The organism is Achromobacter deleyi, assembly GCF_902859705.1.
GTDB lineage: Bacteria > Pseudomonadota > Gammaproteobacteria > Burkholderiales > Burkholderiaceae_B > Achromobacter > Achromobacter deleyi.
In genome coordinates, this window is the sequence record NZ_CADIJO010000012.1 from 1 (window position 1) to 115343 (window position 115343).

The 115343-nt window shown below is 67.5% G+C and carries 96 protein-coding genes (1 of these 96 running past the window's edge); 46 read left to right on the forward strand and 50 right to left on the reverse strand.

The window, feature by feature from the left end:
- Window positions 1–656, forward strand: a 656-nt coding sequence (locus HV798_RS17700) for an MFS transporter (protein WP_484456033.1), incomplete at its 5' end; no start/stop codon positions are given.
- Between the two features lie 64 nt (window positions 657–720).
- A complete protein-coding gene (locus HV798_RS17705) occupies window positions 721–1974 on the forward strand; it encodes an Hsp70 family protein (protein ID WP_175191843.1) in 1254 nt (417 codons plus the stop codon).
- 7 nt (window positions 1975–1981) lie between these two features.
- Here the strand turns inward: HV798_RS17705 and HV798_RS17710 are convergent, their stop codons facing one another.
- Window positions 1982–2902 (reverse strand): LysR family transcriptional regulator, encoded by a 921-nt coding sequence (locus HV798_RS17710; RefSeq protein WP_175191844.1) that lies wholly within the window; start codon window positions 2900–2902, stop codon window positions 1982–1984.
- Window positions 2903–3039: 137 nt separating this feature from the next.
- Between HV798_RS17710 and HV798_RS17715 the strand changes: the two genes are divergently transcribed.
- The 3 genes from HV798_RS17715 to HV798_RS17725 all read left to right on the forward strand — a co-directional run bounded on the left by HV798_RS17715 (window position 3040) and on the right by HV798_RS17725 (window position 5152).
- Entirely contained in the window at window positions 3040–4059 is a 1020-nt protein-coding gene (locus HV798_RS17715; protein WP_175191845.1) for a zinc-dependent alcohol dehydrogenase family protein, read from the forward strand.
- Between the two features lie 135 nt (window positions 4060–4194).
- Window positions 4195–4782 (forward strand): NUDIX domain-containing protein, encoded by a 588-nt coding sequence (locus tag HV798_RS17720; RefSeq protein WP_175192217.1) that lies wholly within the window; start codon window positions 4195–4197, stop codon window positions 4780–4782.
- Window positions 4783–4816: 34 nt separating this feature from the next.
- Window positions 4817–5152: a 2Fe-2S iron-sulfur cluster-binding protein gene (locus tag HV798_RS17725; protein WP_175191846.1), complete on the forward strand. Its 336-nt coding sequence runs from the start codon at window positions 4817–4819 to the stop codon at window positions 5150–5152.
- Window positions 5153–5181: 29 nt separating this feature from the next.
- On the opposite strand, the gene HV798_RS17730 is transcribed toward HV798_RS17725, so the two are convergent.
- The 8 genes from HV798_RS17730 to HV798_RS17765 form a co-directional block, all read right to left on the reverse strand.
- The gene (locus tag HV798_RS17730) at window positions 5182–6384 is read right to left on the reverse strand and encodes a PepSY-associated TM helix domain-containing protein (protein ID WP_175191847.1); all 1203 of its coding nucleotides are present in this window, start codon (window positions 6382–6384) and stop codon (window positions 5182–5184) included.
- A gap of 6 nt (window positions 6385–6390) precedes the next feature.
- Window positions 6391–8901, reverse strand: a complete 2511-nt coding sequence (locus HV798_RS17735; RefSeq protein ID WP_175191848.1) for a TonB-dependent siderophore receptor — start codon at window positions 8899–8901, stop codon at window positions 6391–6393.
- Window positions 8902–9053: 152 nt separating this feature from the next.
- Entirely contained in the window at window positions 9054–10052 is a 999-nt protein-coding gene (locus HV798_RS17740) for a FecR domain-containing protein (protein ID WP_175191849.1), read from the reverse strand.
- Window positions 10049–10579 carry a sigma-70 family RNA polymerase sigma factor gene (locus tag HV798_RS17745; protein ID WP_175191850.1) on the reverse strand — a complete coding sequence of 177 codons (531 nt, stop codon included), beginning with the start codon at window positions 10577–10579 and terminating at the stop codon, window positions 10049–10051. The genes HV798_RS17740 and HV798_RS17745 overlap by 4 nt, the downstream gene beginning before the upstream one ends.
- Before the next feature lie 187 nt (window positions 10580–10766).
- Window positions 10767–12068, reverse strand: coding sequence for an MFS transporter (locus tag HV798_RS17750; protein ID WP_175191851.1), 1302 nt, complete (start codon window positions 12066–12068; stop codon window positions 10767–10769).
- Between the two features lie 181 nt (window positions 12069–12249).
- Window positions 12250–13440 carry a hypothetical protein gene (locus HV798_RS17755; RefSeq protein WP_246288904.1) on the reverse strand — a complete coding sequence of 397 codons (1191 nt, stop codon included), beginning with the start codon at window positions 13438–13440 and terminating at the stop codon, window positions 12250–12252.
- 17 nt (window positions 13441–13457) lie between these two features.
- Window positions 13458–14186 carry a helix-turn-helix domain-containing protein gene (locus HV798_RS17760; RefSeq protein ID WP_175191852.1) on the reverse strand — a complete coding sequence of 243 codons (729 nt, stop codon included), beginning with the start codon at window positions 14184–14186 and terminating at the stop codon, window positions 13458–13460.
- Window positions 14187–14362: 176 nt separating this feature from the next.
- Window positions 14363–14797: a gamma-glutamylcyclotransferase family protein gene (locus HV798_RS17765; RefSeq protein ID WP_175191853.1), complete on the reverse strand. Its 435-nt coding sequence runs from the start codon at window positions 14795–14797 to the stop codon at window positions 14363–14365.
- A gap of 140 nt (window positions 14798–14937) precedes the next feature.
- Here HV798_RS17765 and clpB point away from each other — a divergent pair, with 140 nt between their 5' ends.
- Window positions 14938–17544, forward strand: a complete 2607-nt coding sequence (gene clpB / locus HV798_RS17770) for an ATP-dependent chaperone ClpB (protein ID WP_175191854.1) — start codon at window positions 14938–14940, stop codon at window positions 17542–17544.
- A gap of 71 nt (window positions 17545–17615) precedes the next feature.
- On the opposite strand, the gene HV798_RS17775 is transcribed toward clpB, so the two are convergent.
- Window positions 17616–19712: a PhoX family protein gene (locus tag HV798_RS17775; protein WP_175191855.1), complete on the reverse strand. Its 2097-nt coding sequence runs from the start codon at window positions 19710–19712 to the stop codon at window positions 17616–17618.
- Window positions 19713–19810: 98 nt separating this feature from the next.
- Entirely contained in the window at window positions 19811–22291 is a 2481-nt protein-coding gene (locus tag HV798_RS17780; protein ID WP_175191856.1) for an autotransporter family protein, read from the reverse strand.
- 359 nt (window positions 22292–22650) lie between these two features.
- Between HV798_RS17780 and HV798_RS17785 the strand changes: the two genes are divergently transcribed.
- From HV798_RS17785 to HV798_RS17795, 3 genes are all read left to right on the forward strand, one after another.
- Window positions 22651–23823 (forward strand): EAL domain-containing response regulator, encoded by a 1173-nt coding sequence (locus tag HV798_RS17785; protein ID WP_175191857.1) that lies wholly within the window; start codon window positions 22651–22653, stop codon window positions 23821–23823.
- Window positions 23824–24024: 201 nt separating this feature from the next.
- A complete protein-coding gene (locus tag HV798_RS17790) occupies window positions 24025–27330 on the forward strand; it encodes a hybrid sensor histidine kinase/response regulator (RefSeq protein WP_175191858.1) in 3306 nt (1101 codons plus the stop codon).
- Complete coding sequence (locus HV798_RS17795; RefSeq protein ID WP_175191859.1) at window positions 27327–27983, forward strand: response regulator; 657 nt, start codon at window positions 27327–27329, stop codon at window positions 27981–27983. The genes HV798_RS17790 and HV798_RS17795 overlap by 4 nt, the downstream gene beginning before the upstream one ends.
- 69 nt (window positions 27984–28052) lie before the next feature.
- Here HV798_RS17795 and HV798_RS17800 read toward each other — a convergent pair whose 3' ends face one another.
- From HV798_RS17800 to HV798_RS17825, 6 genes are read right to left on the reverse strand one after another with little or no spacing between them, the layout of a single operon-like run.
- The gene (locus HV798_RS17800; protein WP_246288907.1) at window positions 28053–29063 is read right to left on the reverse strand and encodes a 2-hydroxyacid dehydrogenase; all 1011 of its coding nucleotides are present in this window, start codon (window positions 29061–29063) and stop codon (window positions 28053–28055) included.
- A complete protein-coding gene (locus HV798_RS17805) occupies window positions 29060–30757 on the reverse strand; it encodes an ABC transporter ATP-binding protein (RefSeq protein ID WP_175191860.1) in 1698 nt (565 codons plus the stop codon). The genes HV798_RS17800 and HV798_RS17805 overlap by 4 nt, the downstream gene beginning before the upstream one ends.
- Complete coding sequence (locus HV798_RS17810) at window positions 30754–31599, reverse strand: ABC transporter permease (protein WP_175191861.1); 846 nt, start codon at window positions 31597–31599, stop codon at window positions 30754–30756. Before HV798_RS17810 ends, HV798_RS17805 begins: the two co-directional genes overlap by 4 nt.
- Window positions 31596–32570, reverse strand: coding sequence for an ABC transporter permease (locus HV798_RS17815; RefSeq protein ID WP_175191862.1), 975 nt, complete (start codon window positions 32568–32570; stop codon window positions 31596–31598). Before HV798_RS17815 ends, HV798_RS17810 begins: the two co-directional genes overlap by 4 nt.
- A 35-nt stretch (window positions 32571–32605) precedes the next feature.
- Window positions 32606–34171: an ABC transporter substrate-binding protein gene (locus tag HV798_RS17820; protein WP_175191863.1), complete on the reverse strand. Its 1566-nt coding sequence runs from the start codon at window positions 34169–34171 to the stop codon at window positions 32606–32608.
- Between the two features lie 53 nt (window positions 34172–34224).
- Complete coding sequence (locus HV798_RS17825) at window positions 34225–34992, reverse strand: class II aldolase/adducin family protein (RefSeq protein WP_175191864.1); 768 nt, start codon at window positions 34990–34992, stop codon at window positions 34225–34227.
- A gap of 164 nt (window positions 34993–35156) precedes the next feature.
- Between HV798_RS17825 and HV798_RS17830 the strand changes: the two genes are divergently transcribed.
- The 4 genes from HV798_RS17830 to HV798_RS17845 are packed head-to-tail and all read left to right on the forward strand — an operon-like array spanning window position 35157 to window position 39337.
- Window positions 35157–35882, forward strand: coding sequence for a GntR family transcriptional regulator (locus HV798_RS17830; protein WP_175191865.1), 726 nt, complete (start codon window positions 35157–35159; stop codon window positions 35880–35882).
- Window positions 35879–36907: a histone deacetylase family protein gene (locus tag HV798_RS17835; protein ID WP_175191866.1), complete on the forward strand. Its 1029-nt coding sequence runs from the start codon at window positions 35879–35881 to the stop codon at window positions 36905–36907. The genes HV798_RS17830 and HV798_RS17835 overlap by 4 nt, the downstream gene beginning before the upstream one ends.
- Window positions 36908–36918: 11 nt before the next feature.
- Window positions 36919–37986, forward strand: a complete 1068-nt coding sequence (locus HV798_RS17840; RefSeq protein WP_175191867.1) for a phosphotransferase — start codon at window positions 36919–36921, stop codon at window positions 37984–37986.
- A 13-nt stretch (window positions 37987–37999) separates the two neighbouring features.
- Window positions 38000–39337 carry an aspartate aminotransferase family protein gene (locus tag HV798_RS17845; RefSeq protein WP_175191868.1) on the forward strand — a complete coding sequence of 446 codons (1338 nt, stop codon included), beginning with the start codon at window positions 38000–38002 and terminating at the stop codon, window positions 39335–39337.
- Window positions 39338–39426: 89 nt separating this feature from the next.
- Here HV798_RS17845 and HV798_RS17850 read toward each other — a convergent pair whose 3' ends face one another.
- Entirely contained in the window at window positions 39427–41079 is a 1653-nt protein-coding gene (locus HV798_RS17850; protein ID WP_175191869.1) for a CehA/McbA family metallohydrolase domain-containing protein, read from the reverse strand.
- Window positions 41080–41239: 160 nt separating this feature from the next.
- Window positions 41240–41917 (reverse strand): TetR/AcrR family transcriptional regulator, encoded by a 678-nt coding sequence (locus tag HV798_RS17855; RefSeq protein WP_175192220.1) that lies wholly within the window; start codon window positions 41915–41917, stop codon window positions 41240–41242.
- Between the two features lie 153 nt (window positions 41918–42070).
- On the opposite strand from HV798_RS17855, the gene HV798_RS17860 reads away from it, so the two are divergent.
- The 3 genes from HV798_RS17860 to HV798_RS17870 all read left to right on the forward strand — a co-directional run bounded on the left by HV798_RS17860 (window position 42071) and on the right by HV798_RS17870 (window position 44634).
- Complete coding sequence (locus tag HV798_RS17860; protein ID WP_175191870.1) at window positions 42071–43282, forward strand: Tm-1-like ATP-binding domain-containing protein; 1212 nt, start codon at window positions 42071–42073, stop codon at window positions 43280–43282.
- A gap of 11 nt (window positions 43283–43293) precedes the next feature.
- Window positions 43294–44124, forward strand: coding sequence for a phosphoenolpyruvate hydrolase family protein (locus tag HV798_RS17865; protein ID WP_175191871.1), 831 nt, complete (start codon window positions 43294–43296; stop codon window positions 44122–44124).
- Window positions 44125–44190: 66 nt separating this feature from the next.
- Complete coding sequence (locus HV798_RS17870) at window positions 44191–44634, forward strand: SRPBCC family protein (RefSeq protein ID WP_175191872.1); 444 nt, start codon at window positions 44191–44193, stop codon at window positions 44632–44634.
- A 54-nt stretch (window positions 44635–44688) separates the two neighbouring features.
- Here the strand turns inward: HV798_RS17870 and HV798_RS17875 are convergent, their stop codons facing one another.
- Window positions 44689–45657 (reverse strand): LysR family transcriptional regulator, encoded by a 969-nt coding sequence (locus HV798_RS17875; protein ID WP_175191873.1) that lies wholly within the window; start codon window positions 45655–45657, stop codon window positions 44689–44691.
- A gap of 145 nt (window positions 45658–45802) precedes the next feature.
- Between HV798_RS17875 and HV798_RS17880 the strand changes: the two genes are divergently transcribed.
- Together HV798_RS17880 and HV798_RS17885 are read left to right on the forward strand one after the other, a co-directional pair.
- Complete coding sequence (locus HV798_RS17880; RefSeq protein WP_175191874.1) at window positions 45803–47266, forward strand: N-acyl-D-glutamate deacylase; 1464 nt, start codon at window positions 45803–45805, stop codon at window positions 47264–47266.
- 34 nt (window positions 47267–47300) lie between these two features.
- On the forward strand, window positions 47301–48260 hold the full coding sequence (locus HV798_RS17885; protein ID WP_029953504.1) for a tripartite tricarboxylate transporter substrate binding protein BugE: 960 nt from the start codon (window positions 47301–47303) through the stop codon (window positions 48258–48260).
- An 86-nt stretch (window positions 48261–48346) separates the two neighbouring features.
- Here HV798_RS17885 and HV798_RS17890 read toward each other — a convergent pair whose 3' ends face one another.
- From HV798_RS17890 to HV798_RS17910, 5 genes are read right to left on the reverse strand one after another with little or no spacing between them, the layout of a single operon-like run.
- Window positions 48347–49762, reverse strand: coding sequence for a sulfite reductase subunit alpha (locus tag HV798_RS17890; RefSeq protein WP_175191875.1), 1416 nt, complete (start codon window positions 49760–49762; stop codon window positions 48347–48349).
- Window positions 49763–49765: 3 nt separating this feature from the next.
- Window positions 49766–50788, reverse strand: coding sequence for an FAD:protein FMN transferase (locus HV798_RS17895; protein WP_175191876.1), 1023 nt, complete (start codon window positions 50786–50788; stop codon window positions 49766–49768).
- A gap of 14 nt (window positions 50789–50802) precedes the next feature.
- The gene (locus HV798_RS17900; RefSeq protein ID WP_025135795.1) at window positions 50803–51603 is read right to left on the reverse strand and encodes a DUF4198 domain-containing protein; all 801 of its coding nucleotides are present in this window, start codon (window positions 51601–51603) and stop codon (window positions 50803–50805) included.
- Window positions 51604–51635: 32 nt separating this feature from the next.
- Window positions 51636–52151, reverse strand: a complete 516-nt coding sequence (locus tag HV798_RS17905; protein WP_175191877.1) for a DUF2271 domain-containing protein — start codon at window positions 52149–52151, stop codon at window positions 51636–51638.
- A gap of 27 nt (window positions 52152–52178) precedes the next feature.
- The gene (locus HV798_RS17910) at window positions 52179–52805 is read right to left on the reverse strand and encodes a PepSY-associated TM helix domain-containing protein (protein ID WP_175191878.1); all 627 of its coding nucleotides are present in this window, start codon (window positions 52803–52805) and stop codon (window positions 52179–52181) included.
- A 157-nt stretch (window positions 52806–52962) separates the two neighbouring features.
- Here HV798_RS17910 and HV798_RS17915 point away from each other — a divergent pair, with 157 nt between their 5' ends.
- Together HV798_RS17915 and crcB are read left to right on the forward strand one after the other, a co-directional pair.
- The gene (locus HV798_RS17915; protein ID WP_175191879.1) at window positions 52963–53517 is read left to right on the forward strand and encodes an HdeD family acid-resistance protein; all 555 of its coding nucleotides are present in this window, start codon (window positions 52963–52965) and stop codon (window positions 53515–53517) included.
- Between the two features lie 4 nt (window positions 53518–53521).
- A complete protein-coding gene (crcB, locus tag HV798_RS17920; protein WP_175191880.1) occupies window positions 53522–53914 on the forward strand; it encodes a fluoride efflux transporter CrcB in 393 nt (130 codons plus the stop codon).
- Window positions 53915–53962: 48 nt separating this feature from the next.
- On the opposite strand, the gene hpnE is transcribed toward crcB, so the two are convergent.
- From hpnE to hpnC, 3 genes are read right to left on the reverse strand one after another with little or no spacing between them, the layout of a single operon-like run.
- The gene (gene hpnE, locus HV798_RS17925; RefSeq protein WP_175191881.1) at window positions 53963–55288 is read right to left on the reverse strand and encodes a hydroxysqualene dehydroxylase HpnE; all 1326 of its coding nucleotides are present in this window, start codon (window positions 55286–55288) and stop codon (window positions 53963–53965) included.
- The gene (gene hpnD / locus HV798_RS17930; protein WP_175191882.1) at window positions 55285–56148 is read right to left on the reverse strand and encodes a presqualene diphosphate synthase HpnD; all 864 of its coding nucleotides are present in this window, start codon (window positions 56146–56148) and stop codon (window positions 55285–55287) included. Before hpnD ends, hpnE begins: the two co-directional genes overlap by 4 nt.
- Before the next feature lie 19 nt (window positions 56149–56167).
- Window positions 56168–56998 carry a squalene synthase HpnC gene (hpnC, locus tag HV798_RS17935; protein ID WP_175191883.1) on the reverse strand — a complete coding sequence of 277 codons (831 nt, stop codon included), beginning with the start codon at window positions 56996–56998 and terminating at the stop codon, window positions 56168–56170.
- 125 nt (window positions 56999–57123) lie between these two features.
- On the opposite strand from hpnC, the gene alr reads away from it, so the two are divergent.
- Both alr and HV798_RS17945 read left to right on the forward strand, forming a co-directional pair.
- On the forward strand, window positions 57124–58251 hold the full coding sequence (gene alr / locus HV798_RS17940; protein WP_175191884.1) for an alanine racemase: 1128 nt from the start codon (window positions 57124–57126) through the stop codon (window positions 58249–58251).
- Between the two features lie 181 nt (window positions 58252–58432).
- A complete protein-coding gene (locus HV798_RS17945) occupies window positions 58433–59152 on the forward strand; it encodes an SDR family oxidoreductase (RefSeq protein WP_006396065.1) in 720 nt (239 codons plus the stop codon).
- 119 nt (window positions 59153–59271) lie between these two features.
- Here the strand turns inward: HV798_RS17945 and hpaI are convergent, their stop codons facing one another.
- From hpaI to HV798_RS17965, 4 genes are read right to left on the reverse strand one after another with little or no spacing between them, the layout of a single operon-like run.
- Window positions 59272–60072: a 4-hydroxy-2-oxoheptanedioate aldolase gene (gene hpaI, locus HV798_RS17950; protein WP_175191885.1), complete on the reverse strand. Its 801-nt coding sequence runs from the start codon at window positions 60070–60072 to the stop codon at window positions 59272–59274.
- Between the two features lie 14 nt (window positions 60073–60086).
- Window positions 60087–60890, reverse strand: a complete 804-nt coding sequence (gene hpaH, locus HV798_RS17955) for a 2-oxo-hept-4-ene-1,7-dioate hydratase (RefSeq protein ID WP_175191886.1) — start codon at window positions 60888–60890, stop codon at window positions 60087–60089.
- A gap of 24 nt (window positions 60891–60914) precedes the next feature.
- Window positions 60915–61664 carry a fumarylacetoacetate hydrolase family protein gene (locus tag HV798_RS17960; protein ID WP_175191887.1) on the reverse strand — a complete coding sequence of 250 codons (750 nt, stop codon included), beginning with the start codon at window positions 61662–61664 and terminating at the stop codon, window positions 60915–60917.
- An 18-nt stretch (window positions 61665–61682) separates the two neighbouring features.
- Complete coding sequence (locus HV798_RS17965; protein ID WP_175191888.1) at window positions 61683–62714, reverse strand: fumarylacetoacetate hydrolase family protein; 1032 nt, start codon at window positions 62712–62714, stop codon at window positions 61683–61685.
- A 201-nt stretch (window positions 62715–62915) separates the two neighbouring features.
- Between HV798_RS17965 and hpaE the strand changes: the two genes are divergently transcribed.
- Together hpaE and hpaD are read left to right on the forward strand one after the other, a co-directional pair.
- A complete protein-coding gene (hpaE, locus tag HV798_RS17970; RefSeq protein ID WP_175191889.1) occupies window positions 62916–64382 on the forward strand; it encodes a 5-carboxymethyl-2-hydroxymuconate semialdehyde dehydrogenase in 1467 nt (488 codons plus the stop codon).
- A gap of 32 nt (window positions 64383–64414) precedes the next feature.
- The gene (hpaD, locus tag HV798_RS17975; protein ID WP_175191890.1) at window positions 64415–65266 is read left to right on the forward strand and encodes a 3,4-dihydroxyphenylacetate 2,3-dioxygenase; all 852 of its coding nucleotides are present in this window, start codon (window positions 64415–64417) and stop codon (window positions 65264–65266) included.
- A gap of 76 nt (window positions 65267–65342) precedes the next feature.
- Here hpaD and hpaR read toward each other — a convergent pair whose 3' ends face one another.
- Together hpaR and HV798_RS17985 are read right to left on the reverse strand one after the other, a co-directional pair.
- Window positions 65343–65792 (reverse strand): homoprotocatechuate degradation operon regulator HpaR, encoded by a 450-nt coding sequence (gene hpaR / locus HV798_RS17980; protein ID WP_025135809.1) that lies wholly within the window; start codon window positions 65790–65792, stop codon window positions 65343–65345.
- Between the two features lie 103 nt (window positions 65793–65895).
- Window positions 65896–66561, reverse strand: coding sequence for a hypothetical protein (locus HV798_RS17985; protein ID WP_175191891.1), 666 nt, complete (start codon window positions 66559–66561; stop codon window positions 65896–65898).
- A 301-nt stretch (window positions 66562–66862) separates the two neighbouring features.
- On the opposite strand from HV798_RS17985, the gene radA reads away from it, so the two are divergent.
- From radA to HV798_RS18000, 3 genes are all read left to right on the forward strand, one after another.
- Entirely contained in the window at window positions 66863–68224 is a 1362-nt protein-coding gene (gene radA, locus HV798_RS17990; protein WP_175191892.1) for a DNA repair protein RadA, read from the forward strand.
- 12 nt (window positions 68225–68236) lie between these two features.
- Window positions 68237–69016: a sulfite exporter TauE/SafE family protein gene (locus tag HV798_RS17995; RefSeq protein ID WP_175191893.1), complete on the forward strand. Its 780-nt coding sequence runs from the start codon at window positions 68237–68239 to the stop codon at window positions 69014–69016.
- A 180-nt stretch (window positions 69017–69196) separates the two neighbouring features.
- On the forward strand, window positions 69197–69433 hold the full coding sequence (locus tag HV798_RS18000; RefSeq protein ID WP_025135813.1) for a hypothetical protein: 237 nt from the start codon (window positions 69197–69199) through the stop codon (window positions 69431–69433).
- 273 nt (window positions 69434–69706) lie between these two features.
- Here the strand turns inward: HV798_RS18000 and HV798_RS18005 are convergent, their stop codons facing one another.
- The 3 genes from HV798_RS18005 to HV798_RS18015 all read right to left on the reverse strand — a co-directional run bounded on the left by HV798_RS18005 (window position 69707) and on the right by HV798_RS18015 (window position 72876).
- Window positions 69707–70663, reverse strand: a complete 957-nt coding sequence (locus HV798_RS18005) for a 2-hydroxyacid dehydrogenase (protein ID WP_175191894.1) — start codon at window positions 70661–70663, stop codon at window positions 69707–69709.
- 166 nt (window positions 70664–70829) lie between these two features.
- Window positions 70830–71801 (reverse strand): Bug family tripartite tricarboxylate transporter substrate binding protein, encoded by a 972-nt coding sequence (locus HV798_RS18010; RefSeq protein ID WP_025135815.1) that lies wholly within the window; start codon window positions 71799–71801, stop codon window positions 70830–70832.
- 73 nt (window positions 71802–71874) lie between these two features.
- Window positions 71875–72876 carry a tripartite tricarboxylate transporter substrate binding protein gene (locus tag HV798_RS18015; RefSeq protein ID WP_175191895.1) on the reverse strand — a complete coding sequence of 334 codons (1002 nt, stop codon included), beginning with the start codon at window positions 72874–72876 and terminating at the stop codon, window positions 71875–71877.
- Window positions 72877–73028: 152 nt separating this feature from the next.
- Between HV798_RS18015 and HV798_RS18020 the strand changes: the two genes are divergently transcribed.
- The 5 genes from HV798_RS18020 to garL all read left to right on the forward strand — a co-directional run bounded on the left by HV798_RS18020 (window position 73029) and on the right by garL (window position 78004).
- Complete coding sequence (locus HV798_RS18020; protein WP_175191896.1) at window positions 73029–73994, forward strand: dihydrodipicolinate synthase family protein; 966 nt, start codon at window positions 73029–73031, stop codon at window positions 73992–73994.
- A 139-nt stretch (window positions 73995–74133) separates the two neighbouring features.
- Window positions 74134–74847, forward strand: coding sequence for a FadR/GntR family transcriptional regulator (locus tag HV798_RS18025; RefSeq protein WP_175192221.1), 714 nt, complete (start codon window positions 74134–74136; stop codon window positions 74845–74847).
- A gap of 49 nt (window positions 74848–74896) precedes the next feature.
- Window positions 74897–76003, forward strand: a complete 1107-nt coding sequence (locus HV798_RS18030) for an Ldh family oxidoreductase (protein ID WP_217481185.1) — start codon at window positions 74897–74899, stop codon at window positions 76001–76003.
- A gap of 124 nt (window positions 76004–76127) precedes the next feature.
- Complete coding sequence (locus HV798_RS18035) at window positions 76128–77129, forward strand: Bug family tripartite tricarboxylate transporter substrate binding protein (RefSeq protein ID WP_175191897.1); 1002 nt, start codon at window positions 76128–76130, stop codon at window positions 77127–77129.
- Window positions 77130–77236: 107 nt separating this feature from the next.
- Complete coding sequence (gene garL / locus HV798_RS18040) at window positions 77237–78004, forward strand: 2-dehydro-3-deoxyglucarate aldolase (RefSeq protein ID WP_175191898.1); 768 nt, start codon at window positions 77237–77239, stop codon at window positions 78002–78004.
- 76 nt (window positions 78005–78080) lie between these two features.
- Here the strand turns inward: garL and lysA are convergent, their stop codons facing one another.
- On the reverse strand, window positions 78081–79313 hold the full coding sequence (gene lysA, locus HV798_RS18045; RefSeq protein WP_175191899.1) for a diaminopimelate decarboxylase: 1233 nt from the start codon (window positions 79311–79313) through the stop codon (window positions 78081–78083).
- A 115-nt stretch (window positions 79314–79428) separates the two neighbouring features.
- On the opposite strand from lysA, the gene HV798_RS18050 reads away from it, so the two are divergent.
- Window positions 79429–80343 (forward strand): LysR family transcriptional regulator, encoded by a 915-nt coding sequence (locus tag HV798_RS18050; RefSeq protein WP_175191900.1) that lies wholly within the window; start codon window positions 79429–79431, stop codon window positions 80341–80343.
- Window positions 80344–80490: 147 nt separating this feature from the next.
- On the opposite strand, the gene rpsT is transcribed toward HV798_RS18050, so the two are convergent.
- The 7 genes from rpsT to HV798_RS18085 form a co-directional block, all read right to left on the reverse strand.
- Window positions 80491–80754 carry a 30S ribosomal protein S20 gene (gene rpsT / locus HV798_RS18055; protein WP_006396042.1) on the reverse strand — a complete coding sequence of 88 codons (264 nt, stop codon included), beginning with the start codon at window positions 80752–80754 and terminating at the stop codon, window positions 80491–80493.
- Between the two features lie 335 nt (window positions 80755–81089).
- On the reverse strand, window positions 81090–82076 hold the full coding sequence (locus HV798_RS18060) for a FecR domain-containing protein (RefSeq protein ID WP_175191901.1): 987 nt from the start codon (window positions 82074–82076) through the stop codon (window positions 81090–81092).
- Between the two features lie 195 nt (window positions 82077–82271).
- Window positions 82272–83831, reverse strand: a complete 1560-nt coding sequence (murJ, locus tag HV798_RS18065; protein ID WP_175191902.1) for a murein biosynthesis integral membrane protein MurJ — start codon at window positions 83829–83831, stop codon at window positions 82272–82274.
- Window positions 83832–83950: 119 nt separating this feature from the next.
- Window positions 83951–84709 (reverse strand): 3-hydroxyacyl-CoA dehydrogenase, encoded by a 759-nt coding sequence (locus HV798_RS18070; protein WP_175191903.1) that lies wholly within the window; start codon window positions 84707–84709, stop codon window positions 83951–83953.
- A gap of 141 nt (window positions 84710–84850) precedes the next feature.
- Complete coding sequence (gene adk / locus HV798_RS18075; RefSeq protein WP_175191904.1) at window positions 84851–85507, reverse strand: adenylate kinase; 657 nt, start codon at window positions 85505–85507, stop codon at window positions 84851–84853.
- A gap of 92 nt (window positions 85508–85599) precedes the next feature.
- On the reverse strand, window positions 85600–86364 hold the full coding sequence (gene kdsB, locus HV798_RS18080; protein ID WP_175191905.1) for a 3-deoxy-manno-octulosonate cytidylyltransferase: 765 nt from the start codon (window positions 86362–86364) through the stop codon (window positions 85600–85602).
- An 11-nt stretch (window positions 86365–86375) separates the two neighbouring features.
- The gene (locus HV798_RS18085) at window positions 86376–86558 is read right to left on the reverse strand and encodes a Trm112 family protein (RefSeq protein WP_006384001.1); all 183 of its coding nucleotides are present in this window, start codon (window positions 86556–86558) and stop codon (window positions 86376–86378) included.
- A gap of 178 nt (window positions 86559–86736) precedes the next feature.
- On the opposite strand from HV798_RS18085, the gene HV798_RS18090 reads away from it, so the two are divergent.
- Window positions 86737–88962: an IgaA/UmoB family intracellular growth attenuator gene (locus HV798_RS18090; RefSeq protein WP_175191906.1), complete on the forward strand. Its 2226-nt coding sequence runs from the start codon at window positions 86737–86739 to the stop codon at window positions 88960–88962.
- A 34-nt stretch (window positions 88963–88996) separates the two neighbouring features.
- Here HV798_RS18090 and lpxK read toward each other — a convergent pair whose 3' ends face one another.
- Genes lpxK through HV798_RS18105 form a run of 3 tightly spaced genes read right to left on the reverse strand, consistent with a single transcriptional unit; the run spans window position 88997 to window position 91067 of the window.
- The gene (gene lpxK / locus HV798_RS18095) at window positions 88997–90037 is read right to left on the reverse strand and encodes a tetraacyldisaccharide 4'-kinase (protein WP_175191907.1); all 1041 of its coding nucleotides are present in this window, start codon (window positions 90035–90037) and stop codon (window positions 88997–88999) included.
- Complete coding sequence (locus tag HV798_RS18100; protein WP_025135832.1) at window positions 90034–90447, reverse strand: ExbD/TolR family protein; 414 nt, start codon at window positions 90445–90447, stop codon at window positions 90034–90036. The genes lpxK and HV798_RS18100 overlap by 4 nt, the downstream gene beginning before the upstream one ends.
- Window positions 90444–91067 carry a MotA/TolQ/ExbB proton channel family protein gene (locus HV798_RS18105; RefSeq protein ID WP_025135833.1) on the reverse strand — a complete coding sequence of 208 codons (624 nt, stop codon included), beginning with the start codon at window positions 91065–91067 and terminating at the stop codon, window positions 90444–90446. Before HV798_RS18105 ends, HV798_RS18100 begins: the two co-directional genes overlap by 4 nt.
- A gap of 352 nt (window positions 91068–91419) precedes the next feature.
- Between HV798_RS18105 and xseA the strand changes: the two genes are divergently transcribed.
- The 6 genes from xseA (at window position 91420) to pcaF (ending at window position 101656) form a co-directional block, all read left to right on the forward strand.
- Window positions 91420–92787 (forward strand): exodeoxyribonuclease VII large subunit, encoded by a 1368-nt coding sequence (xseA, locus tag HV798_RS18110; protein ID WP_175191908.1) that lies wholly within the window; start codon window positions 91420–91422, stop codon window positions 92785–92787.
- Window positions 92788–92814: 27 nt separating this feature from the next.
- On the forward strand, window positions 92815–96066 hold the full coding sequence (locus HV798_RS18115) for an ankyrin repeat domain-containing protein (RefSeq protein ID WP_175191909.1): 3252 nt from the start codon (window positions 92815–92817) through the stop codon (window positions 96064–96066).
- Window positions 96067–96196: 130 nt separating this feature from the next.
- Window positions 96197–96775, forward strand: a complete 579-nt coding sequence (sodB, locus tag HV798_RS18120; RefSeq protein ID WP_025135836.1) for a superoxide dismutase [Fe] — start codon at window positions 96197–96199, stop codon at window positions 96773–96775.
- Between the two features lie 328 nt (window positions 96776–97103).
- Window positions 97104–98810 carry a methyl-accepting chemotaxis protein gene (locus HV798_RS18125; protein WP_175191910.1) on the forward strand — a complete coding sequence of 569 codons (1707 nt, stop codon included), beginning with the start codon at window positions 97104–97106 and terminating at the stop codon, window positions 98808–98810.
- A 79-nt stretch (window positions 98811–98889) separates the two neighbouring features.
- On the forward strand, window positions 98890–100296 hold the full coding sequence (locus HV798_RS18130) for a chloride channel protein (RefSeq protein ID WP_175191911.1): 1407 nt from the start codon (window positions 98890–98892) through the stop codon (window positions 100294–100296).
- Between the two features lie 154 nt (window positions 100297–100450).
- Window positions 100451–101656 (forward strand): 3-oxoadipyl-CoA thiolase, encoded by a 1206-nt coding sequence (gene pcaF, locus HV798_RS18135; RefSeq protein ID WP_175191912.1) that lies wholly within the window; start codon window positions 100451–100453, stop codon window positions 101654–101656.
- Window positions 101657–101793: 137 nt separating this feature from the next.
- Here the strand turns inward: pcaF and HV798_RS18140 are convergent, their stop codons facing one another.
- Together HV798_RS18140 and HV798_RS18145 are read right to left on the reverse strand one after the other, a co-directional pair.
- Window positions 101794–102312, reverse strand: a complete 519-nt coding sequence (locus HV798_RS18140; RefSeq protein WP_175191913.1) for a DUF192 domain-containing protein — start codon at window positions 102310–102312, stop codon at window positions 101794–101796.
- A 102-nt stretch (window positions 102313–102414) separates the two neighbouring features.
- Window positions 102415–102660: a cold-shock protein gene (locus tag HV798_RS18145; protein ID WP_006220277.1), complete on the reverse strand. Its 246-nt coding sequence runs from the start codon at window positions 102658–102660 to the stop codon at window positions 102415–102417.
- A 226-nt stretch (window positions 102661–102886) separates the two neighbouring features.
- Here HV798_RS18145 and clpS point away from each other — a divergent pair, with 226 nt between their 5' ends.
- The 6 genes from clpS to HV798_RS18175 all read left to right on the forward strand — a co-directional run.
- Entirely contained in the window at window positions 102887–103201 is a 315-nt protein-coding gene (clpS, locus tag HV798_RS18150) for an ATP-dependent Clp protease adapter ClpS (protein WP_025135841.1), read from the forward strand.
- A gap of 147 nt (window positions 103202–103348) precedes the next feature.
- A complete protein-coding gene (locus HV798_RS18155) occupies window positions 103349–108586 on the forward strand; it encodes an alpha-2-macroglobulin family protein (RefSeq protein ID WP_175191914.1) in 5238 nt (1745 codons plus the stop codon).
- Window positions 108583–110805 (forward strand): penicillin-binding protein 1C, encoded by a 2223-nt coding sequence (pbpC, locus tag HV798_RS18160; RefSeq protein WP_175191915.1) that lies wholly within the window; start codon window positions 108583–108585, stop codon window positions 110803–110805. Before HV798_RS18155 ends, pbpC begins: the two co-directional genes overlap by 4 nt.
- A gap of 55 nt (window positions 110806–110860) precedes the next feature.
- Entirely contained in the window at window positions 110861–113170 is a 2310-nt protein-coding gene (gene clpA, locus HV798_RS18165; RefSeq protein WP_175191916.1) for an ATP-dependent Clp protease ATP-binding subunit ClpA, read from the forward strand.
- Window positions 113171–113174: 4 nt separating this feature from the next.
- Window positions 113175–114503 carry a paraquat-inducible protein A gene (locus tag HV798_RS18170; protein ID WP_175191917.1) on the forward strand — a complete coding sequence of 443 codons (1329 nt, stop codon included), beginning with the start codon at window positions 113175–113177 and terminating at the stop codon, window positions 114501–114503.
- A gap of 72 nt (window positions 114504–114575) precedes the next feature.
- Window positions 114576–115343 carry the 5' portion of a PqiB family protein gene (locus tag HV798_RS18175; protein ID WP_175191918.1) on the forward strand. The gene runs 897 nt beyond the window's last position, so 768 of the gene's 1665 nt are visible here — the first part of the coding sequence; its start codon is at window positions 114576–114578; its stop codon lies beyond the right edge, outside the window.

The window sequence follows — 115343 nt, forward strand, 5'->3', positions numbered from 1 at the left end:
CCGGATCGCGCAGCGCCCCGGGCAGCACCCCGGCCATCACCCCGGCCAGCCCCCCCAGGCGCGCCACGCTGGCCGGCTTTGCACGCCGTCCCGGCGCCTGGGCCTTGGCGCTGGCCGCCTTCCTGTCGGCCATGACCGCCGTGGCGGGCTATGGCCTGTCCAAGCTGTTCCTGGTGGACGCGGGCTGGGCGGTCCAGGACGTGGGCCGTATCGGCATGGCCGGCGGCATGGTGACCGTGCTGCTGGGCTGCGGCGGCGGCGCCTGGCTGGTGGGCCGCGTCGGCGCGCGCGGCGCGCTGGCGCTGGGTCTGGCGGCCTCTGGGGCGGCGGCGCTGGCCTGGCTGGCCCAGGCGCAGGGCTGGGTGCCGCCGCACGCCGCCATGGCCTACTTGGCCCAGGGGCTGGGCGCGTTTGGCGCGGGGGCGGCCTCGGTGGCCCTGATGACGCTGGCCATGCGTTTTGCCGCCCGGGGCGCGCAGGCCGGCACCGACATGACCGCGGTGCAGAGCGCGCGTGACCTGGGCGAGATCCTGACGTCGTCGCTGGTCACCGCGCTGGCCGCCCAATTGGGCTATGCGGCCGGATTTGGCGGCGGCTTGCTGGCGGCGGCCGTGACCCTGGTTTTCGTGGCGACGGCGCTGCGCCACCCGGGGTGAAATGGCGTTTCGGGCGGTTGCGGCTACACTTGTGCGCCGTTTTGCTTTCAGCCCCCGAATTTCCATGATTTCCACCGCATGCGGCGTCGACTTCGGCACCTCGAACTCCACCGTCGGCTGGAGCCGCCCCGACCAGCGCGCGCTTCTCGCCCTTGAAGACGGCAAGACCACGTTGCCCTCGGCAATTTTCTTCCACGACGAAGATGCCGAGGTCAGCTACGGCCGCGCGGCCATCTCCGACTACCTGGCGGGCTACGACGGGCGCCTGATGCGCTCGATGAAAAGCCTGCTGGGCAGCTCGCTCATCGACGGCTCGACCGAAGTGCAGGGCCGCTCGATTCCGTTCCGCGTGCTGCTCACCCGGTTCATCGCCGAGCTCAAGCGCCGCGCCGAAACCGCCGCCGGGCGCGAATTCACGCGCGCCGTGCTGGGCCGGCCGGTGTTCTTCGTGGACGACAACACGGCCGCCGACCAGACCGCGCAGGACACGCTGGGTGAAATCGCGCGCAGCGTCGGCTTCACCGACATCGAATTCCAGTTCGAACCGCTGGCCGCCGCATTCGACTACGAATCGCAGATCGACCGCGAAGAGCTGGTGCTGGTCATCGACATCGGCGGCGGTACCTCGGACTTTTCGCTGATCCGCCTGGGGCCCGACCGCGCCGGCAAGGCCGACCGCCGCGAAGACATCCTGGCATACGGCGGCGTGCACATCGGCGGGGTCGACTTCGACAAGCAGCTGAGCCTGGCGCACGTCATGCCGCTGTTGGGCCTGGGCAGCCAGCTGCGCAGCGGCAAGGACGTGCCGTCCACGCAGTACGGCAACCTGGCCTGCTGGCACACCATCAACCAGGCCTACACCCGCAAGGCGGCCGAGCATTTCGCCTACATCCGCGCCGAAGCCGGCGACCGCGAAAAGATCGACCTGCTGCTCAACCTGATCAAGCAGCGCGCCGGCCACTGGGTGGCGGTGCAGGTCGAAGAGGCCAAGATTGCGCTGTCCGAAACGCCGGCCGCGCGCATCGACCTGTCGCGCATCGCCCCCGACCTGGGCGTGGACGTCACCCGTCCGTCGTTCGATGTCAGCGTGGCGCGCCTGATCGAAAAGGTCGAGCAGACCGTGGGCGTGCTGCTGCGCGATGCGGGCGTGGCCACGACCGACGTGGACACCGTGTTCTTCACCGGCGGCTCCAGCCGCGTGCCGCGCCTGCGCGAAAGCGTGTCGGCCCTGGTGCCGGGCGCGCGCAGCGTCGAAGGCGATCTGTTCGGCAGCATCGGCGCCGGCCTGGCGCTGGACGCCCACCGCAAGTTCGGCTGATCGGCGCCTACTTCGCCAGCATCGCCGGCACCCGCTCGGCCAGCGCGTCGATCGCGACGCGCGTGCGCGACGGCAGGTAGCGCGCCTGCGGCCAGACGGCGTGCACGTCGTGCGCGGCCATTTTGTCGCCGTGCATCAGCACTTCCAGCTCGCCTGAACGCACATAGTGCGTCAGCATCCAGCACGGCAGCCACGCCAGCCCCGCGCCCGCGATGGCGGCGTCGGCGATGGCCTGCAGGTCGTCCAGGCGCAGCCGCGGCGGCACGTGCAGCTGGATCACCTGGCCGTCCGGCCCCATCACCGACCAGCCTTTCTCGACGCCGCCGTGGGCATAGACCACGCCCACGTGCTGGCGCATCTCGTCCAGCGTGACCGGGCGGCCGTGCGCGGCGATGTAGGCGGGCGATGCGCCGATGCCCATGGTCTGCAAGCCCAGGCGGCGTGCGGCCAGGCTGGAACTGTCGGGCAGGGGGCCGATGCGGATGCCCAGGTCGTAGCCTTCCTCGATCAGGTCCACCACGCGGTCATTGAAGGAAATGTCGATCTGCAATTGCGGATACTGCAAGGCCAGTTCGCGCAGCACGGGCGCCACGCAATGGCGGCCGAACACCAGCGGGGCGCTCACCCGCAAGCGCCCTTGCGGCGAACGCCGGCCGCTGTCCAGCTCGGCCTCGGCGTCATGCAGTTCGGCCAGCGCGCGCACGCAGCGGTCGTAATAGGCCTGGCCGGCGTCGGTCAGGCTTTGCTGGCGGGTGGTGCGGTGAAACAGCCGCGTGCCCAGGCGGGCTTCGAGCCGGGCAATGGATTTGCCCACCGCCGAGCGGGTCAGGTTCAGGCGGTCGGCGGCCAGGGCGAAGCTGCCGGCTTCGGCCGCTTGCACGAAGACTTCGATGCCGCCCAGCCGGTCGTGGGTCGGGGGTGTGGCCATAATGAATTGGTTCCTTGGTGGAAACATTCAGTGGAATAAATGCCGCCACTGGATAGTTTGGTTCCCGGATATCGTAACCCTACCGCGCCGCGCCGTCATGGCCGGCATTCAGAACCCGATTCATCAAGGACATCATCATGCAGGCATACCAGGTAACCGGCGGGCAGGGCATCGGCTCGCTCAAGCGCGTGGCGCTGACCCCGCGCGAACCCGGCCCGTTCGAAGTGCGCGTGCGCATCAAGGCCGTTTCCCTGAACTTTCGCGACCTGATGGTCGCGCGCGGCGACTACCTGAAGACCTCGGGCGCCCCCGTGATTCCCGCGTCCGACGCGGCTGGCGAAGTTCTGGCCGTGGGCGCGGGCGTCACGCGCTTCAAAAAGGGCGACCGCGTGATGGGCGCCTTCATGCCCAACTGGATCGACGGCGACCCCACGCCCGCCAACACCGCGCTGGCGCCGGGCGCTGCCACCGACGGCGTGCTGGCCACGGAAGCGATCTATGCCGAGCACGGCCTGGTGGCGATTCCGGATTCGCTGTCCGACGAGCAGGCCGCCACGCTGCCGTGCGCCGCCGTCACGGCCTGGAACACCCTGTTCGTGGCCGGCCAGGCCCGCGCCGGCCAGACGGCGTTGCTGCTGGGCACCGGCGGCGTCTCGATCTGGGGGCTGCAACTGGCCAAGGCCGCGGGCCTGCGCGCCATCATCACGTCGTCCAGCGCCGACAAGCTGGCGCGCGCCCGCGAACTGGGCGCCGACGGCCTGATCAACTATCGCGACACCCCGGAATGGCAGGACGAAGTGCTGCGCCTGACGCACGGAGAAGGCGCGCACGTGGTGCTGGAAGTGGGCGGCGAGGGCACATTGGTGCGTTCGGTGGCGGCGGCGCGCATGGGCGGCACCATCGGCATCATCGGCGGGGTCAGCGGCTTTGCGGCCACGCCGGTGTCGCCGCTGGCGCTGATCGCCGGCAGCAAGCGCCTGCAAGGCATATTCGTGGGCAGCCGCAAGATGCTGGAAGACGTGACGCGGCTGGTGCACACGGCGCGCATCGCGCCGGTGATCGACCGTGTCTTCGGCTTCGATGAAGCGCCCGCCGCGTTCGAGCACCTGGCTTCGGGCCGCCACTTCGGCAAGATCGTGATCCGCGTCGACGCCTGACCGGTGAGCAGGGACGGCGCCGTTGACGCGCAGGCTGCGCCGCCGCGTCGGGGGCAGCAAGCGCGATGGTAAGCTGCAAGCTTGCCCGCCGGGCCGCCTGTTGCGCCCGGCGCTCGTTTGCCGACCCGTCCCGCCATGATCCACAAGCCCGATTCGCACCTGTTCGAAGAACGCGTTGCCAGCGAAGCGCCCTACGAGGGCCGCTTCCTCAAGATCCGCAACGACACCGTCCGCCTGCCCAACGGCCATACGTCCACGCGTGAATACGTGGTGCATCCCGGCGCGGTGGTGGTGATTCCGCTGCTGGACGACGGCCGCGTGCTGCTCGAACGCCAGTTCCGCTACCCGGTTGGCCAGGTCATGACGGAATTTCCTGCCGGCAAGCTGGACCCGGGCGAAGACCCGCTGGTCTGCGGCCAGCGCGAACTGCTCGAAGAAACCGGCTACACCGCCACGCAATGGGCCCGCGCCGGCGCCTTGCACCTGGCCATCGCCTATTCCACCGAGATCATCCACATCTACTTCGCCCGCGGTTTGCGCGCCGGCCCGCAGCAGCTGGACCCGGACGAATTCCTGGACGTCTTCAGCGCCCAGCCGGCCGACCTGATCGCCGCCTGCGCCAAGGGCGAGGTCACCGACGCCAAGACCCTGACCTGCGTGCTGTGGCTGCAGAACGTGCTGTCCGGCGCCTGGCAGCTGGACTGGCAGGATCACCCGGCCTGACGCGGCCCGGCTGTTGCCCGGCCCGGTGCTTCCCATGCCCGCCTTTCCCGTGCTGCTGCAACCGTCCGGCCTGCGCTTCGAGGCCGACGCGGACACGCCCGTGCTGGCCGCCGCACAGGCTGCCGGCATCAAGCTGCCCAGCTCGTGCCGCAACGGCACCTGCCGCGCCTGCATGTGCCTGCTGCTCGAAGGCGACATCGCCTACCGCATCGAATGGCCGGGCCTGTCGCGCGACGAAAAGGAAGAAGGCTGGATCCTGCCCTGCGTGGCCCACGCCTGTTCGCCGCTCGAGATCCAGTCCTTGCAGGCCGAACGCATCGAAGCCGCCCCGCCCGCGCCGCCGCGGCCCCTGACCGGGGCGCGGCGCTAGGGCTACGCGCCTGATCGCGTGATGCGGGCCTAGGTGCCTGGGTGCGAGCGCTCGCGCCCTTGCCGCCGGGCGCGCCGCTTGCGGGCCCAGAGCAGCACGCCGGTCACGCTCAGCATCGCCACCACCAGCCCCAGCGCCGACATCAGCACGCGGCCCGGCAGGCCGATGATGCGGCCGGTATGCAGCGGCAGTTGCGCCTGCAGGAAGACATCGCCCGCACTGCCGCGGCCCGGAATGCGGTCGCCGATCACCTCGCCCGACTGGCTGTCCAGGTAGATCCACGGGCGCCCCAGGCCCGATGGCGTGTCGTCGCCGGGTTCGAAGAAATGGACGCCGTACAGGCGGTAGGGGGTGCTGTAGAACAACGCGCCCGCCGGCAATGTCCAGCCGCGTTCGCGGGCCTCGGCCTGGCCGAGCTGCAAGGCGCGGGCGCGGGTGATGCCCGGTTCGACGAATTGCGCAGGCGCCGCCGGCCGCCGCAGCGCGAAGATGTCGGGCGTGAGCGGCGACAGGAACGCCACCAGCGGCCGCACCACTTCGCGCCCCAGGTTCATCGACACCGAGGTCACCGCCACCATCAGCAACAGGCCCCACACCCATACCCCGCCCGCGCGGTGCAGGTCGAAGACCAGCTTGGGCCGGCCCTGGCGCAGCCGGAATGACAGCGACTTGTGCCAGGCCTTGCGGCTGGGAAACGAAATGGCCAGCGCGATCAGGCAATCCAGCGCCCAGATGATCGCGACGATGCCCATGAACCAGGTGCCCAGTTCAAAACCGCCCACGTCCGGCAGATGCAGGGTGTAGTGCAGCTTGTACAGGAACGGCATCAGGTTTTCGCGCGCCAGCGACACCTCGCCCCAGTAGCGCGAACCCCGCACCGCGCCGGTGACGGGGTCGAGCGTGATCTGGTTGAACGCCAGCGGGTAAGGCCGGCCGGTGGCCGGGTCGATGCGCGGCACCACCGACATGCCCAGCGCATGGCCGGGTTCGATGGTCAGCGGCAGATAGGCCACGCGCAGGCGCGGATCGGCCGCTTCCAGGCCGGCCGCCAGGTCCAGCGCCGGACGCAGCGTGGCGCCTGCCGGCGCGGGGGCGTCGAACAGTTGCGGGTTCAGCCATTCGTCCAGCTCGTGGTCCCACGAGATGATGGCGCCGGTCAGGCCGGACACGAACAGGAACAGCGCCAGGAACAGGCCTGCCCAGCGATGCAGCAGGCGCAGCAACGAGGCCATCGCCGTCTACCAGCGGTACGTGGTGCTGAGCAGCAGCGTGCGGCGAGGGCCGTAGTAGCACGCGTTCAGGGGCGAGCCGCCGCACGGGTTGGCCACGTAGAGCTTGTCGAACAGGTTGGCGACCTTGAACTGCATGCGCCAGTGCGTGTTGGGCTCATAGCCCAGCACCATGTCGTAGACCGTGTAGGCGGGCGTCTTGACCGAGGTGGCGTAGGCGTTGTCGGGGTCCGCGGCCGTGGGGCCGTAGTCAAGCGTGCTGCCCAGGTAGCGCACGCCGCCGCCGATGGACACGCCGCGCAGCGCGGTCGAGGCCAGGCGGTAGTTCACCCACAGCGAGGCCATGTGGCGCGGCGAAGTCGTGCCCCAGGAATCCTGCGGCCGCGTGCCTTCCTGGCCCGGCGTGTTGCTGCGCGTGACCTTGGCATCCAGGAAGGTGTAGCTGGCCAGCACCGACCACTGCGGCGTGGGTTCCCAAGTGCCCTCCAGTTCCACCCCTCGTGAACGCACCTGCCCGGCCTGGATCGAATTGGCCGGGTCGTTCGGGTCTTGCGTCAGCACGTTGTTCTGGCGGATGTCGTAGACCGAGGCCGTCAGCATCAGGTGGCGGCCGGCGGGCTCGTAGCGCAGGCCGGCTTCCATGCTGCGCCCGCGCGTGGGCTGGTAGGGCGAGCCATCCTTGCTGGCCTGGGCCGTGGGCTGGAACGATTCGGCGTAGTTCACGAACGGCGACAGGCCATTGTCGGCGCGGTAGAGCGCGCCGGCCTGGTAGGTGGTGGCGTTGTCCCGCTGGTTCAGGTCCAGCGTGCCCAGCGGATCGCGGGTCTCGGTGCGCGCGCGGTCGTGGCGTACGCCGCCGCGCACGATCCAGTGCTCGCCGAGCGACAGGCGGTCCTGGAAGTACACGCCGGTCTGGCGCGCGGTGACGTCGCGCGCCCAGGGCGTGGTCGGGTCGGGGATGGCCTGGCCGTATTGCGGGTCCAGGATGTCCAGCACCGGCGCCTTGCCGGACCACTGGCGGTCGTTGTAGCGGGTCAGGCTGGCGTCCAGCCCCACCAGCAGGCGATGCGTCACCGGGCCGGTGTGGGCGGTCCAGGCCAGCTGGTTGTCCATGGTGTAGACCTTGGAGCGCAGCTGGTTGCGGTTGGCGTCGCGATACAGCAGGTGGCCGGTTTCATCCAGGTCGTAGTCGTCGTTCAAGAGCGCGCGGCCGCGCACGTACTTGGCGTCGTAGTCCATCGATTCGACCCGCAGCCCCTGGCGGAACACGGCGTCGCCGCCGAGCTTGTATTCCAGCAGCGTGCCCAGCGACTTCTGGGTCCGGTCGAAACGGTTGAAATCCGGCTCGCCCGGATAGAAGCTGGAACTGATCGGGCCCCACGGGCTTGAGAACAGCGTGCCCGTGCGCGGGTACCACAGGCCCCACGCCGCGCGGTCTTTCTGGTAGTTGGCCAGCACGGTCAGCGTGGTGTCGGCGTTGGGTTTCCAGGTCAGCGCGGGTGCGATGTAGCCGTGGTCGTCGGGCGCATAGCGCATCTGCGTGTCGCTGTCGCGCACGTTGCCCGTCAGCCGGTACAGCACCGTGCCGTCGCTTGCGACCGGGCCGCCCAGGTCGAACTGCGCCTGTTTGCGGTCGTGGCTGCCCACGCCCAGGGTCACCTCGTGCAGCGGGTCGTCGGTGGGCCGCTTGGTCACGGCGTTGATCAGGCCGCCCGGCGAATTCTGGCCATACAGCACCGAGCTGGGCCCCTTGAGCACTTCCAGCCGCTCCAGGCCGTACGAATCGATGCGCATGCCGATCTTGCTGCCCGAGGCGCGCAGGCCGTCGCGGTACATGCCGAACACCGATTGGTTGAAGCCGCGCACCGTGATCCAGTCATAGCGCGGGTCTTCGCCGTAGGCCGACGTGTTCACGCCCGCCACGTAGTGCAGCGCGTCGGTGATCGTCTGCGCGCCCTGGTCGTTCATCTGGTCGCGCGTGACCACCGTGACGGATTGCGGCGTTTCCGACAGCGCGGTGTCGTCCTTGCCGGCCGTCATGGTGCGGGTGGCGATGTAGCCGGCGACCGGGCCGACCGGCGATTCGCCGTTGCCGGTCACCGTGATCGACGGCAAGTTCGACACCCCGCCGGCCGCCTGCGGCGCGCGTTCCAGGGTGTAGCCGCCGCCCGCGTCCGGACGCGCCTGCAGGCCGGTGCCCGCCAGCAGCGCGCGCAACGCGCCGGCCGCCGTGTAGTCGCCGCGCACGCCGGGGCTGGTCTTGCCCTGCGCCAGTTCCGTCGGGCCGGCCAGCAGCAGGCCCGATTCCCCCAGAAAGCGCGTCAGCGTGGCGCTGAGCGGGCCGGGGGGAATGTCGTAGCGCCGCAGCGCGTCGGCGGCGGTCTGGGCGGCGGGTGCGGTATCTTGCGCCTGCGCGCCGGGCGTCCCGGCAACGGCCAGCAGCGCGCCGGCGGCCAGGCCCTGCAGCAACGATAGCGGACGGCGGCCGCGGGCGGGGCGAGGAGGGGACTTGCGGGACATGGAATCTTTCTCTCGAACAGGTGGCAGGCAGGGCGAGCCGCGGCAGGGCCACGGATCGCTTACTCCTGCTTGATCGAACGAGAGGGCAAAAGTCGGAACCAGTTTTTGAAAAAAAGAGGAAATGGGCCGATGGGGCCAGGGCAGACCGGGCGCTAGCGCGGCCGGGCCTGTACCGTCGTCCACCACGGCAGGCTGCGCTGCACCCGGATCGGCAGCGCCGCTTCCAGCATCGCCAGCGCACGCTCCGGCTGGGCCAGCGGGTAGCTGCCCAGCACGCGGATGTTGGCCACCTCGGCGCTCGCGCCCAGGTGGCCGGTCTGGTAGCGGGCCAGTTCCCGCAGTACCTCGGACAGCGGGATGTCCTGCGCGATCAGGATGCCGCGCGACCAGGCTTCGCGGGCGGGGTCGGCCGGCGCCGCGCCATCGATCGCCGTGGCGGAATAACGCGCCTGTTGGCCCGCCGGGATCACGCGCGTCTGGCCGCTGCGCGCCGTGCGGATTTCCACCGCGCCTTCATAGACGGCCACCAGCGCATCGCTGCCGTCGCTGCGGACGGTGAAGCGCGTGCCCAGCGCCCGCAGTTCGCCCTGCGGCGTGGTCACCAGGAAGGGGCGGGTAGGATCGGGCGCGGTCTGGATCAGCATTTCACCCGACCGCAGCACCAGGCGCCGCACCTGGGCGTCATAGTCGTCGTCAAAGGCGCTGGCGGTATTGAGCCAGACGCGGGTGCCGTCGGCCAGGGCCAGCTCGCGGATTTCGCCGGTGCGGGTGCGGTGATCGGCCATCCAGGCCAGCGCCAGGGTCGACGTCGGGCCATAGCGCAGCGAGCCCCAGGCCAGCACGCCCGCGCCCGCCAGCCCCAGCAGGGCGCGGCGGCGGGTCAGGCGGCTGCGGGCCAGGCGGTAGGCGTCCGTGGCGGGACGCCGCGCGGGGCTGCGCTGGATCGGGTCAAAACGCTGGCTGATGCGTTCCACATAGGACCAGGCCTCGCGATGGCGCGCATCTGCCGCCAGCCAGGCCTGCCAGCGGCCGTGGTCTTCCTGGTCCGCCTGGCCGGACCGCAGCAGCGCATACCACTCTGCGGCCTGCTCCAGGGATTCGTCGGTGACGGCGTACAGCCCCGGCGCGGCGGCCTGCGGCTGGGGATTCATGTCTCGCTCGCGGCCAGACGCGCTTCCAGCCGCAGGCAATGCAGCATGGCCTGCGCCACGTACTTGCGGATCATGCGGCTGGACACCTGCAGTTCGTCCGCCACTTCCTGGTCCGTCATCTCGCAGGCCACGGCCAGCACGAACGCCGTGGCCGCCTTGGGCGGCAGGCTGCGCAGCATGGTGTCGACCTCGTGCAGCGCCTGCATCACCATGGCCTGGTGCTCGGCCGACGGCGCCATGGCTTCAGGCTGCGCGGCCAGCGTGTCCAGCCAGGCCTGCTCGATTTCCCGGCGGCGCCACAGGTCCACGCACAGGCCGTTGGCCATGGTGCGCAGGTACACCCGGGCCTGGGGCGCGGTGTCGAAGCGTCGCGGCCTGGTGAGCAGGCGCACGAAGGCGTCATGCGCCAGGTCGGCGGCGTCGCAGGCATTGCCCAGCCGGCGGCGCAGCCATCCCTGCAGCCAGGCATGGTGGCTGGTGTACAGGGTTTCGACGGTGGGATTGGAGGCGGACTCCGGAGGGCTCACGATGGGCGACACAGCGGCCGAGGGGGCGGCCAGGCAGGGATATTTTGAAAACGAGAATTGTAATTATTTTTACTGGGAGATCAATCGCGCCGTGGCGCCTGTTGTGTCTTTGCACGCCCGCCGCCCCCCGGCTGACGTAAAAAGAGCGCCGACGTGTCGGCGCTCTTTTGGGGGACGCAGCAGCGCGTCAATCGTGCTTGTGCATGGCCGACTGGTGCTTGGTGTCGCGCATGGTCGCATACACCAGCAGCGAGATGAAGATCACGCCCGCCAGGTAGTAGTAGAACCATTCCTCGTGGCCCTGCTGCTTGAACCACAGCGCGATGGCCGGCGCCGTGCCGCCGAAGATGGACACGGTGATGGCGTAGGGCACCGCCACGCCGGTGGCGCGGATATTGGTCGGAAACAGCTCGGCCTTCACCACGGCGTTGATCGAGGTATAGCCGGCCGTGAACACCCAGGCTGCGCAGATCAGCAGAAAGGCGATGAACGGCGACTTGGTGTGCGACAGCGTCATCAGGATAGGCACCGTCAGCGCCGCCCCCGCGATGCCGAAGAACACCAGCAGCGGCTTGCGGCCGATCTTGTCCGACAGCGCGCCATACAGCGGCTGCAGGATCAGCGCGAAGATCAGCGAGGCCGCGATGACGTAGGTGGTGACGATGTCGGAGAACCCCGCCGTCTGCCGCACGAAGGTCTGCATGTAGGTGGTGAAGGTATAGAACGCCGCCGTGCCGCCGGCCGTCAGGCCCACCACGATGGCGACTTCGCGGGGATAGCGCAGCAGGCCGCGCAGCGAACTGGTCTGCGGCTTGCGCTTGCTGGCTTCCTTGTACGAATCGGTTTCCGGCATGTCGCGCCGCATCAGCGCGGTGATGACGGCCAGCATCGCGCCGATCACGAACGGAATGCGCCAGCCCCATTGCACCAGTTGCTCGTGCGTCAGGAACACGTTCTGCAACAGCAGCAAGACCAGAATGGCGCACAGTTGCCCGCCGATCAGCGTGACGTACTGGAAGCTGGAATAGAAGCCGCGGTGGTCGGGGTCGGCGATCTCGGTCAGGTAGGTGGCGCTGGCGCCGTACTCGCCGCCCAGGCTCAAGCCTTCGATCACCCGCGCCAGGGCCAGCAGCGCCGGCGCGGCCAGGCCGATGGACGCATAGGTGGGCGTCACCGCGATGATGAGCGAACCTACGCACATCATGCCCACCGACACCATCAGCGACAGCCTGCGCCCGTGCCGGTCGGCCAGGTGGCCGAACAGCCAGCCGCCCAGGGGGCGCACGATGAAGCCGGCCGCGAACAGCGTGGCCGCATTCAACTGCTGGACGACGGGATCGTGCGAGGGGAAAAAGGCGGGGGCGAAGTACAGGGCGAAGGCGGTATAGGCGTAGAAGTCATACCACTCCACCAGGTTGCCCATGGAGCCGACGAAGATCGCCTTGATACGGCGTTTGGCGTCGGGCATGTCCAGATACGATTGGGTCATCGCTGTCTTCCAGGGAAGTCCGTACCCCCTTATCTTGCGCCTGCGAACGCAAAAAAGCATCCCCGTATCCCATTGAATTCATTCAGCTTTTAGTCAGAATTCGCCGAGCGCAAAGCCGTGGCCGCAAAGCAGCGGAGCGGCGCGCCTCGCGGCCGGCCGGATGCGAAAAGGCAGGGGAGCCTTACTTGCCCGGCGGCGCAATCACCGAGCAGGCCGCCGCGCCGGGCGGCGCGATGGCGTTTTCGCCCAGCAGGGCGCGCACGCCGCAGACCGAGCTGAACATGCCCTTGTTCTCGTGCCCCACGCCGGCCACTTCGAAACCGGCGCGGTGCAGGGTCACGGGCTTGGCGCCGCGGTTGGCCACGATGCGCTCGTATTGCAGGTAGGCGGTGCCGCGCGCCAGCCGGGTGGCGCCCTGGGCTTCGGCGCCGCAAGTCTTGTCCAGCAGCCGGTGTTCAGGGTTGTTGTCGGCGCCGCCCAGCAGATAGGTCACGTCGCGCGACGCATAGCGCACGAACAGCTTGTCGTCGGCGGCATCGTGGGCGTAGGCGGGCAGCTTGTCGGTGCCGTACTTGTATTGGTTGTAGGTCGGGCAGATGCCGCGTTCGTAGGGCGCGTAGCCCTTGCCATCCGGGCGCGGGCGCTCGTTGGTCAGGTACAGGTAGGACGACGGGTTGGCCACCACGTAGCGCAGGGCCACGCCGTCGCGGCGCAGCGGGCCGTCGATCTGGTTCAGCACGGCGTAGCGCTGCACCAGCTGGGCGCCGCCGGAATGCCCGGCCAGCACGATGCCGGCCAGCGTGGGCAGGCGCTTGCGGTCGTCCAGGCTGCGCAGCAGGTCGTCGATCACCTGGAACGAACTGACGGGCGCCGGCCGGCCCGCGGCCTGCACGCTGTCGTCGCCGTCTTCCCAGCCGGACTTGCGCCAGGCCGCCATGCCGGCAAAGCCCGAATCGATCACGCCGACAAAGCGCGGCGCCAGGATCAGGGTGTCGTTGGCGCGCGCCGGGTTGGCGGCCAGCAGCGTGGCGGCGGTTTCGTAATAGCGGTCGGCGTCGCGCTTGACGCCATGGAAGACGATGACGATTTGCTTGATATCGCGCAGGTCGTCGCGCGCCAGGTTGCGGTTAGCATAAACCGGTATCTTGTAGCGGCGCCCGGGCTTGCCCAGTTCGACCGTCTGCCAGCGCGGCACCACCACCCGCTTGGGCGCGGGCGTGGGTTCGTCGTAATCGTAGGGGTCGGGCAGCGGCGTCTGGGCGCGTACGGCCGCAGGCGCCAGCAACGCCAGGGCCAGCGCGGCCACGGCCCAGGCGCCAGGCGCGCGCCGTGCGAACGGTGGCGATGGCAGGGCGGCGGGCGCGCGGCGCATGGCGCGGGCAGGCAGGGTCAGCAGCCTTCGTGGCCCAGCAGCTGCTTGAGCGCGGGCTGGTCCAGGATGCGGACTTCGCGCTGGTTGATGCGGATCAGGCCGTCGCGGGCAAAGCGCGAGAACAGCCGGCTGACGGTTTCCAGCGTCAGGCCCAGGAAATTGCCGATTTCCTCGCGGCTCATGCGCAGCACGAACTCGGTGGACGAATAGCCCAGCGAGGCGTAGCGCTGCGACAGGTTCAGCAGGAAGGCGGCCAGGCGCTGTTCCGAACGCATCGAGCCCAGCGAGGCCAGCATCTGGTGCGAACGGGTGATCTCGCGGCTCATGAGGCGGCGGAACTGCTGCTGCAGCGACGGCAGATGCGTGGCCACGCGGTCGACTTCGTTCAGGCGGATCACGCAGACTTCGGAGTCTTCCAGCGCGACGGCGGCCGACACGTGCTTGCCTTCCAGCATGCCGTCCATGCCGACGATTTCGCCGGGCAGGTGAAAACCGGTGATCTGGATCTGGCCGGTGGCGTCTTCAAGCTGCGTTTTCAGGCTGCCAAAGCGCACGCCGTAGACGGCGTCAAGAGGATTGTCCAGCGAATACAGCGTCTTGCCTTTTTCAAGGCGCACGCGCTCTTTCACCAGTTCGTCCAGCTTCTCTACTTCGGCGGCGGCCATGCCGACCGGGACACACACGTGGCCCAGCATACACGTGGAACAGTGGGCGGCATCAGGGGCAACGGGAACCCGTTTTTGCATACGATGACCTCTATAGTGCCCAAGCCTGGCGGGTAGCCGGGGCGGGCGTAAAGCGTGAGACAGGTATCTATTGTAGTCCGTTGTTACTACGGGTGTCTTACGGGGTGGACGAAAGCCGTCCGCGCGCGGTTTTTTTGGCGCCGTTTTGGCGTTGTTTGTGCGGATTGTGCAGTTTCCTACGTCGCCGAGCCACGACGCCGGCCAAGCCGGTAGGCCACCCAGTCCTCGCCCGCCACGTCGGTTGCCGCGCCGCGTAGCGCCGGGTCGATGGGGTAGTACTCGCAGGCCACCGGGGCGGCCCCGGCCGGGGCCAGGGGCTGGGCCAGCACCGTGCGGCGCACGAAGCAGCAGGGCTGGCCGGGCACGTATTCCTCGATCTCGTCCATCAGGGCGATGAGCGCGGGCGTGACCTCGTAGATGTCGCCCAGCACCCGGCGCCCGTCGGCCACGGGGACCAGCCCGGGCCAGTCGCCGAAGTCCACCAGCGCGCCGGGCACGGTGGCCGCGCCCACGTGCCGGGCGGGCGCCAGGCCGCGCGTGGCGGCCGCTTGCGCCAGATCATTGATTTCGCCCGCGCGTAGCGTGCCGTAGACAAAAACGTATATGCTCATAGTTCAGATTGTTGCTGTACGCGGATACCGTCCACGAGGCCCGGCCAGGTGTTGAAATTCTCGCATCCGGCCGCATATTCAGGTCATCGAGCCCGCCGGCATGTATCGGTCAGGCTCCCCAACAAGCCACTACGACCATTATGCGATTCGACAAACTGACTACCAAGTTTCAGCAAGCCTTGGCCGACGCCCAGAGTCTGGCCGCCCGCAACGACCACCCCTATATCGAGCCCGTCCACGTGCTGTCGGCGCTTCTGTCCGACCCCGACAGCGGCGCGGGCAGCCTGCTGGCGCGAGCCGGCGTGGCCGTCAACCGGCTGCAACCGGCGCTGGACAGCGCTTTCAAGTCGTTGCCGCAAGTGCAGGGCGAAGACAACGTCCAGGTGGGCCGCGACCTGCAAGGCGTGCTGACCCGCACCGACAAGGAAGCCGCGCGCCGCGGCGACACCTACATCGCCAGCGAACTGTTCCTGTTGGCCCTGGCCGACGACAAGGGCGAAGCGGGCCGCATCCTGCGTGAAGCCGGCCTGCAGAAAAAGGCCCTGGAAGCCGCCATCGACGCCGTGCGCGGCGGCGAGAACGTGTCCGGCGCCGAAGGCGAATCCAACCGCGAAGCCCTGTCCAAGTACACGATGGACCTGACCGAGCGCGCCCGCCAGGGCAAGCTCGACCCGGTCATCGGCCGCGACGATGAAATCCGCCGCACCATCCAGATCCTGCAACGCCGTACCAAGAACAACCCGGTCCTGATCGGCGAACCCGGCGTGGGCAAGACCGCCATCGTCGAAGGCCTGGCGCAGCGCATCGTCAACGACGAAGTGCCCGAGACCCTGCGCGGCAAGCGCGTGCTGTCGCTCGACCTGGCCGCGCTGCTGGCCGGCGCCAAGTTCCGCGGCGAATTCGAAGAACGCCTGAAGGCCGTGCTCAAAGAGCTGTCGCTGGACGACGGCAGCAACATCGTCTTCATCGACGAGCTGCACACCATGGTCGGCGCCGGCAAGGCCGAAGGCGCGATGGACGCGGGCAACATGCTCAAGCCTGCGCTGGCGCGCGGCGAGCTGCACTGCATCGGCGCCACCACGCTGGACGAATACCGCAAGTACATCGAGAAAGACGCCGCGCTGGAACGCCGCTTCCAGAAGGTGCTGGTCGACGAACCCGATGTCGAGTCCACCATCGCCATCCTGCGCGGCCTGCAAGAGCGCTACGAGATCCACCACGGCGTCGAGATCACCGACCCGGCCATCGTCGCCGCGGCCGAACTCTCGCACCGCTACATCACCGACCGCTTCCTGCCCGACAAGGCCATCGACCTGATCGATGAAGCCGGCGCGCGCATCCGCATGGAAATCGATTCCAAGCCGGAAGTGATGGACAAGCTCGATCGCCGCATCATCCAGCTCAAGATCGAGCGCGAAGCCGTCAAGAAGGAAACCGACGACGCGTCCAAGCGCCGCCTGGGCGTCATCGAAGAAGAACTGGAAAAGCTGCAACGCGAATACAACGACTTCGAGGAAATCTGGAAGGCCGAAAAGGCCGCCGTGCAAGGCACCCAGGCCATCAAGGAAGAAATCGACAGCGTGCGCGCCGAAATGGCCGAACTGCAGCGCAAGGGCCAGTTCGACAAGCTGGCCGAACTGCAATACGGCAAGCTGCCCGACCTGGAAGCGCGCCTGAAGGCCGCTGAAGTGGGCGCGGCCCAGGCCGCCGAAGAAGCCGAAGGCGGCGAAGGCCGGCCGCGGCTCTTGCGCACCCGTGTCGGCGCCGAGGAAATCGCCGAGGTCGTGTCGCGCGCCACCGGCATTCCGGTGTCCAAGATGATGCAGGGCGAACGCGAAAAGCTGCTGCACATGGAAGACTACCTGCACAAGCGCGTGGTCGGCCAGGACGAGGCCGTGCGCCTGGTGTCCGACGCCATCCGGCGTTCGCGCGCCGGCCTGGCGGACCCGTCGCGGCCCTATGGTTCGTTCCTGTTCCTGGGCCCCACCGGCGTGGGCAAGACCGAGCTGACGCGGGCGCTGGCCGAGTTCCTGTTCGACTCCGAAGAGCACATGATCCGCATCGACATGAGCGAGTTCATGGAAAAGCACTCGGTGGCGCGGCTGATCGGTGCGCCCCCGGGATACGTGGGCTACGAAGAAGGCGGCTACCTGACCGAAGCCGTGCGTCGCAAGCCGTACAGCGTGGTGCTGCTCGATGAAGTCGAAAAGGCCCATCCGGACGTCTTCAACGTGCTGCTGCAAGTGCTGGACGACGGTCGCCTGACCGACGGCCAGGGCCGCACGGTGGACTTCCGCAACACGGTGATCGTGATGACGTCCAATTTGGGCTCGCATCACATCCAGAGCCTGGCCGGCAAGCCGTACGACGTGGTCAAGGAAGTGGTCTGGGACGAGCTCAAGCAGACGCTGCGGCCCGAATTCCTGAACCGCATCGACGAAGTCGTGGTGTTCCATGGCCTGGAAGCGCAGCACATCGAGTCCATCGCCCGCATCCAGCTGCGCCGCCTGGCCGAGCGCCTGGAAAAGCAGGAGATGCGCCTGGAGGTGACCGAACCGGCGCTGGCGGAACTGGCGCGCGGCGGGTTCGACCCGGTGTTCGGGGCACGGCCGCTCAAGCGCGCCATCCAGCAGCAGATCGAGAACCCGGTCGCCCGGTTGATCCTGGAAGGCCAGTTCGGCCCGCGCGACGTCGTGCCGGTGGATTGGCGCGACGGCAAGTTCGTGTTCACGCGAACGCTGCAGTAAGCGGCCTGGGCCGCCTGCTCGGGTCGTGGCCATGCGTGTGATCAACACACGCATGGCCACGCGTCGTTCAGTTACACGCCGATCGGCCCGCCATCGACTCGTTGAATGACCACCGTCGACGACCGCGGGCGCACGGCCGTCGTGGTCGAGACCGTGGCATCGTCCGTGCCATAGGCAGGCCAGTTCCCCGGATGCTGCACATTCAGGAAGATGCTGGTGTAGTCCGGTGTGAACGCGAAGCCCGTGATTTCGGCCTCGTTGGGGCCGACGAAGAAGCGGCGCAGGCTGGCCTGATTGGACGCGTTGATGGCCGGACCCGTCCCGCTGCTGTCGGCCAGCGCGCCAGGAATCACGGCCAGCATCTGGTCGTTGGTGGCGCGTGCGACGTTGTTGTTGCGGCCGCCATCGATGCCATTGTCGGTCTGGATCCACAGGATGCCGCGGGAGTCAAAGCTCAGGCCGTCGGGGCTGGCCAGCTGGTTCTGCTCGGTTAGGCCCGAGCGGTTGGTGTCGGCGTCGGCGCCGGCCTCCGAGCCGAAGACAAAGATGTCCCATTTGAACTTCGTCGAGCCGGCCTCGTCGTGCCAGCGGACGATATGGCCGTTGCGGTTGTTCAGGCGCGGGTTGGGTCCGTTCGTGCCAGAGTCTGCGTCGCGGCCGCTGTTGTTCGTCAGCGTCACGTAGATGTCGCCGTTGGCGGGATGCGTGGCCGTCCACTCGGGGCGGTCCATCGGGGTGGCGCCCACGAAGTCGGCTGCGCCGCGCGTATTGATCAGGATGGTGTCCAGGCTGCCGAATTCATCGGCCAGCGTGCGGCCGCCGTCACCGGTAGCCGTGCCGGTCAGCGCCAGCCATTCCCCCGTGCCGTCGTCGTTGAAGCGGGCAACGTACAGCGTGCCCTTGTCCAGATACTTGGCGCCAACCGCCAGGCGGTCGGTGCGCTCGGCGTCCTTCGGGTCCCACACGGCGTCGGAAACGAAGCGGTAGATGTATTCGAAGCGCGAGTCGTCGCCGCTGTAGAAAGCCAGGGGCTTGCCGGCCTCGGGCTTGCTGTAGGTGCAGCCTTCGTGGGCGAAGCGGCCCATCGAGGTGCGCTTGGTGGCGATGCTGGACGGGTCGTAGGGGTCGATCTCGACCAGGTAGCCGAATCCGTTGACCTCATTGCGCCAGTCCTGCGTGGCGTCGGTGCCGGTTGCCGTGACGTTGAATCGCGCGAATTCACCCTGCACTTCCGACGGGTCGCCGGCGGCGGTTTCCCAACGGTAGCGTCCGGTGGAAGAGGGTACGCCCACGCGGCGCTGGTGCGCCGGGCGCGTACCCTTGTTCACGAAGCACGCCGCCCAGTTCTCTTCGGCGGTGATGTAGGTGCCCCACGGCGTGTAACCGTTGCCGCAATTGTTGTTGGTGCCGCGCACTTGCGTGCCATTGGGCGAGAACGGGGTCTTGACCCAGTCGGTGCCGCCAATGGGGCCGGCCAGCTTCATGGCGGTGGCCGACGTGAAGCGGCGGTTGTAGCGCGAGTTGTGGACGATGGTCCATCGGCCGTTTTCACGGCGCACGTGCACGATGGCCACGCCGTGAGCATTGATTTCCTTGCGCACTTCCTCAGCAGGGCGCTTGCCGGCGATGCGGGTCGGACCGTTGGGGTGCAGGGCTTGCACATCGACGTACTCGTGGTTGACGGCCAGCAGGCCTTCCGTGGAACTGCCTTCGATCGGAAAGTAGTGCATGCCGTCGTGATGCATGCCCATGGCGTTGAGCAGGTCATTGGACGAGTTGTTGCCATTCTGGTCCCACGGCTGCGCGTTGTCGTTCAGCGGCGTACCCCAAGGCGCAAATACGTGGGCGACGTAGCCGCTGGGGACCACGCAGCCGTCGGTCATCGAGTTGGGCAGGGATTCAAAGCCCAGCTTCAGCGCGGCGGGCGGGGCGGCCGGCTGGGTCGGCGTGTCCGGCGTGTCGGGCGTGCCTGGCGCTTGGCCAGTTTCCGCGTCATCGTCGTCGCTGCTGTTGCAACCGGCCAGCCCCAGGCTGGTCATCGTCGCGAACGCTGCCGCCAGGCCGCCGCGCATCACCGTACGGCGCGACATGCTTCGTGCAAGGATTTCGCTGAAAGGGGTGTTCTTGCCGGGATTGCGAACGGTCTTGTCAGAAATGGATTTGCTCATTGGAGGCCTGGCATATGAAGGTTGCCGTGGTGGGATCGGCAATGCCAGGCATGCCGAGTGAAAGGGGGATGCAACTAGCTGAATGATTGGCAGGGAAGTCAGAACCTGACGCGCAGGCCGACTGTGCCGCCGACTTCGTAGCTGTCCGCGAAGTTCTTCAGGCTGGTGTCGGCCGCGACTTCGGCATAGACGGTGTATTTGTCATTCGCCCAGCTGTAGGCGCCGCCCAGGCCAATTGCGCCGGCCAGCGTTTCTGCGCGGCTGCTCAATTCCGTCCCGGAAACGTCGACCCGCGTGCCGTCGAGGAATTCGTTCGTCAGATTCACGATGCCGTAGACCTTGGCGCGGCTCGCCTTGCCGTTGGCGTCCTTGCCGCTACGCTCATGTTCCAGTGCCAGGCCGAGGCGTCCCTTCAGGCTGTCGCCCTGGTCAAGCGAGACGCGCGCCCCGTAGGGGTCGGTGAAACTGTCGAAGTCGATGGACGACCAGGTCAATTGCGCCTGTGGCGTGAGCGTCCAGTACTCGCTGAGCGTGATGCGTTTGCCCCCTTCGAGACTGAGCGCATGGCCCGATCCGTCATTGCCCTTGGCAAGGCTGCGGCCCAGGGTGCGGGAATGCAGGTCGCTTTCGTATTGGGTGACCTGGCCCTGCGCGTCGAGATAGAAGCCGTTGGCGCCGTACCAGGTCAGCGTTCCACCCAAGCCATACCCCGATGTGTCGATGCGGCCATTGCCGACGGTCGAGGAAATGTCGGTCTTGACCTGGCCGTAGTGAACGGTGACGCCGCCGATCAGCTTGCCTGCGTCGCTGCTGTGCAGTTGGCCGTCAACGCCCGCCTGGAGTTTCCACAGGTTGTAGTCATAATCCGCGCGGCTCGTCGTGTCGCCGGGCTGTTGGCGGCCATGCAGGCCTTCGATCCGGGCCCAGACGTTATTGCCCCGGATCATGGCCGCTGTGCCGTCCTGATCGTCGGCAGTCAGCCCTTGACTGGGCGCGCATGCGGAACCGCCGGCCACGTCCTGGCATGCGGTCTGGACCTGATCACGCCAGTAGCGGCCACCCGTGCGCTGCGACAGGGTCGGCAGGCGATTGAGGATCAGCAACGCCGCCGGGTAGGCTTCATAGGCCGGCACGCCCGGCTGATAACGTGAGCGCAAATACCAGTCGTTGCTGGCCTGGCTGTCGCCATAGGCATCCGGGCCGCTCGAGACCGGGCTGCGGTTCAGCGTATAGGCATAGGCGCCGTCGACTTTGGCGTTCTGGCCGTCTTGGGTGACATAGTCGCCATTGCCCAGGAAGAACGCATCCGCGTTCGTCATGCCGCCGTTGATGGCATCGACAACCTTGATGCCGTCGGTGGTGGGCGCGCCCTTGCCGGCGATGTTGTGGATGACCAGTCCGGTCCGGCCGGTGGCCGCACCGCCGTCAATCACGATTCGATCCGACGGCGAGCCATCCGCACCCAGTACCGTGTTGAGCGCGACGGAACCCTGGTTGCCCACGTAATTTCGGGTCGTCAACGTCTTGAATCCCCCTGCACCGGGCGGCGCAAAGGTGATCGTGCCGGCGTTGGCAACGGTGTCGGAGACGGTCGATCCCTCCGTCATGGTCCAGACGCTGCCTGCGTCCAGCGACAGGTTCGTCGCGTTGTCGGCCGCGCCGGTCAACGTGCTGCCCACAAGGCTGACATTGGCGGTACTGCCTGCGGCGGCAAAGACAAGACCCTGTAGGCCCGTATTGATGGCCTTCAAGTTGACGGCCCCCGGGTTGCCGAACGCGTCATCGAGCACGTTGAGGACCAGGCCGCTTCCATTGCTCGTCGTCATCGCATTCAGCGTGACATCGAGGTTGCCGCCATCCGATCGCACCAGATCGCCCAGCTCGCTTTTCAGCGTGCCATTCGCGATCGAAACGGTGCTGACTCGATTGCCGCTATGAAAACTGCTATAGATGCCTGCTGCAAAGGTACCTTGTGTGGTGATATCACCACGCGAAATATCGATTGTGCTGCCGTCCAGCGCGAAGACGCCGTGACTAAACATGCCTGCCGTTTTGATGGCCAACGAGCCATTCGAGGTAACCGTACTCCGGTATGCAAGCAGTCCTGTTGCGGTATCGCCGCGGGTTGCAATATCAACCGCACCGTCAAGGGTCGTGGTGCTGGCGTGGGCGCCGATGCCAACAGCGTAGAAGTTTCCCGAAGTCCTGATGGTCAACGAGCCGCTCGAGGTAATCGTACCGTCGTAAGAAGGCAGGCCAGCTGCGCTGTCGCCAGTGGTTGTTATCGTGCCGCCGACAAGATTTATCGTCCCCTTCCCGGAAGCATATGTCCCATGAGCCTGCGTGCCAGTCGTGGTGATCGTCACCGGACCCAGGGCCTGTATGGTTCCGCGATGGGAGGTTGCAAGGGCGGAACCCGCGGTTTCGCCTGCGGCTTTCGTGGCGATGACCGTATCGGCGGGAACCTGAAGGGTCACGCCGTTGGCGATGATCTGCTGAGCGGCGGCGGGGATGCCGGCTGCGCCAATCGCCAGTGCGCTGGCGGTAAGTAGAAATTGCGAATGCTTGGTCTTGCCCATGTTTTCGGCCTGTTCGATACGGTCGTGATTTGTCCTGAACATGTGGTGGGCTTGCGTTGGGCTTCGCGGCATTTCCCCGCGAAATCAAAGTAGCCTGCGACACGTCAGGGACCGCCGCTGTGAGTGGATATCTGCAATCTTGGAAGATGGCCAGATTAGCGAGGGCCGCCTGCGGCGCAAATGAGACGATTCTGAAATCCGGCGGCTGATTTTTAAGAATCCTCTCGTTCCCGCGTGCCGTGGATATCCCTATTCTGCGTAGCTGTCGCCGGCGGATGGCCGTGCAGATGCGCAGTGCCTGTCGCGGTAACTTCCTTCCTGCGATGGCGGCACGGTGTCCAGGGAGTTAACGCAAGAGCATGAAGCCCTTTAGCCTATTGATTGTTGATGATCACGCCTGGCAGCTGGAATACCTGAGCCGTCTGTTTCAACGTGGCGGCGAGTTCCGGGTGGAGACTGCGTCGCGGGGCGAAGACGCCCTGGAGCTCATGAAGAGCGTCAAGTTCGACCTGATCCTGCTCGACCTGATGATGCCGGAATTCGACGGGATTCAATTCATCCGGCAACTGGCGCAGCAGCCCGTCAAGCCTGGCCTGGCCATCATGAGTGCGTCCTCCAGCCGGTTGCTCAACAGCGCCAGCCGGATGGCAGAACTGCTGGGCATACGCGTGGTGGGTCATCTTGAGAAGCCCGTCCGTCTTGCCGACGTGAAATCGCTGGCATCCGAGATGGAAGCTGCATGGAGGTCGAAATACCAACACCGCGATTTCCCGTTGGCATTGGAAAGGGATACCCTTCAGGCGGCCCTGGAAGGTGGCAAGGTCCAGACGTGGTTTCAGCCCAAGGTCAGCCTTGGCACCGGCGCGGTTGTGGGTGCGGAAGCGCTCGCCCGATGGATCACGGACGATGGCCTGATATTGCTGCCCAACCAGTTCTTGCCAGCCCTCTCGTTGTTTCAGCTCGACGAGACGTTGCTTCAGTGCGTGATCAAGCAGACCATCACGGCGCAACGCAAGTGGGACGAGCGTGGGGTCCGGGTACCCGTTTCCATCAATCTTCCGCCCCACCTGTTCGATGATGAGTCGCTTCCTGACAAGATACTCAATTGGACATTGGCCGAGGGCGGCCAGCCGGCCACGATCAGTTTCGAACTGACGGAAGAAAGCACCGCGCGGTCGCAGAGCAATTTCTTCGCCGGGGCATGCCGCCTCAGAATGATGGGCTTCGGCCTTGCCCAGGACGATTTCAGCCAAGGCTACAGCTCGCTCTACAACCTGATATCCGCGCCTTTTTCCGAATTGAAGATAGATCGGGCGCTGGTCGTCGGCTGCCTGGATGACGATGGCGCGCAGGCCGCCGTGGAAAGCGCCGTGGCGCTTGGCCAACGGCTGGGCATCATGGTCGTCGCGGAGGGCGTTCAGCAGCGTGAACAGGTCGAGTATCTGCGTTTGATCGGATGTGACGCCGCGCAGGGCTTCTACTTTTCGGGCGCCTTGAGCGCCGACTTGTTCGCGGGATTTTCCAGCCGCTGAGCCCCGGTGAGCCCGCCCGCCCGGGGCCGGTGCCGCCGGGTAGCGCCAAAGCCACAGGCCTGCCGAGCGCTGAAAAAGATAGCGCACATTCGAGCCGGAAACGACCTATTGCCGTTAAAGTCGATTGTCATGGAACCCGAGTCAGCTTCTGTTCGCAAACTTGCGAGGATGTCTCATCGCCTTCAATTGATCCTGGCGATCATGATCGCTCTGGTTCTGTTTTCGCTTGCCGTCACCATTTTCTCCGCCTCCCGCGTCATTGCGCAGGAATACGCCCGGGCCCAATACCATTTCAACGAGGTCATCGGCAATCTGAGAAGCCACGGCGCCTTTCTCGAGCTTCTCGATGGCAAGGCAGGCAAACTGAAGCCCTTGGCCAACAAGCAGGCCCGCGAAATACTCGTCAGGTCCGATCCGGGCGACGGCACCGCAAGGTATGAGATCAAGGACGTCCTGTCGTCCACCGCGTTCATCCTCGCGACCCGAAGCGAGCTGGGCGAACCCCGCGGCAAGGGCATTCTCGCGCTGGGGGTGGCGCTCGATGAAATGTACGACAACTACTGGGCCAATTCCGAGTTTCCCGGTGACCAGGCGCTTGTTCTGTCGCTGCACCATACCGACGCCATTTCGAAACCTTGTCTGCCCCTGGTACGGGCAGAGGGCCAGGATGAACACGCTTGTACGGTCAGCCTGGCGCGCATCCGCAAGGCGATCATCGAGGCCCCTGCAGAACAGGCGTCGCAGGCTGTCCATTGGTTGAGCCTGTATGGCGAAGGCAACCACCGCGAGACCGTGAGTTTCATGGCGTACCGCCGAATTTCCGTCGACCCTGCCTTCGGACTGACCACCGAGGGACAGCCCGACGACTATGTCGCCGCCAGTTTTGTCGACTCGCATCGCCTGACCAACGTCGGGGGTGTCCTGGACCGGGCGCTGGTCGAAGGATTCGAGCTCTTTTCGCCCGATGGCACGCCGCTGATGCCGCTGATGCCGCAGATCGCCAGCGAGCGCGGGGCGATAGCGTCCGGCGTGAGCTATGTCTTGCCCGGCATCATTTTCCAGGTCAGCAACGCAGACGGATGGCGGGCGAACTACTTTACGCCGTACAAGAACATTCTCTATATCGCGCAGTTTCATCTCATTGCCGCTTTCATACTGATCCTGATCGGGGCGGCGACGTTCGTGGTCTTGTTCAGGCATCATTCCCGCATGGTCGTGCTGCCGGCTCAGAGAAGCCATGAACGCATGGTGGAGAGCGAGAGCTTCAGCCGCGCGGTCGTCGATTCGGCCCAGGTCGGGGTATGCGTCATCGCGGACAATGGCGAGGTCCTGAACGCCAACGCGCTGGCCCGCACCTGGCTGGGCGGCACGGTGACCTCCGAATTGTTGACACCGGGCCGCACAGCGCAAGCCCCCGGCGGCCAGCCGGTCGGGCCGCGGGTCGAGCAATTGAATGTGGCCGGCAGAAACCTCCAGATCCAGCGCACCAAGACGCGCTATGAAGGCCGCGACGCCACACTCTATGTACTGAACGACATTACGCAGTTCATTGACGTGGCCAATGTCTTGAATCAGGCCAAGACGGCGGCCGAAAGCGCCAATGTCGCCAAGACGGTGTTTCTTTCCACGATGAGCCACGAGATCAGGACGCCGTTGTATGGCGTCCTGGGGACGCTGGAACTGCTGTCGCACAGCAGCCTGGATCCCGAGCAGCGCCAGTGCGTTCAGACCATTGAGAAATCGTCCGCCAGTCTGCTTCACATCATCAGCGATGTCCTGGATGTCGCGAAAATCGAGGCTGGACAACTCACGTTGGATGTCGCGACGTTCGACCCGGTGCAGTTGACCGAAGATGTGCTGCAGTCCTATGCCGCGCTCGCTCACGCCAAAGACTTGCAAATCTACGCGCTGATCGATCCGGCGGCGCCGCGCGCCGTGCAGGGGGACGCGTTGCGCATCAGGCAGGTACTTTCCAATCTGGTCAGCAATGCGCTCAAGTTCACCGAGCAAGGCCGGGTCACGCTTGCGCTGCAGGCGCTTGACGCCCCGGTGCCGGCATCGTCCGCGCGTCTGCGCTGGCGCGTGGTGGACACCGGCGTCGGCATTTCGGAAGAACATCTGGACAGCCTGTTCGAACCCTTTTTCCAGGTGCCGTCAAACCGGGTGGAACTCGTGCATGGCACGGGTATCGGTCTTTCCATCTGCAAGAGCATTGTCACGATGATGGGCGGGCACATCGCGGTCAAGAGCCAGCTTGGCGGCGGAACGACCATGACGCTGGAGCTCGACCTTCCGCTGGGCAGCAAAGCCCGGGCCGGGCCAGGGAGTCCGGCGCTCAAGCCGGAGACGATCCTGGTCCGCGCGCCATTGCGTGAGTTGGCGAGCAATATCTGCCTCTGGGTGGAGCACTGGGGCGCACGGGCTGTGCAGCCGGTACCTGGGCGTTTGCCCGACAACATTGCCATCGTCGTGGATGTCTTTCCTGACTACCTGCCCCAGATGGATTGGGAGGGTCCGCGTATCGTCTGCCTGGGCGACGGCCCTTCATCACCCCAGGCGTCCCGCAACGGACTCATCGTGAACCTCACGCCGATTCAGAACTTGGGATGGGCCCTTCATCAACTGCAGTTCGGTGAGCCCGCGCCGCACGAGAATCTACCGCCGCCCCCGCCCGGCGCGACGCCGCGCGCGCCAGGCGACGCGACCCCGGACCCGCGCATCGTCGAAGAAGACTTGAATCGCCTGTCGCTGCGGATCCTGGTCGCCGAAGACAACGCCACCAATCAGGCGCTGATCCAGAAGCAACTGAAGGCGCTGGGATGCAAGGCAACGATCGTCAACGACGGCGCCGAGGCATTGAGCCGGTGGGGCAGGGAGACGTTCGACATACTGATCACGGACATCAACATGCCTGTCATGGATGGCCTGGCCCTGGCGGCCAGGTTGCGCGCCGCGGGAGAGGTACGCCCCATCATCGGCATTACGGCCACCCCTTTGCACGCGGGGCAGGAGCGCGAAGACAGTGCGATCAGCACCTGGCTGACCAAGCCCTTCACGATCGCCCAATTGCGCGATTGCCTGGTGGCCGCCTGTGCCAAAGTGAAACCGCCTCTTGAAAGCCGATGGTTCGGATCCAGAGCCACGACGCCCGAGGAAGATTCGATCTTCGACGACCTGCAGGCGATCTTTGTCCAGACGACGCGTGAAGACCTGGAGGGGGCGAAAAGGGCCTTGTTGCAGAAAGATGCGCGTGGGTTGCGTGCGATGATGCACCGGCTGTGCGGCAGTCTGGGAGTGGCCCATTTCGCCGACGTCGCCCGCGATTGCTGGGTGCTGGAAGAGCAGCTCAACGAGTCGACCATCACGATGCCGATAGAAATTGCGGTCAGAAGCACCCTCGCGGAGATAGAAAAAATACTGGACCAGATCCAGCAACCTTCGGCTGCGGGTGATGCCGAAAGGCCAGACGCTGCAGTGTCGGAACCTGTTCAAAGGCGGCAGCAATGAGACGTCTCAAACTCCTGATCGCCGACGATCATCCCGTCGTCCTGTTTGGGCTGAAGCAGATTCTGTCGAGCCGCACAGAGTACGAATTGGTTGGGCAGGCTCATCAGGCGGGCGAACTGCTGCGCCTGATCGCCCAGCACTCGCCCGATGTGTTGATCACCGACTACGACATGCCCGGTGATGCCGTCCATGGCGACGGCCTGCGTCTCATCAGCTACCTGCGGCGACAGTTCCCCGACCTCAAGATCATCATTCTGACCGTGGTGCAGTCTCAGGTCATCATCGCCAAGCTGTGGTCGCTGGGCGTATTGGCGGTGTTGTCCAAAATGGATGACATGTCCGAGATACTGGCAGCCTTGCGCGCGGTCCAGGACAACAGACGTTACAGTGGGCCCGCTTTCGAAGCGTCACGCCCGGCGCGTGCGAAGGGGCCTTCCGCGGCGGACAGGATCGACTCGCTGACCATGAAAGAGCTGGAGATTCTCAGGCACCTGATGTCAGGCAGCACCGTGACGGTGGTCGCGGCGACGTTGCAGCGTAGCGTAAAGACCGTCAGCGCCCAGAAAATGTCCGCGATGCGCAAGCTTGACGTGTCTTCCGATCATGAACTCGTCATGTTCTGCCTGCAGCACAAGATCTTCTCGGCCTCCTGAAGCGCCGCTCCGATGGCAGCGCCCGCCGGCGGCACGCTGGGCGTGGCCCGCCGCGAGCGGGCGGTTCTTTCAATAGCCCAACGCCGGGTCGGCGCAGGTATCCGGCCGGCCACCTTCCCGCACCGTTCGCAGGTTGTCCAGCGTCTGCCGGGCAATGGCCGCGGCCGGGGTGCGCGTGGCGATGTGGGGTGTGACCAGCACGTTCGGATGGCGCCACAGCGCGTGGTCGGGCGGCAGCGGTTCCTGCGGCGTGGCATCCAGCGTGGCGTAGCCCAGCTGGCCGCTGTCCAGCGCGGCCAGCAGAGCATCGGCGTCCAGGTGTTCGCCGCGCCCCGCGTTGACCACGTGGGCGCCGCGCGGCAACTGCGCGAAGGTGGCCGCGCCCAGGAAGCCGCGGGTGTCGTCCGTCAGCGGCAGCAGGCAGACCAGCGTGTCGGCCTGGGCCAGCAGCGCGGGCAGGCCGCCTGTGCCGTGATGGCCCGTGATGCCGGCCGGCAGGTCCGGCTTGGGCGTGCGGCTCCAGCCCGATACGCGATAGCCCAGCGCCATCAGGGCCTGCGCCGCCGCCAGGCCCAGGCGGCCGAGCCCGGCGATGGCCACGCGGTGTTCCGATGGCGGCACGATGGGGCTTTCGCGCCAGACACCCTGGGTACTGTTGCGGACATAGTCGCGGAAGTGGCGATGGTGGTTGATCACCGCCCAGGCGACGTAGGTGCTCATGCCCGCCGTCATGCCGGCTTCGGCCACGCGGCACACCGGCACGTGGCGCGGCAGCGCCGGGTCGGCATACAGGTGGTCGACGCCCGCGCCGATGGACTGGATCAGGCGCAGGTTGGGCAGGGTGGCCAAGAGGCCCGCGGGCGGCAGCCAACAGACCGCGGCATCGATGTCGGCGGGGTCACCCAGGTCGTCGGCGGTGCGCCAGGCGATGTCGGGCCGCAGCGCCTGGAAGGCGGGCACCAGGTAGCGCATGTCCAGCACGCGGCTGAGCAGGGCGATGCAGGGCGGGCGGTCTGGGGTGACAGGAGCCATGGCGGTTGGGGTCGCGGCCGAGGCGGCGGCGAAGGCGGCGGCGCTCATGCGGCCTGTCCCATGCGGCGTGCACGTCCCGAGACGATGCTGGCGAAGTCCGGCACCGCCTGCACCAGTTCACGGGTGTAGGCCTCTTGCGGCTCGCGGATCACCTGCGCGGCCGGCCCGCATTCGATGATGCGGCCCTGCTGCATGACGGCGATGCGGTCGCACATTTGCGCCGCGACCCGCAGGTCGTGGGTGACGAACAGCATGCTCAGGTGAAAGCGTTCGCGCACGCTGGCGAACAGGTCCAGCACCTGGGCCTGCACCGACACGTCCAGCGCCGACACGGGTTCGTCCGCCACGATCAGGTCGGGTTCGGACGCGAGCGCCCGGGCGATGCCGATGCGCTGGCGCTGGCCGCCCGAGAATTCGTGCGGATAACGGCCGGCGGCATCCGGGTTCAGGCCCACCAGTTGCAGCAGTTCGGCCGCGCGGGCGCGGGCCTTGTCGGGCGCCATGCCCTGGGCGATCGGCCCGGCCATGATCGAGCGGCCGACCGTGTGGCGCGGGTTGAGCGAAGCCTGCGGGTCCTGGAACACCATCTGCACCCGGCCGGTGGCCGCACGCGCCTTGGGAGCCTGGCCGTTCAGGCGCACCTCGCCGCTGTCCTGCGCCAGCAGGCCGGCAATGCAGCGGCCCAGCGTGGACTTTCCGGAACCGGATTCGCCCACCAGGCCCAGCACCTCGCCGCGCCGCAGCGTGAAGCTGATGCCGCGCATGGCGGCGGTCTCGCGGCCGCGGCGGAACAGCCCGCCGCCGGACACGTAGGTCTTGGTCAGGTCGCGCACGTCCAGCAGCACGGGCTGCGGCTCGGCGCTGCGCACGCTTGCCGGCATGCCGTGCGGAATGGCGGCGATCAGCTTGCGGGTGTAGTCGTGGCGGGGGTGGCCCAGGACCTCGGCGGCCGTGCCGGCCTCGACGATCTCGCCCAGCTGCATGACCGCCACGCGGTCGGCGATCTGCGACACCACGCCGAAGTCGTGCGTGATGAACAGCACGGCGGTGCCGTGGCGCGCCTGCAGGTCGCGGATGAGTTCCAGGATCTGCGCCTGGGTGGTGACGTCCAGCGCAGTGGTGGGTTCGTCGGCGATCAGCAGCGCCGGTTCCAGCATCAGGGCGCAGGCGATCATGACGCGCTGGCGCTGCCCGCCCGACAGGCGGCCGGGGTAGCTGGCGGCGATGCCCTCGGGGTCTGGCAGGCGCACGTCGCGCAAGGCGCCGATGATGCGGGCGCGCTTGTCGGCGGCCGACAGCCTGACGTGGGCATCCAGCGCTTCTTCCAGCTGGTCGCCGATGCGCATCACCGGGTTCAGCGCCGACATCGGGTCCTGGAAGATCATGCCGATGCGGTTGCCGCGCAGCGTGCGCCATTGCGGTTCGGCCAGGGTCAGCAGGTCGTGGCCCTGGAAGGCGATGCTGCCAGCCACCGGGGCCACCATCGGCTGAGGCAACAGGCCCATGACGGCGTTGGCGATCATGGACTTGCCCGAGCCGCTTTCGCCCACGATGCACAGCGTTTCGCCGCGGCCGATGCGCAGACTGGCGTCTTTCACCGCCAGCGGGCGGTCGGCGCCGGCCGGCAGGCGGATGGACAGGCCGCGGATGTCGAGCAGGGTATCGGTGGCAGCGGCGAGCGGGTCGGGCGCCAGGGCGCTGCCGGCCAGCCCGTCGGCGGCCAGGATGTCGACGGGATTCATGCGCGGCTCCTTGGGTCCAGCCGGGTGTTCAGGCCGTCGCTCAGGCCTTCGCCGATCAGGTTCAGCGCCAGCACCGTCAGCAGGATGGCCACGCCGGGAAACAGGCTGATCCACCAGGCCTGGCGCAGCGCCGTGCGGGCCGCGCCGATCATGTAGCCCCAGCTCATCACGTTGGGATCGCCCAGGCCCATGAAGCTCAGGCTCGATTCCAGCAGGATGGCGGTGGCCACCATCAGCGACCCCATCACGACGATGGGCGCGGCCGCGTTGGGCAGGATCTGCGTGATGATGATGCGCAGGTTCGATTCGCCGGCCAGGTGGGCGGCATGGACGAAGTCGCGGTGGCGCAGCGTGAGGAATTCACCGCGCACCAGCCGGGCCACCGGCGGCCACGACACCAGCGCGATGGCGGTCACGATGGACCCGACCGACGGCTGGAAGATGGCCACCAGCACGATCGCCAGCGCAAAGCTGGGAATCGCCTGGAACAGCTCGGTAAAGCGCATCAGGCCGGTGTCGATCCAGCCGCCGTAGTAGCCGGCCAGCGCGCCCACCGACACGCCGATCAACAGGCCCGCCAGCGTCGAGATCAGGCCGATGAGCAGCGAGATGCGCGCGCCGTAGGCCAGGCCGGAGCCGATGTCGCGGCCCATGGTGTCGGTGCCGAAGGGCAGGCCTGCCATGTCCAGCGGCGGCAGGAAGGGGCGCTGCACCATGGCCCAGGGGTCATGCGCGGCCACCAGCGGCGCGGCCAGGGCCAGCAGCAGCACCGCGGCCATCACGGCCAGGCCGGCCAGGGCGCCTTTGTTGCGGCGAAAACGCCGCCAGAATCCGTTGTTCATTGCAGTTCTATCCTCGGATCGGCCAGCGTGTAGAGCAGGTCGGTGATGATGTTGAACGCCACGGCAAGCGCCGCGGTGACCAGGAACGTGCCCAGCAGCAGGTTGTAGTCGCGCTGCACCAGGGCATCGAACATCAGCCGGCCGATGCCGGGCCAGGCGAACACGGTTTCGATCAGCACCGTGCCGCCCACCATGGAACCGGCCTGGATGCCGGCCAGCGTAATGACGGGCAGCAGCGCGTTGCGCAGGATGTGGCGGCGCTGGATGCGGCGCGGCGACAGCCCCTTGGCGCGGGCGGTCTTGACGAAGTCCATCTGCGCCACTTCCAGCATGGCCGTGCGCGTCATGCGGGCATACACGGCCATGTAGAAGAGCGCCAGCGTGGCCGCCGGCAGCACCAGGTGGCTGGCGATGTCGGCCACGCGCGCCAGCCCCGCGTGCCCCGCGCCCACGGTCTCGAAGCCGAAGCCGGGCAGCCATTCCAGCTTGACCGAAAAGAGCAGCACCCCCATCAATGCCAGCCAGAACAGCGGCGTGGCATAGAACAGCATCGACAAGGTGCTGACCAGGCTGTCGAGCCAGGTCCCGGCGCGCGCACTGGTCCAGGCGCCCAGCGCCACCCCCAGTGTCAGCGACACGACGAAGGCGGTCATGGTCAACAGCAGCGTGGCCGGCAACCGCTCGCCGATCAGGCTCATGACCGGGCGCTGCTGCCGGTACGAGTCGCCCAGGTCCAGCCGGGCGGCGTGGCCCAGGTAGGTGGCCAGTTGCTGCGGCAAGGGCTTGTCCAGCCCGAAGCGTTCGCGCAGCTGGGTCATGAAGACCTCGTCGGTCGCGCCGGCCTCGCCGGCCATGACGGCCGCCGGGTCGCCGGGCGCGGCGCGGATCAGCAGGAAATTGATGACCGCGATCAGGGCCAGCACCAGCAGGCCCTGCACGATGCGGCGCATCAGGTACGTGAGTTTCTTCATGGCATTCCCCCTGTTGCTGCCTGGTTGCGCGCCGTTCAGGCCAGCGTGGCGCGCGCCAGGCTATCGTTCAAGCCGATGCCAGAATTGATCAGGTTCTTGATGTTGTTGCGGTACAGCGTGGGGAACTGCAGTTCCAGCAGCCAGGCTACCGGCACGTCGTCCACCAGGATGCGTTGCGCTTCCTCGTAGAGCCGCTTGCGCGCCTCGGGGTCGGCTTCGCGCGAGCCGCGCTCGAACAGGTCGTCGACCTTGGGGTTGCTGTAGCCCTCGACGTTGTTCCAGGGCGAGCCCTTGGCGATGGTGGACGTGAGGTAGTTGCGGGCCACGCCCAGCGCGGCGTCGCCGTACTGGTAGAGGTAGCAGAAGGCGATGTCGTAGTCCCAGTTGGCGGTCTTTTCGCTCCAGCCGGCGACGTCGGTGGCGGTCATTTCCAGCTTGATGCCGGCTTCGGCCAGGTTCTGTCGCGCGATCTCGGCAAAGCGCTGCCAGGTCTCGCCATAGGGCAGCGGCAACAGGCGCAGCGTCTGGCCCTTGTAGCCGGCTTCCTTGAGCAATTGCTTGGCGCGCGCCACGTCGCGCGGATAGCGCGTGACCTCGTCGGTGTGATAGCGCACGGTGCTGTTGAACGGGCCGGTGGCCACCTTGCCAAAGCCATACCAGGCGACATTGCGCATGGCCTCGCGGTCCAGCGCGTACATGATGGCGCGGCGCACGCGCACGTCGGCCAGCACCGGATGGCGGTTGTTCAGCCACATGAACGAATGCGGCCCGAAGAATTCCCAGCCCTTGGTGGTGATCTCGACGTTGGGCAGGGCCTTCAGGCGCGCGATGTCGAAGTATTCGACGGTGCCGCCGGGCAAGACGTCCAGCTTGCCGGATTCAAAGGCCGCCGAGCGCGAGGCCGCGTCGGGAATCACGTGGAAGTACAGCGTGTCCACGCTGGGCAGGCCGGCCTCGTGGTACTGCTCGTTGCGCACCAGCTGGATGTACGAGCCGCGGCGCCATTCCTTGAATTTGTACGGGCCGGTGCCAATGGGCGTGTTGTTGGCCGGGTTGTTCAGGAAGTCGGTGCCTTCGTAGATGTGGCGCGGCACCATCGGCATGGTGCCGACTTCGAACAGGCCCAGGAACGGGCCGAACGGGCGCGGCAGGCGGAATTCCACGGTGTGGTCATCCAGCGCCTTGATGCTGTCCACGAACGCCAGGCCGGCGCGCAGCCGCGCGTGCGTCTTGCGCAGGAACTGGTCGACGCTGAACACCACGTCGTGCGCATTGAACGGCTTGCCGTCGTGCCACAGCACGCCTTCCTTGAGCTTGAAGGTATAGACGGTGGCGGTGTCGTTCACCGTCCAGGACGTGGCCAGGCCGGGCATCGGTTCCAGCTTTTCGTCGTAGCGCAGCAGGCCTTCGTACATCTGCCCGCCGATCATCTGGGTGGGGCCGTTCTGGATGATGCCCAGCATCAGGCCGGGCGGCTCGGGCTGCACGGCGATGTTCAGCACGCCGTTGCGCGCGGCCGCGGCCCAGGCGGGCAGGGCGGCGGCGCCGCTCCACCAGCCGGCCGCGGCAGCGCTTGAAATCAGAAAGTCGCGTCGGTTCATGAGGTTCTCCTGGTGACGGGGCCGAAGGTGGCGGGCGGGGCTGCGCGGCGCGGTCAGGCGTCGGCGGGTTCGACAAGCTTCAACAGCGCGCGCCATTCGCGTTCGCTGGGATCGGGGGCGCCGGGCAGGCGGTTGGTGTCGCCGCTGGCGTACTGGCGCGCGGTCTTTTCGCTGACCTGCGGGCTGACCGGGTAGGTCGCCTGGCCGGTGGACTGGATGGCCAATTGCACGCGGCAGGCGCGGTCCAGGTTGAGCATCAGGATGAAGGCCTGGGCCACGGTGGCGCCGGTGGTCAGCAGGCCATGGTTGCGCAGGATCATTGCGTTGTGCGGGCCCAGGTCGGCGACCAGGCGTTCGCGTTCGTCCAGGTCCAGCGCAATGCCCTCGTAGTCGTGATAGGCCACGCGGTTGTAGAACTGCAGCGCCCACTGGTTCACCGGCTGCAGGCCGCAGGCCAGCGACGACACGGCCACGCCGGCCACCGTGTGGGTGTGCAGCACGCAGCCCGCATCGGGGCGGCCCATGTGCACGGCGCTGTGGATGGTGAAGCCGGCCGGATTGACGTCGTAGGGCGTGGGCGCCACGGGGCGGCCGTCAAAGCCGACCTTGACCAGCGATTCGGGCGTGATGTCGCGAAACAGATGGCCGTACGGGTTGATCAGGAAGGCGCCTTCCTCGCCGGGCACGCGCGCCGAGATGTGCGTGTAGATGCTGTCGTCCATGCCGAAATGGGCAATGAGGCGATAGCAGGCCGCCAGGTCGCGGCGGGTCTGTTGTTCCGCCGCGCTGATCGGTTGCGCGGGTTCCTGGGAATGGGCCATTGATGCGTCCTTGGTGGGTGGGCTGCGGCGGCGGGCCGGATGCTGGGCATTATGCGTCGATCGTCAACTGTCGACAGTTAGCAGTAACACTGATATGCTGCGAAAAAACGGGGTGCTATATAGCTGACGCGCCAAGCGCATTCACACCCCAGACGAGACCCGCCATGCCTGAAATCCCGGCCGCCCTTACCGCTTTCGAATCCGTCAATGTTCCCGACCTGGTCGGCGTGGTCGAAGACCGGCTCACCCAGGCCATCGTGCAAGGCCGCCTGCCGCCCGGCAGCCGCGTGGTCGAAGCCGAGATTGCCCGCCAGATGGCGATCAGCCGCGCACCGGTGCGCGAGGCCTCGCGCCGGCTGGAACGCCAGGGCATCCTGGTGTCCAAGCCGCGCCGCGGTTTCTTCGTACGCGAGATGTCGGTGCGGGAAATCGACGACCTGTTCCAGGTGCGCCTCAGCCTGGAAATGACGGCGGTGGCCGCCGCCTGCGAACACGCCGATGCCGCGGGCCTGGCGCGCCTGACCCAATTGCTGCAATTGATGATTGCCGAGGCCGCCGACGCGCCGCAGCATCGCCGCATCGAGCTGGACCTGAGCTTTCACACCCTGATCTGCGAGCTGTCGGGCAATGCGTATCTGCTGCGCCTGTTCTCCAGCACCCAGACCGAAATGCGCATGATCATTTCGCTGATCGACAACGTCTACCAAGACCCGGAACTGGTCGCCTCCACGCACCAGCCGATCCTGGACGCGTTGGCGCGGCGAGACGTGCAGGCCGCGCAGGCCTGCATGAAGGTTCACCTGGACGATGCCTGGGAGCACGTCCGCAACCTGTTCGTCTCGCAGCATGGCGCGGCGGGCGAAAAACCAAGGGGCAGTAAGAAGCCATGAAAGTCGTCTACAGCGATAAGCACCAGCTTCACGATCCGCAGTTTTTCATCGTGCGCGGCAAGGTCAAGCGCAGCAACGAACAGCCCGAGCGCGGCGCGCGCCTGCTGGCGGCGGTGCAGCGCGACGGCCACCGCATCATCACGCCGGACGATCACGGCGCGGCGCCCCGCGCCGCCGTGCATACGCCGCAGTACCTGCGCTTTCTTGAAACCGCCTACGCGCGCTGGCGCGAATTGCCCGACGCCTCGGAAGAAGTGGTGGCCAATGTGCACCCGTTTCCGGGCCAGCCCTGCACCTATCCCGATCACATCGTCGGCCTGGCCGGCTACCACATGGGCGACACCGCGTGCCCGATCGGCGCGGGCACGTGGGAAGCGGCCACCTGGTCGGCGCACTGTGCCACCCATGCCGCCCAACTGGTGCTGGACGGCGAACGTGCGGCCTACGCGCTGTGCCGCCCGCCGGGCCACCATGCCTATGTGGACCGCGCCAACGGCTTTTGCTACCTGAACAACGCTGCCATCGCGGCCCAGCACCTGCGCACCGCGCACCGCCGCGTCGCCATCCTGGATCTTGACGTGCACCACGGCAACGGCACCCAGGGCATCTTCTACCGCCGCCCCGATGTGCTGACGGTGTCGCTGCACGCCGACGCGCACCACACCACGCCGTTCTTTGTCGGCCACGCCCATGAAACCGGCGAAGGCGACGGCCTGGGCTACAACATCAATCGGCCGCTGCCGATGGGCACGGGCGACGAAGGCTACCTGGCCGCGCTGCGCCGCGTGTTCCTGGATATCCAGGCGTTTGCGCCCGGCGCGCTGGTGGTGGCGCTGGGGCTGGACGCGCATGAACGCGACCCCTACAAGGGCCTGGCGGTCACCACCGCGGGCTTCGGCGCCATCCTGGGCGACATCGCGCGGCTGGGCCTGCCCACCGTGCTGGTGCAGGAAGGCGGCTACCTGTCGGACGACCTGGGCCCCAATCTGGCCAGCGCGCTGCGCGGCTTCGATTCCGCCGCCTGAGGGAGAACGCCATGATCGATCAGGACTGCGCCCAGGACGTGCTGGCCTGCGCCTCGCCGGACATCGGCGAGGCGCAGGCCGCGCAACTGGCGCGGCGTCACTTCGGCATCGATGCCCAGGTGCGCCGGCTGGCCGGCGAGCGCGACCGCAATTTCCATCTGCGCGCCGACGATGGCCGGGAATACGTGCTGAAGTTCTCGCATCCGGCCGAAGATGCGCGCGTGGCCGATTTCCAGGCGCGCGCCTTGCGCCACGTCGAACAGGCCGACCCGGGCCTGCCGGTGCAGCGCGTGCTGCTGGCCAATGACGGCGAACCTTGCGTCTGGCTGCAAACGCCCGACGCGCCGCCGCGCGTGCTGCGGCTGTTCACCTACCTGCCGGGCCTGCCGCTGCCGGACGCGCCGCGTTCGGCGGCGCAACGCGACAACCTGGCGCGCACGCTGGCGCGGCTGGGGCTGGCGCTGCGCGGCTTCACGCATCCCGCGGGGCAGCTGGATCTGCCCTGGGACATCCAGCGCACGGATGAAGTGGCGCCCTTGCTGGCGCACGTGACCGACCCCGCGCGCCGGGCGCTGGCCGAACGCGGCCTGGCGCGTTTCGTGAATCACGCCAAGCCGGCGCTGCCGGGGCTGCGCGCCCAAGCCATCCACAACGACCTGAACCTGTACAACGTGCTGGTCGATCCCGCCGACCCTGACCGCATTGCCGGCATCCTGGATTTCGGCGACATGGTGCAGGCGCCGCTGGTCAACGACCTGGCAGTGGCGGCGTCCTACCAGCTTGAGCCGGGCGACGACGCCCTGGCGCCCGCCGTGGCCTTCACCGCGGCCTATCACGCGGTCAGCCCGCTGACGCCGGCCGAGCTGGATGTGCTGTTCGACCTGATGGTGGCGCGGCTGGTGATGGTGGTGGCGATCGGCGGCTGGCGCGCCGCGCGCTATCCCGAAAACAGCGCCTACATCCTGCGCAACAACGCGGTGTCATGGGCGCGCTTGCAGGCCTGCGACGGCATCGCCCGCGACGCGGCCCGCCAGCGCTTGCGTGCGGCATGTGGCTTTGAATCATGCGGTCTTCAGTGAGAGGGCAGTGACCATGACTGTGACGCAACCCGGCGCGCCCGCGGCCGCCTTGTCCGACCTTGGCGCGAACGACACCGCCTCCGCGCATACCGCAGCGCTGATCGCCCGGCGCCACCAACTGCTGGGGCCAGCCTACCGCCTGTTCTATGAATCGCCCGTGCACCTGGTGCGCGGCGAAGGCGTGTGGCTGTACGACGCCCAGGGCAAGCCGTACCTGGACGCCTACAACAACGTCGTGCCGCTGGGCCACTGCCATCCTGCCGTGGTGCAGGCCATTGCCCGGCAGGCGTCGGTACTGAACACCCACACCCGCTACGTGCACGAGACGGTGCTGGATTACGCCGAGCAATTGCTGGCCACGTTTCCGCCCGGCCTGGGGCAGGTGATGTTCACTTGCACCGGCAGCGAAGCCAACGACCTGGCGCTGCGCATCGCGCAGGCGCACACCGGCGCGACCGGCCTGATCGTCACGCGCTTCGCCTACCACGGCGTGACCCTGTCGATCGCGCAGGCCTCGCCGTCGCTGGGCCGCTATGTCACGCTGGGGCCCGCGGTGCGGACCGTGGCGGCGCCGGACACCTACCGGCAGGGCCCCGATGCCGTCGGCCCGGCGCTGGCGCAAGCCGTGCGCGAGGCGGTGGCGGACCTGGCGGCCCAGGGCCTGCGCCCGGCCGCGCTGCTGGTCGACACCATCTTCTCCAGCGACGGTGTGCAGGCCGCCCCCCAGGGGTTCCTGCGCGAGGCGGCGCAAGCTATCCACGAAGCCGGCGGCCTGTTCATCGCCGACGAGGTGCAGGCCGGCATGGGCCGCACCGGGCAGGCGATGTGGGGCTTCATGCGCCACGGCGTCGAACCGGACCTGGTCACCCTGGGCAAGCCGCTGGGCAACGGCCACCCGGTGGCCGGCGTGGCCGCGCGCCCGCAGGTGCTGGAGGCGTTCGGCCGCAATGGGCGCTACTTCAATACCTTTGGCGGCAATCCGGTATCGGCCGCGGCCGGCCTGGCCGTGCTGCGCACGGTGCAGGACGAAGCGCTGATGCAGAACGCCGAACGCGTCGGCCAGTACTTGCGTGAGCAGCTGCAAGGGCTGGCCGCGCGTCATGACCTGATCGGCGACGTGCGGGGCGCAGGCCTGTTCATCGGCGTCGAGCTGGTGCGCGACCGCCGCACGCGCGAACCCGCTACGCAAGAGGCCGCGCGCGTGGTCAACGGCCTGCGCGACCGCCAGGTGCTGACCGGCAGCGCGGGCGAGCACGCCAACACGCTGAAGATCCGCCCGCCGCTGCCGTTCAGCACGGCGGATGCGGACCGGCTGGTAGCGGCGCTGGACGAGACGCTGGCGGCGCTGTAGCGCCGTTGCCATGCAAAAAGGCCGCGGGCATCTGCATGCCCGCGGCCTTTGTCATGGACGAAACGCGGGTGCTACCCCGCGTCCTCGCCTTACGGCTTCACGGTCACGAATACCGGGTTCGAATAGAACCACAGGTCGTTGTAGTTGCGTGCGTTGATCGCGTTGAAGCGCGCGGCGTTGTCGGCCAGGTCCACCTTGGCGTCGGGCAGCGGTTCGCCGTTGGCGGTTTCGCCCGCCACGTCCGGCGCCAGGTTGGTGCCGCGCAGGCGCAGGTACTGGCTCTTGTCGGCGGTCAGCTTGACCTTGATGACGTTGTAGCCGTCCTTGTCCACCGTCCAGTCGGCACGGGTGTAGCGCGCCAGCACGCGGGTGCTGGGGTTGGTGGCGTTGTCATAGGCCGGCGTGCCGGCCGCCGCGCGCGGGCCCACGTCGCCCACGATCAGGTCCACGTGGTTGACGGTGGGCTTGACGTAGGTGGGGTTGCCGCTTTCGATCGGGTACTCGTAGTGGTTGCTGTCCGGGCTGCGAAAGCGGATGGTCACTTCCACCTGTTCGCCCTTGGCTGCCACGAGTTCGCCGCCCATCTGGGCCGTGCCGGCCGCGCCCTGCGCCTGGAATTCCAGTGCGTCGATCAGGTCGCCGAACACGCCGAACATGCGGCCGCTCTTCAAGCCGGCCACCACGGCCGCCATGTCTTTCCCGTCCTTCCAGACGTAGGTCTTGGCGTACTCGCCGGGGGCGTAGCCGCTGCTGTACTGGCCCGATGCGGTGCGGAAGTGGAAGTCGGAATCGGCCACGTTCCAGATGCGCCGGCCTTCGCCGAGCAGGGCGTCCCAGGTGCCGCCGACCTTGGCCACCAGGTAGTCCACGCCGCCGTAGGTGCGGTTGGGCAGGTTCACGGGCGTGTAGGCCTCGGCGTAGCCGCCGCGGTCCGGTTCCATCTGGTTGCCGACCATGCCTTCGATGCCGAAGAAGATCGTCGGCGCCAGGTCATGCATTTCACGCAGCTGGCCGATGGTGTATTTGCCGGCATAGCGCGACGGGTGGTTCAGCAGCATATAGCTGTCCGGATGCTTGTCGCGCAGCCATTGCAGCGCGGTCAGCGAGTCGGCATGGGTGGTGAAGGCGCGCGGCTGGCCGGCCAGGTCGGCCACCAGTTGCGCATCAAACAGGTTGGCCGCCTTGTTGGTGTACAGGTATTCGTACTCGGCCACCGCGCGCAGCGACTTGGCCGACATCGGATCGTTCACGCCGATGCCGATGTTGACGTGGTCATGCGTGGGCATGTCCCATTCGAACGACGAGAAAATGATCTTGCCGGCGTAGCGGCCGGCAGCCTGCGCCTGCTTGATGAACGGCACTTCGTATTGCGCCATGCCGGTGGAAAACGGCACGGGGCCGCCGGGGATGGCGGCGCCGGTGTTGTCGCGGTCGGACATACGCAGGTGGTTCGACAGCGCGGCCCAGTCCAGCTTGTAGCGGTCGAACGCCTGGTCCAGCACGCTTTCCAGGGTGACCTGGGCGTCGTTGGACTGGATCGTGTGCACGTGCAGGTCACCGGCGCTCCAGGCGCCCGTCTGCACGGGGGGCGGGGCCGGCGGCGTGGGGTTGGTCACCACGGGCGGCGGGGCCGCCGGGCTCTCGTCATCGTCATCGCTGCCGCCGCAGGCGCTCAGCAGGGTTACGCAAGCCAGCGACAAGGGCATGATGGCCCGCCGCAGGCGGGATACTTCGAACCGCATTTCAAACTCCAGCGTCAGGCGGCCTGCAAGGCGCAGCGCCGCGAAGGCCCGCACTATGCGGTCTGCGGGTGACGTGGAAATGACAGAAGGGCGGCGCGCAGGGCCGCCGTGGCCCTGGCGGGACGCGTGGCGCGGGGTCTGGCCGCGGCCACGTCCGTGGCTAGCGCTTGCGCGCGGCCTTGCCGGCAGTCTCTTGCGGGGTCTCGCCGGCCTCGGCCAGCGCCTGCTGGATGATGGCGTTGGCGGTCCAGCGCGCCACCTCGGTGACTTCGGGCAGGTCCAACCGCCAGATGTCCTTGAGCACCAGGAACACCTCGGTGCCGTAGACCAGCGACAGCGCCTGCGCCACGCGGTCCTGCTGCGCGGGTGTCAGCGTGGCGGCCAGCGGCGCGATGGCGCGCTTGAGGATGTCGACCCGGTGTCCGCGCACCAGCCGCGGCTCGTTGCCGGCGCGGCCGGCGCTGGCTTCGGCATGCTGCTGCAGCGACACCAGGATGGCCGCGCGCAGCGGCGCCTCGTGCGCTTCCAGGCGCGGATACGCAAAGCGCAGCAGCTCGTCGACCCGGGCGGCGGCATCCGGCGCCTTCGAGTCCCACGCCAGGATCGGCCCCAGGCTTTCGTCCACCACGGCGGCGATCAGCGCGCTCTGGCTGGGAAAATAGCGGTAGGCGGTGGCGCGCGACACCTGCGCGTGTTCGGCCAGTTCGGCCACGGATGGCGTGATGCCCTGCGCCATCAGCCGCTGGGCGGCATCGAGCAAGGTCTTGCGCATGCGCGCGCGCGGCCCGTGCGGCGGTTCGCCGCTGGCGGCGGCCTGCCGGCTGGCAGGGCCGATCAGGCGGGCGACGGCGGGGGGCGTCTTGCGGTCGGTGGTTTGACGTGAGACAGGTGTCTCAGTATGATTCTTTCGTCTCATTTCTAGATTCTACAGGCCCAGGCGGCCCCAGACATATCGAGGCGCGCACCGAGTGTAGCCGCCCGCGGAGGAGTCATGACGCAAGCGAACCGGCGGGTCTTCGTGGCCGCCACCTACGACACCAAGGGCCACGAGGCCGACTATGTCGCCGACCTGCTCAAGCGGGAAGGGCTGGACGTGGTCACCGTGGACGTGTCCACCACGGGCGCTGCCAGCGGCGCCCGCGTGCAGGCGCGCGAGGTCGCCCGCAGCCATCCGCAGGGCGAGCAGGCCGTCTTCACCGGCGACCGCGGCACGGCCATCGCCGCGATGGCGCTGGCGTTCGAACGCTACGCCGCCGCCAACCCCGACATCGGCGCGATGCTGGGCCTGGGCGGGTCGGGCGGCACGGCGCTCATCACCCCCGCCATGCGCGCGCTGCCGATCGGCGTGCCCAAGCTGATGGTGTCCACCATGGCGTCCGGCAATGTCGCGCCGTATGTGGGGCCGTCGGACATCGCCATGATGTATTCCGTGACCGACGTGGCAGGCCTGAACCGCATTTCGCGCCGCGTGCTGGCCAATGCCGCAGGCGCCATCGGCGGCGCCTTCCGCCAGGCCGCCAGCGCGGCCGGCGACGACAGCCGCCCCGCCGTGGGCATCACCATGTTCGGCGTCACCACGGCCTGCGTGCAGCAGGTGACCCCGTTGCTCGAATCGCGCTTTGACTGCCTGGTGTTCCACGCCACCGGCACCGGCGGCCAGTCGATGGAAAAGCTGCTCGACAGCCACCTTCTGGCCGGCGTGCTGGACCTGACCACCACCGAGGTCTGCGACTTCCTGTTCGGCGGCGTGCTGGCCTGCACCGAAGACCGCTTCGGCGCGGTGGCGCGCACAAAAGCACCCTACGTCGGTTCCTGCGGCGCGCTGGACATGGTCAATTTCGGCGCCATGGATACCGTGCCGCAGCATTACCAGGGCCGCACGTTCTATCCCCACAATCCGCAGGTGACGCTGATGCGCACCACCGTGCAAGAAAACCAGCGGCAGGGCGAATGGATCGCCGACAAGCTGAACCAGTGCGACGGCCCCGTGCGCTTCCTGATTCCGGAAGGCGGCGTGTCGGCGCTGGACGCGCCGGGCCAGGCCTTCTGGGACCCCGAGGCCGATGCCGCGCTGTTCGCGGCCCTGGAAAACCGGCTGGTGCAGACCGCCAACCGCCGCCTGATCCGCGTGCCCTGCCACATCAACGACCCGCAGTTCGCCCAGGCCGCGGTCGATCACTACCTTGAAATTGCCACACACTGAGGACCCCCGCCATGCCGCGTTTCCACCGTAACGACCTGCTGGACAAGTTCCGCGCCATGGTGCGCGACCGCACCCCCATCGTGGGTGGCGGCGCCGGCACGGGCCTGTCCGCCAAGTGCGAAGAAGCCGGCGGCATCGACCTGATCGTGATCTACAACTCGGGCCGCTACCGCATGGCCGGGCGCGGCTCGCTGGCCGGCCTGCTGGCCTACGGCAACGCCAACGAGATCGTGGTGGACATGGGCCGCGAAGTGTTGCCCGTGGTCAAGCGCACGCCGGTGCTTGCCGGCGTCAACGGCACCGACCCGTTCTGCGATTTCGATGTGTTCCTGGACGACCTGCAGCGCCAGGGCTTTGCCGGCGTGCAGAACTTTCCCACGGTCGGCCTGATCGACGGCAACTTCCGCGCCAACCTCGAAGAAACCGGCATGGGCTACGCGCTGGAAGTGGACATGATCCGCCTGGCCCACGAAAAAGGCATGCTGACCACGCCGTACGTGTTCAACGAAGATGACGCGGTGGCTATGACGCAGGCCGGCGCCGACATCATCGTGGCGCACATGGGCCTGACCACCGGCGGCTCGATCGGCGCCGAAACCGCGCTGACGCTGGACGACTGCGTGGCCGTCATCGACCGTATCGCGGCCGCGGCCCTGGCCGTGCGCCCCGACGTGATCGTGCTGTGCCACGGCGGCCCCATCGCCACGCCGGCCGACGCGGCCCACATCCTGCAGCACTGCAAACATTGCCATGGCTTCTATGGCGCGAGCTCGATGGAACGCCTGCCCACCGAGCAGGCCCTGACCGCCGCCACGCAAGCATTCAAGCAACTGACGTTCTAAGGTTTCCGTTCATCCGCACCGGCCCGCGCACCCCACGCCGCGGTCCGGGCACTGCCAGGAGTCCGCATGCCGCATACCGTCTACACCAGCGCCATCATCCAGGCGCCGCTGGCCACCGTCTGGCCGCTGTTTCGCGATTTCAACGGCCTGGCCGGCTGGCACCCGGGCATCGCCCAAAGCCGCCTGGAAGCGGACGGGCGCCACGATGCCATCGGTTCGGTGCGCTACCTGACGCTCAAGCCGTCCGGCTTCGTGCGCGAGCAACTGCTGATGCTGGACGACCCCGGCACCGCGCTGCGCTATTCCATCATCGAGACCGACCTGCCGATGCGCGACTACATTGCCGGCGTGACGTTGCGCCCGGTGACCGAAGGCGGCGCGACGCTGGTGGAATGGTGGGCGGACTTCCGCGTGGAAGACGGCGCCGACCTGCAGGCGGTGGCCACCGCCGTCGGCCAGGGCGTATTTGCAGCAGGGCTGGCGGCGCTGAACGAGAAACTGCGCGGCTGACCGGCAGCCGGCACATGGCGCGGCGGCTAGCAGGCCGCTGACCGCCGGCCCCCGCTAGCCGCGTTTGCGCCCCGCGCCCGCGGCCAGCTTGCACCCTGCGGGCAGCGCCGCGGTCCGCAGGTACGTGCGGATACTTAGGATCAACGCCTGGGCCGCCGGGCTCAGCGGATATTCCTTGTGGCGGATGATGCACAGGGTGCGCACCACCGTCGGCCGCGCCAGCAGCGCATAGGCCAGTTCCGGTTCCATCACGCGCTGCGCCGCCAGCGCGGGCAGCACCGCCACCCCCATGCCCGCCTTTACCAGGGCGGCCTGCGACGTCGTGCTGGACGCTTCGTAGAACGGCGCCGCGGCCTCGATCGGCAGATCGGCGCGGGCCCGCAAGAGCGCCATGATGCCGGTCTCGTCCACCACCCCCACGAGCTTGCGGCCGGCCAGGTCGGCCCAGCGCATCGTGCCGTCGCGCCCTGGGGACAGGCCGGCGTCGTCGCGCCGGTACAGCACGCCGAAGCGGTCTTCGAGCAGGGCGTCAAAGTGCAGCCCCGGCGCATCGGCCCAGCGGCTGGTCAGGCCGAAATCGACCTCGCGCGTGGCCACCTTGCGCTGGATGCGGCCCGAGTTGTCGTCGCTGAGATACAGCCGGATGGCGGGGTATTGGGCCGAGAATGCGGCCGCCGCCGGCGCGATGATCTGGGTGATGGCCGACGGTGCCGCCGCCACGCCCACGCGGCCGCGTTCCAGGGCGCCAAAGCGCACCACGTCGCCGATGGCGCCGTCGAAGTCGGCCAGCAGCCGCATCACGCGCGGCAGGAATTCCTCGCCCGCCGCCGTCAGCAGCACGCGCCGGCTGGTGCGGGCGAACAGCTGCGTGCCCAGCGCATCTTCCAGTTGCCGCACCAGGCTGGTGACGGATGACTGCGTCTGGAACAGCCGCTTGGCCGCGTGCGTGAAACTGGATTCCTGCGCCACCGCCACGAAGGCGGTCAGGTGCTTGAGGGTGACATGCTTGGGCAGGCGATGCATTTCAAATCACGATAGATGGATCAATAAAAACAATTTTTCCAGATTGATCGCGCCGACGATACTAGGGCCTTCAGCAAGGGCCGCTCTCTCCGGACAGCCCTTGACGCAACAGGCGGGCGGCGGCCCCACATCAAGGCGGAGCGGTATGCAGGACAATCTGGATCTGGTCATCGAAGGCGGCTGGGTGATCGACGGGCTGGGCGGGCCGCGCAGGCGCGCCGACGTCGGTATCCACGCCGAGCGCATTGCCGCCATCGGCGACCTGTCGGCCACGCCCGCCGCGCGGCGGATCGATGCCACCGGCAAGATCGTGGCGCCGGGCTTCATCGACACCCACGGCCATGACGACCTGATGTTCGTCGAAAAGCCGGGCCTGGAATGGAAGACCAGCCAGGGCATCACGTCGGTGGTGGTGGGCAACTGCGGCATCAGCGGCGCCCCGGCGCCGCTGCCCGGCAACACCGCCGCAGCGCTGGCGCTGCTGGGCGAAACGCCGCTGTTCGGCGACATGGCCGAATACTTGGCCGCGCTGCAGGTGCAGCAGCCGATGATCAACGTCGCGGCGCTGGTGGGCCATGCGAACCTGCGCCTGGCGGTCATGCGTGACCCGGCGGCACAGCCGACCGACGCCGAACAGCAGGCCATGCAGCAGATGCTGGCCCAGGCGCTGGACGCCGGCGCCGTCGGTTTCAGCACGGGCCTGGCCTATCAGCCGGGCGGGGTTGCGGGGCAAGCCGAACTGGATGGCCTGGCGCAGGTGGCGGCCGCGCGCGGCGCGCTGCACACCAGCCATATCCGCAACGAAGGCGACGCGGTCGAGGAAGCGGTCGACGAGGTGCTGTCGATCGGCCGGCGCACGGGCTGCGCCACGGTGCTGTCGCACCACAAATGCATGATGCCGCACAACTGGGGAAAAAGCCGCGCCACGCTGGCCAACATCGACCGCGCCCGCGCCGACGGGGTGGACGTGGCGCTGGACATCTACCCGTACCCCGGCAGCTCGACCATCCTGATTCCGGAGCGCGCCGAACTCATCGACGATATCCGCATCACCTGGTCGACCCCGCATCCCGAATGCGGCGGCCGGATGCTGGCCGACATCGCCACGCAATGGGGCTGCGACCGCGCCGAGGCCGCGCGCCGCCTGTGCCCGGCCGGCGCCATCTATTTCGCCATGGACGAAGCCGAAGTGCACCGCATCTTCCAGCACGAGCGCTGCATGGTCGGGTCTGACGGCCTGCCCAACGACGCCCATCCGCATCCGCGGCTGTGGGGGAGCTTCACGCGGGTGCTGGGGCGCTATGTGCGCGAAGCCGAGCTGCTGACGCTGGAGGCCGCGGTGGCCAAGATGACCGCGCTGCCGGCGCGCGTGTTCGGCCTTGCCGGCCGTGGCCGCCTGGCCGTGGGCGCCTGGGCCGACGTGGTGGTGTTCGATGCCGATACGGTCGAAGACCGCGCCACCTGGGACGCGCCCACGCTGGCGTCCGCCGGCATCGAGCACGTGCTGGTCAATGGCTGCCCGGTGTTCCCGGCCCTGGCCGGCGCCCAGCGCCCCGGCCGGATACTGCGCCGCGAAGCCGTCGCGACCGACTCCGATTTTTCCCAATAACAAGCAGAACCCATCCTCACAGGAGACAAGCCTCATGATCCGCAAGACTTGCGTCGCCCTGGCGCTGGCCGCCGTATTGCCGGCCGCCCACGCTGAATTTCCCGATCGTCCCATCACCCTGATCGTGCCGTTCCCGGCCGGCGGCCCCACCGATATCGTCGGCCGCCTGGCCGCGGCCAAGGCCGGCGAAATCCTGGGCCAGCAGATCGTGGTGGAAAACCGCACCGGCGCGTCCGGCACCATCGGCATGGCCGCCACCGCGCGCGCCAAGCCGGACGGCTACACCGTGGGCCTGGCTACCGTCAGCACCCACGGCACCGCGCCGCACCTGTTCCCCAACCTGTCGTATGACCCGGTGAAGGACTTCACGCCGGTCAGCAACCTGGTCACCAGCCCCAACATCCTCAGCGTCAATCCGAAGTACCCGGCCAAGACGCTGGCCGAGTTCGTCACGCACGTGCGCGCCAACCCGTCCAAGGACGGTTATGCCAATGCCGGGGCGGGCGGCATCAACGACCTGGGCATGATCTGGTTCCTGCAGATCACCGGCGGCAAGATGAACAGCATCTCGTACCGCGGCTCCGCGCCCGCGCTGACCGACACGGTGGGCGGCGTGGTGCCGGTCATCTTCGACAACTTCCCGTCGTCGCTGCCGTACATCAAGAGCCAGCACCTGCGCGCGCTGGCCATCACGGGCCCGGCCCGCAACCCGCGCCTGCCGGACGTGCCGACCTTCGCCGAGCAGGGCTACAAGGACTACGACGTCACGGCCTGGTACGGCGTGGTGGCCCCGGCGGGCCTGCCCGACGCGGTGCGCGACAAGCTGGCGCAGGCCTTTGCCCAGGCCGTGCGCGACCCCGCCACGGCGGCCAAGATGGAAGAGACGGGCGCATTCCCGCTGGGCAATACGCCAGCCGAATTCGCCGAGCAGATCCGCACCGAGCGCGACCGCTGGAAAGCGGTGATCGACAAGGCGCAGATCAAGCTGCAATAACGGCGGCTGGGGTGTCGCCCTGGCCAGGTTGGCCAGGGTGATGTTTGCGGGCTGGCGTTTGATGCAAGACGCTTGATGCCGGCGATCTAGTACACGTCGCGCCGGTAGCGGCCCTCGTGCAGCATGGCCTGCACCTGCTCGTCGCCCAGTATCTGGCGCAGGGCGGCATCGACGCCGCCGGCCATGCCTTGCAGGCTGCCGCAGACATAGACCGCGGCGCCATCGTGCACCCACGCCGCCACGCGCGTGGCCTCTTCCCGCAGGCAGTGCTGCACATAGCGGCGTTCGGCCTGGTCGCGCGAATACACCGCGTCCACGCGGGCCAGCGTGCCGTCCTGTCGCCAGGCGTCGATCTCGCTGCCGCAGAAGGCATCGTGCGCCGCACTGCGTTCGCCGAACACCAGCCAGTTGCGCGTGTGCCCCGCGGCGCGGCGCGCCTTGATCAGCGCACGCAGGCCGGCCAGACCCGTGCCGTTGCCGATCAGGATCATCGGCCGATCATCGTCCGGCGCATGGAAGTTGCGATTGCTGCGCACCCGCAGGGCAATCTCGTCGCCGGGGTGTGCGATATGGGTCAGCCAGCCGCTGCCCAGGCCCAGCCCGCCGTCCGCGGCGCGCATCTGGCGCACCAGCAATTGCAGCGCGCCATCGGCGGGCAATGATGCAATCGAGTATTCACGGTGCGGCAGCAGCGGCCCGCCACGATCCTGGCGCGGGCCGATTTCCGCGATATCGCCGGCCTGCCAGACGGTTGCCTCGCCGTCAGGCGGCGTCAACGTCAGCAGATAGCAGGGGCCGCCCTGGCTGCCGGGGTTGAGACACTCGCGGCGCGCCAGGCGCCACGATTGATAGGCCGGGGCCTGCCAATCGGGCAGGTCACTGCGGCCGGCCAGCAGGCCCAGGTGATGCTGCCAATGCCGCAGCGCGGCCGGGTCGCCATCGTCGACCTCGACCAGATCGAACAGCGGCGTGGCGCCCTGGCCGTGCAGCCAATCATCCAGCCGATGACCGAAGCCGCAGAAGTTCGCGTAGTCGCTGTCGCCCAATGCCAGCACGGCGTATTGCACGCCGGCCAGCGGCGGCGCTGGCTCAGGGACCGCGGCGGCGTCAGGGCGCATCTGGTGGTCGTGCACGCCATGCATCGCGTGTTCCGCGAACCCGGCCGCCGCGTCCGGCGGATCGCCCTCGCCGTAGGTGCTGGCAATGAACAGGATGCGGCGGTAGCTTGCCAATCGGGCAGGATCCAACTGTCCCAGCGGTACGACCTGTACGGCCAGGCCGCCGCTGCGCAAGGCGTCGGCGGTCTGGCCGGCCAGCGCCTCGGCATAGCCGGTCTGGCTGGCGTAGGCGACCAGCAGGGTGTCCTGGTGGGCCGGCGCATCCAGTCCGTGCAGCGTGGCCGCAGCCTGTGCCTGCCGCCGTTGCCCGCGGCGCCAGGCCCAGCCGCACAGCAGCAGCCAGGCCAGCACTACGCACGCGGCGGTTATCCAGCGTAGCGTCATGGATCAGGGTTGTGCGGCCAGCGCCTGGAAGGCGGCGGTGGCGCTGATGCGATAGCCGGCGGCCTCGCGCAGGATGAACAGGGCGGCCAGGCCGTGCCGTTCGGCATAGGCCAGGCCCTCGCGCTCGCCCAGCACCGTCAGCGCCGTGGCCAGCGCGTCGGCCTGCATGCAGCCGGCATGCAGCACGGTGACGGACGCCACGCCATTGCGCACCGGCTGGCCGCTGCGCGGATCGATCGTGTGGGCATAGCGGGCATCGCCGTCGCCGGCATGGCGACGGTAGTCGCCCGACGTGGCGATGCTCAGGTCGTGCAGCGGCAAGGCCAATGCGTGGTCATCGCTGCCGTCCGGCACTTCCACCGCCACGCGCCACGGCGCGCCGTCGGGGCGTTGGCCGCGGGCCCGCAGTTCGCCGCCCACTTCCACCAGGTAGCTGGTGACGCCCAGCGCATCCAGCGCCTGGGCGGCGCGATCCACGCCATATCCCTTGGCAATCGACGACAGGTCCAGGTACACGCCGCCCGGCTGCCAGGCGGCCTGGCGGGACTCGTCCAGCCGAACGCGTTGCCAGCCGCAACGCTGGCGGGCCGCGTCGATGGCGGCGGGCGAGGGCGGCTCGAAAGCGCGCTGCCAGGGTCCGAAGCCCCAAGCGTTGACCAGCGGCCCCACCGTCGGGTCATAGGCGCCGCCACAGTCCTGGGCCAGCGCCAGCGCATGGCGCAGCACATGGAAGAACCCGGCGGGCAGCTCGCGCCAGCCGGGGCCGGCGCGGTTGTACTGGCTGATGTCGGCGTCTGCTTCCCAGGTGCTCATCTGGGCCACCACCTCGTCCAGCGCGGCCTGGATGGCCTGCCGTGCCATCGCGTCCGTGGCGCCGGCGGGCAACGCCAGCCGCGCCGACCAGGTGGTGCCCATGGTCGCGCCAGCCAGCGCGGCCGCGCGCCGGGGCAGGGCGCCCAGGTTCACGCGGACCTGCAGGGCGGCCGGCGCCGCGCCGCGCGGCGCGTAGGACGGAGCAGAGGCCATTGCCGCGCCCCGGATCAGGGCTGCAGCACTTCGACCGTGCCGGCGTACGACAGGCGGCGCTTCTTGGCCTGCGGCACGCTGACCTTGGCGTCTTCGGTGCCCGCTTCGATCCAGTACAGGCCCGGCTGCGGCCACTTGACCGAGAACTTGCCGTCCTTGTCGGTCTTCACGGCGATCTCGCCGACCTTGTCGCGGTAGCGGCTGCCGCCGGGCACGATGGTCACGTCCAGGTCGGCTGCGGGCTTGCCGTCCAGCAGCAGCTGGAAGTTGGCCGATTCGCCGGTGAACAGGTCGTTGGGGTGAGTGGCGGGCGCCAGTTCCAGGCCGCGGCCCACCGGCTTGATGGCCGACGGCTTGCCGGCCGTGACGAAGGTTTCGACGCGGCCCAGGCTTTGCGTCACTTCCAGGTCGGCGGCGTTGGCCGGCACGGCCTGGGCCAGGCCTTCCGGCTTGCCGAAGTAGCGCTTGGGCTTGCCGTCTTCTTTCCAGCGGGCGAATACGCCGTCGTTCACCACTGCGATGCGGTAGGTACCGGCCTGCTTGAGCTGCAGGTCGAACGTGCTGCGCAGCTTGCCGCGATTCAGGTTCTCGGCTTCGGCGGCCGAGCCGTCCGGGGCCACCACGGCCAGGCCGTCAAGGCGCAGCGGCGCGTGGTTGAAGTAGAACTTGTCGTTGCCCACCGCGGCATCCACGGTGATCCAGCTGTCGGTGCCCGACAGCACGGTCGAGGACGGCACCATCCAGACGTCATGGGCATGGGCGGCGTAGGGCAGGCACAGCGCCAGGGCGGCGGCCAGTTTGGCGACGGATTTCATGGTTGCGTTCCTTGTGCAGGGAGGGGGGCAGATCAAGGTTTCAGGTCCAGGGCGATGGCGCCCAGCTCGTGTTCGCCACGGGCCGTCAGTTGCTCGGCTTTCTGCGGCGGCCACTGGAAGGGAATGCGCAGCAGCTCACGGCCGCCGACTTCGCGGGCGGCCTCGACCACCACGGCGTATTGGCCCGGCTTCAGCCCGGCCAACGGCTTGGACGCCGCGTCAAAGCTCAGGGCGTGCTTGCCGGCGGGTTTGGTCGCGCCGCTCACGCCGTCCACGGGGAAGGTCTGGTTGCGGCCGCTGCGGCGCCACCACTGGCGCATGTCCTTGAGCCATTCGGTGCCTTCGTTGTTCTTCTTGGCCACGTCGTACCAGACGGCCAGGTCGGCCGCCACGCTCTGGTCGGCGTTTTCGATCCAGATGGCGACGTACGGGCGGTGGTATTCGGCCACGTCCAGGCGCGGCACTTCGATGGACAGGCCGATGTCGGCGGCGTAGGCCGTTCGGGCGATCAGGCCGGCCAACAGGGCCGACAGCAACAACTTGCGCATGGAAATCTCCAGGGCGGATCGAATGAATCAGTGAATGAAGAGCAGCGCCAGCACCAGCGGGATCACGACGCCCAGGCCGACCATGGGCCAGGTCGCGCCGCGGTTGCCCGCGTGCATCTTGAGCAGCACCAGTCCGGTCAGCGAAAAGACCAGACAGGCGATGGCGAAAATGTCCAGGAACCAGCTCCAGGCCAGCCCCGTGTTGCGGCCCTTGTGCAGGTCGTTCAGGTAGGCGATCCAGCCGCGGTCGGTGCGTTCGTATTCGACGTCGCCGCTGGCCCGGTCGATCGACAGCCAGGCATCGCCGCCGGCGCGCGGCAGCGACACGTAGACTTCGCCGGCCGACCACTCGGCGGGTTTGCCCGCGGCGCCCGCATCCAGTTCCGTGTCCAGCCACTGGGCGACCGCAACGGGCAGGGGGGCCTTCTTTTGATTGGCCGGGGCGGCCAGTTGCGCCAGCACGGCATCGGGCAGGCGGGCTTCGCGGCTGGTCACGACCGCCTTCGATTCGATGTGCGAGGCGTTGTTCAGCGTCAGGCCGGTGATGGCGAACAGCAGCATGCCCAGCAGGCAGAGCGCCGAGCTGATCCAATGCCATTGGTGCAGCGTCTTGAGCCAATAGGCCCGGCGCCGGGGGGATGCGTGACTGTCCATGGGGTGGGCAAAATTCAAGGGCCGGATTCTATCATTCAAATGAGAATTACTCTTATAGAACAGATTATTAACGTGGGAATAGATTTCAATCGATTTCGGACTCATTTCCGCTCGCGGCGATAAGATAGGGCACCCGTTATCACCACCGGAGGTCGTCATGCTTGAACAGCAAGTGGTAGATCAGATCGGTCGTCATTGGGGTTGGGTCGCGCTGCGCGGGGTGGTCGCCATCCTGTTCGGCCTGATGGCCCTGTTCATGCCCGCCATCACCCTGTCTGCGCTGGTGCTGGTGTGGGGCGCATTCGCGCTGGTCGATGGGGTACTCGCGCTGGTGGCCGGCATCCGCATCCGCGACCAGGGCAAGCCGCTCTGGGCGCTCATCATCGTCGGCCTGCTGGGCGTGGCGGCCGGCATCGTCACCTTCCTGTGGCCGGGCCTGACCGCGCTGGTGCTGCTCTACATCATCGCGATCTGGGCGCTGGTGGCCGGGGTATTCCAGGTCATTGCCGCGATCCGCTTTCGCAAAGACATCCGCAACGAGTGGTTCCTGGGCCTGTCCGGGCTGGTGTCGATCCTGTTCGGCGCCATGTTGATCGCCCAGCCGGGGGCGGGCGCGTTGGCGCTGGTCTGGGTCATCGGCCTGTACGCGGTGTTCTTTGGCATACTGCTGCTGGTCTTTTCCCTGCGCCTGAAGCAGCACCGCACCCATTGAGCCCATGTCCGTCTACCAGACCTTGATTCCCCTGAACTTCCTGGCCGTCGGCGTGGGCGCCGTGCTGGGCGCGTGGGCCCGCTGGCTGGCCAGCCTGTGGCTCAACACCGAGTCCTGGCCCTGGGGCACGCTGGCGGTCAATCTGGTCGGGGGTTACCTGGTGGGGCTGGTGCTGGCGCTGGTGGCCGGCCATCCGGAATGGCCGGCCTGGGTGCGGCTGGGCGCCATCACCGGCTTCATGGGCGGGCTGACCACGTTTTCGACCTTCTCGGCCGAAACGGTCGCCATGCTCGAACGCGGCGCCTATGCTGGCGCACTCGGCTATGCCGGTTTCAGCCTGCTGGGGTCGTTGCTGTTGACGGGGCTGGGGCTGGCCACGGTCAGCCTGTTGCGCTGACGCAAGCGGGGCGGGCAGCGTGGCCGCGCCGCCTGCGTGCGGACAGGTTCAGTCGCCTGCGCGCGGATTGAGCACCCGCGCCGCTTCCAACCCGCTGCGCACCGCGCCTTCCAGCACGCCAGGGTAGCCCGTGTCGGTCCAGTCGCCGGCCAGGGCCAGCGTGGGCCATGGCGTGGTGTTCAACGGCCGATGCAGGCCGGGCACCGCGGCAAAGGTGGCGCGCTTTTCAATGAACAGTTCCGCGGACGACACTTCCGGCATCGGCGGCAGCCGCTGCGGATAGCCGGCAGCCTGCTCGGCCACCTGGTCGATCAGCGCCTCGATGGCCTGCTGGCGGTTGCGGTCGGTAAGGGTGGTGGCGGCGCTGGCCACCACCGCCAGCTCGCCGGCCTGCGCGTCGCCCGCCAACTGGGCGCGGTCGAACAGCCATTGGCCGACGTGGCCGCGGGCGCGATCCTCGCGCAGCATCATCATGGGTTCGGGCAGGCGCCAGGGCTCGGCCAAACGCAGATTGAGCGTGGCGATCGGCAGGTAATCGAAGGCGCGCAGCGCGTCCAGCAAACCGGTTGCCCCCGCCGCCCGCAGCGGGCCGTCGAGCAGGCGCGCGGCAAAGGTCGGCGGCACGGCCAGCACGGCCGCGTCAAAGCGTTCCTGGTTGATGTCGATACCGTTGTCGGACGGCTGCAATTGGCGCACCGTGCTGCCGTAGCGCATGGTGACCTGGCGCGCGGCGGCATCGGGCCACAGCGCCGACAGGTCAGTGCACGGCAGCAGCAGGTCGCTGTCTTCGCGGCGGCCGGCCAGGCTGTCGCGCAGCACGCGCGCAAACAGCACGGCGCTGGCCGTGGTGACCGGGGTATTCAGGGCGGCCAGGCAGAGCGGTTCCCAGACCTGGCGGATCAGCGTGTCGGACTGCGCGTGATAGTGCAGCAGCTGCTGTACGGTCCAGTCGCGCGGCGGCGTCCAGGACATGGTGCGCAGGCCGCGCATCAGGCGCAGCGTGGCCAGGCGGTCGCCCCATGACAGGCCGCGGGCGCGCAGGATCGCCACCGCCATGTGCAGCGGCGCCGGCAGGCGCGGGGCCGACAGCCGGAAGCGGCCATCCAGGCTGGCCAGCCGCAAGGGGCGGCGCATCAGCAGCGCGTCGGGGTTGCGGCCCACCCGGCGCATCAGCGCCAGCGTGTGCTTGTAGGCGCCCGACAGCAGGTGCTGGCCGTTGTCCAGCGGGGATTCGAAGCCGTCGTGAAAGACGCGCCGGGCGCGTCCGCCGGGCGTATGGCCGGCTTCAAAGACCGTGACTTTGGCGCCGGCTTCGCGCAGGGCGACGCTGGCGGCCAGCCCGGCCCAGCCGGCGCCGATGACCGCGGCCTTCATCGCGCCAACCGGCGGACCAGTCCACGTCCGCCGCCCACCCAGGTCTTCCAGGCCAGCCAGAGCTTGCGCAGGGGCGTCAGCGAAATGCGCTGATGCAGCACCTGCCAGTTGTCGCGCTCGATCTCGTCGAGCAGCGCGTGGTAGATCGCCGCCATCATCAGGCCGGGGCGCTGCGCGCGCCGGTCGGTTTCGGGCAGGCTGCGCATGGCTTCGCGGTACAGCTCGCGGGCGCGGTCGGCCTGGAACTTCATCAGGGCCGAGAAGCGCTCGGAATACTCGCCATTCAGGATGTCCGAGGCCTTGACCTCGAACTGCTGCATGTCGTTGACCGGAATGTAGATGCGGCCGCGGCGGGCGTCGTCGCCCACGTCGCGGATGATGTTGGTCATCTGGAACGCCAGGCCCAGCTTTTCGGCATAGACCAGCGTGGCCGGATCGGTATAGCCGAACACGCCGGCCGACAGCTCGCCCACCACGCCGGCCGCGTGCCAGCAGTATTTGCGCAGGCCGGGCCAGTCCAGGTAGCGGGTCTGGTCCAGGTCCATTTCCATGCCGTCCACGATGGCCAGCAGGCGTTCGCGGGTGATCGAACAGCTTTGCAGGTGCGGCTGCAGCGCGCGCGTCACGGGGTGATCGGGCTTGCCGTCGAACATCTGGTCGACCTGTGTGCGCCACCACGCCAGCTTGATGCGCGCCAGCGACGGGTCGGTGCATTCGTCCACCACGTCGTCGACTTCGCGGCAGTACGCATACAGCGCCGTGATGGCGCGGCGCCGCTCGGGCGGCAGGAACAGGAAGGAATAGTAGAAGCTGGAACCGCTTTTGGCGGCTTTCTCCTGGCAGTACTCGTCAGGGGTCATAGTTGGCAGGGCCGGTTACTTACTTGATAGAGCGCCACAACATGATGGCCCAGTCTTTGGCGCCCAATTCGGGGCGATTCATGAATACATCGTAGCCGCCCGCCTCGATACGCTCCAGTACGCGCAGGCCGCCTTGCACCACCAGGCGCAGTTCCAGGCCGATGCGGCCCGGCAGGCGGCGCGCCAGCGGAGCGCCGAAGTGTAGCAGCGCGCGCGTGCGTTCGACCTCGAACGCCATCAGCGCGCGCCAGGCGGGCGTCAGGCGGGCCGCGGCCAGGTCGTCTTCGGACACGCCGAAGCGGCGCAGGTCTTCCTGCGGAATGTAGACGCGGTGCTTGTGCCAATCGACCCGCACATCCTGCCAGAAGTTCACCTGCTGCAAGCCGGTGCAGATGGCGTCGGACTGCTCGACGTTCTGCGGATCGGCCGCGCCGAACAGGTGCAGCATCAGGCGGCCCACCGGGTTGGCCGAGCGGGTGCAGTAGTCGGCCAGGGTGGCGTAGTCGTCGTAGCGCTTGACGCTGATGTCCTGCTCGAAGGCGGACAGCAGGTCGTAGAAAGGGGTGATGGGCAACTGGTGCCGGGCGATCGTGGCGGCCAGCGGCACGAAGATGCTGGCCAGTTCGGGCGCGCCGGGGGCGGGCACCGTGCCGGGCTCGGCGCCAATGCGGTGCAGTTCGGCGCGAAACGCGGCCAGCTGGGCCAGGCGTTCGGCGTCGTCGGCGCTGCCTTCGTCGGCAATGTCGTCGGCGGCGCGGGCAAACCGGTACAGATCGGTCACGGCGCCGCGCAGCCGTCGCGGCAGCAGCAGCGAGGCAACGGGGAAATTCTCGTAGTGATCGATGGGCATATGGGGTCCTGCGGTCTGGCCGGGTCGGGCCGGATCCGGATCATTTTAGAGTACGCGCGGCGGCGCGACCGTGCTGCTGCCGCCACGCCGATCAGTTAGACTTAAGCGCCACAGGATCTCATACCATGCCCCGCCCAGTCTCTGCCACCGTTTCCGTCTCTGCCCTGGCGCACAACCTGGCCGCCGTGCGCCGCCACCTTGACCAGACCGCCGCCGCCGCATCCGGCCTGCCGCCCTCGATCTGGGCGGTCATCAAGGCCAACGCCTACGGCCACGGCATCGAGCAGGCCGTCGCCGGCTTCTCCAAGGCGCAGGGCCTGGCCATGCTGGATCTGGACGAAGCCGTGCGCTGCCGCGAATCCGGCTGGGGCGGTCCGATCCTGCTGCTCGAAGGTTTTTTCAACCCGTCCGACCTCGACATCGTCGACCGCTACCACCTGAGCATCACCGTGCATCAGCGTGAACAGCTCGACATGCTGGCGCGGGCGCGCCTGTCGCGCCGGGTCGACATCATGCTCAAGCTCAACAGCGGCATGAACCGGCTGGGCTTTTCGCCCGCCGCCTACCTGGCTGCCCACGAGCGCGCCCAGTTGCTGCAGCAGCAGGGCACGGTCGGCTCGATCGGCAAGATGACCCACTTCGCCTGCGCGGACGGCCCCCAGGGCGTCAGCGAACAAATGGCCGTCTTCAATTCGGTGACGCATAAGCTGCCCGGGCCGGTCAGCGTCTGCAATTCGGCGGCCACCCTGCGTTTCGCCGAGATCGCCGTGGCCTCGGAAAACCAGGCCCACTGGGTCCGCCCCGGCATCTGCCTGTACGGCGCGTCGCCGTTCGCCGATGCCGAAGCCGCCTCGTTCGGCCTGAAACCCGCCATGTCGCTGCGCTCGGAAATCATTGCCGTGCAGGAACTGAAGGCCGGCGACTCGGTCGGCTACGGCGCGCTGTTCCGGGCCGACCGCGCCATGCGCGTCGGCATCGTGGCCTGCGGCTACGCCGACGGCTACCCCCGCCACGCCGCCACCGGCACCCCGGTGGCCGTGGCCGGCATCCGCACCCGCCTGGTGGGCCGGGTCTCGATGGACATGCTCATCGTCGACCTGGACCCGATTCCCGCCGCTGGCGTCGGCACCCCCGTGTCGCTGTGGGGCGAAGACGGCCCCTCGGTGGACGAAGTCGCCCTGGCGGCCGGCACCATCGGCTACGAGCTGCTCTGCGCCCTGGCCCCCCGCGTGCCGGTCACCCGCGACGTCTGATCCCGACGTCTGATCCTTTTGGGGGATGCCCGCCTTGGCGCCCCGCCCCGGGGGGGTGTCCAGCGTGCAAGAATTGCTACGCAATTTACAAGACAGCCACCGCCGGATGGTGTCTACTTGAAAGACCGGGCGCCCAGGCGCCCGTTTTCGACCCAGTAAACAATCAACGAGGTTTCGATCCATGAAGGACAAATGCGTGCTCATTACGGGCGCCACCAAAGGCATAGGCTGGGCGCTTACTCAGCGGCTGTCCGACATGGGTTGTCATGTGGTCGGCATCGCGCGCAATACCGGCGATGTGGATTTCCCCGGCTATCTCTATGCCTGTGACCTGGCCGACGCCGGCCGCACCGAAGAAGTGCTGCGCGAAATCCGCGAGAAATTCCCCGTCGATGCCGTGGTCAACAACGTCGGCATCGCCTCGCCCCAGCCGCTGGGCGAAATCGACCTGGCCACCCTGTACAACGTGCTGGACCTGAACGTGCGCGTGGCCGTGCAGGTCACGCAGGCCTTCATCGAATCGATGAAGGTGCGCCGCGCCGGGCGCATCGTCAACGTCTGCAGCCGCGCCATCCACGGTGGCCTCGAACGCACCGCCTACTCGGCCGCCAAGAGCGCGCTGGTGGGCTGCACCCGCACCTGGGCGCTGGAACTGGCCGAATACGGCGTCACCGCCAACGCGGTGGCCCCCGGCCCGATCGAAACCGAAATGTTCCGCGCCACCCGGCCGGCGGGCAGCGAAGGCGAAAAGCGCGCCTTGGCCTCGGTGCCCATGAAGCGCCTGGGCACGCCGGCCGAAGTGGCCGCCGCCATCGCCTTCCTGCTGTCGGACGACGCCGGCTTCATCACCGGCCAGGTGTTGGGCGTGGACGGCGGCGGCAGTCTGGGCGGCCGTTCCTGACCTGACATCCCCGGGCGCGAATCGCATCCAATCCGTGCCCTGCAAGACAAACCGGCCCGCTGCAAGCGGGCCGGTTTTCGTTGGGGCGTCGTGAGCGGGGCGTCACCGGCCCCGGCGCTTCAATACGGCCCGTTGGCCGCGTCCACCGTCTTCACGTTCTTGAATTCGCCCGCCAGCTTTTCGGCGGCGCGGGCCAGCAGCACGGCATCCACGCCCACCGCCACGAAGGTCGCGCCCAGCGACAGGTAGTGGCGCGCCTGCGGCACGCCGCTATGCAGGATGCCGGCGGCCTTGCCCGACTTGACGATGCGGGCGATGGCCGCGTCGATGACCTGGGTGACCTCGGGGTGCTCGGGCTTGCCCAGGTAGCCCATGCTGGCCGACAGGTCGGCCGGGCCGATGAAGGCGCCGTCCACGCCGTCGATGGCCAGGATCTCGTCCAGTGCGTCGATGGCGCGCGGCGTTTCGATCTGCACGATCACGCACATTTCGTCATTGGCGCGTTCGAGGTAGTCGGGAATGCGGTTCCAGCGCGACGACCGGGCCAGCGCGCTGCCCACGCCGCGAATGCCGGCAGGCGGATAGCGCACCGCGGCTACGGCGGCCGCGGCCTCTTCGGCCGACTGCACCATGGGCACCAGCAGCGTCTGCGCGCCGGTGTCCAGGATCTGCTTGATCTGCACCGGGTCGTTCCAGGCCGGGCGCACCACCGGCGCCACCGGGTAGGCCGCCACCGATTGCAGCTGGGCCAGCGTGGTCTGCAAGGTATTGGGCGCGTGTTCGCCGTCGATCAGCAGCCAGTCAAAGCCGGCGCCGGCACAGATTTCAGACGTGTAGGCGCTGGCCAGTCCGGCCCACAGGCCGATCTGGGGTTTGCCGGCGCGCAGGGCGCGCTTGAAGTGGTTGGTCAGGATATCCATGGGCTGCGTGGGGATCAGATGAAGTGGCAGTTGACGGAACCCAGCACGCCGTAATCGACATTGAAGGTATCGCCAGGGCGGGCCAGCACCGGGCGGGTGAACGACCCCGACAGGATGATCTCGCCTGCTTCCAGCGCCACGTCGTGGGCGGCCAGCTTGTTAGCCAGCCATACTACGCCATTGGCGGGGTGATTCAAGACGCCAGCCGCCACGCCGGTTTCCTCGATCACCGCGTTGCGCGACAGGATCGCGCCGACCCAGCGCAGATCCAGTTCGTTCATCTTCACGGGCCGTCCGCCCATCACCACGCCTGCGTTGGCGGCGTTGTCGGCGATGGTGTCGAACACCTTGCGCGGGCGCTTGCTGTCGGGGTCGATGCTGTGCGAGCGCGCGTCGATGATCTCCAGCGCCGGAATCACGTAGTCCACCGCGTCGTACACCTGGAACAAGGTCACGTCGGGCCCGCGCAGCGGCTTGCCCAGCACGAAGGCCAGTTCCACTTCCAGTCGCGGCAGGATGAAGCGGCCGGCGGGAATGTCGCTGCCGTCGGCAAAGAACATGTCGTCCAGCAGCATGCCGAAATCGGGCTCGTCGATCTGCGAGGCCTGCTGCATGGCGCGCGAGGTCAGGCCGATCTTGTGGCCGCGCTTGATGCGGCCTTCGCCCAGCTTGATGTCCATCCAGGCGCGCTGGATGGCGTAGGCGTCGGCGATGGTGATGTCGGGGTGTTCCAGCGAGATCTGGCGGATCTGCTGGCGGGTGCGTTCAGCGTCGTGCAGGCGCGCGGCGATGGCGTGTACGGTGGCGGAGTCGAGCATGGCGAAGGTCCAGGGTGGGGAATGTCAGGCGGGGTAGGGAACCAGCGTGTTCACGAGCCGGCCGATGCCGTCGATCTCGGTCACGACTTCGTCGCCGGGATTGACGTTGATGATGCCGTCGGGCGTGCCCGTCAGGATCAGGTCACCGGGCGATAGCGTCATGAAGCTGCTGAAGTATTCGATCAGGGCCGGGATGTCGAACACCATGTCGCGGGTGTTGCCGCGCTGGGTCTCGACGCCGTTGACGGTGGTGCGCAGGTCCAGGTTCATCGGGTCGGGCACGTCGTCGCGGTCCACCAGCCAGGGGCCCAGCGGCGTGCAGGTGTCGCGGCTTTTCACGCGCAGGTTGGGGCGGTACCAGTTTTCCAGGTAGTCGCGCAGCGCGTAGTCGTTGGCCACCGTGTAGCCGGCCACGTAATCGTAGGCCTGGGCGCGCGCCACGTTGCGGGCGGTCTTGCCTATCACCACCGCCAGTTCGCATTCGTAATGCATGAAGGCCACGTCGGCCGGGCGCAGCGTCTGCGCGCGGTGGCCGACGAATGTGTTGGCCGCCTTCAGGAAGCCCAGCGGTTCGTCCGGCGCCTTGAATGCCAGTTCCTTGGCGTGGTCGGCGTAGTTGATGGCCAGCGTGAAGGTGGTGCGCGGTTCGATGGGCGGCAGCCAGGTGACGGCGTCTTCGGCCAGGCAGCGGCCGTCGGCCAGGCGCACCTGGCCAGGCCCGGCTTCGGTGGCGGCGTGGATGGCGCCTTCAAAGGCGATGCGTGCGTGTTTCATGGCGGGTTCCGTGATGCGTCAGGCCAGGGCGTTGCCCAGCGTGCCCACCTGGGCGATGCGGATGTCGTAGCGCTGCCCGGCGCGGGCGCGCGGCGCATCGGCGGGGATGCCGGTGAGCAGGATGTCGCCGGGTTCGAAACTCATGAACGCGGTCACGTCGGCAATCAGCCGGGCCACCGGTCGCACCCGATCGGCCGTCGTCGTGCGCTGTACCGCTTCGCCGTCGACGCGCACTTCGATCTCCAGCGCGTCCGGGTCCGTCACCGCGGCGGCCGGCGCCAGGTCGCTGCCGATGGGGCAGAAGCCGTCGCGGCATTGCTGCTTGAGCGCGGGCCGGAAGTAGCTGGCGTGCGGCGCCGACAGATCCGCCACCACCCGATAGCCGGCGACGTAATCCAGGGCATCGGCTTCGCTCACACGGGTGGCGCGGCGGCCAAAGACGATGCCCAGGCACGCGCCGATCGACACTTCCTGCACGTCCGCCGGCAGCGTGATCACGTCGCCGTCGGCGGCATAGGTGTTGGCGGGCTTGATGTACAGCACCGGCGCTTGCGGCGGCGCCTTGTAGGGCGGCGCGTTGACGGCCTCGCCCAGCGCGGCCAGGGCCTGGCGGCTGTTCAGCGCCACGCCGACCACCGTGCGCGGCAGGGCGGCGCGGGCGGCCGCCGCACGGTCGGCCAGGTACTCGCGGTAGTTGTTGCGCTTGTAGTTCAGCACCGGGTCGGCTTCTTCGACCTGCAGCGAAATGCCCAGCGGCCGGCGCGCCATTTCCGCGGCCAGGGCGCGGTCCAGCGCCTGGAACACGCGTTCGCCCAGCGCCGCCTGCTGTTCGGCGCTGCGGCCGTGGCCGATGCGTAGCAGCACGTGCACGAAGGCATTGTCGGGGTGGCCATCCACGATCAGGTAGTCATCCACCCGCAGTGCGCGGGTGCGGGCCCCGGCCAGCGGGTACAGGCTGCCGTCGCCCACGGCTGCGTCCTGCACCACGCGCATCAGCGCGCGGGTGTCCAGGTCGAGATTGGCGGAATACTCAATCCAGATGTGTGGCATGGCAGGCGTGGGGCAAGCCCCCTCCGGCAGATATTGTTATCATGTTAATTATCATAGTGAAAAAGCCTGCGGGCGGCAATGTGGGCCGCCAGGGGTTTTCCGCCGTTGACAGCGGCAATTTCCCGGGCATAAAGTTAACGAGTTAACTAAATATTCGGCGGGCCGAAGATCCGACCCTCAAAGGCCGACAAGGAGACACGCGTGAGCATCAAGCACTGGATCAACGGCAAGCAGGTCGACAGCGCCGACCGCTTCATCACCTATGACCCGGCCACGGGCGAGGCCATCGACGAAGTCGCCGCGGGCGGCCAGCCGGAAATCGACGCCGCCGTCGCGGCCGCCGCCGAGGCCTTTCCCAAGTGGGCCGGCACGCCCGCCAGGGAACGCGCCCGGCTGATGCGCCGGCTGGGCGAGCTGATCGACCGCAACGTGCCGCAGCTGGCCGAGCTGGAAACCCGCGACACCGGCCTGCCCATCTCGCAGACCCGCAAGCAGCTGATTCCGCGCGCGTCCGAGAACTTCACCTTCTTTGCCGAAGTCTGCACCCGCATGAATGGCCACACCTATCCGGTGGACGACCAGATGCTGAACTACACGCTCTACCAGCCGGTGGGCGTGTGCGCGTTGGTGTCGCCCTGGAACGTGCCCTTCATGACCGCCACCTGGAAGACCGCGCCCTGCCTGGCGCTGGGCAATACCGCGGTGCTGAAAATGTCGGAACTGTCGCCCCTGACCGCCGACCAGCTGGGCCTGCTGGCGCTGGAAGCCGGCATTCCGGCCGGCGTGCTGAACGTGGTGCAAGGCTATGGCGCGACGGCTGGCGATGCGCTGGTGCGCCACCCTGGCGTGCGGGCCATTTCGTTCACCGGCGGCACCGTGACGGGCAAGAAGATCCTGTCCAGTGCCGGCGGCATCAAGAAATTCTCGATGGAACTGGGCGGCAAGTCGCCCGTGCTGGTGTTCGACGACGCCGACGTCGAGCGCGCGCTGGACGCGGCCCTGTTCACCATCTTCTCGCTCAACGGCGAACGCTGCACCGCCGGTTCGCGCATCTTCGTGCAGGAATCCATCTACGCCGACTTCGTGCGCCGCTTCGCCGAGCGCGCCCAGCGCCTGGTGGTGGGCGATCCCACCGACGAAGCCACCCACGTGGGCGCGATGATCACGCGCCAGCACTGGGAGAAAGTCACCGGCTACATCCGCCTGGCCAAAGAAGAGGGCGCCCGCATCCTGGCCGGCGGCCCCGACGCCCCGGCAGGCCTGCCTGCGCGCCTGGCGGGCGGAAATTTCGTGCGCCCCACGGTGCTGGCCGATGTCGACAACCGCATGCGTTGCGCCCAGGAAGAGATCTTCGGTCCGGTCGCCTGCCTGATCCCGTTCAAGGACGAGGCCCATGGCCTGGCGCTGGCCAACGACGTCAAGTATGGCCTGGCGTCGTATATCTGGACGAGCGACATCGGCCGCGCCCACCGCCTGGCGCGCGGCATCGAGGCCGGCATGGTGTTCATCAACAGCCAGAACGTGCGCGACCTGCGCCAGCCGTTCGGCGGCACCAAGGAATCGGGCACCGGCCGCGAGGGCGGCGAATACAGCTACGAGGTGTTCGCCGAAATCAAGAACGTCTGCGTCTCGATGGGCAGCCACCACATTCCCAAATGGGGCGTCTGAGCCCCGCCATAAAAAATCCGGAGACAACCATCATGGGCAAGCTCGCGCTGGCGGCCAAGGTAACGCATGTGCCGTCCATGTACCTTTCCGAAATGCCCGGCCGGCATCACGGCTGCCGCGAGGCCGCCATCCAGGGCCACCGCATCATCGGCCAGCGTTGCCGCGACCTGGACGTGGACACGCTGGTGGTGCTGGACGTGCACTGGCTGGTCAACGCCGGCTATCACGTCAACTGCAACGAGCGTTTCGCCGGTTGCTACACCAGCAACGAGCTGCCGCATTTCATCAAGGACATGGACTACGCCTACCGCGGCGATCCGGCCCTGGGGCGGCGCATCGCCGAATGCGCCAGCGCGGCCGGTGTGGCCACGCGCGCCCACGAGATAGCCAGCCTGGAACTGGAATACGGCACGCTGGTGCCGATGCGCTACATGAATGGCGACGACCGCTTCAAGGTCGTCTCGGTGGCGGCCTGGTGCGCCTGGCACTCGCTGGAGGACAGCCGCCGTTTCGGCGTGGCGCTGCGCCAGGCCATCGAGCAGGGCGACGGCCGCGTGGCGGTGCTGGCCAGCGGGTCGCTGTCGCACCGTTTCAACGACAACAACAGCCCGGAAGCGGCCATGCACCAGATCAGCCGCGAGTTCTATCGCCAGGTCGACCTGCGGGTGGTGGACCTGTGGCGCCAGGGCGACTGGAAGACCTTCTGCGCCATGCTGCCTGAATACGCCGAGCTGTGCGTGGGCGAGGGCGGCATGCACGACACTGCCATGCTGCTGGGCTTGCTGGGTTGGGATGCCTACGACCGGCCGGCCGAGATCGTGACGGACTACTTCACCAGTTCGGGTACGGGGCAGATCAACGCGATCCTGCCCGTGCCGGACTGAACCCGGGCCAGGCGGGCGCCGGGCCGTCCCGCGCGCCTGCACGGACAGCCGGGCAGGCGCGGGGGGCGTGCGGGGGTCACTCCGTCGTGGCGGGCTCGCGCTTGATCAGCTCGACCATCGCGTCGACGTCGGTGTACAGGCGGTCCAGCAGCTCTTTGCCGATGCGCGCTTCGATTTCCTGGTACTTCGCATCCACTTGCGGCCGCATGCGGTCGATCAGCTTGTTGCTCTTGGGCGTCAGCGAGATTTCCTGGCGCCGCTGATCGGCGTTGGAGCGCACGCGCTTGATTAGGCCTTGCTCTTCCATGCCGGCCAGCATGCGGGTCAGGCTGGGGCTCAGGATCTGGCAGCTGCGGGCAATCTGGTTGGGTTCCATCGAGCCGACTTCGCTCAGGGTGCGCAACACCCGCCATTGCTGTTCGGTCACGCCCGCGGCGTGCAATATCGGCCGGAAATGCGCCATCAGGGTTTCGCGCGCGTAAAGCAGCAGGTGGGGAAGGTTGCGGTGGTGGAAGCTCGGACTCATGGCGGCCATGTTAGCAAGAAGCCGTTCGATTTCTTGAGGGTATCAACGTCCAGGCCCGCAACGAATGCGGGCCTGGGGGAAACGGAACGAGGAAAAAAAGGGGTCAGGAAGCGGGGTTCTGCTGCGCCAATTCGTGCAGGTCGTCGGGCAGCGTCAGGTCGGGGGCGCCTTGCTGCAGTTCGCGCAGCGCGGCCACGGCCTCGTCTTGCTGGTCGTCCTGCATCAGGCTGCGGATGTGGGCCACGCGGGCTTCGATATCTTCTTCGCTGAAGGCGGTGACCTCGGCCGTGGCGGCCTCGGCGGACGGCTGCTCGGCGGCGGCTTGCGCGGTGGCCTCGGGGGCGGCCGGGGCAGGCGCGCTGGCCTGGACGCTGCTGGCAGGCGCGGCGGCAACCGGCGCAGCGGGCGTTTGCGCGGCGCGCTGGACCGGGGCAGGCGCGGCTTGCGGTGCCGGCGTTTCCGAGACCATGACGGGGCGCGGGGCCGGGGCGCGTTCGGCGGTGGTGCCCACTTCGTGGGGCACGGCCAACTGGGCGTTCATGTCGGCCATTTCGGCGCTTTCGCGCATGTCGGTCCAGACGAACACGCCGGCCACGATGGCCAGGCAGGCGGCCGCGGCCCAGCCCGGATGCCAGCTATGGCCGGGGTGCCAGGTGCGGCGCACGGCCGCTTCCAATTCGGGGCTGCCGCCTGCCCTGGGCTTGCGATACAGGGCGCGCAAATCCAGTTCGTCGTCTTCGTCGAAGGGGGGGCGATAGGTAATGCTCATGCGCGTACTCCTCGCGCATATGCCTGGTGGCAGGGCATATCCGCGGTTGACCTTTGCTTGTGCCGCACCGGTGGTCCGGCGATCTCGTCCAGGCGTGGGTCGTGTTCCGGTTTAGATGTTGATTATGCGCGATTTGAAGAAATCTGCCAGTGAATTTCGTGTATTTGCAGGGTGTAACGTGACGATGTCCCCGATTGTGCAAGCCAACTGACAGCCGGGTGCACCAGCACGGGGCAAAGCGGGACAAAAACGCCCGCGGGCGGCGCGCCGGGGGCGGGGGCTTGCCGGTACACTTTCGCCCATGGCCAAATCCCGAACCGTCTATGTGTGCGCCGACTGCGGCGGCACGACCCCCAAGTGGCAAGGCAAGTGTCCGCACTGCAATGCCTGGAACACCCTCGAAGAAACCGTGGAATCGTCGGCGCCCGCCGCCGCCGCGCACCGCTACGCGCCGCTGGCTTCCAGCAGCCCGGTGCGCAGCCTGTCCGAAATCGAGGCCCGCGAAACGCCCCGCCAGCCCACCGGGCTGGACGAATTCGACCGCGTGCTGGGCGGCGGCCTGGTGGCCGGCGCCGTCGTGCTGATCGGCGGCGACCCCGGCATCGGCAAATCCACCCTGCTGCTGCAGGCGCTGGCCTCGCTGTCGGAAACCACCAACGTGCTGTATGTCACCGGCGAAGAATCCGCCGAGCAGGTGGCGCTGCGCGCACGCCGGCTGGACTTGCAGACGGGCAACGTCAACCTGCTGGCGGAAATCCGCCTGGAAGCCATCCAGGCGGCCGTGTCCGAGCAAAAGCCCACCGTGGCCGTGATCGACTCGATCCAGACACTCTACAGCGGCGAACTCACGGCCGCGCCCGGGTCCGTGTCGCAGGTGCGCGAATGCGCCGCCCAGCTCACGCGGCTGGCCAAGCAGACCGGCATCGCCATCGTCATGATCGGCCACGTCACCAAAGACGGCGCCCTGGCCGGCCCGCGCGTGCTCGAACACATCGTCGACACCGTGCTGTACTTCGAAGGCGACACGCATTCGTCGTTCCGCCTGGTGCGCGCCTTCAAGAACCGTTTCGGCGCTGTCAACGAATTGGGCGTCTTCGCCATGACCGACCGCGGCCTGCGCGGCGTGGCCAACCCCTCGGCGTTATTCCTGTCGCAGCATGAGCAGCAGGTGCCCGGTTCCTGCGTCATGGCCACGCAAGAGGGCACGCGCCCGCTGCTGGTCGAAATCCAGGCGCTGGTCGACAGCTCCCATGCGCCCAATCCGCGCCGCCTGACCGTCGGCCTGGAAGGCAACCGCCTGGCCATGCTGCTGGCCGTGCTGCACCGCCACGCGGGCGTCTCTACGTTTGACCAGGACGTTTTCGTCAATGCCGTGGGCGGGGTGCGCATCACCGAGCCCGCCGCCGACCTGCCGGTGCTGCTGGCCATCATGTCGTCGCTGCGCGACCGGCCCTTGCCGCGTGGCCTGATCGCCTTTGGCGAGGTCGGTCTGGCCGGCGAAATCCGCCCCGCGCCACGCGGCCAGGAACGCCTGCGCGAAGCCGCCAAGCTGGGCTTTTCCATCGCCCTCATTCCCAAGGCCAATGCGCCGCGCCAGCCCATCGAAGGGCTCGAGATCTGGGCGGTCGACCGCCTGGATGCCGCGCTGGAAAAACTGCGCTGACAGGAGCGTGACGTGAGTCTCTGGCTTATCGCCCTGTGCCTGGGCGCGGGGTGTCTTATCGGCTTCATGGGCGGCGTGCTGGGCATTGGCGGGGGCATGATCGCCATTCCCGCGCTGGTGCTGCTGATGGGCATGTCGCAACAGCTGGCGCAGGGCACTGCCCTGATCATGGTGCTGCCCACCATCATGATGGCGGTGCGCAAATACAACCAGCAGACCCGCATCGACCGGCGCGTGGCGCTGGCCGGGGCCGGGGGCGCGGTGGTGTTCACCTGGGTCGGCGCCCGGCTGGCGCTGGGCATCGATTCCAGCACGCTGCGCCTGAGCTTCGCGGTGTTTCTCTTTTTCATCGCGTTGTTCTACGCCTGGCAGACCTGGCGGGCCGGCGTGGCCGCGCGTTCGCCCAAGCCCGCCGCGGGCCGTGCTGCACCCGTGTTCACGCCGCGCCGCGCCAGCGTGCTGGGCGTGCTATGCGGCACGCTGGGCGGCTTTTTCGGCGTGGGCGGCGCGGTGCTGGCGGTGCCCATCATCACCTCGGTCTTCCGCCTGCCGCAGACCACCGCGCAGGCGCTGGCCCTGTGCATGGTGATCCCGGGGTCGGCCGTGGCGCTGGTCACCTATTCGTGGGCCGGGCAGGCCGCCTGGCTGGTAGGCCTGCCGCTGGCCGCCGGCAGCCTTTTGTTCGTACCGGTGGGGGTGCGGCTGGCGTACAAGCTGCCTGAACGCAAGCTGAGAGCCTGCTTTGCCGCCATGCTGTTCGCCACCGTGGCGCTGCTGGCATTTGAAAGCTGAGGGCGGGCGCGCGCTGCGCGTTTGTCACCATCTCATGACGAACCGTTAGCGCCGGAAAATTTCCTGTTCCGCGCTGAACCTTCGGCCGGGAGCGGGTTCCAACGGAGTACGGGTCATGCGGCGATGTTGCCGCCCCGAGTAGGAAAGGCCTTCGGGCCGATACCATCAGGAGTTCATGTAATGACGACTCACTCCCGTATCGCTGCGTTCTTGTCCACCTCGGCCTTGTGCCTTGGCCTTGCTGCCGCGCCTTCGGCGTTCGCGGCGGGCGCCGATGCCACGACCAAGGCGGGCGACACCAAGACCCAGGCGCAGCACAAGCATCACAAGTCCGATAAAACATCCGCCAAGCAGGCTGCTCCGAAATCGGGCGCTGCCAAAACGGATGCATCGGGCGCCATGGCGCCCGCGAAGTAAGTCAGTACCCGCAGTAAGGCAGTACCGCAGTAACCGTAGTTCGCAGTAAATCTTCAACCGCAGTAAATCTCTAACCGCAGTAAATCTTCAATCGCAGTATCGCAGTACCGGGCCGCAAGGTCCAAGTTCCTTTGCAAACGGCGGATGGCCCCCGGGCCTGAAAGCCGAAAGCCTCTCGGTATGGGCACCGAGAGGCTTTTTCGTTTGGGCGCCGCGCAGTGCGCGGGTTCTGTCAGGTGCGGCAGGGGCAGGCGTTGGCGCCCGCCACCCGCATCAATCCACCGGCGTGATCACGCGGCCGGTATCGAAGTAGGCCTGCAGGTTTTCCAGCATCAGGTCTTCCATCGACTGGCGCGTTTCCAGGGTGGCGCTGCCGATGTGCGGCAGCAGCACGGCCTGGTCGCTCTTGATCAGCGCGTCGGGCACCTTGGGTTCGTGTTCGAACACGTCCAGCGCCGCGCAGCCGAGCTTGCCGGCTTCCAGTGCGGCCACCAGAGCCGCTTCGTCGATGACCGGGCCGCGCGCGATGTTGACGATGATGCCCTTGGGCCCCAGGGCTTCGAGCACTTCGCGGTTGACCAGATGGCGCGTGCTGGGCCCGCCCACGGTGGCCACGATCAGGAAGTCCGCCCAGGCCGCCAGGTCGGTCAGCGAGGCCTCGTAGCCGTAGTCGATGTCGTCGCGCTTTCTGCGGTTGTGATAGCGCACCTGCATATCGAAGCCGATGCCGCGGCGGGCAATGGCCTCGCCGATGCGGCCCAGGCCGACAATGCCGAGCTTCTTGCCGCTGACGCGCTGGCCCAGCGGAATGCTGCCGTGCACCTGGCCCCATTGGCCGGCGCGCACGAAGCGTTCGCCCTGGCCCATGCGGCGCGCACCGGCGATCAAGAGGCCCCAGGCCAGGTCCGCCACGCAGTCGGTCAACACGTCCGGCGTGTTGCTGACCTGCACGCCGCGCTGGTGCGCCGCGGCCACGTCGATGGTTTCGTAGCCCACGCCCCAGCTGCAGATGGCCTTCAGGTCGGGCAGCGCGTTGATGAGTTCGGCGTTGGCGCCGAAGTTGGCCGACGTGACGACGGCGGTCACGCCCTTGCCCAGCTCGGCCAGCGCGGCCTTGCGGTCCGGCTGCTTCCACAGTTCGATGACGTCGTAGCGCTGCGCAAGGCGCTGGTTCGCGGAAGGCGAGCCGGCCAGGGAGCCGACCTGGATGATGCGATGCTTGGTGGTCATGTTGTCGTACGGGTGGGTGGCAAAACGTTCATGCTACTTGATCTGGCCTGGAATCCGGCTGACAGGCGGTCGTGCCGGGCGCGGGGCATTGGGGTCGGCTGCGTCAGCCGACCCGCCGACAGGCCAGCGGCGCGGCGCAGGCCGGCTGCGCCGCACGCGTTTGGCGTCATTCCAGCTGGATATTGGCCTTCTGGATCACGTCCTTCCAGCGCTTGACCTCGGCTTCCTGGAAGGCAGTGAACTGCTGCGGCGTGTTGGCCACGACCTCGAAGCCCAGGCCCTGCAACGTCTTCTCGGTCTGCGGATCGCGCAGCGCCGTCTGCAGCGCCTGGGTCAGCTGCTGCACCACGGCCGGCGGCGTGCCCTTGGGCACGGCAAAGCCCTGCCATGAATAGACCACCATGTCCTTGATGCCGGCCTCGGCCAGCGTCGGCACGTCGGGCAGGTCCGGCGCGCGCGCATCGCCCGTGATGGCCAGGGCCTTGAGCTTGCCGGCCTTGATGTGGTTCTGTACCGCGCCCAGATTCTGGAACGACACATTCACCTGGCCGCCGATCAGGTCGGCGATGGCGGCGCCACCGCCGCGGTAGGGTACGTCCACGCCGGTGGTCTGCGTGCGCTGGCGAAACAGCACCGCCGACAGGTGGTCCGACGAACCCGTGCCCGACGAGGCATACGACAGCTTGCCGGGATTCTTGTTGGCGTAGGCCACCAGTTCGGCCACCGTACTGGCCGGGAAGTCGGCCGACGCCACCAGCACGTTGGGGTTGCGCACCGCCTGGGTCAGGTAGTCGAAGTCCTTGCTGGGGTTGTAGGAAAGATTCTTGTACAGCGCCTCGTTGATGGCGAAGGTGCCGATCGAGCCGACCATCATGGTGTAGCCGTCGGCCGTGGCGCGGGCCAGCGCCTGCGCGCCGATGGCGCTGTTGGCGCCCGGCTTGTTCTCGACCACGAAGGTCTGGCCCAGCGCCTTGGACAGGCCGGGCGTGACGCTGCGCGCCGTGATGTCGGACGAGCCGCCGGGCACGAAAGGCACGATCATCGTGACGGGCTTGGTGGGGTAGCCGGCAGCCTGCGCCGCCGGTCCGGCAAGCAGCGCGGCCGCGGCCAGCGCAACCGCGCGTAGGGGTCTGTTCATGTTGTCTCCTGGTTCGCGTGATGATGAAGAACCCGGCGCCCACGCGTGGCGGCCGGGTCCGGACCGGCGCGGGTCAGTCGACGTTGGCGCCTGATTTCTTCACCACCTCGGCCCACTTGACGGTCTCTTGCGCCATGAACTGGGTGAATTGGGCGGGCGTGTTGCCCGACGGCGTGGCGCCCTGGGCCTGCAACTGGGCGCGCACCGGCTCCAGCTGCAGGGCCGCGGCGACATCGCGCTGGATCTTGTCCACGATCTGCGGCGGCGTGCCCGCCGGGGCCAGCAGGCCGAACCAGCTGGACGCCTCATAGCCGGGCACTCCGGCCTCGGCCAACGTCGGCACATCGGGCAGCGCGGGCGAACGCGTGGCGGTGGTGACCGCCAGCGGCCGCAGCTTGCCGCCCTTGATGAAACCCATCGACGAGGGCAGGTTGTCGAAGATCAGGTCGGCCGAACCCGACATCACGTCGGTCAGCGCCGGGCTGCTGCCCTTGTACGGCACGTGCGTCATGCGCGTGCCCGTCATGGTCTGGAACAGCTCGCCGGACAGGTGCGTGGACGTCCCGTTGCCGGTGGAGGCCATGTTGACGCTGGCGGGGTTGGCCTTCAGGTACTTGATCAGGTCGGCCACGCTGCGGATGCCGTGCTTGTCGGCAAAGCCGGGGTTCAGTTCCAGCACGTTGGGCACGGGGATCACCAGCGTCACGGGCTGGAAGTCCTTGACCGGGTCGTAGGGCAGCTTGGCGTAGACGGACTGGTTGATGGCGTGCGTGCTGACGGTGCCCATCAGCAGCGTGTAGCCGTCGGGCGCGGCGCGGGCCGCCTCGCCGGAACCGACGTTGCCGCCGGCGCCCGCCTTGTTGTCCACCACCACGGCGCGGCCCCAGGACTTGCCCAATTCCGCCGCCACCACGCGCGCGGCGATGTCGGCGGTGCCGCCGGCCGGGAAGGGCACGATGATTCTGACGTCGCGTTCGGGGTATTGCGCGTGGGCCGACGCGGCGGGTATCAGGAAGGCGGCCGCGGCCAGACAGGCGGCAAGGGCCAAGCGGCCTCGCTCAGGGACTGCATGCATGGAATTCGTCTCCTTGGTGTGCGCGTGGCCGCGCATCGTTTGTAAAACGAATATAGGTATTGAGCATTTACTTGTCAACCAAGTATACTTTTTTCACCTTACTTATTTGACAACTGGGCCCGGTGACGGGACCCACCAGGAGCTTTCCCGCCATGAAAACGTCCCCGGTCACCGTCCAGGATCTGCAGCGCTCCGTCATTGCCGTGCCGCCTCTGGCGCGCCATGCCGACCTGTCCTTGAACGAGGCCGCCAACCAGGCCTTGCTGCGGCACTTGGAGGCCGGCGGCGTGCGCAACGTGATGTACGGCGGCAACGCCAATTTCTACAACGTGGGCGTGGGCGAATACGCGCGCATCGTGGACATGCTGGCCGCCCTGGCCGGCCCGGACACCTGGATCCTGCCGTCCGTCGGTCCCGACTTCGGCAAGATGATGGACCAGGCCGCGATCCTGCGCAGCCGCGCCTTTCCCACGGCCATGCTGCTGCCGATGTCGTTCCCCTATACCGACGCGGGCCTGGCCGATGGCGTGCGCCGCTTCACCGATGCGCTGGCCAAACCGGCCGTGGTCTACATCAAGTCGGCCGACTACCTGGCGCCGGCCACCGCCGCGCGGCTGGTCGAGGAAGGGCGCATCGTGGCCTTCAAGTACGCCGTGGTGCGCGAGGACCCGGCGCGCGACGCCTACCTCACCGCGCTCTTGCAGGCGGTGGATTCGAACCGCGTGGTCAGCGGCATCGGCGAGCGTCCGGCCATCGTCCATTACCGCGACTTCGGCTTGAAGAGCTTCACGTCGGGTTCGGTCTGCGTGGCGCCGCGCGGCTCGATGCGCCTCTTGCACTTGCTTGCCGCCGGCCGCTACGACGAAGCCGAGTCGGTGCGCCAGCATTACCTGGGCCTGGAGGACTGCCGCGACGGCATCAGCCCGATCCGCGTGCTGCACGATGCGGTCACGCTGTCCGGCGTGGCCGACATGGGTCCGATGCTGCCGCTCTTGACCGGCATTTCCAGCGCCGAGCGCGAACGCGTGGCGCCGGTAGCGCAGGCCTTGGCGGCCTGGGACCGTGCATCGGCCGATGAGGCCGGCGCAATCTCGGACCGGAAAACCGCCACGGCCTAAGCGCGGGATTGGCGGGGCGCGCGGCATTGAAGTTACGATGAGCGCTCTTGTCATTGCGCCCAGTTCCCCAGGAGGTTTCGTGGCCCGACCGAAAGCATCACCCGCCGCCGCGCCGCAGTCGTCCGCCGAGCCGGACGCCATGGGCGCGCTGGTGCTCGAACGCGGCCACCGCGTGCGGCTGGCCGATCAGCTCTACGGGCAGATCTTCGAGCAGATCGTCTCGGGCAAGCTCAATGTGGGCGACAAGCTGCCTTCCGAAAACGAAATCACCGAGCGCTTCGGCGTGTCGCGGCCGGTGGTGCGCGAAGCGCTGCTGCGCCTGCGCGCCGACGGCCTCATCACCGCGCACCAGGGGCTGGGCACTTTCGTCAGCCACCAGCCGGCGCCGCGCCTGACCGCCTTCAGCGACGTGCAGAACGTGGGCGCCTATCTGCGCGCCCAGGAATTGCGCGTAGCCCTGGAAGGCGACGCCGCCCGCCTGGCCGCGCTGCGCCGCACCGACGAACAACTGCAAAAGATCGAAGCCGCCCACATCGCGTTCGCCGACAGCCTGGCGCGCGGCGAGGTGTCCGCCGAAATGGACCTGGCGTTCCACGCCAGCATCACCGAGGCCACCGGCAACGATTTCTATCTGGGCGTGCTGGAAAGCATCCATGAATCCATCAACGGTTTCATGCGCCTCACGCTCAACCTGACCCGCACCGGCTCGCGCCAGCGCGCCCAGCGCGTGCTGGACGAACACGCCACCATCCTCGAGGCCATCCGCGCCCAGGACGGCGAGCGCGCCCGGGTCGCCATGCAATTCCATCTGGGCCAGGCCCGCCACCGGCTGGTCGACCGCGAACGCGATTGACCCGCCTCACACCGGACCGGCTCATCCCACTGATCACAGGAGACATCGCGTGCAAGGCAAGGGTTCGGCAATCACGGCAGCATCGGCGGGGCAGGTTCGGGAACAGATTCTGGTGGTCTTGCAGGCCTGGGGCATGGCGCCCGACCTGGCGGCTGTCACCGCCGGCCTGATGGCCGAGACCGACCTGCTCGGCATCGATTCGCACGGCATCTCGATGCTGCCGGCCTACGAAGAAAAATGGCGCGCCGGTTCGCTCAAGCTGGATGCGCGGCCCCGCCTGGTGCGCGACGGCGGCGCCAGCGCGCTGCTCGACGGCATGGGCGGGCTGGGCTATCCGGTGTCGGCGCAGGCCATGAACCTGGCCGTGGACAAGGCGCTGGAACACGGCGTGGGCGCCGTGTCGGTCTGCAACTCGCACCACTTCGGCGCGGCCGGCGTGTACGCGCGCATCGCGGTCGAGCGCGGCGTGGTGGGGCTGGTGACCAGCAGCGCCAACGGCGTCATCATGGTGCCCACGCGCGGCGCCATGCCCATGCTGGGCACCAATCCCATTGCGTTCGGCGCACCGGCTGCCAGCAACGAACCCTTTGTGCTCGACATGGCCACCACCACGGTCGCGGCCAACAAGGTCAAGGTCTACGACTTCCTGGGCAAGCCGCTGCCCCCGGGCTGGGCGGTCGACGGGCAGGGCGCGGCGGTCACCGCGGCCGACAGCGCCATGCAGTTCATCTTCAAGCGGCCCGAGGGCGGCTTGACGCCGCTGGGCGGCACGGCGGCCATGAGCAGCCACAAGGGCTACGGCCTGGCCATGATGGCGCAGATCCTGGGCGGCACGCTGAGCGGCAGCGCCCTGGCCGCGCGCCGCAATGTCACGCGGCGTCCGGGCGAGCCCGACGACGTGGGCCATTTCTTCCTGGCGCTCAACCCCGACGCCTTTCGCGCCGCCGGTTCGTTCGAGTCCGACATGGACGACCTGATCGACACTCTCCACGACACGCCGCCCGCGCAGCCCGACGAACCGGTGCTGGTGGCTGGCGAACCCGAAACCGCCGAGCGCGAACGCCGCCGCGTCCACGGCATTCCCATTCCGGCCGCGCTGGCCACGCGCCTGCGCGATATCTGCCAGCGCGCGGGCGCGCCGTATTTGCTGGACTGAGCCGGACACGGCCTGGCCCGCAATGCTTTTCCTTCGCACGTTGCGCCAGCCGCCGCGCGCGAAGCCCCCACCGACCCGGGCACCGGGCGGCATGTATTAGAAAAAAACGACAAGGAGACAAACCATGCAAGAGAACACCTCGCCAGGGCGCAGGCGCTTGGGGCTGGCCGCGCTGGCGGCAAGCGCCATCGTCGCGCTGTGTCCGGCCGCCTCGTGGGCACAGTCCGGCAATTGGCCGACCCGGCCGGTCAAGCTGATCGTGCCGTTCCCGGCAGGCGGCAGCACCGATGCCGTCGGGCGTCTGCTCGCCGCCGAGCTGTCCAAGGAACTGGGCCAGAGCGTCATCGTCGAAAACAAGGGCGGCGCCAACGGCAATATCGGTTCCGACGTGGTGGCCAAGGCCGAGCCCGACGGCTACACGCTGCTGCTGTCCGGCGTGGGGTCCAACGCCATCAGCTACGCGCTCTACCAGAGCATGCCTTATCGCAACAGCGACTTCGCGCACATCTCGCTGCTGGCCACCGGCCCCAATGTGCTGGTGGCCAACATGGAATTTCCGGCCACCACCTTCGCCGACTTCATCAAGCTGGTGCGCGCCAACCCCGGCAAGTACACCCACGCCAGTTCGGGCAGCGGTTCGTCGGGCCACCTGGCCATGGAAATGCTCAAGCAGGCCGCCAACATCGATCTCGTGCACGTGCCCTACAAAGGCGGCGCCGCGGCCATCACCGACATGATCGGCGGCCGCGTGTCGGTGATGTTCCTGAACCAGGATTCCCTGTTGCCGCAGGTCAAGGCGGGCAAGCTGCGGGCGCTGGCGGTGGCCAGCGCGCAGCGCAATCCTGCTTATCCCGATACGCCTACCGTGGCCGAATCGGGCTATCCGGGGTTTGCGGCCGAATCGTGGTTCGGCCTGTCGGCGCCGGCCAAGACGCCGCCTGCCGTGATCCAGCGCCTGAACCAGGCCACCGTCAAGGCCCTGGCTTCACCGGATATCCGGCAAAAGCTGGAAAGCGTAGGCTTCGTGGTGGTAGGCGACGACCCGAAGGCCTTCTCGGCCTTCGTCGAATCCGAAATCACCAAATGGGGCGCGGCGGCCAAGGCCTCCGGCGCCCGCATGGACTAGGCCTGCATGCAGTCTTCGTGCGTGCACCAAGACTGCACAGCCTCGTGCAACACGCCCCGCGCGCCGGCAGGCGCCGGGGGTTTCATCCGATGGGAACCCCGAGCATCATGACTTCACCCTTGCCCAACCGCTTCCGCCAACGCATCCTGGCCCGCGAACGCCTGATCGGCTTCTGGATGTGCATGTCCAGCCACATCACCGCCGAACTGGCAGGCCTGGCCGACTTCGACTGGCTGTTGCTGGATGGCGAGCATTCGCCCAACACCGTGCCGATGTTCCTGCAGCAGCTGCAGGCCCTGCAGGGCAGCGCCAGCGCCGCCATCGGCCGGCCCACCTGGAACGATCCGGTCGAGATCAAGCGCCTGCTCGACATCGGCTTCTACAACCTGCTGATTCCTTTCATCGAGTCCGAAGACGACGCGCGCCGCGCGGTGGCCGCCACGCGCTATCCGCCGCAAGGCATTCGCGGCGTGGCGGGCATGCAGCGCAGCAACCGCTACGGCACCGTGCCCGATTACCTCAAGACCATCAACGACAACCTCTGCGTGCTGCTGCAGATCGAAAGCCGCGCGGGCATCGAGGCGGTCGACGAGATCGCCGCGGTCGAAGGCGTGGATGGCGTCTTCATCGGCCCGTCGGACCTGGCCGCCGCGCTGGGCCATCTGGGCAACCCCGGCCATCCGGAAGTGCAGGAAGCCATCCGCCACCTGTACCAGCGCGTCAGCGCGCAGGGCAAGGCCGTGGGCATCCTGGCTCCGGTGCAGGCCGACGCGCGCCGCTACCTGGACATGGGCATGCACTTCGTCGCGGTGGGTACGGACCTGGGCGTCTTCAAGCAGGCCACCTTCGCGTTGCGCGAAGCGTTTCCCACCTGAAAATGCCTGCGGGGCGCCTGGGCGCCCCGCATGGCTCCGAGTGCCGGGCCTTGCGCGCAAGGCCCGGGCGCGGGTTTCAGTCTTCCAGCGCCAGCAGATCGGCCACCGTCTGGCGGCGGCGGATCAGGCGTGCTTCGTTCTTGTCCAGCAGCACTTCGGCGGCCAGCGGGCGGCTGTTGTAGTTCGAAGACATCGACGAGCCGTAGGCCCCGGCGTTATGGAACACCATGAAGTCGCCGATGCGCGGCTGCGGCAGGGCCTGGTCCGACACGACACCGCCCGCATCCTGCGTGAACACGTCGCCCGACTCGCACAGCGGACCGGCCACGGCGATGCGCGTCTCGGCCGCGCCCTGGGGCGCGCTGCCATCCGGCGCATGCACCGAGATGCGGTGGTAGCTGCCGTACATGGCGGGGCGCATCAGGTCGTTGAACCCGGCGTCCACCAGCGCGAAGTCGCGCCCGGGGCGGCGGTTGATCGCATGCACCTCGGCCACCAGCACGCCGGCTTCGGCCACCAGGAAGCGGCCCGGCTCGATCTCCAGGCGAACCTCATGGCCCAGGCGCTGCTCGATACGCTTGCGCGCCGCATTCCATTGATCGAAATAGTGATCGCAGTCGATGCGCGGCTCGCCATCGCGGTAGGGAATCGACAGGCCGCCGCCGGCCGAGATGGCTTCGATGTCGTGAGCCAGCGAGGCCACCACGTCCACCATCGCATCGCACACGCTGGACAGGTGGCCGTAGTCCACGCCCGAGCCGATGTGCATGTGGATGCCCACCAGCTTCAGGCCATAGCGGCGCACGATGGCGACGGCTTGCGCGACGTCGTCGATCCAGATGCCGTGCTTGCTTTGCGGGCCGCCGGTATTGGTCTTGTTGCTGTGGCCGTGGCCGAAGCCCGGGTTGATGCGCAGCCAGACCCGATGGCCCGGCGCTGCCTGGCCCACGCGCTCGAGCATGTCGAGCGAACCGGCATTGACGGTGACGCCGTGCTTGATGACCGTGGCCAGGGTGGCGTGGTCGATCAGGTCGGCCGTGAACACCACGCCGGCAGGCTCGCCTTCGGGCTGGTAGCCGGCGGCCAGGCTGCGTTCGATCTCGCCCAGCGACACCGCGTCCACCATCACGCCCTCGGCGCGCATCAGGCGCAGGATGTGCAGGTTGGAGCAGGCCTTCTGGGCGTAGCGGATGACGTCGAAGCGGCGCAGCTGGGCGATGCGTTCGCGGATGACGGCGGCATCGTAGACCCACAGCGGGGTGCTGTACTGGGCGGCAAGTTCGGTGAGTTGGCGCGGATCGAAAGCCATTCTGGGGCAGACCTTGTATTCGGGGGGAGAATCAGGCGGGCATCATGCCCCATTCAGACCATCCAGTAAAATGCTTAGATATTCAAGATCGATTCATTCCTGATATGGGTTCGCCATGCTCACCCACCGCCATATCGAAGTCTTCCGCGCCCTGATGATCGCCGGCAGCGTCACCAAGGCTGCCGACCTGCTGTTCACCTCGCAGCCGACCGTGAGCCGGGAGCTGGCGCGCATGGAGCAAAGCATCGGCTTCGCGCTGTTCGAACGCATTCGGGGGCGGCTGCGCCCCACGATGCCCGCGCTGGCGCTGTACGACGAAATCCGCCAGTCGTATGCGGGCCTGGAACGCGTGGCGTCCGCGGCCGCGCGCCTGCGGTCTTTTCAGGATGGCCAACTGGCCGTGATCGCCTTGCCGGCGTTCTCGCATTCCCTCTTGCCCGGGGCCTTCCGGCGCTTTCGCGACACGCATCCGGGCGTGAGCCTGTCACTGGAAGCGCAGGAATCGCCGTTTCTCGAAGAATGGCTGACCGCCCAGCGCTACGACCTGGGCTTGACCGAGCACGAACTCGAACCCGCCGGCACACGGCTGGAATTGCTGATCGAAGTGGACGAAGTCTGCGTGTTGCCCGACGGCCATCCGTTGCTGGCGCGGCAGGCGCTGGAACTGGCTGATTTCGCGGGTGAACCGTTCATCAGTCTGTCGTCCAGCGACCCTTACCGCATCCAGATCGACGAGGCCTTCGCCGCGCAAGGCATCCTGCGCCGCGCCATCATCGAAACGCCCACGGCGGTGTCGGTGTGCACCTTCGTGCGCCAGGGCCTGGGCCTGGCCATCGTCAATCCGCTGACCGCGCTGGATTTCATTGGCCGCGGCCTGCACATCCGGCCGTTGCAGCGTTCGTTTCCGTTCCGGGTGAACCTGGTGTTTCCGGAACACCGCCCCAAGAATCCGCTGGTGGACGCCTTTACCGCATCATTGCGCGACGAGGCCACACAGATCCGTGGCCGGTTGGCGACGCGAGGCGATTGAACGGGTCAAGGCAGACGCCCGGCCGTTCGATCGGGTCTGGCCCCGATCAAGGCCCGTTCTGTCCAGGCAACAAAAAAGGATGCCCAGGGGCATCCTTCTTCATTTGCCGTATTCATGACGCCCCGCAAAGCAGGGCGGCAGAATGGCTTAGGCCAGCGCCTTGATGGCGGCAGCCAGGCGGCTCTTGTGGCGAGCGGCCTTGTTCTTGTGGATGATGTTCTTGTCAGCCACGCGATCGATCACGCTCGACGCCTTCTGGAACACTTCGCCAGCCGCAGCCTTGTCGCCGGCGGCGATGGATTGGCGAACGCGCTTGATGGCGGTGCGCAGCATCGAGCGCAGGCTGGAATTGTGCTTGTTGCGCTCAACGGATTGGCGAGCGCGCTTGCGGGCTTGGGCGGTATTGGCCATGTTGCTATATAAGTTGAATTCGGCAAAGTCGAACATTTTAGCAAGTCCCCGGGGGATTGCAAGCTTTAAATGCCACGTCTGCCGATGGAGCGCCCGTCAACCGGGCGGGGGGCGCTGCGGGGAGAACCCCTGAGGCTGAAACCTGGGTTGAAGAACCCCGGTTGAAAACCCCTGGCTGGCCCGCTGGCTGGATACCCATGGAAATGGGGAGAATCCGTGCCGGAGTTATGCCCCGAGTTTCCGAGTTAAGCCTTGTTGCGCCTACTGGATAAAAATACGGTGCTCAGTATACAACGAAGCGGCCTTTCGTTACAGCGCCGCGTCAGCGGGCGTGGTCAGGCCGCGACGTTGATCGAGACGAACCAGGGGGTATAGCGGCGCACGTGGATGGGCATCATGTCCTGCAATGCGCTCAGCGCGGCGTCGGTGTCGTCCAGCGGAAAGTGGCCCGATACCGGCAGGCCGCCGGCAGCCATGGACACGCGCAGGGTGCCGCTGCGGTAGGGGCGCAGGGCGGCGATCACCTCGGCCAGGGGGCGGCCGCGGGCGTCGACCCAACCGGCTTCCCAGGCGGCCTCGGCCATCAATTCGGCGCGTGGGGTATCAATGCGGGACGCATCGAAGCGCGCGCCCGTTCCGGCGCGCACGATGCCGTGGGCGCCGGCCATGGTTTCCACCACCACCTCGTGTTCATGCACCACCACGACCGTGCGCTGGGCCTGCTGGCGCACCATGTAGCGGGTGCCCAGCGCGCGCACCGTGCCTTCGGCGGTCTGGACCAGGAAGGGGCGGCGGGCGTCGGGCGCCACGGAAACGGTCACCGCGCCGTCCAGCAGGCGCACCTGGCGATAGGCGGGCGTGAAGTCCAGGTTGACGCGGCTGCGTGCGTCCAGCAGCAACTGGCTGCCGTCGGACAGGATGTAACGGCGACGCTCGCCAGTGGCCGTGGCGGCGTCGGCGGCGACGTTGTTCAGCGGGTAGAAGGCGTTGCCCACGTACGCGGCACAGGCACCCGCACTGGCGAGCGCCAGCGAGCCGGCCAGAAAGCGGCGGCGTGGCGGCACGACGACGTCGGCGGGAGCCGCGGCGGCGGGCGGGGGCGAAAGCGGAATCGGCGGCTGGGGCGCCGTCGTGGCATAGCCGGCCGGGTAGGCATCGCCCAACCGGCCAAAGGTCGACCCTGCCAGAGTGCCCGTCAATTGTTGCCAGGCATTCTCATGGAGAGGGTCGGCTGCTCGCCACGCCAGGAAATCGTTGTAGTCCTGCGCTGTCGCCTTTCCTGAGCGCAGCAGCAGCAACCAATTGATCACTTGGTCCGCCATGGGGTGTCCTTGGGCGTACTTCACTTCATCTCCCCGCCCTTGTCGCCGGGCGGGAATCCTTTCGATGGCAATTTGTAAATAATAAAGGTTTTTTACCAAAGATTACCGGGTCCTTGTCAATTCTTGACGGCCAAGATGCAAAAAAGCCGGCGAAAAGCCGGCTTTTTGCGGACGATGGGGCCGTTGGGCCCAAAATTACTTCGCCGGACGCCGTCCGAAATCCCGGGGACGGAACCCAAACAGTAACAACATGCCGAAATACACCGCGCTGCACGCGACCAGCACGCCGCCCAGCCACAGCGCGCGCTGGCCGGAATGGGCCTGCAGGCCGATCCAGTCAATACGGCCATCAGCGTAGATGAGCAAGGCGGCCAGGGCCGCCAGGGCCGGAATCAGGCGCAAGGCGAAGCGGCCCCAGCCCGGGGTGGGCTGGTACACGCCGCGGCGGCGCAGGCCGATCAAGAGCGCCAGCGCGTTCAGGCAGGCGCCCAGGCCGATGGCCAGCGCCAGGCCGGCATGGGCCATCAGCGGCACCAGCGCCAGATTCATCAGCTGGGTCAGGATCAAGACGCCGATCGCGATCTTCACGGGGGTGCGGATGTCCTGCTTGGCATAGAAGCCGGGTGCCAGGATCTTGACCGCCAACAGGCCGATCAGGCCGGCGGAATAGGAAATCACGGCCAGCCGCGTCTGCAGCACGTCCTGCGCGGAGAACGCGCCGTAGTGGAACAGGGTCGCCACCAGGCCGTCGGACAGCAGCGCCATGCCTACCGCCGCCGGCAGGCCGAACAGCAGCACCAGCCGCAGGCCCCAGTCCAGCAGTGCGCTGTAGCCGCCGTGGTCGTCGCGGGCGTGGGCCGCCGACAGGCTGGGCAGCAGTACGGTGCCCAGCGCCACGCCCAGCAGCGCGGTGGGAAATTCCATCAGCCGGTCGGCGAACGACAGCCAGGTGACGCTGCCCGGCGTCAGCCAGGTAGCGATGTTGGTGTTGATGAGCAGCGAGATCTGCGCCACGGACACCCCCAGCGTGGCGGGCGCCATCTGCTTGAGGATGCGCTGCACGGTGGGGTCGGCCCAGGCCTGGCGAAAACGCAGCGAAAAACGCGGCGTCATGCCCAGCCGCGCCAGCGCGACCCACTGCACGGCCAGTTGCGCCACGCCGCCGATCATCACGCCGATGGCCAGCGCGTACACCGGCACGTCCATGCGCGGCGCCAGCCAGATGCACGCGGCGATCATGGACAGGTTCAGCAGCACGGGCGTGAAGGCCGGCACGGCGAAGCGGCGCCAGGTGTTCAGCACGCCCGAGGCGAAGGCGATGAGCGACATGCAGAAGATGTAGGGAAACATCATCCGCGTCATCCAGACGGCGGCGCCGAATTCCGTATCGCGGGCGGCTCCGCGCAGGCCGCTGGCCATGGCGGATACCACCCAGGGCGCGGCGATGATGCCGATCAGCGTGATCGCCATCAGGGCGGCCGTCAGCAGCAGCGCCACCCGGTCGAGCAGGGTGCGGACCTCGGCCTCGGACCGATTGTTGCGGGCATGGCCCAGGATCGGCACGAACGCCTGGGCGAACGCGCCTTCGGCGAACAGCCGGCGCAAGAGGTTGGGAATGCGGAAAGCGACCCAGAAGGCATCCGTGATGGGCCCGGCGCCAAAGGCGCGGGCCACCAGGATGTCGCGGATCAGGCCGGAAATGCGCGACAGCAGCGTAAAGCTGCTGACGGTGGCCGCCGAACGGAACAGGCTCATTTGGGGGGACTACAAAAAAACTGTCCTGAGAAGAAGGCTTTTTCCCGCCGGGCCGTCCCAAGGGAAAAAAGCCCCCTTGGGGGGCAGAGAGCCCTCGAAGAGGGCGAAGCGTGGGGGCACTATTTCGGAGGCATCCGGATGGCGCCGTCCAGGCGAATCGTCTCGCCGTTGAGCATGTCATTGGTGATGATGCTCTGAACCAGCTTGGCATAGTCTTCCGGGCGGCCCAAACGGGCGGGGAAGGGGATGCTGGCGGCCAGGGAATCCTGCACTTCCTGGGGCATGCCGAAGATCATCGGCGTGCCGAAGATGCCCGGGGCGATGGTCATGCAGCGGATGCCGGTCTTGGCCAGGTCGCGGGCGATCGGCAGGGTCATGCCGGCCACGCCAGCCTTGGACGCGGCGTAGGCTGCCTGGCCGATCTGGCCGTCGAAAGCGGCGACCGACGCCGTGTTGATCATCACGCCGCGCTCGCCGGTGGGCTCGGGCGTGTTGGCGCTCATGGCCTCGGCGGCCAGGCGCATCATGTTGAAGCTGCCGATCAGGTTGATCGACACGACCTTCTGGAACAGGTCCAGCGGGTGCGCGCCGTTCTTGCCGACGATCTTGGCGGCCGGCGCCACGCCGGCGCAGTTGATCAGGCCGAACAGAGTGCCCAGTTCTTTCGCCGCGGCGACGGCGCGCTGGCCGTCGGCCTCTTGCGTGACGTCGCAATGCACGTAGCGCTGGCCCAGTTCCTTGGCGAGTTCTTCGCCCGGACCGTCCTGCAGGTCGGCGATGACGACCTTGGCGCCGTTGGCCACCAGCATGCGCACCGTGCCGGCGCCCAGGCCGGACGCGCCGCCGGTCACGATGAATACCTTGTTTGCGATTTCCATGTCTCTACCACCAGATCAAATTCAAGGGATGAAAACGGGGGAACGAAAAGACGCGATGGGCGCCGGATGCGACAGGGCCTTCGGAACCGCGCCGGGACGCATAGCGTCCGGCCGGCGCCGAAGGCCCTGTGCCATCAAAGGTCAGCTCTTGACGGCTTCGAACAGGCGCGACTTGATTTCGTCGACGGCGCCCACGCCCGAGATCTTGCGATACTTCGGGGCATCGGCGGGCTGCTGCTCTGCCCACGACGAGTAGTAGTCGACCAGCGGACGGGTCTGCTGGCGGTAGACGTTCAGGCGGTTGCGCACGGTGTCCTCGCGGTCATCGTCGCGCTGGATCAGGTCTTCGCCGGTGACGTCGTCCTTGCCTTCGACCTTGGGCGGGTTGAAGCGCACGTGGTAACTGCGGCCGCTGGGCTGGTGCACGCGGCGTCCGCTCATGCGTTCGATGATGTCTTCTTCGGGGACTTCGATTTCCACCACGTAGTCCAGCTTGACGCCGGCGCTCTTGAGCGCGTCGGCTTGCGGGATGGTGCGGGGGAAGCCGTCGAACAGATAGCCGTTGGCGCAGTCGGGCTGCTTCAGGCGGTCTTGCACGAGGCCAATGATGATCTCATCCGAGACCAGGCCGCCGGCGTCCATGACCTTCTTGGCTTCAATGCCCAGGGGCGTGCCGGCCTTGACCGCTGCGCGCAGCATGTCGCCGGTGGAAATCTGGGGAATGCCGAAGTGCTGGGTGAGAAACGCGGCCTGAGTGCCTTTGCCGGCGCCGGGCGGTCCGAGCAAGATGAGACGCATGAGTACTCCTGAATGGGGTTTAATTTTTGTGGTCCGAGCGATTATGCCGCAACGCAGCAGCCTATGCGGAGCTGCGCCATGCGAAATAACCCTTATATCCGTTTGCTATAGATCAATCGGACGCGTTCCAGATCGGCCGGGGTATCTACCCCTGCGGCCGGCGGGTGCGACGCCTGATGGACGACGATGACGTGGCCATGTTCCATGGCGCGCAGTTGCTCCAGCGATTCGAACCGTTCCAGCACGCCTTGCGGCAGGGTCGGGTAGCGGCGCAGGAACGACACGCGGTAGGCGTACAGGCCGATGTGGTGCCAGGCGGGCAGGCCGTCGGCCAGCACGCGTTCACCGCCGGCCAGCGCGTCGCGGGCCCAGGGGATCGGCGCGCGCGAAAAATACAGGGCGCGGCCATCGGCGGCGCACACCAGTTTCACGACATTGGGGTTGAACAGCGCCTGGGCGTCGGCCAGCGGGCAGGCGCAGGTGGCGATGTCGGCCTCGGGGCTGGCGATCAGGCGGGCCGCGACGGCGTCGATGAGTTCGGGTTCGATGAGCGGTTCGTCACCCTGCACGTTGACCACCACCGCATCGTCGGGCAGGCCGAGCTGCAGGGCGGCTTCGGCCAGCCGGTCGGTGCCGGTGGGGTGGTCGGCGCGGGTCATCAGCGCTTGCAGGCCATGGGCCTGGGCGGCCGCCTGTACGCGAACATCGTCGGTGGCGATGTACACATGCGAAGCGCCGGATTGGGCCGCGCGCTCGGCCGTGCGCACGACCATCGGCTTGCCGGCGATGTCGGCAAGCGGCTTGTCGGGCAGGCGGGTCGAGGCGGTCCGCGCCGGGATCAGGGCGATGAAGCTCACGGCAGGGCGGGTCAGGAAGAAGCGGGGGCGTCGTCCAGCGAGCGCGCTTCGGATTCAAGCATGACGGGAATGCCGTCGCGCAGCGGGAACGCCAGGCGATCGGCGCGGCAGACCAGTTCGGCCTGGGTCCGGTCGTGTTCGAGGCGGCCCTTGCACAGGGGGCAGACGAGGATGTCGAGAAGGCGGGATTCCATGACCGGGATTCTAAAACAGTTTGGGCGCCGCCCGCCCGGGATGGGCCGCGGGGCGCGCAGCAAAAACAGCGCACGATTGCGTAGCTTGTTAATTATTGTCATGTTTTGACGCGGGCGCTACATATTTCGGGACAGATCATGGCTATCATCCGCCGCGATTCCTAGAAAGAGGATAGCGATGGATTCCAACACCATTCGGATCGGATTGTTCCTCATCATCCTGATCTGGTCGGTCATCAGCGGCATTACCTACATGGTTCGCCGCAGCGACAACAAGAGCGCACTGCGCGAACTCAAGCAGGAAGGGCAGCCCCTGCGCCGTCTCAGCGCCGAGGAACAGGCGCTGGTGCAGCCGTTCCTGGTTTACCCGGCGAATCCCAAGAAAACCGCCCAGCTGCTTGGCGATGGGGTGTTCCCCCTGCGTGGCGCCTTCGTGCGCCATGGCCTGGGCACGTCGCACGGCGCGACGACCCTGCACGACACGCTGGGGGGCGTGGACGTGGTGCTGCCCTACGACGCACGCGATTTTCTGCGCGAAGACAACCAGGCCGAAGTCGCCATGACGGACAAATTCGCCATCGTGGTCGCCCTGAACGGCGAATTCGATCTGGCCGGTGGCCGTGAACGCGATGCGCGCCGGCAGAAGCAGAACCAGCAATGGGCCGGCGGCAAGCTGGGCGCTTTGCAGGACGTGGTCGATGCCGAGACGGCGGGGCCGGATGCCGAGGCCGAACGCGAATTCGCGGACGCGATGCGGGTCGAGATCCTGAGCCAGCGCGACGAGACGCCGGCCGAGATCGCCCAGCGGCGCCCGCGCGGCATCGGTTTCTGGCCGGCGCTGTTGTGGGTCGTCACGTTCGTCTGCATCGGTATTGCCGGCGTGGGCGGCGGCGTGCCGTGGCTGGCTGCCGCGGCCGCGCCGGCGTTGCTGGCGCTGTGGCTGACCTGGCGCCGCCCGTCGCTTGGGACGCCGCAGAAGGTCAACCGCGCGCGCGGCGAACTCAATGCCATCGTGCTGACCAATCCGGCCAACGCCCAGGCAGTGTCCACCCAATTGTTTTTGGGCGACAAACTGCCCGTCACGCTGCCGGACCATTGGCGCGCCAATCTGGAACTGCCCGAGGACGGGCGGGTGGATTTGGACCTGCGGGTCGAGGATTACGCGGTGCTGCGCCTGGGCAGCAATTATTCGGTGGATGAAGAGCAGCGCCTTTATCCGCGGGTGTTCTGGGGCCGGCATGTGACGCTGGCGCTGGTCGGCCTGCTGGGCGGCGCGGCGCTGGCCATATTGCTGTCCACGCCGGGCGGCAGCCTGCAAGGTGATATCGCCCAGACCGCCGCGTGGCTGCGCGGCGCCGAGCCGCGCGCCTACGCGTCGGCCGCCGCGTTGGTGCAGGATCCGCCGGCCGTCGGCGACATGGTGTCATTGCGCGGGCAAGGCCGATGCCAATTCCGGCCGGACGACTACCGGCCCGAGACGATGCAGTTCGATTGCGAACGCCTGCGCTGGCAGGGCGATGCCGCGTCGGCCGACGAATTGCGCCTGGACCCGGCAGTGCTGCAACTGTATTCGGGCGCCTTTCTCAAGACGCGGCCCAATCCCATGATGGACATGCTGGTGCGCAGCCAGATCTACAACAGCATGGCGGGTAATCCGCTGGCCGCCTACAACGCGCGCAACGTGTCGGCGTTGACGGTCACACGGCTGACCAACACGGTGCTCACCGTCGAGCAGGCCTGCGAGGCCGCCACCGGCCAGGCGATCGCCGACTGCGACCGCATGAAGGCCGAGATGGCCGACACGCTGATGCTGACGCGCGACGAACCTGCCAACTGGCTGGAACTGTTCAAGCTGGCGCGCGATGGCGCCTTCAAGCGCCAAGGCAATACCGATGAAGGCGTGTTCCTGATGCGCCATGCCGAGCGGATGCGCAATCTGGCCCAGTCCAGCATGGAACCCGTCGTGCAGGCCGCGGTGGATCAGTCGGCGCGCAGCCTGATGGAACGCCAGCGCGGCGGCGTCGTGCTCCAGGTCAGGTCAGGCCCCTACGCGCAATTGCCGCAGCCGCTCGAAGGCGGACAGACGCCGAACGTGCTGCAGGCATGGCAGCGCCAGGTGGCCATGCTGTCGGCCGACGGCGCCATGCCGTTCGAGATCTCCGGCCTGGTCACGGCGGTGGACCGCGAGCCCTCGGGTGCGCCCGTCATCGGCATCGATGCCTGGCGTTCACTGGCCGACCCCTGGCCGGCAGCGGCGCGCTTGCTGTGGCTGGTCCTGGCGGTTTTGCTGGTGGCCGTGCACCTGCCGCTGGCGCTGGCGCGCTGGCGTGCCGCCGGCGTGCGTCGTCGCAACCTGGATGAATACGCCCGCCGCCGCAGCGCGGCCAAGCCGGCGTTTTTCTGAAAGGGGGGCGCGCCTGGTCCGCGTGGACGAGGCGCTAGCGGGCAGGCTGGCGCAACGCTTGCGCCAGCCAATCGAACAATTGCGGGTCGGAAAAGCCGGCCTGCACCGGCACTTCCCACAGGCGCGCGTCGTGCAAGGCGGCGCACTTGATCGCGTCTTTCGAGGTCACCAGCACGGTCTGCGCGGTCAGGGTCTTGAACGGCGATTCCGCGTAATCATGGTGGTCGGGTAGCGGCAAGGTGGCATCGAGCGTGATGCCTTGCGCCCGCAAGGTCGAAAAGAAACGTTCCGGATTGCCGATACCTGCCGAGGCGGCGACGTTCGGCTGGCCGGCGAACGCCGCCAGCGGGCGGGTCGCGCCGCCTTCGATCTGGCGGGCGTCGCCGGGTTCCAGCCACATGGCGACCTGGCGGGGACGTTCGCCGGACGAGGCCGCGGGGCGGCCATCGGGCAGCCCGATATTGGTGATGACCGCGTCCACCTCGCGCAGCCGGCTGGCCGGCTCGCGCAGCGGCCCGGCGGGCAGCAGCCGGCCGTTGCCCACGCCGCGCGCGTCCTGCACCACGATTTCGATGTCGCGCGCCAAGGCCAGGTGTTGCAGGCCATCGTCGGACACGATGACGTCGATTTCCGGATGGGCCCGCAGCAACGCCTGGGCGGCCAGCGCACGGCGCGGATGCACCGACACCGGGGCGCCGCTGGCGCGTGCGATCAGCGCCGGTTCGTCGCCGAACTGGTTCGCGGCCAGTTCGCCTTGCCCGACGCGCGCCTGCGGTCCGATCTTCACGCCATAGCCGCGGCTGACCACGCCCGGCGTGTAGCCGCGGGCGCGCAGGCCTTGCACGGTGGCAATGACCATCGGCGTCTTGCCGGTGCCGCCTACGTAGATGTTGCCGATCACCACCACGGGAACGGGCGCGCGGTAGGCCTGTTCACGGCCATCGCGATAACGCGCGCGCTTGTTCGCCACCACGCGGGCGGTCAGCGCGGACAGCGGCAGGAGCAGGGTGGAAAGCCAGCCGCCGTGCTGCCATTGGCGGGCGAGCAGCGAGGCCTTGGAAGGGCGCGCGCTCACCGGGCAGTCTGGGCGGCGAAGTTGACGCGGGCGATGCCGGCCAGCCGGGCGGCTTCCATGACGTTGATCACGGACTGGTGGGTGGCCTGCGCGTCGGCGTTGATGACGACCAAGGCTTCCGGCTTGCCGGCGGCCGCCTGGCGCAGCACGTCGGCGATTTCAGGCGGCGTCGAGACGTCGATCAGCGTGCCGTTCAGCGCATAGCGGCCGTCCTGGCTGACGGCGACTTCCAGCGCGGGCGGCGTCTCCTGGTCGGCCGACGCTTGCGGCAGCGTGACTTTCAGCTGCGTGAAGCGGGCGAACGAGGTGGTCGCCGCCAGGAAGATGAGAATGACCAGCAGGACATCGATGAGCGGAATCAGGTTGATGTCCAGCTCGTCGCGGTCGCCCCGGGAGCCCCGGAAATTCATGAACGCCCCTCGCGCGGGGCAGGCGCGGGCGCCACGGCGCGCGCCAGCCGCGAGGCGGACAGTTCCATGGCATTCAGGTAGCCGTCGACCCGGCCGCGCAGGTAGCGGTGGGCGATCATGGCGGGGATGGCTATGAGAATGCCGAAGCCGGTGTTGTACAGGGCGATGGAGATGCCGCGCGCCAGCTGGGCGGGGTCGCCGCCGCCGGGCGTGTACGAGCCGAAGATCTCGATCATGCCGACCACGGTGCCGAACAGGCCCATCAGCGGCGCCACCACGGCGATGGTGCCGATGGCGGGAATGTAGCGGCTGAGGTCGTGGGCGACCGCGCGGCCGGTGTCTTCGACCACGCTGCGCAGTTCTTCGCGCGGCAGGTGGCGATGGCGCATGACCTCGGCCAGTACCCGGCCCAGCGGCGAATTGCGTTCCAGGCGGTTCAGGGCTTCCGGGGAATCCTGGTGGTTGCGCAGCATGTCGGCCACTTGTTCATTCAGGCCGCGCGGCAGGACCTGGCTGCGGCGCAGCGACAGGAAGCGCTCGAATATCAGCGCAAGACCCAGCACGGACGTCGCCAGCAGGGGCCAGATCGGCCAGCCGGCCTCGCGCAAGATGGAAAGCAAAGCGGTCAACTCCAGGAGCGCCGGGGCGGGGCGCAAGGCCTCGTCCAGCATCTGATCAAGCCGAAACTGTAACGGCGCGGCGGGGTTGTGGCAAGGGCGGGCGACCGCCAAAGCTATCCACAGAAATTGTGGATAATTCTGTGCAAAACTTCGCCGGAACGCTTGTGGGCACAGGGGTTGCGCTTGTTTGCTTCAAATTCGAGCAGCGCCTGTTTTATAAAAAACCCATAAAAAACAGTGATTTACACCGAATTTGCTGGCTTTCGGGCCAGCGGCGGCAAAAATGCCTGGACGCGGTATCATTGCGGCCCGCTACGTATGCCCTGTGGACAGGTACGCATCGGAAAGCCTTATGACAATTGAACTTGCAGTCACAAACAACGTATTCGCGCGGGATATCCTGACAGTTGCCCAGCTGAACCAAGCAGTGGGGCAGTTGTTGGAGCGCAGCATCCCGGCACTGTGGGTTCGCGGCGAGATTTCCAACTTCACGCAGGCGGCTTCCGGGCATTGGTACTTCACGCTCAAGGACAGCCGCGCCGCAGTGCGGGCAGTCATGTTCCGCGGCCGCGCCAGTGCGGTCGGGTTCGTGCCGCGGGCCGGCGACCAGGTCGAAATCAGGGCCAGGGTGTCGCTGTACGAGCCGCGCGGCGACTATCAATTGCAGGTCGACGCCATGCGCCGCGCAGGCATCGGCAACCTGTACGAGGCCTTCCTGCGCCTGAAGGAACAACTGGCTTCCGAAGGGCTGTTCGATCCGGCCAGAAAGCGCGACCCGATGCCGCTGCCCCGCGCCATCGGCGTGGTGACCTCGCTGCATGCCGCGGCCTTGCGCGACGTGCTGTCGGCGCTGGCCCGCCGCGCACCGCAGGTGCCCGTCATCATCTACCCGGCGCCGGTACAGGGCGCGGATGCCGCCGGCCGGCTGGCCGCCCAGGTGCGCCTGGCCAACGAACGGGCCGAAGTCGACACGCTGTTGCTGGTGCGCGGCGGCGGCAGCATCGAAGACCTCTGGAGTTTCAACGACGAAGGCCTGGCCCGCGAAGTCGCGGCCAGCGCCATCACGGTCATCAGCGGCGTGGGTCACGAAACCGACTTCACCATTGCCGACTTCGTGGCCGACGTGCGCGCCCCCACGCCCACGGCGGCGGCGGAACTGGCCTGCGTGCCGCGATCGGACCTGCTGGGCCGCGTCATGGCTTGCGCCCAGACGCTGGCCCGCGGCCAGCAGCGCCGCCTGGAACGCGCCGCCCAGCGCCTGGACCGCGCCAGCGCGCAACTGGTGTCGCCGGCCCAGCGCCTGGAACACCAGCGCGAACGCCTGAACAGCCTGGGCTATCGCCTGGCCTCTGCCTGGGCCGGCCCGCAGGCGCGCCGCAACGCGCGCGTCAATCTGCTGGCGCAGCGCCTGGCACACCGCGTGCCCGACACCGCCCGCGCCGCCGATCGCCTGGCGGCCGTCACACGGCAACTCGGCCAGGCGCATGCGCGCCTGCTGGTGCAACGACGCAACCGCCTGGCGGCCGCCAGCGCGCAACTGCGCGCCCTGGACCCGGGCAACACGCTGGCACGCGGTTATGCTATTGCCCGCGATGCCGACGGCCGCATCGTGCGCGATGCCGCCGACCTGGCGCCGGGGCAGGGCCTGGACCTCAGCTTCGCTCAGGGCGGGGCCACGGTCGACGTCACGCAGGTACGCAAGACGCGCGAAGCATCCTGAAGTTCCTGCAGGTCTTAGGGTGGAACAATGCTGCAAGAGACACCACGCAAGAGCCGGCGCGGCGCGCGCCAGGCAGTCACGCTGACGGCCCTGGCCGCTGCGCTTTCCCTGGGCGCTGCCGGGTTCGCCCCGCCAGCGCGAGCCCAGGGGCCGGACAAGACCAAGGCGACGAGCAAGACCGAAACCCACGCCCGCGCGGCGCAGCCGCCCGCCGCCAGCCCCACGCAAGGCGGCAAGGACGCCTGCGATTGCAGCTCGCCTTACCGCGAGTACAAGGCGGCCGATACCGCTGACACCCGCGCCATGTTCGCCGCGGTCGATGCGGGCGACGAGGCCGCTTTCACCGCGGCCCTGGCCAAAGTGGCCCGGCCCGGCGACTATGCCCGCGAAGGCGTGCCGCTGCTGCATGCGCTGCTCACGCCGCCATGGCCGCGCAGCAAGCACGTGTATTGGGACATGCCTGCGGATGAAGCGGCGCGACTGCGCCAGGCCCATCGCGACGCCTTGCCGGTACGCACCCGCATGCTGGCGGCCCTGCTGGCCACCCAGCCGCCCCTGAACGACATCACCTACGAATCACGCCGCTCGCCGGTGCAACTGGCGTTGCTGTACGGGTCGCCCGACATCCTGGACAGGTTGCTGGCGGCGGGCGCCCGCGCGGATCAGCGCGGCGATGACAACCGGACGCCGCTGGATTTCCTGCTCAACCGCGATTTCGAATTCGCGGTGCGCATGACGTACCTGCCGCGTCTGGTCGACCGCCAGGACACCACGCGCATGGTGCTGGCGCTGCTCAAGGCCGGGGCCCCGCGTCCCTTTGCCTATGTCGATGACCATTCCGATGACATCACGCGCAGCGCGCTCAAGGACGCGCAGGGCAAGCCGCGCTTTGCTGCGGATTACCTGGCCTGGCCGGCGTTGGTGGAATTGACCGAAGGCGGCGACGTGGTGCGTGCCCTGGCCGCCACGGGCACGACGCCGGCTTATGGCGATGGCATCAGCCCGCTGGCGCTGGCCGCCTATACCGGCAACGCGGGCGCCGTGTCCGCGCTGATGGAACTGGGGCCGCGCACCACGCCGGCCACGGGCTACGGCGAAACGGGCGATATCGATCTCTGGCTGGATGCGGCGCAGGCCGCCGTGGTCACCGGGCACGGCGACATCGCCGCGCCGTTGCTGCGCGCCGGCATGCCGTTTGGCCAGCGTGGCCCGCAGATCAGCAACGACACCGCGGTGTTCGTCCGCATGGAGGCGGATACCCGGCCGATTCTGAACCTGGCCGCGCGCAAGGGCGATGTGGCGACCGTCAAGCGCCTGCTGGCCTTGGGCGCACCGGTGGAAGGCGACCCTGCCGAACAATACGGCGACACGCCGCTGGCCGATGCCGTGCAGGCGTGCCAGGCCGATGCCGCGCGGGCGCTGCTGGCGGCCGGGGCCAACCCCGCGCTGCTGCGCCAGGGCTACGACCGCAAGACTGCGCTCGAACGCGCCATCGAAGCCGACGATCCCGCGCTGCTGCGCGACCTGCTGGCCGCAACGCCGCGCGAAGCCTTGCAGGCACTGCTCGCCGACCCTGCGCATTCGCCTGTCGCGCAGGCCTTGCGCCAGCCCGGCAAGCAGGGCGCAGGCCTGTTGCGACAGTTGGTCGATGCGGGCCTGGACCCGAAAACGCTGGACGCCGGTGCGATCCGCCAGGCGCTGGAAAACGGCGATATCGCGATGGCGACGTATCTGATGGATGCGGGCGTGCCCGTCAATCCGCCGGCTGCGTCCGCCACCGCCAAGGATGACGCTTTCGACCGCCAGGGCGTGCCGCCGTTGATGGTCGCCGTCACCTCGGACCAGCCCGCCATGGTCGATGCGCTGCTGGCCAAGGGCGCCGACCCGCTGGGTTTGGCGCCCGAAGGGCGCAGCGCCTTGTATTGGGCGATTGCCAGCCGCAATGGCGTCGTGCTCGAACGCCTGCTGCAAGCGGGCGCCAAGCTTGACGATCCGCGGCTGCCCCGCGCGCCGGCCCGCTATGCGCTGCTGAACGCGGCGCTGGCGGCCGGCGATATCAAGATGGTGAATCGAGTGGCCGAGGGCAGCGGGCAAACGCTTGCGGCTGCTTGCCTGCCCGAGGGGGGCGAATACGCGCTGCTCGACCGGCCGGGCTACTTCGCGCAATTGCAGGCGGCGGGCTTCACCGGCGCGCACGGCGAATGTGTGCAAGAAGGCGGGGCGCTGCCGCAGCGGCTGCTGTCTGCCTTGCTGCGCGATCGGCAACTGGCGGTCGCGCGTCGCGATACCGTCATCGACGTGCTGTCGCGCCTGAAGGCAGCGGGCGCCGCGCTCGATGCGCGCACTGAAAGCGGCGAGACGCCGCTGGTGGCCGCCATCCAGATCGGCCGCGCCGATCTCGCCGACGTCCTGCTCGCCGCCGGCGCCAACGCGGATATGGCCGACCTGCGTGGCCGCAGCCCCGCGTGGGTCGCCCTGGAAACCGGACAGCCCGCGATGCTGGCGCTGCTGGCGCGCTACAAGGCGCGCTTTGACGGCGCCGCCGCGCCGCAGGGGCAGTCGTTTTCGCAGACGCTGGCCTGCCAATCCGCGCCGGCCTTCGCAGTGGCGCTGCAAAACGCCGGTGTGGCTGTCAAGCAAGACTGCCCGCGCGCGTCGGCCGCGAACAAGACGGCCGCCAAGTCCGCGGCGCGTCTCGCCGGCCACTACTATCTGCGCGGCATGCGCGAAGTGGGCAGCGAGTTGCTGCTGACCGAAGACGGCCGCTTCCAATACCTGATGAGCTACGGCGCGGTCGATATCGAAGCCAGCGGCCAATGGCGCAGCGACGGCAAGACCATTCATCTGGATACGCCGCCGATCCAGCCTTTCTCCGCCATTGCCGGTGTGCGCGCCGACACGCTGCCGGCCGAGGGTGATGGCATGACCGTGCGCGTCTACTACCAGGGCCGGCCGGTCAAGGTCGACGTGGCCATGTCGTCGGCCACCGGTGATTTCGCTGGCACCCCCAGGCAGTCGGAAGGCGCCAATGGCGTCAGCGCACCCATCGACGCGGGCCAGCTCAAGGCCCTGGCCGTCTACGTGCCGCTACCTGCCGGCGCGCGCTGGCACGATGTCGACGTCAGCAAGTTGGATGCCCAGGCGCGGTCCGTGCGCGTCGATCTGGACGTCCCCGAAGCCGCCAGTCTCACGCCCTTGCACATGACATTGGCATTACGTGAAGATGGCGCATTGACGGCCTCGCAGGGCGGTCGCGAACTGCGATATGAGAAAGAGTAGCGTTTACGTGCCGCGGTCATAAACACATACCTCTTAACCCCGCGCCACCGCGGGGTTAACACGGTATCCTCGCAGAGTTGCCGATACAATTGAACGGCTTGATCGTGCACTCAACAGAAGGAACCCACACATGGCACATACTCTTCCCCCCCTGCCTTACGAACTGGACGCACTGGCTCCGCACATCTCGAAAGAGACGCTGGAGTTCCACTACGGCAAGCATCACCAGACCTACGTCACGAACCTGAACAACCTGATCCCGGGCACCGAGTTCGAGAACCTGTCGCTGGAAGACATCGTCAAGAAGTCCTCGGGTGGCATCTTCAACAACGCCGCACAGATCTGGAACCACACGTTCTACTGGAACAGCCTGGCCCCCAAGGCCGGCGGCGCACCCACCGGCAAGCTGGCTGATGCCATCAATGCCAAGTGGGGCAGCTTCGATGCCTTCAAGGAAGCCTTCAACAAGTCGGCTGCCGGCAACTTCGGTTCGGGCTGGACCTGGCTGGTCAAGAAGGCCGACGGCTCCGTCGACATCGTCAACACCAGCAACGCCGCCACTCCGCTGACCACGGCCGACAAGCCGCTGCTCACCTGTGATGTCTGGGAACACGCCTACTACATCGACTACCGCAACGCCCGTCCCAAGTACCTGGAAAACTTCTGGGCGCTGGTGAACTGGGAATTCGCGGCCAAGAACTTCGCCTGACAGGCGCCGCGTCGCGATCCTTGCGTGACCGCCTTCCGGGCCGGTCGCGCGACGATCGGATCGCACTGAAAAAGGCCTCTCGTTGCACGAGAGGCCTTTCATTTTGTTCAGCCAGAATTCAGTATCAGAGCATCCCGCCATGCGCGGCCGGCAAGAGGTGTCGATTGTCGAGTTCATTGCGGCGAAATGAAGAATAAACAGCCGTTTCTTCAGGGTTCTCCCTGGAAATCGCAAACGCTATCGTTGCGCCCGGTCTGCGACTGAGCCACGGGGCCAATGACTGCGGCATGCCCGCCATAAACCGTGGCAATTGAACGGGATGGGAAGCATGTTGCGGTATTTTTCGGGTTTACGTATCGGCGCGCGCCTGTCGGGCGCATTCCTGCTGGTCGCGGTGATCGGCGGCGCCATCGGCGCCTTTGGCGTGTGGGGGCTGGCCCGCATCAACGAAATGAACGACCGGCTTTACGACACCGAGTTGCGAGGCATCTCGGACATCAAAGAAGCCAATATCAACCTCATCTACGCCGGGCGTGCGCGCAGCGGCTTTCTGGCCGCCTCGACGCAGGAAGAGCGCCAGGCGCTGCGCAAGCAGTTCGATGACGCGGTCAAGACCATGGACGCGCTGCGTGAAAAGGCCGCGGCGAATTTCCATGCGGAAGAGGGCAAGCGCCTGTTGGCGCAGTTCGCCGAAACCGAGCAGGTCTGGAAGCGCGAGGCGGCCGAATTCTTCGCCGCTGCGCAGTCGCACTCGCTGGCGCAGGCCGACGCGAAAGTCGATGCCATCGAAAAGCGCGTGATCGCCTCGTCGCAAAAGCTCGACGACCTGATGACCGACCTGGCCGTGGGCAAGGAAAAGGTTGCCGCGCAATCCGTGCAGGCGGGCACCGACCTGTACGAAAACATGCGCTTCATCATGATCGTGCTGGCCGTGGTCGGCGTGGCGGTCGGCATGCTGTTGGGCTGGCTGGTGACGCGCGGCATCGTGCGCCCGCTGCAGCAGGCGGTGACGGCCGCGCGCCAGGTGGCCGCGGGCGACCTGACCACCGACATCCAGGTGGCCACGCGTGACGAAACCGGCGACCTGATGGGCGCGCTCAAGGCCATGAACGAAAGCCTGGCGCGCATCGTGCGCGACGTGCGCGACGGCTGTGAAAGCATTGCTTCGGCATCCTCGCAGATCGCGCAGGGCAACTCCGACCTGTCGCAACGCACCGAAGAACAGGCCTCGTCGCTGGAAGAAACCGCGGCGTCCATGGAAGAGCTCACCAGCACCGTGCAGCAGAACGCCAACAACGCCAGCGAGGCCGAACGCCTGGTCACCCAGGCCTCGACCGTGGCCGTGCGCGGCGGCGAAGTGGTCGAAGGCGTGGTGCAGACCATGAGCGCGATCTCCGACAGTTCGCGCCGCATCGCCGACATCACTGGCGTGATCGACGGCATCGCGTTCCAGACCAACATCCTGGCGCTCAACGCCGCCGTGGAAGCGGCGCGCGCGGGCGAACAGGGCCGCGGCTTTGCCGTGGTGGCCGGCGAAGTGCGCACCCTGGCGCAGCGCTCGGCCGTGGCCGCCAAGGAAATCAAGGCCTTGATCGACGAGTCCGTCAATCGCGTCGAAGGCGGCACCCGCCAAGTCGACGAGGCCGGCCGCACCATGCGCGAAGTGGTCGACAGCGTGCGTCAGGTGGCTACCCTGGTGCGCGAGATCTCCAGCGCGTCGGCCGAGCAATCTTCCGGCATCGGCCAGGTCAACCAGGCCGTGGCGCAGATGGATACCGTCACGCAGCAGAACGCCGCGCTGGTCGAAGAGGCTGCGGCCGCCGCGGCCAGCATGCAGGAGCAGGCTGGCCGCCTGGCGCAGGAAGTGCGCCGCTTCAAGGTCGATGCCGGCGGCGACGCGGGCTCGGCCACTGCCGCCCAGGCACGCCTGGTGCGGGCGATTCCGGTGGCGCCGCGCAAGCCTGCCGCGGCGCAGGCCGCCACGGCGCGTCCGGCCTTGGCCCGCGCTTCGGACGACGACTGGTCCACGTTCTAGTGCGCGCGTTGTGGGCTGGCAGTCAGGCGGCGATGGTAAGGTTAGGCACGTTTTTGATTGCGTCCGCCCCTTCGCGCCCATGAACCTGCCCACCCCTCTGCGCCGTATCGCCACCGGCTCCCGCCACTTCCTGCGCCGCAAGGTGCGCCAGGCCAACCGCCTGTCGCGCAAGAGCGTGCAGATGGCCTTGCTGCTGGGGGGCGCGGCACTGGTGGCGCTGGTTTCGCTGGGTTTTGCCTACCTGGCCGACCGCGCGCTGGAATGGAATCGCGAATGGACCGCGGCGCATGGCTGGCTGGCCTTGCTGGTGCTGCCGTGCGCCTTGGCCGGCCTGCGGTGGGCCACCTTGCGGTTCGCCCCCAACGCCGTCGGCAGCGGCATTCCCCAAGTCATTGGCGCCTTGTCATTGCCGCCCGGCCCCAGCCAGCACAGCCTGGTCTCGCTGGCGCAGGCGTTGTGGAAAATTCCCCTGGCCTTCTTCGGCATGCTGGCTGGCGCGTCGATTGGCCGCGAAGGCCCGTCGGTGCAGGTCGGCGCCGCCGTCATGCTGGCCTGGGGCAATTTCTGGAAACGCCGCGGCATGCAGCTGCGGGGCTTTCACACCAATGAGCTGATCGCGGCCGGTGCGGCCGGCGGCCTGGCCGCGGCCTTCAACGCGCCGCTGGCCGGCGTCATCTTCGCCATCGAAGAACTGGGCCGCGGCACGGTGTTGCGCTGGCAGCGCCTGGTGCTGATCGGCGTGCTGGCAGCCGGCTTCCTGGTGGTGGCGGTGGCCGGCAACAACCCGTATTTCGGCATGTTCGGCGGCGCGCCGCTGACGCAAGGCATGTTGGGCTGGGTGATCGGCTGCGCGCTGCTCAACGGCGCGCTTGGCGGCATCTTTGCGCGGTTGCTGGGCAAAGGCGCGGCCGGCATGGCCCCGGCCAAATGGCGCAGCTGGATCCGCGCGCATCCTATCTGGACGGCCTTTGCCATGGGCCTGGTGCTGGCATTGATCGGCCTGGCCACCGCCGGCAGCGTGTACGGCACGGGCTACGGCGCGGCAGCCGATCTGCTGTCGGGCCAGGCGCACGACGCCTTGCCCGCCGGGTTCGGCCTGGCCAAGCTCGCGGCTACCGTGGCGTCCTACTGGGCCGGCATTCCGGGCGGCATCTTCACCCCCGCGCTGACCACCGGCGCCGGCATCGGCCACCACATCTGGCAACTGGCGGGCGAGGGCGTGGACCAGCGCGTGCTGGTACTGATCTCCATGGCTGCTTTCCTGGCCGCGGCCACGCAGGCGCCGCTTACGGCCAGCGTCGTCGTCATGGAAATGACGGGCAGCCAGCCCATGCTGTTCTGGCTGCTGGTCGGATCGCTGCTGGCCTCGGGCGTGTCGCGCCAATTCTGCCCGCAACCGTTCTACCACCTGGCCGCGGGTCGCTTCCGGCGGCAAGCCATTGTCGATGCCGCGCGCGCGGCCAAGTCGGGCACGGCGTCCTCGTAGCACCGCCGCCAGGCCGGCCTCATCATGGTGCACGAGTGAACAGCTGTTGGACACTGTCCGTGCTGCGGACATCCCAACGGTGCACCAACTTGGCGCGAAACCGCTGCGTTAAGATCGACGACATTCGATTTCTTCACTTCATTTCGAGCTTCCCATGACCGTGCATGCCTATATTTGTGACGCGATCCGCACCCCCTTCGGCCGCTATGGTGGCGCGCTGGCTTCGGTGCGTCCCGACGACCTCGCAGCCGTAGCCATCAAGGCCCTCGTGGCGCGCAACCCCAACGTGCGCTGGGAAGAAATCGACGACGCCATCCTCGGCTGCGCCAACCAGGCCGGCGAAGACAACCGCAACGTCGCCCGCATGGCCACGCTGCTGGCCGGCCTGCCGGTCGAAGTGCCCGGCGCCACCGTCAACCGCCTGTGCGGTTCCGGCCTGGATGCCATCGGCAGCGCCGCCCGCGCCATCCGCGCAGGCGAAGCCGGCCTGATGCTGGCTGGCGGCGTCGAAAGCATGAGCCGCGCGCCCTTCGTCATGGGCAAGGCCGACAGCGCCTTCTCGCGCAGCGCCTCCATCTACGACACCACCATCGGCTGGCGCTTCATCAACAAGCTCATGAAGGCCCAGTACGGCGTCGATTCCATGCCCGAAACGGCTGAAAACGTCGCCGACGACTTCAACATCAACCGCGAAGACCAGGACCTGTTCGCGCTGGCCAGCCAGCAAAAGACGGCCCGCGCCCAGAAAGAAGGCTTCTTCGACGCCGAAATCGTGCCGGTCTCCATCGCCCAGAAAAAGGGCGATCCGCTGGTCGTCTCCAAGGACGAACACCCGCGCGAAACCAGCCTTGAAGCGCTGGCCAAGCTCAAAGGCGTGGTCCGCGAAGGCGGCACCGTCACCGCCGGCAACGCCTCGGGCGTCAACGATGGCGCCGCCGCGCTGCTGCTGGCCGACGAAAAGGGCGCTGCCCGCCACGGCCTGACGCCGCGCGCCCGCGTGGTCGGCATGGCCACTGCCGGCGTCGCGCCGCGCATCATGGGCATCGGCCCGGCGCCCGCCACCCGCAAGGTGCTGGCCCAGACCGGTCTCACCCTCGACCAGATGGACGTCATCGAGCTGAACGAAGCGTTCGCCGCCCAAGGCCTGGCCGTGCTGCGCCAACTGGGCATCGCCGACAACGATCCGCGCGTCAACCCCAACGGCGGCGCCATCGCCCTGGGCCACCCGCTGGGCGCCAGCGGCGCGCGCCTGGCCACCACCGCCATCAACCAGCTGCACCGCACGGGCGGCCGCTACGCGCTGTGCACCATGTGCATCGGCGTGGGTCAGGGCATCGCGCTCATCATCGAACGCGTCTGACGCGAGGGCGGCCGGGGGCGCGAAAATCAACCGCGTTCCAGGCCGGCCCGGTCCGCTTGCCCGCCGGGCGGCCAAACAACAAGGGAGCCCTCGGGCTCCCTTGCTTTATGATTCGGCACGCGATGCGTGCGGGCCGTTCAGGGCAATCCGTCGATCTTGCGGCCGGCCTTGATGCCGTGCCCCTCGAACCAGCCTTGGGCCATTTCCAGCGCGTAGCGCACCGGTTTCTTCGAGCAGTGGGCGTCGTCGGTCTGCGGCGCCATGTCTTCGATGTTGACGATCGTGCCGTCGTCGGCGATAAAAGCGATCGACAGGGGCAGGATGGTGTTGCGCATCCAGAAGCACTGCACGTCGGGCTGCTCGAAGACGAACAGCATGCCGTCGTTGCCGGGCAGTTCCTTGCGGAACATGAGGCCGTCGCGGCGGGTGGCTTCCGTGTTGGCGACTTCTGCGCGGATAATATGGATGCCGGCAGCCAGTTGCGTGGTGGGCAAGGGCGCCTGCGGGCCGCTTGGGGCCTGGGCGCCGGCCGCCGCGGGCAGGGCCAGCGCGGTAACGCTCAGCAGCGCGCAAAACGCACTGCGTGATGCCGCTTTAATGAACGCTGTCTTGAACAACGTACGACTGATGTGAAACAAAGCAGCATTCTTCAGCATGACCAGATGCGGTAATCGCAGTAATTAGAAAATAACAAGGCGGGGCCCGAAAGCCCCGCCTGATAATGGCGCAACCTTACCGTTGCACTTTAAAAGGTTAACTCAGGCAGCAGTGATATTGAGCGCCTGTTTGCCTTTGGGCCCCTGGATTATCTCGAATGCCACTTTCTGGCCTTCTTTCAGGGTTTTAAAACCATTCATCTGGATGGACGAAAAGTGGGCGAACAGATCTTCACCGCCGTCGTCGGGCGTAATGAAGCCAAACCCCTTTGCATCGTTGAACCATTTGACGGTGCCCGTCGATTTGGGATTGTCCCCTTGGACGGCGGTTGCGGTCGTATCAGACATGCGGACTGCCTCATTGAATCGTATGTTGACAGAAGGGCATCGCGGCCTAGACCCCTGTCCCCCCTCCGGCCTCCTGGCAGGTTTTCGGTGAATTGAAAACCCCAGAATGCGTGGATAATGCGCCGCTTTTCTTTGCGGAGTCAAGTATGGAAACTACGCATTTCTACGTGTAATTTTGCGTAAGTTACATGCAAGCCGTCCCCTGATTAAATAGAATAGCCGCCCTATGAGTTCTACCTTGGATACCCAGCATGATTTGGCCGTCGAGAAGGCGCCGGCACGCGTTGCGCCGCCTCCGATGTACCAGGTCCTGTTGTTGAATGACGACTACACGCCGATGGAATTTGTCGTCAAGGTGCTGCAAAAGTTCTTCAACAAGAACCACGAAGAGGCCACCCGGATCATGTTGCAGGTGCATCACGAAGGCCGCGGGGTGTGCGGAGTCTATCCGCGCGACCTTGCCGCGACCCGCATCGCCCAGGTGGCGCAGTATGCGCGGGCACGCCAGCATCCGCTGCAGTGCGTGATGGAACCCGTTTAGAACCTTAAAAAAAAGACGCCGCCGCAACAGGCGGCGTTGTGCTGCACAGGGTAGTACCGCAGGGCCCGCGCACCGAGAAGCGCGCGGGGCAGGTCGGCAGCTCCGCCGCAAAGGAGCGACGCATTCGAGTAGGCGGGGAGGTTTGCCGTGAGTGGAAAGAACAGCAAGACCTGGCTGGCGGTAGCCGGCGTCATCGTGTTGGCCGGCGCCTTGGGCGTGGGCTGGTGGATGGGCAAGGGCGGTCAGTCCGCCGCGCCCACGGCGCCTGCGGCGACAACGTCCGCACCTGCGGCAACGGCCGCGGCCCCTACCGAATCCAAGCCCGCGGCCTTGCCGGCGTCCGCCACGGTCGGCGCCGCCGATCCGTTCGCCGCGCTGAACTGCCAGCCGCGCCAATACAACGATTCGTTGGCGCTGGCGATCACCTTCACCCAGCCGGTCGACTCCAAGGCCAAGCTCGAGAGCTTCCTGCAGGTCATCGACACCGGCTCCGCCTCGGGCAAACCCGACCAGGACAGCGAACAGGCCGCCCGCCCCGGCGACCAGCCCGCGTCCGTCAAGCCCGGCGATTCGGCCCCCAAGGGCAAGGTCGTGCAGGGTAACTGGGTGGTGGGCGACAACCCCCGCATGGTCTATTTCCCCTACGTCCAGCCGCAGCGCTCGTACGCCATCTCGGTGCGTGCGGGCCTGCCGGGCGCCGGCGACAAGGTCACCCTGGCCACGGCCTCGCATTGCGAAGTGACCACCGAAGCCATGCCGCCTTCGTTCTATTTCGCCAGCCGCGGCGTGGTGCTGCCGGCCGGCCAGAACGGCGGCCTGCCGGTGGCCACTGTCAACGTGCCCGAGGTCGACGTGCAGTTCCTGCGTGTCGCGCCCGAGCGCGTGCCGGAACTGTTCGAATCGGTGCTGGGCATCGGCCGCAACACCAGCAACGCCTCGTCGGATGACGACGACAGCGCGGGCGGCTACGACGAAGACGACGGCTGGCGCTATTCCGACAACCGCAGCCTGAAGGGCTCGGTCAGCAACTGGGACCTGGATCGCCTGAATTCGCTGACCACCAGCGTCTACCAGGGCCGTTTCCTGACGGACGACAAGCCCAATCGCCGCCACGTCACCTTCCTGCCCGTCGAAGGCGTCAAGGAATTGCAGGAACCCGGTATCTATATTGCGGTGATGAGCCAGCCCGGCCGCTTCCGCTATGAATACCAGGTCACCTATTTCTACGTCAGCGACATCGGCCTGCACGCCCGCCGCTACACCGACCGCATCGAGGCTTATTCGGTTTCCCTGAAGACCGGCCAGGCCATTTCCGGCGCGGTCTTCGAACTGGTCGATGGTGCCGGCAAGTCGCTGGCCAAGGCCCAGGCCGACGCCCAGGGCCACGTGCGTTTCGAAGGCAGCTTCACCAATGCGCGCGTCATCCGTGCCTCGCGCGACAAGGAAATGACGGTATTGGCCTTGGCCGAACCGGCGCTGGACCTGTCTGAATTCGACACGGGCGGCCATATTTCCCGCCCCAACAACCTGTTCGTCTATGCCGGCCGCAATCTGTATCGCCCCGGCGAAACCTTCCACGTGTCGGTGCTGCCGCGCGACCTGGACGGCCGCGTCATGCCGGCCGCGCCCCTGACCGCCACGATCAAGCGCCCCGACGGCCGCGTGGTGTCGACCACGCTCTGGCAGCCCGCCAAGGACCTGCAAGGCTACGTCGAGCGCGCCATTGACCTGCCGCCCGACGCCCAGACCGGCGCCTGGATGCTGGAATTGCGCGTCGACCCCGCCTCGCGCGTGGCCGATGCCTCCTGGAAGTTCCAGGTCGAGGAATTCCTGCCCGAACGCATGAAGATGGCGCTGACGTCCGACCAGGACGTGTTGTCGCCCAACGACACCCTGACCGTCGATGTGCAGGGCGACTACCTGTATGGCGCACCCGCCGCCGGCAACCGCCTGCTGTCCAGCTTCCAGGTCAAGCGCGACCGCTTTGCCCTGCCGCAGCAATGGCCCGGCTTCATCTTCGGCGACGTGGCCGACGATACCCGCCGCCACTTCGAGGAACTGCCCGAAGCCGCGCTGGATTCCACCGGCGCTGCCCAGCTCGAGGTCGAGCCGCGCACCGATGGCACCCATTCGCCCATGAAGGTGCGGGTGTCGGCCAGCCTGCTGGAATCGGGCGGCCGCCCGGTGGTGCGTTCCATCGAACGCAGCGTCTGGCCCGCCGACAAGCTGATTGCCGTGCGTCCGCAGTTCGACAGCGACGTGGCCCGCGAAGGTGCGCCCGCCGGCTTTGAAGTGCTGCGCGTGGATGCGCAAGGCAAGATCATGCCGCTGGCCCAGGCCCAGATGCGCCTGTATCGCGAAGAACGCCAGTACTACTGGCGCTTCGATGACCAGCGCGGCTGGAACAGCGGCTACACCGAAACCGAAGAACTGGTAGATTCGCGCGAGATCGCGCTGAAAGACCGCACCCAGCTGACCGTGCCGGTCAAGTGGGGCCGCTACCGCCTGGAAATCACCGACCCCGAAACGGGCGAAACCCTGCGCTACCGCTTCTATGCGGGCTGGAACGCGCAAGATGCCGACGCCATGGGCAACCGCCCCGACCGCGTCCAGATGAAGCTTGAAGGCGTGCCGGCCAAGCCGGGCGATACCGTCAAGGTCACGCTGACGCCGCCGCATGACGGCCAGGCGCTGGTCACCGTCGAAGGCGACCGCATGCTGTGGTCCACCTGGGTGGCCGTGAAGGCGACGGGTACGCAGGTCGAAATCCCCATCGACAAGACCTGGAAGCGTCACGACCTGTACGTGGCCGCGGCGGTGTTCCGTCCTGGCAGCGAAGGCGACCGCGTGACCCCGGCGCGCGCGCTGGGCCTGGCGTTCCTGCCGATCGCCAGCGCCGACCGCAAGCTGGACGTCAAGCTGACGGCGGCTGCCAAGACCGAACCCGAAACCAAGACCACGGTCCGTGTGAAGGTGGACGGCGCCCAGGGCAAGCAGGCCATGGTGACGCTGTCGGCCGTCGACGTCGGTATTCTCAACATCAACCAGTACCGCACGCCCGATCCGCTGGACTTCTTCTTCGGCAAGCACCGCTACGCGCCCGAATTGCTGGACATGTACGGCAAGCTCATCGAGAAGATGGACGGCACCAAGGGCAAGCTGAAGTGGGGCGGTGACGCCGCCATGCGCGGCGACAGCAAGAGCCTGCCCAAGAAGGTCAAGCTGGTCGACCTGTTCTCGGGTCCGGTCAAGCTGAACGACAAGGGCGAAGCCGACATCCCGCTGGACCTGCCCGACTTCAACGGCACGCTGCGCCTGATGGCCGTCGCGTTCACGCCGGACAACTTCGGCAGCACCGACACCGAAATGGTGGTGGCGGCGCCGATCGTGGCCGAATTGAACACGCCGCGCTTCATCACCCCGGGCGACCAGGCCGCCATCGCGCTGGACGTCACCAACCTGAGCGGCGCCGATCAAAAGGTGACGGTCAAGCTGGAAGCGCTGGACCCGCTGGGCATCGTCGACGGTACGCGTACCGTGACGCTCAAGGACAAGCAACGCACCACGCTGCGCTTTAACGCCACCACCACCGGCTCGTACGGCCTGGGCCTGATCCGCCTGACCGTGGACGGGCAGGGCGGCGGCAAGCCCGTGCACATCGTGCGCGAGTCGGTGCTGCAGGTGCAGCCGGCCTACGCGGCCGAGCGCCAGGTGCGTCGCCTGCGCCTGAACCCGGGCGAATCCAATGCGCCGCAGGCTTCGTGGATCGCGTCCTACTATCCGGACTCCACCACGGTCAGCCTCACGGTCTCGAACCGTCCGCCGTTCAACGTCAATCGCCTGGTCGAAGGCCTGCTCAACTACCCCTACGGTTGCACCGAGCAGACCATCAGCGCGACCTTGCCGTGGGTCATGCTGGACGAAGACGCGGCCAAGCAGTTCGGCCTGAAGCCGCGCACCCAGGCTGAACGTGAAGCCAAGGTCGCCGGCGCCATCGGCCGCCTGTCGGGCATGCGCAACGCCGTGGGTTCGTACAACCTCTGGAGCAGCTCGTCCTCGCGCGATGTGTGGCTGACGGCCTATGCCGTGGGCTTCCTGCAGGACGCCCGCGACAAGGGCTTTGCGGTGCCCGAGGCCTCGCTCGACCGTTCCCGCCAGTGGCTGCTCGAACAAGTGCAGCAGAGCAGCGGTTCGTTCGGCACCTGGTCGGCCAACCTGAAGCGCAACGTCGAATCGGGCCGCCTGGATAGTGGCGACATCAACACGCTGCGCGAAGACCATCGCCGCTTTGCCGGCCTGGCCACCGCCGTGCTGGTGCTGGCGCGCGACAACAAGGCGCCGCTGTCCACGGTGCGCCAGCTGTTCGACAACTACCAGGAACGCGCGCGTTCGCCGCTGCCCCTGATCCAGCTGGCCGCCGCCTTCAAACTGATGGGCGACGAAGGGCGCATGAAGACCGCGCTGGATCAGGCCATGGCGCGCGAATACGGCATCACCCGCCGCAGCCAGAGCGCCTACTACGACGAGTGGATGGGCGACTACGGCAGCGCCGTGCGTGATTACGCCCTGTCCTATGCGCTGGCCAACCAGTACCAACTGCGCCACGATCGGGTCGAGAACCTGATGTCGCAGCTGGCTGCGCGCCTGGGCAACCGCTCGTACCTGTCGACGCAAGAGCAGATGGCCTTGCTGCTGGCCGCGCGCGCCGCGGGCGGCGACAAGGGCACGCCTTGGGAAGCCACGCTGACCGTCAACGGCGCTCGCAAGCCGCTGACCGGCGGCAAGTCTGACCAGACCGTGTCGCTGACCGCGGCCGAGCTGGCGGGCACGCAGCTGGTCAATACCGGCAGCCAGTCGCTGTTCATCGAGTACGACATCCAGGGCAGCCCCATGTCCGTGCCCGCGCCGCGCAACGACGTCATCCAGCTCAAGCGTGGCTGGTACCGTCCTGACGGCAAGCCGTGGGATGGCGGCACGTTGCAGACCGGCGACATGCTGGTGGTGTGGGTCCAGGCCAGCGCCAACCAGAACATTCCGGACGGCCTGCTGGTGGACCGCGTGCCGGCCGGCTTCGAAGTCGAGAACCTGAACCTGTCGCAAAGCCCCGAGATGCAGGACTGGAGCATCGGCGGACGCCGCGTGGCCGACGCGATGGCCGACCCCAACATCAAGCACCGCGAATTCCGCGATGATCGTTATGTTGCGGCGGTATCGCTGGGCCGTGGCAAGGTCGACGTGTTCTACCTCGTGCGGGTCGTCACGCCGGGCCGCTATGCGGTGCCCTCGACGGTGGCCGAAGACATGTACCGGCCCGAGATCCGTGGCGTAGGCGAGCAATGGAGCACGGTCGAGATCCGCGATCGCGGCGCCAAGCAGCGTCCTTGACCGCCGCCGCCACCCCGTCGGCGGGCGCCTCGCGCGCCCGCCGCTGGCGGCGGCGCGGCATCTACGCGGCCAGCGTGTTGTTTGCGCTGGCCGCGTTGTTATTCGCGTTCGACCGCCTGTATCCCTTGCCCCCCATCGATTCCGGCGGTGCGGCCGTCGTGGTCGCCGCCGACGGTACGCCCCTGCGCAACTATCCCAGCCGTGACGGCATCTGGCGCTACCCGGTCAAGCCGGACCAGGTGTCGCCGTACTACCTCGATACGCTGCTGACCTACGAAGACCGCTGGTTCTACTGGCACCCCGGGGTCAATCCCGTGGCGCTGGCGCGCGCCGGCTGGCAATGGGCCACCAACCGCCGCATCGTCTCGGGCGGCTCGACCCTGACCATGCAGGTGGCGCGGCTGATCGATCCGCAACTGGCCGGCAAACCGTCGCGGTCAATGGCCGCCAAGCTGCGTCAGGCCTGGCGCGCCGTGCAGCTCGAAATGCACTACAGCAAGGACGAGATCCTGTCGCTGTACCTGACCCACGCGCCCATGGGCGGCATCGTGGAAGGGGTGGAGATGGGTTCGCGCCTGTGGCTCGGCAAGCCGGCGCGCGATCTCAGCCCGGCCGAGGCGGCCATGCTGACCGCCTTGCCGCAGGCGCCGTCGCGGCTGCGGCCGGACCGCCATCCCGAGGCCTCGCAGGCCGCGCGCGACAAGGTGCTGGACCGCATGGTGGAACTGGGCCGCTGGACGCCGGCAGAAGTGGCCGACGCCAAGATCGAGCGCGTGGTGGCGCCGCCGCTGCGGGCCCGTTGGCTGGCGCCGCTGGCCGCGCAGCGCCTGCTGCAGGAAGCGGGCCGCAAGACCGGCGGGCCGCGCCGCCCCGGCACCCGCCCGCCGCTGCTGACGTCCACCCTGGATGCCGACATGCAGGCCTCGGTCGAGCGCATGCTGCTGGACCGGGTCGACAACCTGCCGCCCAAGGTGTCCATGGCCGTGTTGGTGATGGACAACGATTCCCTGGAAATCAAGGCCTACGCCGGCTCGGCCGATTTTTCCGATGATTCCCGATATGCCCATGTGGATATGGTGCGCGGCGTGCGCTCGCCGGGTTCTACTCTGAAGCCTTTCCTGTATGCCCAGGCGCTGGACGACGGGCTGATCCACTCGGAAAGCCTGCTGATCGATGCGCCGATGTCGTTCGGCGGATACGCCCCGGGCAATTTCCAGGCGGCGTTCTCGGGCCCGATCAGCGTGTCCCAGGCCTTGCAACGCTCGCTGAACGTGCCCGCCGTGGATCTCCTGGACCGCGTCGGACCCAGCCGTTTTGCGTCGGTTATGCTCAAAGGCGGCGTCTGGTTACGAATGCCTGCCGGCGCGGAGCCCAATCTGAGCTTGATTTTGGGCGGGGGTGGCACCACATTGGAAGAACTGGTGGGTGCTTACCGGGCCCTGGCCCGCGGCGGCATCTCCGGCCGGCCCCGGCTGCGTCCGGAGCAGCCACGGGTCGAGTCCCGTATGATTAGTGCTGGCGCTGCCTGGATTGTCCGGGACATCCTCGAAGGCGGCGGCCACCCGGACAGGCCGTTCTACCAGTCGGGAAGCCCGGCTCGCCAACTGGCCTGGAAAACCGGGACAAGTTTCGGTTTCCGGGACGCCTGGGCGATCGGAGTGACCGACAGCTGGACAATCGGAGTATGGGTAGGCCGCCCGGACGGCACCCCGAACCCCGGATTTTTTGGGGCGAATGTGGCGGCGCCGCTACTGCAGGACATCGTGGCGGCGCTACCGGAAGGCGCGCAGCATGTCCGCGTCCGGCCCGACACGGTGCAGCCCGTCGTGACGTGCTGGCCGCTGGGCTACAAACTGGGCAGCGTGCCGTCGGGCGCATGCCCGGAACAGCGCGCCGCCTGGGCCCTGAATGAAACGGTGCCGCCGTCGTTTGCCGGCTACGCCGACGCTTCGCAGGGGCCGTTGCGCCTGGGAGGCGTGGCGACGGGCTCGGTGTTGCGGCCCGTGCCGGGCAGCAAGCAGGTGGCGCTGGATGTGGATGTGCAGGGCGCCGAAGGCGAAGTATGGTGGATGCTCGACGGTCGCGTGGTTGGCCATGGCGTGTCGGGTCGTTCGTTTAATCTAGTGCTGGCGCAAGACGGCCGGTATACGCTTACCGTCATGGACTCGCAAGGCCGCCACGATAGTGTGGTTTTTGAAATCGCTGGCGTTACGCCATGATCGGCATAGAATATGAATCGTGTATTTGACCGCTTCGATGCGTTACGGAGGAAGCGTGATTTCCCAAGAGCTTGAAGTCAGCCTGCATATGGCTTTCGTCGAGGCCCGTTCGGCCCGGCACGAATTTATTACCGTCGAGCATCTGCTGTTGGCGTTGCTCGATAACGCTTCGGCAGTCGAAGTGTTGCGCGCCTGCGCAGCCAACCTGGACGACCTGCGCCGTAACCTGCGCCAGTTCGTTTCGGAAAACACCCCGGTGATTCCCAGCGGCGCAGAAGTCGACACGCAACCGACGCTGGGTTTCCAGCGCGTGATCCAGCGCGCGATCATGCATGTGTCCGCGGGCGGCACCGGCAAGAAGCCGGTGACCGGCGCGAATGTGCTCGTGGCCATTTTCGGCGAAAAGGATTCTCACGCCGTGTACTACCTGCAGCAGCAGGGCGTCACGCGGCTGGATGTCGTCAATTTTCTGTCGCATGGCATTACCAAACAGCCACAGGTGGAGTCCGCCGCCGTGCAGAAAGAGCAGCAGACCAATGGTGAAGAACAGGGCGAATCGCGCCAGTCGCCGCTGGACCAGTACGCGACCGATCTGAACGCCGCGGCGCTGGCGGGCCGCATCGATCCGCTGATCGGGCGCGAGCACGAAGTCGAACGCGTGATCCAGGTGCTGTGCCGCCGCCGCAAGAACAACCCGCTGCTGGTCGGCGAGGCCGGCGTGGGCAAGACCGCCATCGCCGAAGGCCTGGCCTGGCGCATCACGCGCGGCGAAGTCCCCGAAATCCTGCAGGCCGCGCAAGTGTTCGCGCTGGACATGGGCGCGCTGCTGGCGGGCACCAAGTACCGCGGCGATTTCGAACAGCGTCTGAAAGGCGTGCTCAAGCAGATCCGCGGCAACCCCGATGCGATCCTGTTCATCGACGAAATCCACACGCTGATCGGCGCCGGTTCGGCCTCGGGCGGCACGCTGGACGCGTCCAACCTGCTCAAGCCGGCCTTGTCCTCGGGTCAGTTGAAGTGCATTGGCGCGACCACCTACACCGAATACCGCGGCGTCTTTGAAAAAGACCACGCGCTGTCGCGCCGCTTCCAGAAGATCGACGTGCCTGAACCCAGCGTCGAACAGACCGTGCAGATCCTGCGCGGCCTGAAGAGCCGCTTCGAAGAGCACCACAACGTCCGCTATTCCGCAGCCGCGCTGTCGGCCGCCGCGGAACTGTCGGCGCGCTTCATCAACGACCGCCACCTGCCGGACAAGGCCATCGACGTGATCGATGAGGCCGGCGCCGCACAGCGCCTGTTGCCGCGTTCGCGCCAGAAGAAGGTGATCGGCAAGGTCGACATCGAAAACATCGTTTCCAAGATCGCGCGCATTCCGCCGCAGTCCGTCTCCAACGACGACCGCAGCAAGCTCGCCACGCTGGACCGCGACCTGAAGACCGTGGTCTTCGGGCAGGACAACGCCATCGACGCGCTGTCGGCCGCCATCAAGATGGCGCGCTCGGGCCTGGGCAAGCCGGAAAAGCCGATCGGCGCCTTCCTGTTCTCCGGCCCGACCGGGGTGGGCAAGACCGAAGTCGCACGCCAGTTGGCGTTCACGCTGGGTGTCGAGCTGCTGCGTTTCGATATGTCCGAATACATGGAACGCCACGCGGTGTCGCGCCTGATCGGTGCGCCTCCCGGGTACGTGGGGTTCGACCAGGGCGGCCTGCTGACCGAAGCCATCACCAAGCAGCCGCACTGCGTGCTGCTGCTCGATGAAATCGAAAAGGCCCACCCGGACGTCTTCAACATCCTGCTGCAGGTCATGGACCACGGCACGTTGACGGACAACAACGGCCGCAAGGCGGACTTCCGCAACGTCATCCTCATCATGACGACGAACGCGGGCGCCGAAACCTTGAACCGTCCGTCCATCGGCTTTGCCAATTCGCGCGTCGTGGGCGACGAAATGGCGGAAATCCGCCGCATGTTCACGCCCGAGTTCCGCAACCGCCTGGACGCGATCATTCCGTTCGCACCGCTGGACCGCGAAATCATCCTGCGCGTGGTCGACAAGTTCCTGATGCAGCTCGAAGACCAGCTGCACGAGCGCCGCGTGGAAGCCGTGTTCACCACGCGCCTGCGCGACCACCTGGCCAAGGAAGGCTTCGACCCGCTCATGGGTGCCCGTCCGATGCAGCGCCTGATCCAGGACACCATCCGGCGCGCGCTGGCCGACGAGCTGCTGTTCGGCAAGCTGGTCGACGGTGGCACGGTCACGGTCGACCTGGACGACGACAACAAGGTCACGCTGGACTTCGACGACCACGGCAAGCCGCCGTCCGCCGCGCCTGACAAGCAGGAAGTCGAGCTCGTCGACTAGGCCTATGACCGACGCGGACCGCCAGCCGCTGATCGAGTGCGAACACTGCGCAAGCATCTATCGCCGACATCAGCTTGAACCTGGCGAGACCGCCAATTGCGCCCGCTGCGGTGCCACCTTGTGGCGCTACAGCGGGCTTACTTTGTCCAATTGGCTGGCGCTCGCCATTTCCGCCCTGATCATCTTCGGCGTGGCCAACGCCTACCCGGTCGCATCGATGTCGGTGCAGGGCATGGTGCAGCAGGCGTCCCTGCTCGACGCCATTTCCATCACCTGGCGCCAGGGCCATTACATCGTCGCCATCATGACCGGGCTGGCGGGGTTCGCTCTGCCGCTGTTGCAGCTGACCGTCTTGCTATGGGTGCTGGGCCCGCTGTCGCGCGGCTCGGAACCGGCCGGTTTTCATGGCGCGATGCGCCTGTTGGGCTTGCTGCGGCCCTGGTGCATGGTGCCGGTGTTTCTGCTGGGCGTGCTGGTGGCCGTCGTGAAGCTGGCCGGCATGGCGGCGGTGTCGCCGGGCATCGGCCTGGCGGCCTTCGGCGTCCTGACCATCCTGTTGACGATGTTGGGCCGGCTGACGCCGCATGTGCTGTGGCGCTACGCGGAATCGGCGGGCGTCGTGCCGATACACGTGCCCCAGGCCGGGCCCGACGTGGTGCTGACCGGCTGCCACGTCTGTGGCCAGGTGCAGGCGCTGGCGCGCGACGGCGATCCCGAAGAAGAACACCACTGCGTGCGCTGCCACGCGGTGGTGCATTACCGCAAACCCGATCACCTGGCCCGCACCTGGGCGCTGTTGCTGGCGGCCGTGGTGTTCTATATTCCGGCCAATGTGTTGCCCGTCATGAAGGTCAGTTCGGTGCTGGGCGACAGCGCCCATACCATTCTGGGCGGCGTGGTCGAATTGTGGAACATGGGTTCGTGGGACATCGCGCTGATCGTCTTCATCGCCAGCGTGGCGGTGCCCCTGACCAAACTGCTGGCGCTGATCCTGCTATTGTTGACCGAACAATGGCGCAGCACGACCAACTTGCGGCCGCGTACTCGGTTGTATGAAATGGTCGAATTCATCGGCCAATGGTCGATGCTGGATGTGTTCGTGGTGATTTTGCTGGCGGCCCTGGCCGACTTCCAGGGCTTGATGGAAATCAGTGCCGGTGGGGGCGCCGCGGCGTTTGGCGTGGTCGTGATCCTGACCATGCTGTCGGCCATGAGCTTTGACCTGCGCCGCAGTTGGGACCTGGAAGACGCCAGCGAGCTCGACCTGGAACGGCCGGCGATCGCTGATGGCGGGCGTCGGCCGGCGCCCACAGCGGGCACGGAAGTGGGCTGATGCGTCTGGCCACCCGCCTGCGGGGCAGGGGCCGGGACGCGTTTGCCGTTTAAGAAGAAAAGGAAAAAACAGATGTCCGACCAAGCACCTGGATCTGGTGAAGAGAAGTTTGCGTCACCGACCATTTCGCGCAAGCGCAAGAGCCGGATCTCATGGATCTGGCTGGTGCCCGTGGTTGCCGCGCTGATGGGTCTGTCGCTGGTGGTGCGCACCTGGATGCAGGCCGGGCCGGATCTTGCCATCGAATTCAATACCGCCGAAGGGCTGGAAGTCGGCAAGACCCAGCTGCGCTACAAGGACGTGAACGTCGGCACCGTGAAGTCCATCGGCTTCAACAGCGACCGCAGCAAGGTCGTGGTGCAGGCCGAGTTGTCCAAGGACGTGGCCGATCTGGCGCGCGAGGGCACCAATTTCTGGGTGGTGCGGCCGCGGCTGGATGTCAGCGGCGTGTCCGGACTGGGCACCTTGCTGTCCGGCGCCTACATCGGCGTGGATGCCGTGGAAAGCAAGGATGCCTCCAAGAAAGCCACCAAGCTGCACTTTGTGGGCCTGGAAACGCCGCCTGCCGTGACGCACGACCGCGCCGGCAAGCGTTTCAAGCTCAAGGCATCGGACCTGGGGTCGCTGGACATCGGCTCGCCGGTGTATTTCCGCCGCATCAACGTGGGCCGGGTGATCGGCTACGCGCTGGACAAGACCGGCGACGCCGTGAACGTCGAAGTCTTCGTGGACGCTCCCAACGACAAATTCGTCACCAACGGCACCCGTTTCTGGAACGCCAGCGGCGTGGACTTCAGCGTCAATGCCGACGGCCTGAAGGTCCGCACGCAGTCGCTGGTG

Bases quoted from the DNA above. Each gene is read 5' to 3' on its own strand.
- HV798_RS17705 (WP_175191843.1), top strand. From the start codon at position 721: ATGATTTCCACCGCATGCGGCGTCGACTTCGGCACCTCGAACTCCACC.
- HV798_RS17710 (WP_175191844.1), bottom strand. From the start codon at position 2,902: ATGGCCACACCCCCGACCCACGACCGGCTGGGCGGCATCGAAGTCTTC.
- HV798_RS17715 (WP_175191845.1), top strand. From the start codon at position 3,040: ATGCAGGCATACCAGGTAACCGGCGGGCAGGGCATCGGCTCGCTCAAG.
- HV798_RS17720 (WP_175192217.1), top strand. From the start codon at position 4,195: ATGATCCACAAGCCCGATTCGCACCTGTTCGAAGAACGCGTTGCCAGC.
- HV798_RS17725 (WP_175191846.1), top strand. From the start codon at position 4,817: ATGCCCGCCTTTCCCGTGCTGCTGCAACCGTCCGGCCTGCGCTTCGAG.
- HV798_RS17730 (WP_175191847.1), bottom strand. From the start codon at position 6,384: ATGGCCTCGTTGCTGCGCCTGCTGCATCGCTGGGCAGGCCTGTTCCTG.
- HV798_RS17735 (WP_175191848.1), bottom strand. From the start codon at position 8,901: ATGTCCCGCAAGTCCCCTCCTCGCCCCGCCCGCGGCCGCCGTCCGCTA.
- HV798_RS17740 (WP_175191849.1), bottom strand. From the start codon at position 10,052: ATGAATCCCCAGCCGCAGGCCGCCGCGCCGGGGCTGTACGCCGTCACC.
- HV798_RS17750 (WP_175191851.1), bottom strand. From the start codon at position 12,068: ATGACCCAATCGTATCTGGACATGCCCGACGCCAAACGCCGTATCAAG.
- HV798_RS17755 (WP_246288904.1), bottom strand. From the start codon at position 13,440: ATGCGCCGCGCGCCCGCCGCCCTGCCATCGCCACCGTTCGCACGGCGC.
- HV798_RS17760 (WP_175191852.1), bottom strand. From the start codon at position 14,186: ATGCAAAAACGGGTTCCCGTTGCCCCTGATGCCGCCCACTGTTCCACG.
- HV798_RS17765 (WP_175191853.1), bottom strand. From the start codon at position 14,797: ATGAGCATATACGTTTTTGTCTACGGCACGCTACGCGCGGGCGAAATC.
- clpB (WP_175191854.1), top strand. From the start codon at position 14,938: ATGCGATTCGACAAACTGACTACCAAGTTTCAGCAAGCCTTGGCCGAC.
- HV798_RS17775 (WP_175191855.1), bottom strand. From the start codon at position 19,712: ATGAGCAAATCCATTTCTGACAAGACCGTTCGCAATCCCGGCAAGAAC.
- HV798_RS17780 (WP_175191856.1), bottom strand. From the start codon at position 22,291: ATGGGCAAGACCAAGCATTCGCAATTTCTACTTACCGCCAGCGCACTG.
- HV798_RS17785 (WP_175191857.1), top strand. From the start codon at position 22,651: ATGAAGCCCTTTAGCCTATTGATTGTTGATGATCACGCCTGGCAGCTG.
- HV798_RS17790 (WP_175191858.1), top strand. From the start codon at position 24,025: ATGATCGCTCTGGTTCTGTTTTCGCTTGCCGTCACCATTTTCTCCGCC.
- HV798_RS17795 (WP_175191859.1), top strand. From the start codon at position 27,327: ATGAGACGTCTCAAACTCCTGATCGCCGACGATCATCCCGTCGTCCTG.
- HV798_RS17800 (WP_246288907.1), bottom strand. From the start codon at position 29,063: ATGAGCGCCGCCGCCTTCGCCGCCGCCTCGGCCGCGACCCCAACCGCC.
- HV798_RS17805 (WP_175191860.1), bottom strand. From the start codon at position 30,757: ATGAATCCCGTCGACATCCTGGCCGCCGACGGGCTGGCCGGCAGCGCC.
- HV798_RS17810 (WP_175191861.1), bottom strand. From the start codon at position 31,599: ATGAACAACGGATTCTGGCGGCGTTTTCGCCGCAACAAAGGCGCCCTG.
- HV798_RS17815 (WP_175191862.1), bottom strand. From the start codon at position 32,570: ATGAAGAAACTCACGTACCTGATGCGCCGCATCGTGCAGGGCCTGCTG.
- HV798_RS17820 (WP_175191863.1), bottom strand. From the start codon at position 34,171: ATGAACCGACGCGACTTTCTGATTTCAAGCGCTGCCGCGGCCGGCTGG.
- HV798_RS17825 (WP_175191864.1), bottom strand. From the start codon at position 34,992: ATGGCCCATTCCCAGGAACCCGCGCAACCGATCAGCGCGGCGGAACAA.
- HV798_RS17830 (WP_175191865.1), top strand. From the start codon at position 35,157: ATGCCTGAAATCCCGGCCGCCCTTACCGCTTTCGAATCCGTCAATGTT.
- HV798_RS17835 (WP_175191866.1), top strand. From the start codon at position 35,879: ATGAAAGTCGTCTACAGCGATAAGCACCAGCTTCACGATCCGCAGTTT.
- HV798_RS17840 (WP_175191867.1), top strand. From the start codon at position 36,919: ATGATCGATCAGGACTGCGCCCAGGACGTGCTGGCCTGCGCCTCGCCG.
- HV798_RS17845 (WP_175191868.1), top strand. From the start codon at position 38,000: ATGACTGTGACGCAACCCGGCGCGCCCGCGGCCGCCTTGTCCGACCTT.
- HV798_RS17850 (WP_175191869.1), bottom strand. From the start codon at position 41,079: ATGCGGTTCGAAGTATCCCGCCTGCGGCGGGCCATCATGCCCTTGTCG.
- HV798_RS17860 (WP_175191870.1), top strand. From the start codon at position 42,071: ATGACGCAAGCGAACCGGCGGGTCTTCGTGGCCGCCACCTACGACACC.
- HV798_RS17865 (WP_175191871.1), top strand. From the start codon at position 43,294: ATGCCGCGTTTCCACCGTAACGACCTGCTGGACAAGTTCCGCGCCATG.
- HV798_RS17870 (WP_175191872.1), top strand. From the start codon at position 44,191: ATGCCGCATACCGTCTACACCAGCGCCATCATCCAGGCGCCGCTGGCC.
- HV798_RS17875 (WP_175191873.1), bottom strand. From the start codon at position 45,657: ATGCATCGCCTGCCCAAGCATGTCACCCTCAAGCACCTGACCGCCTTC.
- HV798_RS17880 (WP_175191874.1), top strand. From the start codon at position 45,803: ATGCAGGACAATCTGGATCTGGTCATCGAAGGCGGCTGGGTGATCGAC.
- HV798_RS17885 (WP_029953504.1), top strand. From the start codon at position 47,301: ATGATCCGCAAGACTTGCGTCGCCCTGGCGCTGGCCGCCGTATTGCCG.
- HV798_RS17890 (WP_175191875.1), bottom strand. From the start codon at position 49,762: ATGACGCTACGCTGGATAACCGCCGCGTGCGTAGTGCTGGCCTGGCTG.
- HV798_RS17895 (WP_175191876.1), bottom strand. From the start codon at position 50,788: ATGGCCTCTGCTCCGTCCTACGCGCCGCGCGGCGCGGCGCCGGCCGCC.
- HV798_RS17900 (WP_025135795.1), bottom strand. From the start codon at position 51,603: ATGAAATCCGTCGCCAAACTGGCCGCCGCCCTGGCGCTGTGCCTGCCC.
- HV798_RS17905 (WP_175191877.1), bottom strand. From the start codon at position 52,151: ATGCGCAAGTTGTTGCTGTCGGCCCTGTTGGCCGGCCTGATCGCCCGA.
- HV798_RS17910 (WP_175191878.1), bottom strand. From the start codon at position 52,805: ATGGACAGTCACGCATCCCCCCGGCGCCGGGCCTATTGGCTCAAGACG.
- HV798_RS17915 (WP_175191879.1), top strand. From the start codon at position 52,963: ATGCTTGAACAGCAAGTGGTAGATCAGATCGGTCGTCATTGGGGTTGG.
- crcB (WP_175191880.1), top strand. From the start codon at position 53,522: ATGTCCGTCTACCAGACCTTGATTCCCCTGAACTTCCTGGCCGTCGGC.
- hpnE (WP_175191881.1), bottom strand. From the start codon at position 55,288: ATGAAGGCCGCGGTCATCGGCGCCGGCTGGGCCGGGCTGGCCGCCAGC.
- hpnD (WP_175191882.1), bottom strand. From the start codon at position 56,148: ATGACCCCTGACGAGTACTGCCAGGAGAAAGCCGCCAAAAGCGGTTCC.
- hpnC (WP_175191883.1), bottom strand. From the start codon at position 56,998: ATGCCCATCGATCACTACGAGAATTTCCCCGTTGCCTCGCTGCTGCTG.
- alr (WP_175191884.1), top strand. From the start codon at position 57,124: ATGCCCCGCCCAGTCTCTGCCACCGTTTCCGTCTCTGCCCTGGCGCAC.
- HV798_RS17945 (WP_006396065.1), top strand. From the start codon at position 58,433: ATGAAGGACAAATGCGTGCTCATTACGGGCGCCACCAAAGGCATAGGC.
- hpaI (WP_175191885.1), bottom strand. From the start codon at position 60,072: ATGGATATCCTGACCAACCACTTCAAGCGCGCCCTGCGCGCCGGCAAA.
- hpaH (WP_175191886.1), bottom strand. From the start codon at position 60,890: ATGCTCGACTCCGCCACCGTACACGCCATCGCCGCGCGCCTGCACGAC.
- HV798_RS17960 (WP_175191887.1), bottom strand. From the start codon at position 61,664: ATGAAACACGCACGCATCGCCTTTGAAGGCGCCATCCACGCCGCCACC.
- HV798_RS17965 (WP_175191888.1), bottom strand. From the start codon at position 62,714: ATGCCACACATCTGGATTGAGTATTCCGCCAATCTCGACCTGGACACC.
- hpaD (WP_175191890.1), top strand. From the start codon at position 64,415: ATGGGCAAGCTCGCGCTGGCGGCCAAGGTAACGCATGTGCCGTCCATG.
- hpaR (WP_025135809.1), bottom strand. From the start codon at position 65,792: ATGAGTCCGAGCTTCCACCACCGCAACCTTCCCCACCTGCTGCTTTAC.
- HV798_RS17985 (WP_175191891.1), bottom strand. From the start codon at position 66,561: ATGAGCATTACCTATCGCCCCCCCTTCGACGAAGACGACGAACTGGAT.
- radA (WP_175191892.1), top strand. From the start codon at position 66,863: ATGGCCAAATCCCGAACCGTCTATGTGTGCGCCGACTGCGGCGGCACG.
- HV798_RS18000 (WP_025135813.1), top strand. From the start codon at position 69,197: ATGACGACTCACTCCCGTATCGCTGCGTTCTTGTCCACCTCGGCCTTG.
- HV798_RS18005 (WP_175191894.1), bottom strand. From the start codon at position 70,663: ATGACCACCAAGCATCGCATCATCCAGGTCGGCTCCCTGGCCGGCTCG.
- HV798_RS18010 (WP_025135815.1), bottom strand. From the start codon at position 71,801: ATGAACAGACCCCTACGCGCGGTTGCGCTGGCCGCGGCCGCGCTGCTT.
- HV798_RS18015 (WP_175191895.1), bottom strand. From the start codon at position 72,876: ATGCATGCAGTCCCTGAGCGAGGCCGCTTGGCCCTTGCCGCCTGTCTG.
- HV798_RS18020 (WP_175191896.1), top strand. From the start codon at position 73,029: ATGAAAACGTCCCCGGTCACCGTCCAGGATCTGCAGCGCTCCGTCATT.
- HV798_RS18025 (WP_175192221.1), top strand. From the start codon at position 74,134: ATGGGCGCGCTGGTGCTCGAACGCGGCCACCGCGTGCGGCTGGCCGAT.
- HV798_RS18035 (WP_175191897.1), top strand. From the start codon at position 76,128: ATGCAAGAGAACACCTCGCCAGGGCGCAGGCGCTTGGGGCTGGCCGCG.
- garL (WP_175191898.1), top strand. From the start codon at position 77,237: ATGACTTCACCCTTGCCCAACCGCTTCCGCCAACGCATCCTGGCCCGC.
- lysA (WP_175191899.1), bottom strand. From the start codon at position 79,313: ATGGCTTTCGATCCGCGCCAACTCACCGAACTTGCCGCCCAGTACAGC.
- HV798_RS18050 (WP_175191900.1), top strand. From the start codon at position 79,429: ATGCTCACCCACCGCCATATCGAAGTCTTCCGCGCCCTGATGATCGCC.
- rpsT (WP_006396042.1), bottom strand. From the start codon at position 80,754: ATGGCCAATACCGCCCAAGCCCGCAAGCGCGCTCGCCAATCCGTTGAG.
- HV798_RS18060 (WP_175191901.1), bottom strand. From the start codon at position 82,076: ATGGCGGACCAAGTGATCAATTGGTTGCTGCTGCTGCGCTCAGGAAAG.
- murJ (WP_175191902.1), bottom strand. From the start codon at position 83,831: ATGAGCCTGTTCCGTTCGGCGGCCACCGTCAGCAGCTTTACGCTGCTG.
- HV798_RS18070 (WP_175191903.1), bottom strand. From the start codon at position 84,709: ATGGAAATCGCAAACAAGGTATTCATCGTGACCGGCGGCGCGTCCGGC.
- adk (WP_175191904.1), bottom strand. From the start codon at position 85,507: ATGCGTCTCATCTTGCTCGGACCGCCCGGCGCCGGCAAAGGCACTCAG.
- HV798_RS18085 (WP_006384001.1), bottom strand. From the start codon at position 86,558: ATGGAATCCCGCCTTCTCGACATCCTCGTCTGCCCCCTGTGCAAGGGC.
- HV798_RS18090 (WP_175191906.1), top strand. From the start codon at position 86,737: ATGGATTCCAACACCATTCGGATCGGATTGTTCCTCATCATCCTGATC.
- HV798_RS18100 (WP_025135832.1), bottom strand. From the start codon at position 90,447: ATGAATTTCCGGGGCTCCCGGGGCGACCGCGACGAGCTGGACATCAAC.
- xseA (WP_175191908.1), top strand. From the start codon at position 91,420: ATGACAATTGAACTTGCAGTCACAAACAACGTATTCGCGCGGGATATC.
- HV798_RS18115 (WP_175191909.1), top strand. From the start codon at position 92,815: ATGCTGCAAGAGACACCACGCAAGAGCCGGCGCGGCGCGCGCCAGGCA.
- sodB (WP_025135836.1), top strand. From the start codon at position 96,197: ATGGCACATACTCTTCCCCCCCTGCCTTACGAACTGGACGCACTGGCT.
- HV798_RS18125 (WP_175191910.1), top strand. From the start codon at position 97,104: ATGTTGCGGTATTTTTCGGGTTTACGTATCGGCGCGCGCCTGTCGGGC.
- HV798_RS18130 (WP_175191911.1), top strand. From the start codon at position 98,890: ATGAACCTGCCCACCCCTCTGCGCCGTATCGCCACCGGCTCCCGCCAC.
- pcaF (WP_175191912.1), top strand. From the start codon at position 100,451: ATGACCGTGCATGCCTATATTTGTGACGCGATCCGCACCCCCTTCGGC.
- HV798_RS18140 (WP_175191913.1), bottom strand. From the start codon at position 102,312: ATGCTGAAGAATGCTGCTTTGTTTCACATCAGTCGTACGTTGTTCAAG.
- HV798_RS18145 (WP_006220277.1), bottom strand. From the start codon at position 102,660: ATGTCTGATACGACCGCAACCGCCGTCCAAGGGGACAATCCCAAATCG.
- clpS (WP_025135841.1), top strand. From the start codon at position 102,887: ATGAGTTCTACCTTGGATACCCAGCATGATTTGGCCGTCGAGAAGGCG.
- HV798_RS18170 (WP_175191917.1), top strand. From the start codon at position 113,175: ATGACCGACGCGGACCGCCAGCCGCTGATCGAGTGCGAACACTGCGCA.